Source organism: Acidobacteriota bacterium (assembly GCA_018001935.1).
GTDB lineage: Bacteria > Acidobacteriota > JAAYUB01 > JAAYUB01 > JAAYUB01 > JAGNHB01.
This window is the reverse complement of sequence record JAGNHB010000003.1, coordinates 1-115,343: the sequence shown is the minus strand read 5'-3', so window position 1 is coordinate 115,343 and position 115,343 is coordinate 1. Positions and strand designations below refer to the sequence as shown.

Sequence of the window (115,343 nt, the reverse complement as noted above, 5' to 3'; positions counted from 1 at the left end):
GCATCGCCGTGGACGAGCCCACCATCGCCATGATGTTCACCATCAACACCTCCCCCTTCTCGGGGCGGGACGGCAAGCTGGTCCAGTCCACGAAGATCCGCGAGCGGCTCTTCAAGGAGACCCTCCGCAACGTGGCTCTGCGGGTGGAAGAGCCGGTGGACTCCGACTGCTTCGTCGTCAAGGGGCGGGGCGAGCTGCAGATGGCCATCCTCATCGAGACCATGCGCCGGGAGGGCTTCGAGCTGGGCGTGGGGCGGCCCCAGGTGATCCTCAAGCGGAAGGAGAGCAAGGTCTTCGAGCCCATCGAGCACCTCTTCGTGGACTGCGCCGAGGAGTTCACCGGCGTGGTGACGGAAAAACTCCAGCGACGCAAGGGGCGGATGCTCAACCTCTCCAACCGGGGCTCGGGCCGTGTCCGGCTCGAGTTCTCCATCCCGTCCCGCTCCCTCATCGGCTACCGGGGCGAGTTCCTCACCGACACCCGCGGGACGGGCATCCTCAACGCTTACCTCCTCGGCTACGAGGAGCACCGGGGCGACTTCCCCACCCGACTGACCGGCTCCCTGGTCTCGGACCGCCAGGGGGAGGCGGTGGCCTACGCCCTCTCCAACCTGGAGCCGCGGGGTGTTCTCTTCGTCGAGCCCGGCGAGCCGGTCTACGAGGGGATGGTGGTCGGGGAGCACAACCGGGAGAACGACATCGACGTCAACCCCTGCAAGGCCAAGAAGCTCACCAACATGCGCAGTTCCACCAAGGACCTGGCGGTGATCCTGACCCCCGTCCAGCCCCTGAGCCTGGAGAAGGCCCTCAACTTCATCCGCGACGACGAGTTGGTGGAGGTGACCCCCAACGCCATCCGCATCCGGAAGGTCACGCTGTCCCTCACCGACCGCCACACCCAGCGTTACGCGAGAAACCTCAAGGAATAGAAGGCGTTGCGCAGACCGGGCCGGCGCCGGACGGCGGCCATGCTGCCGGTTCGCCGGACCCGGGGCCGGTCACCGACTACCTCGGTGCGGGTTCGGGCTCGGACCGTGTTTTGTGGGGCGGGAGCATCAACCGCCGTGCCCAGTATCGCCGCGCCGCGCGCCGCCCAAAACGCTCACCCAGCCTTCCGGGGGCGGATCTGGGCTTCCGCCTGGTCCGGAGCGCTCGGTGAAAATCTGAGCTCAAGGTCCTGTCGAAAAATATTTGCGCTTTCACGAAAAAGAACTTCTGTTTTCTCGGAACAACCCGGCAGACTTATACACGCACAGTCAAAAGGGTTTTTCCTGGACAGAACCGGGTGAGGCGGATCTCTCCCGGTAGAAGCAAAAGAGCCCCGGGAGGGGCTCGTGTGTGGCGGAGGCGCATGGGAATCGAACCCACCTGCGACCCGATCCGGGCCGCCCAACGGTTTTGAAGACCGCGCAGGACACCAGTCCCGACTCGCCTCCGAAGCTGCATTATCCCCCCTTTCGCCCCGGGCGCGCAAGCCGTTTTTCCGGGGTTCTCCCGAAAACGCCTTCCGGACGGGCGGCGCCCGCGAAGGAACGCCGGGCGGAACGCACCCCGCGGCCCCGGGTGACCCCGGCGCCCAGCCCCGGATACCGCTTGACAGGAATCGCCGGCAGACGGACAATCGTGCAGCTTGAAGACCTGCTGAAATCTGGGGGGAGGGACACGTTGTTTCACGAGGACATACCCGGCCGCTTCCGCAGCGCCGACGAACTCATCCGGGCGTTCTACACCCGGGTTTGCCGCTCGGCCGGCCTTCCCGGGACCACCCTCCGCGATCTCGTGGAGACCCTGGTCCGGGACGTCGCCGCCTACCACGGCCGCTGTGCCGCGGCCTGCCAGGTCTTCGACGAGGCCGGGGGGTTCAGCTTCCGGGTTGCCCAGGGTTTCTCCGGCGCGGGGGATGCGTCTCACGCCCCCTGCGCCGTCGAGAGCCGGGGGTGCAACTGCTCCATGGCCTTGAAAGACGACCCGGCCGGGGTCGTCGTCTCGGCGGCCGGCGCCCTGGTCCTCGACGACGCACCCGCCAGCCTGCAGTCGACGACCGAGAGGGGGCTCGGGTACCTGCGGGGCGAGTGCCTCCGCCTGGGGATGCCCCACCTGGCCATCCTTCCCCTCGCGTCCTCCGATCACCGGGTCTCCGGGTGTTTCCAGTTGGCGGTGGAGCGCCCCGACGACCGCTGCCGGGAACTGGTCGATGCCCTGGGACGGGAATCCGACCCCCTCGCGCGGATGATCCGGCAGATTCAGCGGGTGATCACCCGGGATTTCCTCCTGGATCAGATCGCCGAGTCCGTCATCCTGCTGGATGCCCGGGGAAGTCTCCACTACGCGAACAAGACGGCCGCCCGCCGCTTCGGGATCCCCCGCGAGCAGGTCATCGGGCGGAACATCCGGGAAGTGGTCCCTGCGGAGATTATCGAGCGGAGGATTGCCCGGATGTGGGAAAAATACCACCAGGGCAGCGAGATGGTTTTCGAGGACACCCGTGACCGGGTCCACTATCGCCACCAGACCTTCCCCGAGCTGGACCCCGAGGGGAACCTCCTCTCCCTGACCGTCATCTCGACGGATGTCACCGCCCTCCGCGAGGCCGAGGCGACCATCCGGGAACGGTCCCGGGCCGACCGGCTGCTGACGATCCTGTCCGAGCGATTCGCCCGGCTCACCGCGCGGGAGTTCATTCCGGGCCTCCGGAACGCCCTGATGGAGATCGGCGGGTTCATGGCCGCCGACGCCGCTTTCGTCATGTGGGCGGACACGGAGATCACCCGGATCGAGAGCGTCCACGCGTGGGTGTCCGACGATTTGCCGGAGGTGCGGGCCCGGCTGGACGCGTGCCGGAACTTCCCCGCGGGGATCTTCCGGGAATCCTGCTCCCGCGGTTTCTTCTCCCACGACGGGATCGGCGCCTTTGCCGGAATCCAGGACGGCGACCGGGAACTCCTGGGAGGGCTCTGCCCGAGGTCCCTCCTCGTCTTCCCGCTCTTCCGGGGCGGGGTGCCTTCGGGGGTGATCGGGGCGCTGACGAAGCGCGAGCCCAAGACGTGGAGCGAGGCCGACGTCACGGTCGGACGCCTCGTCTCCCGGATTCTCTCCCACGTTTCCGAGCGGGTCGCCATGGAACGGGAGCTGCGCCGGAGCCAGGCCCTCCTGCAGGCCGTCGTCTCTGCCATCCCCCTGGAGTTCTTCATGATTGACCGGGAGGGCCGGTACTGCCTGGCCAACGATCTGGTCACGCGGCACTACGGCGACCTTGTCGGGCGGAAGCCGGCGGACCTCGCCCCCAACGAGACGGTGCTCGCCCTCTGGCTGGACAACAACCGGCGGGCACTGTCCGGGGAGGAAGTCCGCGAGGAGCAGGTCTACGAGATCGGAGGGCGCAACCGCTGCGTCTTCAGCGTTCTGAACCCTGTCAAGGTAGAGGGGACCGTGGTGGGTGCCGTCGTCCTGAACCTGGACCTGACGGATTTCCGCCGGCTCGAGACGGAGTTTTCCCTGGAACGCCAAGCCTGGGACGAAGCCGGGGAGGTTTTCCGGAGGTGCCGGGAAAGCCTGCGGGACGAGATCGCTCCCCGCCTGGCCGTGGCCCTGGAACGGCTCGACCCGGCACGCCCCCTCTCCCCCGAGGCTTCCCGGGCCGCACGCGAGGCCTTGCAGTCGGCCCTCGACGAGGTTTTGCGCCGCCTCGAGCCCCCGGACCCCGAGGGGGCCCCGCCGAGGCCGTCCTCCCTGAAAAAGTTCTGGCTCCCGACCCGGGCCGTGTTTCCCCCGCCCCGCGTCCCGGGGTGCCCGAAGAAATCCCGGAAACGCTGAAGCCCGGGGCGCACCCTTCAGGACGTGCGCGCGGGCCGGATCACGGGGAAGGCGATGGTGAAGGTGCTCCCCTCGCCCGGGGTGCTCTCCACGCCGACGGTTCCCTGGTGAGCCGTCACGATGTACCGGACGAGGCTCAGCCCGATGCCGCTCCCCCGGACACGGCGGACCGCGATGTTCCCGCTGCGGAAGAACTTCTCGAAAATCCGGTTCTGTTCCGAGGGGGAGATGCCGATGCCGTTGTCCCGGACCCTGAGTTCCAGGGCCCCGTCGGCGGCGGCGAGGTCCACCTCGATCCGGCGGTCGGCCGCCTTGCCGTACTTCACGGCGTTGTCCAGGAGATTGAGCAGGACGAGGGCCAGGGCGTTGCGGTCCCCCATGATCCGGGGGAGGTTCTCCGCGATGGAGAGGCGGATGGACACCTTCTCCTTCTTCATGAGGACCTCGAAAGCCTCCAGGTGGCGGGTGACGATCTCTCCCAGGTCCAGTGGCTCGAGGCTGAATTTCTGAATCCCTCGCTCCAGGTTGGAGAAATCCAGGATGTTGTTGATGAGGAACGTCATCCGCTCCGTTTCGGACAAGATGATCTCCAGGTACTCCCGCCGCGTGCTCTCGTCCCGGCCCCGCCCCAGCACCAGCATCTCGCTGAACATCTTGATGAGTGCCAGGGGGGTCTTGAGCTCGTGGGAAACGTTCCGGAAGAACTCCTCTTTCTGGAGGCTCAGTCGCGTTTCCTCCCGCCGGCTCAGGTAGACCAGGAACCAGGCGGAGAAAATGAGCACCACGCTGATTCCCACCAGGGAGAAGTTGAGAACGCGGCGGCGCCGCTCGGACTCCACCAGTTCCGAGACGTTCCGCGGGGAGTACTGGAGCAGCCATCGGTAGAGCACGTTGGGGAATCGCTGTTCCGCGAAGTACTTCCTGGACAGCTGGGACGACCATCCGTAGATCACGTTGTTCTCGTAGTCCTTCACGCTGACGTAGCAGGTTTTCTCGAGGTCGGTGAAGAAGGGGGCCAGGAAGGCGGGGGGGTCTTCCAGGTCGTACTCGTAGACCAGAAAGTAGGGGACGGGGTCCCCCGGGAAGGTGAACTTCAGGAAGGTGAAGAGGGCGGACTTCTTGAAGTCCAGGGTGGCATGGAGGTGGTAAGGGGTCAGCGGGAGGATCATGGGGAACTGGACCTGGGGCAGGACTTTCTCCCAGTACGGCTTCACCCGGGCCAGGTTCGCGGGGAACAGGGGGCGCCCGTGGGCGTCGAGCAGAAAGATCCCCTTCAGCGGTTTCCGGAGGTGACCGGCCTGGAGGGCCACCTTCTGGATCATCTCGTCCGGGCTCTGGGCCGTCAGGAAGTTGAACAGACCCATGTCCAGGGTGTCGATCTGCTGCTCGATGCGCTCGATGACCTGGTTTCCGAGGCGGAGGTTGCTCTGGATCAGGGAGGTCTCGAGGACGTTCTCGCCCTCCCAGAGGAAGCGGCTCGTCAGGATACCCATGGTGATGGTGGCGGCCAGGACCACCACGGTCCCGATGAGGAACAGTCGGTTCTTGAAGGGTCTCAGAAGGTCCATGGTCTCTCTCCGCGCCCTTTCGTCCCGAACCTCACCCCTTCACGCGCCGGAAGACGATCTCCGCGGCGGCATCGCGAACTTCCCCGGTCAGGACGCCGTCGTCGGCGATGTCCCGGAGGTCCTGGGCGTGAAGCAGCGGGAGCAGGCGGAGCGACAGGTCCGGCGGGGTGTAAGGGTTTCTCGCCAGGGAGAGCTTCACCTCGTAGATCACTCCCCAGCGCGGGCTGCGGGAAACTTCCCGGAGGACCGCCGGCCGGTTCGGTCGCCGCGAGGCGATGCGGAGGACGTGCCGCAACGTCAGCCGGGAGTTGAGGAGCAGCCGGCGGACCACCTCGTGATCCGGGTCGAACAGGAGGCGGTCCAGGGTGTTCGGGTCGCGGGACATGGCCAGGGACCGCCGTTCACCGCAGGTCAGTTCGTTGGCCAGCTGGTTCGGGTCCGGCAGGAAGTCCGATCGGAGGCCCCGGGGCTGGGGCGGGCGGCGGAGGAAGTGCATCAGCAGGTCCGTGTTCTGCACGTGGGCGCGGTTGAGAACCTGGCGGACGTAGTCGCCGGGCCTTGCGTCCAGCTTCTCGTGCACCGCGTTGAGGGACCCGAGGATGGTCATGAAATCGCTCAGCCCTTTCTGCGCCTGCTCCAGGATGAAGTGCAGGGCGTCGGCGAACTCCTGGGGCGGGAGGGCGATGAGGCGCTCGGCGAGCCGGATCGCCCGGATCCGGGTGTCGGGGATCCGAAGGGCGAACTCGACCCAGTTTCGCACCGATTCCTGGAGGGACTCCCCGGGGGGTGCCCCCGTCAGGCCGGGCGAGTGCAGGGTCACCGTCCTGGTTTGCGGTCGATCGGCCATTCCTCGAACCCCTCCGGCGTCCGGCGGCCCCGCCGACGCCCGCCCCAGTATAATATCGATCCGATGAAACAATGATTCTTTTTTGACTTTTCGGGCATGCGAAAGTATCATGGCGGTTCCGGCTCAGGAAAACGCGGCGCCACGTCGTCCGCCGTCCCAGCCCGGAGGGAGGATATCGGTCGGGAGGTGCGGGGTGAGGGAAAAAATCAAGCTGAGAGACCGGACGGCCCTCGACCACTGGACCATCGACGAGGCCCGGGGCCTCTATGGGATCCACCAATGGGGCAAGGGGTTCTTTGACATCAACAGCCGCGGCAACGTCATCGTGATGCCGGAGAAAAACGATCAGAAGTACCTCGACATCAAGGCGTTCATCGACGAACTTCAGATGCGGGACATCAACACGCCCCTCCTCATCCGCTTCACCGACATCCTCAAGCAGCGCATCGAGGAGATCCAGAGCGCCTTCCAGAAAGCCATCTCCGATTACGGCTACGCCGGGAAGTACTACGGCGTCTACCCGGTCAAGGTCAACCAGGGGAAACAGGTCGTCGAAGACATCATCGACTTCGGCAGCCCGTACCAGTACGGCCTGGAGGCCGGCACCAAGGCCGAGTTGCTCATCGCCCTGGCCACCACCGACACCCCCGGTGCCCTCATCATCTGCAACGGCTACAAGGACAACGAGTTCATCGAGACGGCCCTCTGGGGCACCAAGCTGGGCCGCAACGTCATCATCGTCATCGAGAAGCCCTCGGAGGTGGACACCGTCATCAAGTTGGCCGCCAGGATGAACGTGGAGCCGGTCATCGGCATTCGGGCGAAGCTCGCCGCCCGGGGCCGCGGGAAGTGGGAAAGCTCGGGCGGGGACAAGTCCAAGTTCGGGCTCTTCCCCTCCGAGATCCTCGAAGCGGTGGAAAAGCTGAAGAAGCACGGCCTTCTCCCGGGGCTTCGACTCCTCCATTTCCACCTGGGCTCCCAGATCACCTCCATCCAGAGCATCAAGGAGGCCCTCCGGGAAAGCACGCGGATCTTCTCCGAGCTGGTCCGTCTGGGGGTGGACATCCGCTTCTTCGACGTCGGGGGCGGCCTGGCCGTGGATTACGACGGGTCCCAGACCAACTTCTCGTCCAGCGCCAATTACACCCTCGACGAGTACGCCAGCGACATCGTCTGCGCCCTCTCGGAGATCTGCGAGGAGCAGAGCATCCACCACCCCCACATCGTTTCCGAGAGCGGCCGTGCCCTGGTGGCCTACTCGTCGGTCCTGGTCTTCAACATCCTGGGGACCAGCGAACTGGTGGTGGGGAACAGCCGCCCGGCCATCCCCGAGGACGCCCCGGACCCGGTGGTCGCCATGCAGGAGATCGTGGAGGGGTTGACCGTCAAGAACTTCCAGGAATCCTACCACGATGCCCTCCAGATCCGGGAGGAATCGCTGACCCTCTTCAACGTGGGGATGCTCTCCCTGGAGCACCGGGCCATCGTCGAGCAGCTCTTCTGGCTCGCCTGCCAGGGCATCGCCAAGATCATCAACGGCCTCGACTACGTCCCCGACGAACTGGAGAACCTCGACCGGTTCATCTCCGACACGTATTACGGGAACCTGTCGGTCTTCCAGAGCCTCCCCGACCACTGGGCCGTCAAGCAGCTCTTCCCCCTCATGCCCATCCACCGGCTCAACATCAAGCCCACGCGCAAGGCGACCCTTGCCGACATCACCTGCGACTCCGACGGGAAGATCGACCAGTTCATCGACCTGCGGGACGTGAAGAACACCATCGAGCTGCACGAGTTCAGCGAGAAGCAGCCCTACTACCTCGGCGTCTTCCTGGTGGGGGCCTACCAGGAGGTGCTGGGGGACCTCCACAACCTCTTCGGGGACACCCACATCATCCACATCAGCATCACGGGGAAGAACAAGTACCACATCGACAAGCTGATCGAGGGCGACACCGTCCGCGACGTCCTGGGGTACATGCAGTACCAGAAGCGGGACATCGTCGGCATGGTCCTCAAGGCGGTGGAGGAAGGGATCGAAAAAGACCGCATCACCATCAAGGAGTCGGCGCGCATCAAGAAGTTCCTCGAGGAAGGGCTCGAGGGGTACACCTACATGGAATGAACCCCCGCCGCGGCGCGTCGGGGGGACCCGAGATCAGGGAGGATCCACACGATGAGAGTGCTGGTTCTGGGAAGTGGAGGACGGGAGCACGCCATCTGCCGCCAGGTGGCCGAGAGTCGGCGGCTGCAGGTGCTCTACTGTGCACCGGGCAGCGACGGGATGAACCCGCCCGCCCGCCCGGTCGGGCTCGACATCACCAACGTGGAGTCCGTGGCCCGCTTCGCCCGCGACAACCGGATCGACCTGACCCTCTCCGGGCCGGAGACACCGCTGGCCGCCGGGATCGCCGACTGTTTCGCCGAGTCCCGCATTCCCTTCGTGGGCCCCAGCGCCGCCGCGGCCCGCCTGGAAGCCAGCAAGGCCTTCACGAAGGACTTCCTCGCGTCGCTGGGGATCCCCTCCGCCCGCTACCGCGTCTGCACGCGTCTCGAGGACGCCCTCGAGACCCTCGATCGGAGCGCGTTCACCTTCCCGCTGGTCATCAAGGCGGACGGCCTGGCTGCCGGCAAGGGCGTGGTCATCGCACCCGGCCGCGACGAGGCGGAGGCGGCCCTGCGCGAGATGATGGTGACCCGCCGTTTCGGCGCGTCGGGGGACACCGTGATCCTCGAGGAGTTCCTGACCGGCCGCGAGGTGTCCTTCATGGTCTTCACCGACGGCGTCAACGCCGTTCCCATGCCGCCATCCCGGGACCACAAGCGGGCCTTCGACGGCGACCAGGGGCCCAACACCGGGGGAATGGGCGCCTATTCCCACGACGACATCCTGACCGCCCCGCAGCGCCGCGAGATCATGGAGACCGTCATTCACCCCGTCATCCGCGGGATGGCCGGGAACGGCTTCCCTTTCAGCGGCATCCTTTACGCCGGCCTGATGATCACCGAAGCCGGGCCCCGGGTGCTGGAGTTCAACGTCCGCTTCGGCGACCCCGAGGCGCAGGCGGTTCTCCCCCGCCTGAACTCGGACTTCCTCGACATCCTGGAAGCCATCCGGGTGGGGCGCCTCAGCGAGGTGAGCCCCGAGTGGGACCCCCGCCCCCTGGTCTGCCTGGCCCTGGTTTCGGGAGGGTATCCCGGCGCATTCGAGAAGGGCCACATCATTCGTGGCCTGGAGGACCTCAAGCGCATGGAGGACGTCATGGTCTTCCACGCGGGCACGCGCCGGGCCGGCGGCGATTTCGTCACCACCGGCGGGCGGGTCCTGAACGTCGCCGCCAAGGCCGGCACCCTCCCGGAGGCCGTCGCCCGGGTCTACGAGGCCGCCGGCAAGGTGCACTTCGAAAACATGCACTACCGGACGGACATCGGGAAGGTTCACTCCGTCTGATTCACGGTCAGGTTTCCGTTCCCCGCGACGATCTCCCGGACGGCCTTCGGAAGCAGGAACCCCGCCGTCTCGTCATACTCCAGCTTCGGGAAGGACGCTCGAACGGCCTGCAGGACTCGTTCCAGGGCAGGGACCTTCCCGACGTGGGCATCCACGGGTCGCAGCCCGGCCCGCCCGCCTCCGGTCCGGGACGGGACCATCTTCACGCTCAGGACACCCTTTCGCCGGAACATCCCGGGGATGCGCCCGTTCAGGTCCGGGTGGCTCTCGCAGAGTCGCTCGCCGTCGAAATGGCAGAACAGGGTGATCTCACCCTCCCCGATGCGGAAGAAGAGGGCCTCGATCCCGCGCCGGTGGGCGTTGATTCGCTCCAGTTCGTACTTGAGGGCCCGGTTGACGTCGGTCTCGCTCAGGGCGACCGACGGCCGTGAAACCGGGGCCGGCAGCGGCTGCCCGCCGTCCCCCGTCTCCGGGGCCGGCAGGAAATGGCCAAGCAGGGCTTCGACGGACGCTTCCCGCGCCCCTTCGAGGGTGGCGATGTCGGGGGGGACGGGAACGTCCGACATCATCAGGTAACCGATGATCCGGTACTTCCCCGGCCACACGAACCAGAAGAAGACCAGCAGGGCCACGAGGCCGAGCAAACAGACACCGGACCACTTCAGGATCTTTTTCAGCATGACGTTCTCTCTGGATGTCTGCGGGCCTGGCGGAGGGGTCTCAGAGGGGGGCGGGGGTCACGGGGAGCATCATGGCCAGGACGAACCCCCGCTCGTAGAAGACCTCCAGGTCCAGTTTTCCCTTGTGGCGGGAGAGGAGGCGGGACAGCACCACGTAATTGAAGTCGCTCCGGAAGGATTCCGACAGGAAGGCGGCCCCGGAGAAGGTTGCCTGGGGGTCGTTCTGCGGCACGAACCGTGAGACGATCTGAAGCTGGTTGTCCTTGATCTGCCCCACGTTCTGGATGTGCCCATCCGCGATGAAGTCCAGCACCCGCTCGAAGAACTGGGTCAGGGCCGTGACCAGCATCTGGGTGTCCACCTGCACCCGGCAGCCTTCCGCCTCGATCGTGGTTTCGAAGTCCACGTGCTTGAGTTTCGAGCGCTGCCGGATGGCGGTGAACACCTGATCGAACAGCACCATGGGGTCCTCCGAGGTCGGGCGGAAGGTGAAATCCGGTTCCGTGACGATGCGGACCAACTCGAACTTCCGTATGCTCCGCTCGATCTTGTCCACCTCGAAGGCACAGTTGCGCAGGAAGACGGGGTCGTAACGCGGCCCCAGGACTTCCTTCGAGTTCTCCTCCAGGAGGGTCAGGAACCCCTTGAGCGAGGCGAGGCTCCCCTTCACGGCCTGGACCATCCCGAAGACCGAGTTGAAGTCCGAGAGTTCCCGGATGGTGTTTTCCCGGTCCTGGAGCACCACCGTCTGCCGGGTCAGTTCCTGGCGGAACTTGTCGGCGTCCTCCTGCCGTCGCTCGATCTCTTTCTGGAAATAGAGATTTTTCTTCAGCAGGAAGGACGAGATCTCCACCAGCCGGATCAGGGTGCTGAGACGGTTCACCTTGAAGGGGTTCAGTTTCTTCGATTCGAACACCACGAAGCCGAACACCTCGCTGAAGACCATCAGGGGCGCGATGAGCATCGACTGGATGTTCTCCGGTTTCGGCAGGGAGCTGAAGCGCTTGGCGAGGCTGTTCTGGTCGGGGAAGTAGAGGATGTGGTGCCCCTGCCGGAATTCCTCGGTGGCCAGGGGGATCAGTTGGCCCAGGAGCTTCTCCTCGATGGGCAGGCCCTTCTTCGGGAAGGTGGCGAGGTTCTGGTCGAGAAGGAGGATGCTGACGGAGGACTGGGAGTAGTTGTCCCGGAAGAACTCGTAGATGGCGTCGAACATCCGTTCCATGTCGTTGAGCACGACGATCTTGGCCAGGAAGGAGGAAACGGTGTTGGCCTCTTCCACGCTCTGGGCGATCTCGTTCTGAAGCGAGCGGTAGGACACGATGGCCGCGAAGATCTCGTTGACCCGGCAGAAGTCATTTTTCCGGCGGTCGATCTCCTCCGCGCTGGAGGAGAAGAACAGCGTCCCGCCCACCAGGATCCCGCGCTGAAAGATGGGGAGGGCCGAAGCGAGCTTGAGGTCGTCCGGCTCGATGTCCTGGAAACAGTCCTTGAGGTCGGAAGGCTCGGGGTGATAGGGGATGGGGACGGTTTTCCGGCCCTGGGAGAACATGGACTCCAGCCAGGAGAAGAGCTTTTCCGGCAGGGCACGCTCCTCGGGGAAGGCGTAACAGTTCAGGATTCCCGTCACCGTGTCCCGGAAAACCAGGATGCCGGTCCGGACCTTCAGGATGCCGCCGATGTCCGTGAACAGGTCCCGGAGACGGGGCGCGGCCTCCTCGATCTCCGCGATGGCCGCGAAGGCGCGGATCTGGATGTTCTCCTTCAAGCGGATCTCGTCCTCGAGCCGTGTCAGGAACTCCTTTTTGTCCTTCACCTCGTGACGAAGCTGGAACAGCCGACGGAACACCAGGATGACCAGCACCAGCAGGATGAGGATCAGGGCAAGTTCGATGGACTTGTACAGATCGATGAAGGCGGCTGGAAGCGGTGTTGTCGTCATGTTTTTTCGTATTACAGCATTTTCCAAACAATTATTTCACAGACGTTCGGGCGTGTCAAACCGTTTTTCCGGGCAGCCCCGGCAGCAGGCGTCGGCGCCAGGGGCATGACGTCCCCGGGCTGAGACGGGGAGCTTGAGAAGCGCCGGGAAGGGGACACCCACTTGATCGAGAAGCGGACACTCACTCGTCATGTAATGTAAAGAAGGACACTCACTCGTGGGCATGGAAGAGTGTCCTTGATCCCATCCCGGGCTGCCGGCTCAGGGAGGCTCAGCCCGGCAGCTTCGCGCAGCGACGAACCGGATTTGGAGGTTGATCTGGAACCGAACCCCCTCAGCGTGTTTTTCTGCGGTTTTGTTGTTTTCCTGACGGGAGAGGGCAAGGGAAAGGAGCGGGGGGGCCGAGGGCCCAGCGGATGCGACGGGCTAACGTCTTGCCGATCCCGGGGCTCCGTGCGAGGGCGTCTGCGTCTGCCCGGACAACGGCCTCCACGCTACCGAACGTCTCGAGAAGACCGCGTGCCTTGCCGGGGCCGATTCCCGGGAGACCCTGGAGCAGGTGAAGTTGCAGTGCCCGGTGGCGGCGCGGGCGGCGGCCGTGGCGCAGCAGCCCTCCCGAGACGGTGCGTTCCGCTTGGTGGGCCATCATGAGCATCAGCCGGGCTGTCTCTTCGGGATCGCGGGAGCGGAGAATGGGCACGCCAAGAAGGACCGAAACGGCGATCAGCGCTCCCTGAATGGATTCCCGGCGGATCAGCCGGCCCTCGAGATCGCTTGCGTGTCCTTCCAGAATGATTGCGCCCCGGATCTCGTGATCGGCGAGTTTTTTCGCCTGCCTGAACAGGCGTCCGTCGAGAATGGACTGAACCAGGTCGGGAAGGGTTTTCCGCTCGACCAGGAACCGGTTGTCGATCCTGTAATCGCCTGTGCCGAGGGTGCCGAAAGACACGTCGATGTTCCCCATGCGCAGAAGGGCTTGCAAAACCCCGCCGCGACCTTCGCGGTGGTCAACGAAAATGCTGACCGGGCGGTGACCATCCGGAGAAGGGTGAGTTATATTTTCGTCAGGCCGGAAGAGATCCGGGAGGTCTTCTCCTGGGTCGGTGGTGCCTTCAGGGCGCTTTTCCTCTTCCGCTTGCACCTTGGGTATCGGGATATCCATCTGACTTCTCCCTGCTGCCGTCGGGGCTTTTCCCGTTTGAGAGCAACCCGGCCTGAATGTTACCACATGGTTTCGAGCGAGGTCTGCGTCCGGGCGGGGAGGAAGAGCTTGCGGCAGGCGGCGACGCCCTGGAACCACTTGAGGCCGGCGGCGCGGGCCAGCTCCGCGAGGCGGCCGGCGCAGCCCACCACCCGGCGGAAGCGGCGCTCGTAGCCCCGCACCGACGCCAGCCACTCCGCCGCGTCCAGCGACAGCCGCTCCAGGATCGGCGCCAGCTCCGCCGGGATCGCCCCCGCCTTGTCCGGGCGCACCACGCGGCCCACCGCGTCCAGCACCCGGAAGTACTCCGCCGCCGTCAGCGTGGCGAAGACCCCCTTGCGGCCGCCCGCGCCGTTCAGCGGGGCCAGCCACGACGCCCTCACCTGCGCCCGCGCCGCCTCCGCCACGGCCGCCGCCAGCACCTCCGGGGGGATCCCCGCCGCTTCCGCCGCCGCCAGAAGCTCCGGCGGAATCCCGGACGTCCCCGGGGCTTCGGCTGATTCCGCCGTCTGCATCTCCGCCGGGATTCCTGCCGCTGCCGGGGCTTGCGCCGCTTCCGCCAGTTCCACCGGCGGGATCCCGGATGCTGCCGGGGCTTCCGGCGGTTCCGCCAACGGCATCTCCGACAGGACCCCTGACGGTTCCACGGTCGCCGTCAGCACCCCCAGGGGGTTTCTTGCCGTTTCCGCCGTCGCGGCCGGTTCCTCCGGCGAGATTCCCGCCCCTTCAGTGATTGCCGCCGTTTCCTCCGCCGAGGCTCCCGCCGCTTTCGCGAGGGTCGTCAGAAGGTCCGCCGGGGCTCCGGTCGCCTTCGCGATCATGGCCAGCACGTCCGCCGAGGCCCCGGCCGCACCCGGGAGGCGCGCCATTTCCGCCACCCGCAGTGCCATCGCCAGCCGCGTCTCCGCCGCCAGCGCGTCCAGCCGCTCCCACGCCGACGTGTGCACGCTCTCCTCCGGCGTCCGCGAGAGCCCCGCCCGCACCGGGTTCAGCTCCACGTACGCCATGCACGTCAGCAGCGCCCCCTCCCCCTCCAGCAGCCGGCACTGGTACCGCCCCTCCCAGAACCGCCCCTTGCACCCGTCCTCCGCGTTCGCCTTCCGCGCGATGTACTCGTTCAGCCGCCCCATGAACCAGCTCAGCTTCGCCAGCCGCTTCCGCAGCTGCCGCACCCGCGACGCCTTCTTCACGATCCGCTTCACCTGCACCCGAAGCGTCTCCTCGTCCGGCGGGGTCTTCCGGGAGGGGGAGCTCAGCACCCAGTTCCGGGCCACCTCCTCGTCGGTCATGGCCTCGGCCCGGTCGGGGCGGGTGCGGAGGATGTCGTGGAGGTGGTTGTCCATGACGGCGTAGGCGAGGACGTCCACGGCGAAGTAGCCGGCGAGCTGGACGAGGCGGTCGCGGACCCAGTCCTTGCGGTGGTCGAAGTTCTTGCCGGTGTCGGGGTCGTCCCCGCAGAGGAAGGCGCGGCGGACGCAGCGGGCGGTGCAGTGGTAGACCCGCTCGGCGCCGTCGGCGACGATGTTCTTGCGCGCGATGGCCATGGCAGCCTCCTGGAAGTGGACTTCACCCTTACTAACGTTTTCGCCGAACAATATCCGAAGTTATTTCGCAAAACCGGTGAAAAAAATGGGGGGAGGCTCCGCGCTGACCCGGGAGAGGGGACTAGGCCGCGGGGCGGGAGACGGATGGGAAGCGCCGCGCGCAGGCCCGGCGGGAGGGTCGGGAAAGAGGACACTCACTCATCCATTGGGTTGAGTGTCCTGTTTCGTGACGGGTCCAAGGAAGGCCCCCCTGTCCTTTCTCCTTGCCTGGGCGTCAGGGATAGCGACACTCGGAATTGAATGAGTGTCCCGGATGGCGTTCCTGTACGGATCTGTATCAGGGGGTTCCCCTCTCCCCTGGAGGTCGGATGACCTCAAACAGAAGCCAGCGGCCGGAGGCGGCCCGTAACCTGATCTCCGGAAGGTTCGCCAAACTGTTCCCGGCAGGTGATTCCCGCGTGGTGAGAAGAAACTCGATCCGGTCCTTTTCCAAGAGATGACGAAGGAGCCGCAGGGGAGGCGTATCTTCAGGGGTACCGCACGACTCCGGCAGCGAGGGGAGAGATTTCGGGTACTCCCAGTACTCGAAACCCAGGTGGTTCAGTTCCTTCTGTTTGCGCCAGAAACCGGGTGTCAGGAAAACGTTGCCGGTGTAAACTTTCGCGCCGGCCAGGGCCGGGAGGAGCATCGCGGCACTCTGGTCGGCCAGGACCCGCGGTCGGTGGGCCGGCGACGCGGCCAGTCGCTCACAAACAGAGAGAAGGTCATGCTCGTAACGTACACGGTTGTGGGGAAAACGGAGGTCATCCAAGTAGAACAGGGTACCGGAAAAGCAGAGGCACCCCAGGATCACCAGGCCCGCCCGGCCAAGGCGCCGGATCTCGGGCTTTGTCGAAAGGCGGACCCGCGCCGTCAGGCTGGAGAACCCCTGTCCGGCCAGAATGGCGATCGCCAGATAAGCTCCCGCGGATATCTTCGACCGGTTGGTATTGACAACGACCAGGGTCAGGAAGACGATACCGAACCAGAAGGTGAAAAACCGGGTTCGCCGGAGGTGGTCCACCCGAAAGGACTTCAGGGCGCCGATCAGGGCCAGGGGCAGCGCGGCGCCGTACCCGAGCAGCCAGGTCCATCGTGGCTGTGGAAGGTCCATGCTGGCCTGGACGGCTTCCCGCCACACGGGTTGGGCGGCAACCCACAGTTGATAACAGGCCACAAGCCCTACCCCTCCCAGAAGAAACCAGATCCGGGTAGGGTCGATCAACGGGTCGACTGTCTTTCGCTGAACCCGGTCGTGAAACAGAACCAACAAAGCCAGGGCGGCCAGCATGACCCCCTCGAAAGGGTGGGTCAAACCGAGGGCCAGGGTCAGGAGGAACAGCCCGCCCAGAAGCGAGGGAGAAAAGTGCCCTGTCCTGCCCCTGAAAAGGAGCCAGACCGTACCTGTCATCAGGGCATAGGCGATGGCTATGAGCGGGTAGGCGAACGACGTGGTGAAGAAGAGAGCGTCGGCAAAAGCGGTCTCCGCAGAAGGCAAATCGAACGTTCGGTGAAGCACCGTCGCAGCAATGAACCGGGAGGTCAGCCCGAGGCCCATGCCGAACGCAGCCAGCGAGGTACTGAAGCAAACACCGAGCGAGTCCAGCCCCGAGACAATTGCGAGACGGGATGTCAGCCAGACGGTGAGAGCCGAACCGAGGATGCCGCCGAAGATGAGCCATGATACGGCAGGGATGCCGGTCAGCGCTTCCATTCGGCCCGCCAGGGCGAGCACCGGGTGGAAGATGATTCGCCGGGACGATTCCGTCGTGAAGAGGTTCTCGCCGAGGATCTGGCCGTCCCGGGCCTGCCGCGCCCAACTCAGGTACTGCGCATTGTCGTGGGGGTTGAAGAACAGCCCCGACTCCACCCACCCGTCCGGCCCGGGTTTCGCCGGGAGGCCGAAACCGGCCCCGCTGAACAGGCGGAACCCGGCAAGGAGCAGTAATACCGCAACAGAGATGCCCAGGGGAACGCAGGAGGTGATCGCTATCGGTCTTCGCATGAACCCACCCTCCCGGGTCTGGAAAAGGAACGCTCCGTTTGATTGTAAACCGGAACCGCAGGGATCGGGAAAAAAGATGTGCGCGCTCACATCCTGAAGGACAGGCACCCGTAGCCCCGGGCACTGAGTGTCCTGTATCAACCCCGGGCCAAAGGTCTGAGTGAAGACGATTAAGAATAAGCGGTTTTTCGGGGTAGGCCGGCCCCGAACTGCTCAGCCGCCGAGAGAGACCGTGACGGCCACGAGCGACACCCCCAGGAGCGTGAGACCCAAGGCGACCCGGATGGGGCCGGCGCCCACAATGCGACCCCACCAGAATCCCAGCAGGAACATCTGGGTCAGGGCCACGAGGTTGGAAAGCCGGACCGCGAGCGTCGGCGTCGGGACGACGGCCAGCGGGACCAGGACCGGCAACGTGGAGAGGGCGATGAGCAGGCTCACCGCCACACCTCCCAGCAGGTCCTCGGAACGCATCCGGGCCGGCGGAGGTTTTCCCTTCGCCCGGACGATCTCCAGGGCCCAATGGAGGACCTGGTCGCGCTCCCGGTGGTTCAGGATCGCCATCAGCGGCCCGTCGAACTCCCGGTCGATCCGGGCGAGGGCGGCGTGCTCGGTTGGGGCGGCCAGGACGTCCCGGGCGAGGCGGACGCGGCACCCCCTTTCGAAAAGCGCGGTGAGGACGTAAATGACGCCGTCGACAAAAGCCCAGGACAGGTTGCACCCGCCGATGGCGACGAGCAGGGCCCGGCTGTCGGCGTCCTGGTGCCCGAGCCGCACGGCCGCCGTGAACCCCAGACACATGATGAGGGCGAAGAGGATCTCGCCCAGGCGGTCGGCCGGATCGAGGTAACGGCTGATGAAAGTCGTCATGGACTCACTCCCGAAAACGTGTCGAATCCCCTTCCAGCGTCGGGGCCTCAGCCGCCCGGGCGGGCGATCAGCCGCCGGGCTTCGTCCAGGAAGGGGCCGTACCGCCTCTTCAGCAGGACGTTCTCTTTCATGGCTTTCTCCAGCCAGGCCATGGCTTGCCCAAGGGCGTTCCTCCGGATGGCAGGATCCCGTTCCGTGTGGTAACGGAGCAGGCTGAGCGCCCCCTGGACCGCAACCGCTTCGGCGGATCCGGGGCTGAAGGCGACGGCCTTGCCGGCCAGGGCCAACCCTTTACGGATGTCCTCTGCGGCCAGGCCCCGCCCTTCCCCCTGGGGAAACCGAAGCGGTTCGCCCGCCGTTCCGCCGGAGGCCCCGATCTTCCACAGCGCCCGCAGGAGGCAGATTTCCGCGGTCACCTGAAACGCCCGGGTGTGAGTCAGGCCCAGTCGGAAACCCGGGGCGTTGAAGTCGGGGAGCCGGATGGGGACCTCGTCCGGCGGTTGGTCGCGGAGAATCTTCCAGCGGGATTCGATCAGGACGATCTGATCGACCAGGAAGAACTGCGGCAGTTCATCGATCTCGAACGGGCCCTCCGGATTCACGATCGCCCGGACTTTCCCCAGCGGGACGGATGGGTCTTTCCGCTGTTCGACGCAGTATTCGGCCTGCGTGCAGTATGTCTCCGCGAGGAACATCCGGTTGGTCACGAAGTCCGGCCGGATTGCCACAGCCTTCCGGAGCCAGGCTTCCGCCTTGGCCAGGGAGGGCCCCGGGTCGATCCCGCGAGCCAGGTCGTGTTTTCCCTTCATGAGGTGCAGGTAACCGAGGTCGAGCAGGGCGATCGAATTCTGGGGATTGAGGGCGACCGCCTTGCGGAAGCAGTCGAAGGCGTTCTCCAGGGACGACCCGGACGACAGCCCGAGCCGTGTCTCGTAATCCCAGGCGAACCCGTAAGAATTTCCCATGTTGATCAGGACGTCGCACTGAAGAAGGGTGTTACCGGGGTCCACCTCCAGGGCCCGCCGCCCGCGGGCGACACACAATGCGACGGATCTCCGCGGGTCGCGGCCGGTCCGGTTCTCGTAGTACGCGATCGCCTCGTACGTCAGGGTCAGGACATTGAGGGCCATGGGGTCGTCCGGCTCGAAACGGAGGGCCTTCTCACCGTCCTGGACGGCCTCCCGGTTCAGAGTCAGGGTCTGCCCGATGTCCTTGTCCCCGTTGAGCTCTGCCCGCCGGGACTTGGTGTAGGCGAGCACGAGGTATGCCACGGCGCTCTCGGGGTTCACCGCCAGGGTTTCCCGGCACGCCGCCTCGGCGGACTCCAGCACCCCGAGATAGTCCCGGTACTTCTCCGGGCTGCGGTAGACGCTGGCTTCCACCTCGCTCATGCGAACCTTGCAGATCCCCTCGTACCCTCTGGCGTCGCTCCGCGCGAGGTCGACAGCCTGCCGGAAGGCGGCGATGGCCTGGGACCGGGACCGGGACGCCTCCGCCTCCGCGTTCCGGCTGATCAGTTCCAGGGCCCGGACCAGGTGGACGTCCCCTTCCAGGAGGCGGGCCTCGTTCAGCCAGGGCGTCTGCATGAAGGCTTCCCGGGCTTTGCGGATGGCCTCGTCGAACCGCTTTTCGTGGAAGGCGATGAGGGCTGAAACGTAGGCGGGCGACTCCAGCGGGGCCCCCACCCCCGCCTTCAGGTATCGAAGGGCGGGTTCGCGGTACTCGTGGTCGGCCCGGTGCAGGAATTCCCCGCGGAGACGGGGATCATCGATCCGTTGGGCCTCCTGCAGTTTCCGCCGGTAGAATTCCCCCAGGACGAACCCGAGGGCGCAGGCCGCCTCCGGTTCCTGGAAACCCGCGCTCCACGCTTTCTCCAGATACCGCCGGGCCGGAACGAAGTCCTGGAGCACCAGGCTGCCGCGACCGAGGGCGTAGTTCCCCGGACCGTCCGCCGCGCTCCCCATGGTGATCATCAGGCGTTCGATGTCGGCCATCCGGGAGCGGACCAGCGCCTTTTCCCGCTGGATGTCGTGGGGGGGAAGCATGCGGGCGTACCGCATGAGGGCTTCGATCTCCTTCACCTTCTGGCCGAAGACCCCGGCGGCTTTCGCCCGCGTTGCCGCCGTCCATGCGGTGTGGGCAAGAAGTCCCCCGAGCACCAGGAAACCCAGCACGGCGGTGCAGACCACCGCGGTCATGGCCTTGTGCTTCCGGGCTTTCTTGAGGACGCGCCGGACCATCCCGGCCGGCCGGGCCTGGATGGGGTCGCCGTCGAGATAGTGGCGGAGGTCGTCCGCCAGCGCCCGCGCCGAGTCATACCGTCGGGTGGGGTCGCTCTCCATGCATTTCATGGTGATGGTCCCCAGGTCGGAGGGCACCCGGGGGTTCACCCGCTTCAACGGGAACGGTTCCGAGGCCATCACCTTCAGGAGGACATCCACCATGGTTCGCCCGTCGTAGGCCGGCTGGCCGGACAGGACTTCGTACATGGTGGCCCCGAGGCTGTACACGTCGGACCGCCGGTCGAGATGGTGGATCTCGCCCCGGGCCTGTTCCGGGGACATGTACTGGGGCGTCCCGAGAATGGCCCCCGTCACGGTCAAACCGGTTTTTTCCTGTTCCCGTGCCAACCCGAAGTCCATCACGAAAGGTTGCCAGTCCCCCAAGTCGGTCTTCTCCACCATGATGTTGGACGGTTTGATGTCCCGGTGGATCAGACCCAGCCGGTGGGCGGCGTGGATCGCCTCCGCCACCTCCATGAGGACCTTCACTTTCTGTTCGAGGGTCATCTCGCCCGCGGCCCGGCTCAACGTCTTCCCGTCGATGAACTGCATGACGATGAACGGCTGGGCGTCGCCCGACCCCGCGTTCCCCATCCCGCCCACCTCGTAGACCCTACAGACGTTCGGGTGGTCGATCCGGGCCTGGGACTGGGCTTCCTGGAGAAACCGGGTGAACAACTCCGGCTCTTCGCGGTGGAGGACTTTCAGGGCCACCAGTCGGTTAAGCGTGGTGTCCCACGCCTTGAAAACGCGTCCCGACCCCCCCGAACCGAGCAGGGCGATGATTTTGAACCGCCCCCATTGCCCGCCCGGTTGGAGATGCTCCGCGAAATGGCCGTCGGGGATTGTCCGGGGGCCGGAGGGAATGCCACCTCGTTCCGGGGCCCCGTCCGGGGCGGCCATCCCGCCAGCGGCGCCCGGGTTAGCCGGCAGCGGGGCCGCGGGGGCCGTCTCGTCCGGCGGTCTCCCGTACCGAGGCTCGGTATCCGGGGCTGCACGGGGCGACTCACGCTCCAGAGCGTCCCGCAACGCCCGGCAAGTCTCCGGGACGTTCCCCGCCATGGCCGGGACGCGGGCTTCCTCCACAAGGGTGGTCCGGGCCCACTCGAAAACAGCGGGACCGTTCACGGGCTGGTCATGGGTACGGGTCGCCGCGTGGTAGGCTTGCAACAGCCAGGGCGTTCGGGGAAATAGGTGGAAATGGAGCCGGCGGTCCAGTTCGGCGAACGCGAGGCAATAGACGCGGTCCGCCCCGACCGTTCTTTCGATGGCGCGGACCGCCCTCGCGAGGAGATCGCCCAGGGCCCGGGCGCTCTCCGGAGAGAGTTCCGAGGGGGAGATTGCCGGCTCCTTCAACCGGAGGATGAGGTACCCCGGGATACGGCACCCGGAGGCGTGCTCGAGGCTGAACCGGCGATCTTCGAAGATCCGGAGAACTGGTTGTTCGGTCATATCGCCCCCGATGCCTGTTTACAATCGTCTTCGACCCGTTCCGTCACCCCCTCGCCATCCCCGACCGCCGCCCGGGTCTCCTTCGCCAGGCGGGGCTGGGCGGCGATCGGGGGCGTGTCGGCCGGAGGGCCGAGGAGCGGCTCGATCGCCGCCACGGCAGTCCGGAAGCGAGTGTCCCAGTCTCCCGCCAGGTGGACGAAGGGACGCCCGCGGGACACCAGCGCCCTCCGGCAGCGCTCGAGGAACTCCTCCCGGCGGTGGGCCAGGTCGCGCTGGCCGTCGTCCACCCAGGGAACGTCGGCGCCGCACAGGAGGTAGAGGTCGTACGCCCGGTCGTCGGCCAGGCGTCGCACCCCCTCGGGGCAGCCGCCGAAGTAGATCTCGCTCCAGATAGTGGTGAGAAGGGGGTCGGTGTCGCAGACCAGGAGGCGGTTGGACCGGCGGGCCAGGGCGTCCTCGCTGGCGGACTGTCCGGCGGCGATGAGGGGGATGTCCTCGGGGGCGCACTTCCCACCCTTGGGGTCGAGGTGCGCCCGGGCCCACTCGGGGACCCACGCGGTGTCGAAGTGCGCGGCGAGCCGGGCCGCCAGGGTGGACTTCCCCGTGGACTCCGGCCCGAAGCAGACCACCCGGCGGCAGTACCACGGTCGGACGACGTCGGGAAGGTGTTTCCATTTTGCATAGGGGTCTTCCCGCACCGCCGTCCCTGACACCGGCTCCGCCTCGCGGCGTTGGTCGCAGACCCGGTGGCGGGCCCCCAGTCTTGCCGCCAGCTCTTCTCCGTAGTCCTCGCTGGTGAAGACCACGTCCACGGGCTCGGGGACTGCGCGGCGGATCGTTTCCAGCCAGAGCGGCCAGAAGTCGGGGCTGTCTTCGGGGGCCGCCGGGAGGTCGTCGGGCACGTGCACCACGTCGCAGCCGGGCAGCATCTCCCTCACCCAGGCGAAGCGGCACGCCCCCGGGATCGGCTCGGAGGGCAGGGTGCAGACCAGGACACTCAATCGTTCGCACAACCGCCGCCCGAACTCCGCCAGGTAGCGGTGCCCCTCGGTGGGCGGCAGGAACTTGCCCAGGACCATCCCCCGCCGGGGCAACCGCCCGCCATCCCCCGCAGCTCGAAAAACGCTCATCTGAAACGCCTCGTCACCCATCTCGACAGCCCTATCCAAGAGGTCCACCCTTCAGCCCGGAGTGCCGGCCCATTATAGCCCAGGTTCTGTTATTCGGCGATCGCGGTTATAATGACCCCGGAAGGGAGCCGGTCCCGTTGCCGGAACCCTCGGCATCGAAGGAGGAGTGATGACCATTCATACCTGCTTGCAACGATTTGTCCTGACGGGTTTACTTTTCGGGATTTGCTGCTTGTGCCAAGTATCCGCGGCCGATACGACGCGATCCCTGAAGGCGGATATCGTCCAGGCGTCCCTGTTCAAGAACGGCAAAGCGTTTCTTGTTCTCGAAACGGCGATCCCCGGGCCGGGGGAATACGAGGTCACGGATTTGCCGAAGCCGTTCCACGGCACGTTCTGGTTGATCCCAGAACCCTCCTCGCTCGCACTTAAAGACGTGGTTTGGGAGAACGATACGGTCGATGTCCGTCGACCGGCCCGCAACCTTCATGACCTTCTCCTGGCCAATGCCGGGGCCGAAATCGAAATCCAACTCAAAGGCGGGGAGTGGCTGAAAGGTATCGTCATTCCTTTCGAAGAGCGATCGGTCGTGGATCTCAAACCGACCCCGACGAAGCCGGCGGCAGAAGGCGAAGGTCGGGACGATGGCGATCGCAAGGCCACGGGATCAGGATTGGTCAGAGTGCGGACGGGAGCGGGGGAGCGGGTAATCCTGGCGGAAAACGTGACCGGGTTCCGCCGTACCGAAGGCCCGGTCGGGTCGATGACCACCGGCGAGGAACTCTCACGAAATCTCCGCTTCACGGCCGGGAGCGGCGGGAAGATCCGGATTCTCGCTCTGTCGGAGGGGCTCACGTGGGCCCCCAGTTACCTGGTGGAGTCCACTGCATCGGATGAGGCCATTCTTCATTGCAAAGCAGCGGTTGTCAATACGTTGCGGGATATCAACGGGGCGAGGATTCAGTTTGTCACCGGTTTTCCCAATCTCCGGATGGACGGGATCGAGGATCCGCTAGCTCCGGACTGTGACCTCCTTTCGTTCCTGAGCAAGGCTTCCGATCTCACCGGTGTCGTGCCGCCCAGGAGAACAGAGGGTCTGGAGAACAATTACGTGATTTTTGATGAAGAAGCGTCCGAGATAGTCGAAACCCAGAAGGAGGGATCGCGGCAGGACCTATTCGTCTTTAACGGCGAACTGTCGCGACTGGAAAAGGGGCAGCGGGCCTACGTGCCCCTATTCGAAGTCCGCGTCCCTTGTCGAGATGTCTATTTCTGGGATGTCTCCCCGACGAACAAGCTCTTGACCAACCTGGAGCCGGACAGCGTCTGGCACACCCTGAAACTCACCAATACGGGGAAATGGCCCTGGACCACCGCGCCAGCGGTGACCCTTCAGGGGGATACATTGTTGGGACAGGATATCCTGGCCTTCACCCCGCCGGGGGCCTCCAACTATCTCCGGGTCACGAAGGCCCTGGACATCATGGTGAGGGAAGAGGAACGGGAGATGGAGGGGCGTCTCCTGTCCACCGCCACCGACAAAGACGGCGATACCACCAACTGGTCGGTCGTCACAGAAGTCTCGGAAATGCGGGTTTTCAACCGGAAGGACAAGCCTGTGACCCTCGTCGTCCGGAAAGCTTTGAAAGGAGAGGTACTGGAGACAGTGCCCAAGGTCGATGCCCAGACCACGAGCGCGGGGTTTTCCGACTACACTTTCCAGGAGTTGATCCAGCAGAGCGAGAAGAAGATCGTCATGAGCGCCCACGCGGTTTTCAACGACGGGTTGAACCCCAGGAACACCCTTCGCTGGGAGGTGAGGCTCGAGCCGGGAGAAAAAAAGACCCTCAAGGTGCGCTACCGGATGTTGGTCGCCCGATGAGCCTGAAAGAGAGTTTTTCCATGAGAATATCTGTTTTCCTTGTTTTGCTGGCGGGCCTGACAGGGTCGATTCCAGCCGCGGGCCCGGATGTGAAGCTTCCGCAAGGGGCCCGGGAGGTGGAGCGGGTGACGCTGGAGAAGGCTGGGTACCCCGACCGGCTGCTGGTGCTCTGGATGGTTCGGCCGGAAGAGAACCCCACGGGCTACGATCCGGAGGACCCCTACACTTGCCCCGACCATACCCGGGGGAGCTTCTACAGCGGCCCCACACGGGTTTCACTGGTCGATGCGAAGACCGGGGCCCTCCTGAACACCCTGGAGGTCCGCGACCCCCACGACTCCTCCAGCGACAGCCTCGACGTCCCCTACGCCATCCGGAAGGGGTTCTACTACCACGTCCCCGGCGACCCGAAGGCGTCTGAGGAAGCCAAGCCGGTCCTTCTGGATCTGAAGGACGTCAACGGCGACGGCAAGGCCGCCGAGTTCGTCCTCTTCGACGCGCTGAACTGCATGGTGCTCCGGACGACGCTCATCGGCTACAGCCCCGCGAAGGACAAGGTCGTCAACTACCCCGTGCGGCTGAAGACCACCTTCGACGGAAAACCGGACACCCTCGTCACCCGCTGGCCTGACCACCTGTTCCACGAGAAGCCCGAACGGCCCGGGCACTGGGTGTACGCGGTGGACTACCGGGGACGGGGCGGCTCCCTGGACCGCTACGAGGTCCGCTATGTCCCGGAGAAGGAGGAGTTCGAGGGGACACTGGTGCAGATGCCGTGAGAAGGCTATAGGCTATAGGCTGTAGGCTGTAGGTCCGGAGGGATTCCCGCCGGGGTTCCCGCGGCGTCGCTCCGCTTGCCCCGGGCTGGAATGCCCCCGCGCTTACCGCCTGCTTCGTTCGTGTGGTCGGTGTGGTTCGTGGTTCAAGAAAAGGCTTTTAGCGGTTCAGGCTGAAGGGGTTCAGGGCCTGACCCGTTGAATCGTGGCTATCGTCGACCTCATACCTCGGCCTGGATTCCCGTCCGTGTATTCCGTGTATTTCGTGGTTTATTCCCCGTTCGATCCGTGTCCATCCGTGTTCATCCGTGGTTCTGACCGGCGGATGGCAGTTCGACCCGGTAGTGCGTCTCCAGGGTGGCGGCGCGGGCAAGTTCATCCCGGTTGAGGGGTTCCGGGACGAGGTCGACCGCGAAGACTTCCGCGAAGGCCTGCCGAAAGGCGGTTTCCAGGCGCCCGATCTCCGGGGAGGCAACACACGGGGAGAGCGCCCGGAACTCCGGCGCCCAGTCGCCGATGCAGGCCATGACGCCCTGCATGACGCCGGCGTCCGCCCGCATGGCGCCCGCCTGGAGCGCCCAGTCGTAGGCGTACGGGATGGACCCGTGCTGGAGGAAGGCCGTCTTCGTGCGTTTCTGGGCGCTGCCGAGGATTTTCTTCCCCGCCACGGTGATCTCGTAGTGGGAGGTGGAGGTGAAGCACGGGACCGGGCTCTTCACGAAGTTGTCCGGCCGGAGGGCGGCGCGGGGGTCCTTCTCCTCCACCTCGGCGGGGACGCCCAGGAGGGCGAGCCCGCGCTGGAGGGCCCGGGAGAGGGAGAGGTAGGTGCCCAGGATCCCCGGCTGGAAGCACTCGCGGTAGCTCGAGACGACGGCGTAGGTCAGTTCGAGGTGGTGCAGGACCGCCCCGCCCCCCGTGGGGCGCCGGCAGACGTCGATGCCCCGCTCCCGGCAGAAGGCGATGTCCGCCGTCCGCTCCGCCACCTGCTTGTTCCCCAGGCTGAGGGTGGGGACGGCCCACCGGTAGAGCCGGAGCACGGTGAAAGGCTCCCCGGGCTCCCCGGCGCGTTCCAGCAGGAAGGCGTCCCGCGCCATGTTCACGGCGCCGGGGAGGGCGCCGTCCACGATCAGCCGCCAGGTCGGTTTCACGAGACCTCCTCGAAAAGAAAAGAGCTTGCCGGGGCAAGCTCTTGGGTATTTGGCAGAGCTACGGGGATTCGAACCCCGATTACCGCCGTGAGAGGGCGGCGTCCTAACCCTTAGACGATAGCTCCTCCGGTCCGGTCGAACCGAAAGCGGGATTATATTCGGATCGAACGGCGAGTCAACAGATTTTTTTCGCTTCGACGCCTATTTTGCGAGGGGCGGGACCGGTTCCCAGAGCACGTTCACGATGCGCCACCGGCGGGGGTCACTCCCCGGGGTCCATCACGTTTTCGACGCTGAAGGCCCCGGAGGCACGGCTGCCCGCCGCCGTACCGCTGTAGCCGGGCAGGCCGGCGGCCTCGGGGGTGCGGGCCAGCGCAACGGCCTGGTCCACCGCCCGGTCGAAGCCGTCGGGGCCGGGGCCGATCCGGACCCGGGAGCGGAAAAAGTCCGCCCACCGGAACTCCGAGAAGGGGACCTCGGCCTTTTCGTACCCCCCGCGTTTGCGCACCGCGTAGGCCAGGTCCCGGTAGGGGTCGTCGCCCAGGCCCGAAAGCCCGCTGGGGAGGGCGGTCTCGGGGATGGGATTCCCCTGGGCGTCCTTGAGGTAGAGCAGGTTTTCGGCCTTGAGGCGGGCGAGGAAGTCCGCGGGCGGGAGGCTGGAGAAATCTGCACGGACCCGGGCCGGAAGGTCGGTGGAGCGACCCGAGCGAAGGACAGCCAGGGCCAGGTGGTGACGGTCCACGACCCACGGCTCTCCCCCCGGCCCGATGACGATCTCCACGGGGTTCTTCGCGAGGTACTTCACGAGGCCCTTCGGTTTTTTCGCCTTGATCTCCGCCTCCCGGAGCGCGACCTCCCGCATGCCCACGGCGGGCTGGGTGGGGTGGAGCCGGTCGAGGGACACCCGGCAGACGCTCCCGGGGGCAAGGCCGGACCGGCATTCGGGCAGGTCCCCGAAGAGGGAGCGCGCGCAGCCGGCGGTCACCAGCAGGAGGGCAGCGAGCAGGAGCACCGCCCCGAGCCGCGACGCCTGACGGCGGGACCCGCCGATTGTGGCGGCCGAAACCGAACCGATGGGTTGCTTCATTTCACCTCCTCCACCGGGTCGGGTACCCGGAACGATCGTGACACCGGCGCCGGGGGGAGCCCGTTCACCCCCCGGCCCGCAGGCCCTGGCCCGGGGCCGGTCCCGCGGATGCCGCCCCCGGCCGGTGCACCGGGACAGTCACGAGAAGATGGCCTTGAGCACCGAGAAGTCGTCCTCGAGGACCGGTGCCCCGTGCAGCTCCTGGGCGTGGCGGTAGAGCACGTCGATCTCCGAGACGGCGGTGACGGGCGGCGTCTCCAGCCAGGCACGGAGGCCCGCCAGGTCCCACATGCTCCCGTCGGGGCGGGTGATCTCGTAAACCCCGTCGGAGAAGATGTAGAGGACCGAGCCTTCGGGGATGGTGGTGGAGACTTCCTCGTAGGGCAGACCGGGGATCCCGCCGATGATCATGTTGATGACCGACAGTTCGCGAATCTCCCCGCCGGGCGATCGCAGAAGGGCGGGGGGGTGCCCCGCGGCCCCGAAAACGAGTTCCCGGGTGTTCCGATCGAACACGCCGTACCAGATGGTGAAGTAGAGGCCGTTCTGCTTGTCCATCTGGAAGGCGTCGTTCAAGCCCGCCAGGACCTGCTTTGGCCGGCGGAAGTCCACGTCGGGGAGAGTCTGCGTGCGCAACGTGTTGAAGGCGGACACCGACAGCAGGGCCGAGCCCACGCCGTGCCCGCAGACGTCCAGGAGATAGAGGGCGAGGTGGTTCTCGTCCACCCAGTGATAGCCGAAGCAGTCGCCCCCCAGCTCGGCGGACGGCATGAAGCGCCACTCGGTCCGAACGGGGCCCTCGGTGAAGGGCGGCGGCAGCAGCGACACCACGTAGTCGGCGGCCCGGGCCAGCTCGGCCGCCAGGGCCTGACGGCTGGCCAGGAGGGCCTCGTAGGCCTCGTTGCGCTGGAGGAGGTTGATGTAACCCCGGGAGTGGTACCGGATGCGGGCGATGAGTTCGATGCGGTCCGGGAGTTTGACCAGGTAGTCGTTGGCCCCCAGGGCGAAGGCTTCGGCCTTGGTCACCGCCTCCTCCTTGGACGAGAGGACGATGAGCGGGACGTCGCGCAGCTTCGGGTGGGCCCGGAAGAAGCGCACCAGGGTCAGCCCGTCGATGTCGGGCATGACCAGGTCCTGGAGGATCACCGTGGGCGAGATCTCCGCGGCCATGGGGATGGCCCGGGTGGGCTCCTGGCAGAAGTGGAAGACGATGTCCTTCTCCTGTGCCAGCATCCGGCGGACGGCATCCCCCACGATGGCCTGGTCGTCGATGAGCAAAACGGTGATCTCGTGGGAGGACAACCCCCCGGCCCCGGAAACCGCGATGGCGTCGTTCATGCCGCGTACCTCCCGTCGGTCTGCCTCCCATTTCAGCACAGCGGGGAAAGATGGGCAACCACATTTTCAGTCTGCCAGCTGACTGATGAATTCTGGATTCGGTCTCCTGCGTTCGTGTATTCCGTGTATTTCGTGGTTCCTTTCCCGGTTCGTCCCGGTGGGTTCATCCTAGTTGACAGCGTGGGCCTAAACTGCGACAATCATCCGGTACGAGGGATTCAATCGGGTTGGCCATGAGCTACATCCTGGAAATTTTGGAGCAAATCCACCGCTTTTCGGTCCTGTCCGGGAAAGCGATCGGGAACATTTTCCGTTCCCCGCGTTACATCCGGGAGACGACCGAACAGGTCGATGTCATCGGGATCGGGTCCATTGTCATCATCGTTTTCACCGGCTTCTTCACCGGCGCCGTCCTGGCGCTCCAGGCCGCCCAGTCCCTCCGCTCCTTCGGCGCGGTGGGCCTGACGGGGCAGCTGGTCTCCATCAGCCTCGTCCGGGAGCTGGGGCCGGTGCTCACCGCCCTGATGCTGGCGGGCCGTATTGGCGCCGGGATCGCCTCCGAGCTGGGGTCCATGGTGGTCACCGACCAGATCAACGCCATGCGCGCCCTGGGGACGGACCCCGTGAAGAAGCTCGTCACCCCGCGCATGGTGGCCTGCACGGTGGCCTGCCCGCTCCTCACCGCGGTCTGTGATTTCTTCGGGTTGATCGGGGGTTGGCTCGTGTCCCTCTACGAACTGAAGCTGCGAACCTCCCAGTACTGGTCCGTGGCCTTCAACTCCCTGCGGTTCGACGACCTTCTCGGGGGCTTCACGAAACCGCTGGTTTTCGGCTTCATCGTGGCCATGGTGGGTTGCTACCACGGGCTGCGGACCACCGGCGGCACCCAGGGCGTGGGGCGTTCCACCACCCGGGCCGTGGTGGCCGCCTCGATCCTCGTCATCGCCTCCGACTTCTTCCTCAACAAGCTCATCATCGAACTGACCAAGTGACGCCATGATCGTACTGCGCGACGTGTGCAAATCATACGGGGATGATCGGGTCCTGGACCACGTCTCATTGCGCGTCGGGGCGGGACGCTCCCACGTCATCCTCGGGGGGAGCGGGTCGGGCAAGTCCACCCTGCTGCGGGTCATGGCGGGCCTCGAGCCCATGGATTCGGGCGAGATGTTCATCCGGACCAAGAACGTCAGCCAGGTGACGGCCAAGGCGTGGAAGAAACTCCGCCGGCAGGTCGGCATCGTGTTCCAGGAGGGGGCCCTCTTCGATTCGCTGTCGGTGCGCGACAACGTGGGTTACAGCCTCATCGACGAGGGGGGGTGGCCCCGGGAGGAGATCGACCAGGCGGCCCGGCGGGTGCTCGGTTTCGTGGGGCTCCAGCACACCCTGGACCAGATGCCGTCGGAGCTGTCGGGCGGGATGCGTCGCCGGGTGGCCATCGCCCGCGCCATCGTGGCCGAGCCGAGGATCATGCTCTACGACGAGCCCACCGCGGGCCTCGACCCCGTCACCTCCCGGACCATCTGCGACCTCATCGTGAAACTCCGCGACGTCAGCGGGGTGACCTCGGTCATCGTGACCCACGACCTGAGCGCGGCGTTCTTCTTCGCCGGGTACGGGATGGACGTGGCCGAGGACGGGAACACCACGCTCATCCCCGAAGGCGACACGTTCCGCTACGTCCACACGGAGTTCAGCGTCCTCAACGAGGGCCGGATCATCTTCACCGGGACCCGGGACGCCCTGCTCGAGACGCCGATCCCCTACATCCGCTCCTTCCTCGCCTGAGCGGCCGGCACGGTAACGCTGCGCATCCCCGCCGCTTCACTGAAAACGGATGAGCTCGCAAAAGTCCGGATTGTGATCTCACTGAGACACGGAGGCACGGAGAAGAATCATAAGGATTGTTGATTCTGATAAATACGATTTGCATTACTCCGTGCCTCCGTGCCTCGGTGAGAGAAAAGGACTTTTTCCGACCGCATCAACTTTCGGCTGCCTTCGACGTATACAATCGTTTATCCCGCACGGCGGAACGGACGATTCTGCCACCACCACACCGGAGGTCATGATGAAAAGTCGTCGAACGGGTTCGTTCCTGATGCTGTGGGTCACGCTTCTGACGGGGTCCGCTCTCGCCTTCTCCGATGCCCGGCTGCTGCGGATGCCGGACATCCACGGCGACCGCGTGGTCTTCGTCTACGCGGGCGACCTCTGGACGGTGAGCGCGGCGGGCGGCACGGCGGTTCGCCTGACAGCCCACCCCGGGATGGAGGCCCTGCCGGCCTTCTCTCCCGACGGCCGCTGGATCGCTTTCACCGCCCAGTACGCCGGGAACTGGGACGTCTTCGTCATTCCCAGCGGGGGCGGTTCTCCCCGCCGGCTGACCTGGCACCCCCTGCCGGACTTTGTGACGGGCTGGACGCCGGACAGTCAATCCGTGCTCTTCTCCTCGCCTCGCGACAGCGTCAACCCCCGTTACGACCGGCTCTACCGGGTCCCGGTCGAGGGCGGCCCCGCCCAGGCCTACCCGCTGCCCATGGCCTTCAAGGCCGCCCTCTCCCCGGACGGGAAGACCCTGGCCTACACGTCCATGCCCAACTCCGTCTTTTCGGTGTGGCGCCGCTACCGCGGCGGGATGGCCCCGTTCATCTGGATCTGGGACGTCGCCGGCGGGTCCGCGCGGAAGGTCCCCCGCCAGGATTCCAACGACACCGACCCCCGGTGGTTCGAGGGAAACGTGATGTTTCTGTCGGACCGTGACCGGGTGATGAACCTGCACCTCTACGAGTCCCGGACGGGCGAGGTGAAACCGCTCACCCGCTTCACGGGGGCGGACGTCAAGTCCTACGGGACCGACGGGAAACGGGTCGTGTTCGAGCGCGAGGGGTACCTCCACCTCCTCGACCCCGCCACGGGGGCGGTCTCGAAGCTGACCGTCAGCCTCGAACCCGAAGCCATCCAGGCCATGCCCCGCTACGTCAAGGCGGCGAAGCAGATCCAGAACCTCAGTCTCTCCCCCGCCGGCAAGCGCGTGGCCTTCGAGGCCAGGGGGGAGATCCTGACCGTGCCCGTCGAGAAGGGGGACATCCGCAACCTGACGCGGACGCCGGGCGCCATGGAGCGGGAGCCCGCCTGGTCGCCCGACGGCACCTGGGTCGCTTACTTCGGAGAGGAAGGCGGGGAATACGCCCTGAAGATCGTCGACCAAAAGGGCGAAAAGCCGCCGCGGGTCATCCCCCTCACCGACCCCGGGTGGTGCTTCGGGATCCGGTGGTCCCCGGACTCGAAGCGGGTTGCATACAAGGACAGCCGGCTCAACCTGTTCTGGCTGGACCTGGAGAAGGGGCTCCCCGTGAAGATCGACTCGACCACTTACTTCAACTTCTACCGGGACCTCAACGCCGCCTGGTCGCCCGACGGGAAGTGGATCGCCTACGACCGGATGCTGGACAACCACTTCCGGGCGGTCATGCTCTACAGCGTCGAGAAGGCGTCCGGCACCCAGGTGACCGACGGCATGAGCGACGCCTGGTCCCCCGCCTTCGACCGGAGCGGGAAGTACCTGTACTTCCTGGCCGGGACCAACCGGGGACAGGTCACCTCCTGGCTCGACCTGACCTCGCTCCAACACAAGCCCACGGCGACCCTCTACGCCGCGGTGCTCTCGGCGGACGACCCGTCGCCCTTCGGGCCCCAGAGCGACGACGAGAAGGAGCCGGCCGCGCCTGCGAAGGCGGAGACGCCCAAGCCCGCCGCCGAGGGCGGCCGGACGGAGACGGGGGGAAGCCGGGTGGACCTCGAGGGCCTCCGGCAACGCATCGTGGCTTTCCCGGTGGCGGCCGGCTTCTTCTACGAACTGCGCACCGGCAACGACGGGAAAGTCTTCTTTCTGGAGGGGAAAGGCGGCGAGCAGGACCTCGAGGACGCCCCCCAGGGCGAGGGGTACAACCTGCACCGCTTCGACCTCGGCGAGCGGAAGGACGAGACGATCCTCTCCGGGATCAGTCGGTACGAGTTGTCCGCCAACGGGATGAAGCTCGTCTACGGCAAGGGGCAGCAGTACTTCGTCACGGACGCCGAGGGGACCCCCAAGCCCGGCGAGGGAAAGCTCAGAACGGAGGAGATGACCGTCTGGTCCGAGCCCGCGGCCGAGTGGCGCCAGATGGCCCGGGAAGCCTGGCGGATCTGCCGCGAGTGGTTCTACGACCCCGGGATGCACGGGCAGGACTGGCCGGCGGTCTGGGACCGATACGAGGCTTACCTTCCCTACCTCGCCTCCCGGTCGGACCTCAACTACGTTCTCGCCCAGATGCTCGGTGAACTCTGCGTGGGCCACGCCTTCGTCTTCGGCGGGGACGTCCCCGAGTCCGAGGGGGCGGCCGGGGGCCTCCTGGGCGCGGATTACGAGACGGTGAACGGCTTCACCCGCATCCGGAAAATCTACGCCGGCGAGAACTGGAACCCCGGCCTGCGGTCCCCGCTCACCGAGCCCGGCATCCGGGTGAAGGAAGGGGAATACGTCCTCGAGGTGGACGGCCAGGCCCTGAAGGGCAACGACGACATCTCGCGGCTCCTCCTCGGCAAGGCCGACCGCCAGGTCCGGCTCCGGGTGAACGGCGCCCCCACCCTCGAGGGTTCCCGGGTCGTGACCGTTGTCCCGCTGGCCTCGGAGGCCAATCTGCGATATCGGGACTGGCTGGAGAACAACCGGAAAACGGTGGAACGCCTGTCGAACGGCCGGGTGGGTTACATCTACCTGCCCGACACCTCCACCGGCGGCTTCACCCATTTCAACCGGTATTTCTTCCCGCAGGTCGACAAGGAAGGCCTCGTGGTGGACGAACGGTTCAACGGCGGCGGCTCCATCGCCGACTACTTCGTGGAGTGGCTCGACCGCCCCCTCACCTCCTGGTGGATGCACCGCATGGGCAAGCCCATCACCAGCCCCCTGGCGTCGGTCTACGGCCCCAAGGCCCTGATCGTCAACGAGTACGCCGGCTCGGGCGGCGACATGTTTCCCTACCTTTTCCGGCAGCGCAAGATCGGGCCTCTCGTCGGCAAACGCACCTGGGGCGGCCTGGTGGGGATCACCGGTTACCCGGTCCTGATGGACGGCGGCGGCGTCACCGCCCCGAGCATCGCCTTCGTCACGAAGGAGGGGACGTTCGCGGTGGAGAACGAGGGGGTGGCCCCCGACATCGAGGTGGAGTACACGCCGGCCGACTTCGCCGCCGGCCGTGACCCCCAGCTCGAGAAGGCCGTTGAAAGCGTCCTGAAAGCCCTGGAAGCGCACAAGGCCCCGACCTTCGCCCCCGGGCCCTTCCCCCGGGGCCGGTAGAACCGGTCCCCGGAACGGCGGCCGGTCTGAAATGGTTGAAACCATCCAGCCGCCGTGCGTGTTATACTAGCCCGTCGCCGTTGGGCGGCCGAAAAACGACTCATCGCTGGAGACAGACACCATGGCCCTGACCGCAAAACCCCGCTCGAAAAAGAGACGGATCATCGTCACCCTTATATTGGTCGCGATTCTCGCCGTCGGGGGATACCTCCTGTACAGTTCCTTTTTCGGCGGGAAAGCGGACGTCGAGTTCACCACCGCCGCCGTCGAGCGGGGGGCGATCCGGAACACGGTGACCGCGACGGGGACCGTCCAGGCCGTGCTCACCGTGCAGGTGGGGACCCAGGTCTCGGGGCAGATCGAGAAGCTCTACGCCGACTACAACTCCGTGGTGAAACACGGCCAGCTCCTGGCGGAGATCGACCCCCGCAACTTCCAGTCCCAGGTGCAGAACGCCGAGGCCAGCCTCTCGGCCGCCCGGGCCCGCGTGGCCATGGCCGAGGCCGACATCGTCAACCAGCAGGCCAACCTGCGGAGCGCCCGGGCCAACATCGAGGCCGCCCGGGCGACGCGGGACAACGACGCCCTCACCCTGCGGCGGAACACCGACCTCGTCAAGGGCGGCATCGCGGCCCAGAGCGACCTGGACAACGCCAAGGCCGCCGCCGACGCCTCCGCGGCCCGCTACCAGCAGACGGAGGCCGCCCTGGCGCAGGTGGAGGCCCAGCTCCGCTCCGCCAAGGCCCAGCTCGCCCAGGCCAAGGCCCAGGAGGAGCAGGCGGTCGCGGCCCTCGACCAGGCCCGGACCAACCTGGGGTACACCGACATCATCTGCCCGGTGGACGGGGTGGTGGTCTCCCGCAGCGTGGACGTCGGCCAGACGGTGGCGTCGAGCCTGCAGGCCCCCACGCTCTTCGTCATCGCCAACGATTTGACCAAGATGCAGGTGAACGCCAGCGTGGACGAGGCCGACATCGGCAAGATCTCCGACAAGGTGGACATCAAGTTCACCGTGGACGCCTACCCCCAGGAGAGTTTCACGGGGAAGATCTCGGAGATCCGGCTCAACCCGACGACCGTTCAGAACGTGGTGACCTACAACGTCGTCATCTCGGTGGACAATTCCGATCTGAAGCTGAAACCCGGGATGACGGCCAACATTACCATGACCGTGGAGCAGCGCGAGAACGTGTTGCGCGTTCCCAACGCCTCCCTGCGTTACCTCCCCCCGGGGATGACCCAGGAGAAGGTCCGGGAGTTGATGAAGGAGATTCGGGGAGGGTTCGAGGGGTCCGAGGGGCGCGGGGGCCGGGAGCCCGCCCCGTCCGCGGGCGGCACGGGAGCGACCGCCCCGGCTTCCCCCGCAGACGGGCAGACCGCCCCACGGGGGCGCGGCCGTCGCGAGGAAGCACCACAAACCGCGTCCGCGGGGACAGCCGCCGGAAAAGGCGCCGCGTTGCCGCCCGACGTGGAGGCGCTCCTGGAAAAGATGCGGGACCCCAACCTGACCCCGGAGGAAAAGCGGGAGCTTTTCGGCAAGCTCCGTCAACTCCCCGAGGAGCAGCGGCAGTTGATCCGGGCACGGTTCACGGAGGGGCGTGGCGGGCGATCGCAGGACGGCGTCGGGGCGACCGGCGGCGCTTCCGGGCCTGCCGGGCGAAAACCGGCGCCGGCAGTGGCGGAGAAGGGCGCCGCCGGCCTGGCTCCCGGACAGCTCTGGGACCCCGCCGACAAGATCCGGTTCCCGGAGCCCCGCACCCGCCGGCAGCGGCCGGGCATCGTCTGGGTCATGGACGCCGGCGGAAAGCCCGCCGTGCGGAAAGTCGTGCTGGGCATCACCGACGGGGCCAACACCGAACTGGTGGGGGGCGACCTGAAGGAAGGCGACAAGGTGATCGTCAGCGACACCTCCCAGAGCAACGGGTCGCAGCGACCCGGGGCCTCCGGCGGCCAGCAGCAGCGCTCACCCTTCATGAGCGGGCCTCCCGGCGGCGGCCGGCGCTGACGGGCTTCGAACGATGGACACCCACCTTTCGCCGGAAACGGACACCCACCCCGGGACCGCCTTTGCGCCCGGCGTCGCGGTCATCCGTCTGGAGAAGGTCCACAAGATCTACCACACCAGCGAGGTGGAAGTGCACGCCCTCCACGGGATCTCCCTGATGGTCCGCCGGGGGGAGTTCATCGCGGTGATGGGCCCGTCCGGATCCGGCAAGTCCACCATGATGAACATCATCGGCTGCCTCGACCGCCCCACCCGCGGGCGCTATTTCCTGGACGACATCGACGTGTCCACCATGTCCCGCACCGAGCTGGCGGACGTCCGGAACCAGGCCATCGGCTTCGTCTTCCAGTCCTTCAACCTGGTCCCCCGGACCTCGGTGGTGGAAAACGTCGAACTCCCGCTGCTCTACGCCGGCGTCCCGGCGCGCGAACGGTCCCGGCGCGCCCGGGAGGCGCTGGCGGCGGTGGGCCTGTCGGAGCGGGAGCACAGCCTTCCGAACCAGCTCTCGGGCGGCCAGCAGCAGCGCGTCGCCGTGGCCCGCTCCCTGGTGAACAACCCCTCCATCATCCTCGCGGACGAGCCCACCGGCAACCTGGACAGCCGGACCTCCGTGGAGGTGATGGACATCTTCCAGCGTCTCAACCGGGAGATGGGGATGACCATCCTCATCGTGACCCATGAGCCCGACATCTCTCAGTTCGCCCGGCGCATCGCCGTTTTCCGGGACGGACGGATCCACCGGGACCTCCCCGTCGAGAATCCCCTGGACGCCCGGGCCGTCCTGGCGAGCATGCCCGTGGTCGAGGAGGAGGACGACGACTGATGAAAATCCTGGCCATCCTGAAGATCGCCGTCCGAGCCCTGGGGCGCAACAAGATGCGGTCCTTCCTCACCATGCTGGGGATCATCATCGGGGTCGGCGCCGTGATCGCCATGGTCTCCATCGGCCAGGGGGCCCAGGAACTGGTCCAGGACCAGATTTCCAGCATCGGCACCAACATCCTCTACATCTGGCCGGGGAGCATGACCCAGGGCGGTGTCCGGGGCGGCGCCGGGGCGGCCAGCACCCTCACCGACGAGGACGTGATGGCGGTGGAGCGGGAGTGCCCCGCCGTGGCCGCGGCGACCCCCATCGTCCGGTCGTCGGGCCAGATGGTTTTCGGGAACCAGAACTGGTTCGCCTCGGTCCAGGGGGCCAGCGAGAAGTTCCTCAAGGTCCGGAACTGGAGCGTGCAGGAGGGGGTCTTCTTCGAAGAGGGGGACGTCCGGTCCGCGAAGCGGGTGGTGGTGCTGGGCAAGACCATTGTGGACAACCTGTTCCCCGGTCTCAGCCCCGTGGGGCAGACCATCCGGATCCGGAACCTCCCGTTTCTCGTCATCGGGGTCCTGACGCCGAAAGGCCAGTCCATGATGGGCCAGGACCAGGACGACGTGGCCATCATGCCCTACACCACGGTCCAGCGCAAGCTCCTGGGGCAGACCATCCTCTCCATCAACTCCGCCATGATCTCCTGCGTCAGCGCCGCGGCGACCAAGTCCGCCGAGACCCAGATCACCGAACTGCTGCGCCAGCGGCACCGGATCGGCCCCGGTCAACCCGACGACTTCATGGTGCGCAACATGACGGACGTGGCCGACGCCGCCCAGCAGACCAACCAGGTCATGACGCTCCTCCTGGGGAGCATTGCCGCGGTCTCCCTCCTGGTGGGCGGCATCGGCATCATGAACATCATGCTGGTCTCGGTGACGGAGCGGACGCGGGAAATCGGGATCCGTATGGCCATCGGCGCCCGCCCGGGACAGATCCGGCTCCAGTTCCTCTCCGAGTCGCTTCTTCTGAGCCTCCTGGGTGGCGCTTTCGGAGTGGGGCTCGGGATCGCGCTCTCCCTGGTCATCGCCCATTTCCTGCAGTGGCCGACCCACCTCTCGTCCGTCTCCATCTTCCTGTCGTTCGGTTTTGCCGCCGGCGTCGGGGTGTTCTTCGGCTACTACCCGGCCCACAAGGCCGCCTCCCTCGACCCCATCGACGCCCTGCGCTACGAGTGAGGCTTCACGATGAGCGACATCCCCGCCCGTCCCTGCAAGCGGCGCAGCCTCGGCTGCATCCTGAAGAACGCCCTCCTCTCGGGACTTTTCGTGATCGTGCCCGTGGTCCTGACCGCGTGGGTCGTCTCCTTCCTCTTCCGGAGCCTGGACAACCTCTGCAAACCGCTCGCCCAGAAGCTGTTCCGGATGGATGTCCCGGGGTTGGGCATCCTGCTGACCGTGGCGCTCCTCCTGGTGGTGGGGATCCTGGCCAACAACTTCCTCGCCCGGCGCCTGATCCGCCTGGGCGAGAAGGTCCTGGCCCGGATTCCGCTCGCGGGCGGGGTCTATGATGCCGTGAAGCGGATCATGGCCAGCTTTACCGGAAGTTCGGACGACCGGCCGAAGAAGGTGGTCCTGGTGCCCTACCCGGCCGACGACCGCTGGGCGGTCGGCTTCCTCAACGGTGAGACCGTCCTTCCGGACGGGCGCCGGATGGGCCTGGTGCTGGTCCTGGGGGCGCTCAACCCCACCACCGGCTTCCTGACGGTGATCCCCGTGGAGAAGATCCTGCTCCTGGACATCCCCGTGGACAGCGCCATGGCCGTCATCATCTCCGGCGGCATGGTGGCGCCGGACGCTTTCCCCACGCGGCCGCTGGTGATGGGATAGGCTGTAGGCTGTAGGCTGTAGGTCCGGAGGGGTTCCCATCGGTATCGGTATCGGTATCGGGATCGCAATCGCTGTCGCAATCGCTGTCGCAATCGCCGTCGCAATCGCAATCGCCGTCGCCGTCGCAGCCGGGATCGGCGGCCCCCTTGCGGCGACGGCCCGCAAGCTTCGATCGTCTCCCTACCTTGCGGAGTGCGGCGCGAAGGCTGCCGGAGCGCCGCTTTGATCGCGCCGCGCAGGCCGCCGGAGCGGCGCGGCCCCGACCCAACCCGCGCGTCTTTCGCACCATGAAACGCAGGCGCGCAGGCACAAGGCGGAGGGCGGGGTTCACACCTTCAGGTCGGTCATCAGCCGGTCGGCATTTTCGGGTTTCCCCAGGATCATGAGGATGTTGCCGGCTTCCAGGGTCAGGTCGGTGGCCGGGTTGAAGAGCATGCTCTCCCCGCCCGATCGCCGGATACCCACCACCATCAGGTTGTAGGTCTCCCGGAGTTTCGATTTCCGGAGCGGGACGCCGTCCAGGAAGGAGCCGGCGGGAAGGGTGAACTCCCGCATCTCGAGCTGGATGGACCCCCGCTGGCTGATCATCTCCATGAACTCCGTCACGTTGGGGTGGATGATGGTGTTGGCGATCTGTCGGGCGCCGGCCCGGTAGGGAAAGATCACCTTGTCGGCGCCGGCCCGCCTCAGTTTTTCTTCGGCGGATTCCTCGGCACAGCGGGAGAGAATGAAGATCTTCCGGTTGAGGACCCGCGCGGACAGGGTGATGTAGAGGTTCTTGGCGTCCGAGTCCACCACGCAGGCGATGGCCCGGGCCCGTTCCACCCCCGCCTGCCGGAGGGTCTCGTCGCGGGTGGCGTCCCCCTCGATGACGAGGAGGTCGTCATCCTGGATTTTCCGGGCCAGCTCGGGGACCCCCTCGATGACGACGAAGGGGACGCCCCGCGCCCTCAGTTCCTCCCCCACGATTCGTCCCATGCGGCCGTACCCGCAGATGATCACGTGGTTCTCCAACCGTGAAACCGCCCGCTCCATTTTCCGCCTCCTGAAGAGATTCCGCACGTGACCTTCGACGAGGACCTGGGCGCCGAGGGTCAGTACGTACAGCGCGGTGCCGACCCCCACCAGGAGGAGGCCGATGGTGAAGACGCGGCCCTTGACCCCCATGGGGTGGATCTCCCCGAACCCGATGGTGGTGAGGGTCGTGAGCGTCATGTAGAGCGAGTCCACCAGGCTCCATCCCATCAGGATCCGGAACCCGCCGGTGCCCACCACCACGATGGCGAGCATCAGGAAAACCGCCGTGAGCATCTTTCTTCGGTTTTCGTTCGATTCCAGCAAGATCCACCGACCCGTGGGAAAATCACCCAGCCGCCCCATTATAGGTTCAAATCCGTTGATTGTGCAACGGTCCCGCGGGATAATGAACCCGATATCCGAACGGGGGCGAGCGAATGGGCATGGAGATCGAACGCAAATTCACCGTGGGCGAGGATTGGTCCGTCCCCGCGGGCGACGGTGTCCGGATTCGACAGGGCTACCTCTCGGTGGACCCGGCGCGGACCGTCCGGGTCCGCCTGGCCGGGGACCGGGGTTTCCTCACCGTCAAGGGGAAGACGGAGGGCGCCTGCCGGCCGGAGTACGAGTACGAAATCCCTTTCGACGACGCGGCGGAGATGCTGGGGGCGCTCTGCGACCGGCCGGCCGTGGAGAAGGTCCGGTACCGTGTCCCTTACGGCGGGAAAACCTGGGAAGTGGACGTGTTCGAGGGGGGCAACGCCGGGCTCCGGTTGGCGGAGGTGGAGCTGGACAACCCGGGTGAGGTTGTCAAGCCGCCACCCTGGGCTGGTGCGGAAGTCACCTCGGACCCCCGTTTCCAGAACGTGAACCTTTACCTGAGCCCGTTCGCGTCGTGGCGTCCGGAAGGATGAGCCCGCGAAAAGTCGGAAATCGAGCGGGAAAGTATCTGCAAAGCCTTTGGTTGAGCCATCGCCCGGAGGGTACGGTACTTGTTGCGGGGATGTCAGGAAGGAGAAAAGGAGGATTCCGATGTCGAAAGCGCGTGTGTGGTCGTCCCTGGTCCTGGTCGCCCTGGCGGGCGTACTCGCTGGTTGCGGGGGTAAACCCGGGGGGGAAAAAGGGAGCGCCGGTGCCGGGCCGGGCGGGGGCGGGTCGACGCCTGCCGCCGGGCCGGGGGAGGCCCCGGCCGAAGTCCCGGGCAAGCCGTACGCGAACGCCCTGCTGGAGATCCGGGTCCCCGACGGCTGGGACTTCAAGGACCTGAACGAAGGCTACCCCGACCGGAGCCCCTACGCCATGCTCAACCTTCAGAAGCGAGGCCAGGCGTGCTACGTCCTGGTGGCCGTCCAGCGAAACACCGAGGAGACGCCCGAGCAACACCTGGAGAAGTTCCTCAGGGACAACCCCAACCTCCGCGCGACCCCGGTGGAATCCCTGACGTTCGGGGGGGCGCGGTGGGCGAAGACCACGTACACCTACGGGACGTTCCAGGCCGTTTACGTGGCCCGCTTCAAGGATCTCCACCAGGTCCGGATCACCTGCCAGGGGGAGGGGGCGGACAAGGACCCGCAGGTGCTTTCCATCCTCGACAGTTTTCGGTTCAAGTTGTAGGTTGTAGGCTGTAGGCTATAGGCTGTAGGCTGTAGGTCCGGAGGATTCCTTGTTGGGGTCTGAACTGGCATCGGAATCGGCATCGGTATCGGTATCGGTATCGGTATCGCAATCGGTATCGCAATCGGTATCGCAATCGGTCTCGCCATCGCCATCGCCGTCGCCATCGCCGTCCCCACCCCGCCGCCATCCCCGCCGCCATCGACCTCCTCTGTGGACCCGCTGCCTCCAGCCTGGATTCTGTCCTGCGGAGTGCGGCGCGGAGGTTGCCGGAGCGCCGCTTTGATCGCGCCGCGCAGGCCGCCGGAGCGGCGCGGCCTCAACATAAACCACGCACCTTTCGGAAGAGAAAGCACTTGGGGGCAAAAATGCCACTGGGCGCCGGCCTTTTCGGGGCATGCGGTTCTCTTGGTGACAACGGAGATCGAAGGGACGAAAGGACGAAAGGACCAAAGGGACAGACGGAACCGAGGAGGCCGATGGGGCTCGAGGGCGTTCCAGAGAAAGGCTTGAGACAAGAAGCGTATTCCGGGGTTTGAACCCGTTTTCCGGGGCGGGGGCTTTGCCCGCAAATCCGGAGGGGATCCCGTGCTGCCGTACGCGGCGTCACTCCAGCGGGGCCGGTTTGCCGATGAGGTAGCCCTGGGAATAGTCCACGCCGATCCGGAGCAGTTCGTCCTGGAGCACCTGGCTCTCCACGTACTCGGCGATGGTCAGCAGGCCGGAGTTGTGAGCGAACTCCGTCATCATCCGCACGACCTTCGCACAGGCCTCGTCCCGGAGGATGTCGCGGACCAGGCTGCCGTCGAGCTTCAGGTAGTCGATGTTCAACTCCATGATCCGCTTGAAATTGGAGTAGCCGCTGCCGAAGTCGTCCAGGGCGATCCGGATGCCGTGCGCTTTCACGTCCCCGATGAAGCTCCGGATCGCCTCGAAGCTCTTCGAGCCCTCTTCCTCCACGATTTCGACGATCAGGCGCCGGGAGATCTGGGGGTTTTCCCGGATCATGTTGAGGATGAAGGCCCGGGTGTCGGGGTTTTCGATGTCCAGGACCGACAGGTTGACGGAGACGCTCTCGCTGCGCTGGGCAAAGGCCCGGACGGTCTTGGTCAGGATGGCCCGGGTCAGATCGGGGTAGTACCGGCTCTTCTTGGCCACGGAGAGGAAGCATCCCGGGGTATCGACCGAGCCGTCGGGGTTGAGAAGGCGCATCAGGGATTCGTACTTCTCGATCCGGCCGGTCCGGTTGTTGAGGATGGGCTGGAACCAGGGCACCAGCCAGTCGTTCTTGATGGCGCTCCGGATTCGCCCCAGCCAGAAGATGTTGCTCTCGATCTCCTTGTGGAGGTCGGCGATGATCTCCTCGGCGACGAACCAGCCGTGGTGCGACGTGACGGCGTTGTCGAGCGCCAGGAGGGCCCGCTGCAGGATGTCCCCCCCGCCCAGGGAGACCCCGATGGTGACGTCGACGTTGAACTCGTGGTTGTGGGCGACGAACTTCTGGTTCCGGATGAGGTCGAGCAGAAGCTCGCAGATCCGGCGCATCCCGCGCTCGCCCACCACGCCGTCCGCGTCGTCGAGGAAGATGCCGAAGGTGGCGTCGCTGACGTAGTAGACCTTCGGTTCCACCGACAGCTTCTGGCTGATGAACTGGGGCAGCAGCTCCGCGAAGCGGACCTCCACCCGCGAGGCGGTCTCGTTCCCGTAGAACTTGCAGATGGCGTCGAGGTTGTCGATTTTCAGGACGAAAAGCTTCGGCGCGATCGCGTGCAGCAGGTCATCCTGGAGGGCCGTCTTGTTGGGGAGGCGGGTCCGGGGGTCCATCGTGGAGAGGACGTACTTCTTGTTGAGGAGGGACATCTTCGTGTAGGAGCGGGCGTGGGCGAGCAATTCGTGGCGGTCGAAGGGTTTGCCGATGAAGTCGAGGGCCCCTTCCTCGAGGGCCTGGATGCGCTGCGACTTCTCCGACACGGCGGACAGGACGAGGATGGGGATGCGCTGGGTCTTCTCGTTCTCCCGCAGGCGCCGGATCGCGGTGTGACCGTCCATCTCCGGCATCATCAGGTCCATCAGGATCAGGTCGGGGATCTCCTTCAGGGCGATCTGCACGGCCTCCCAGCCGTTTTCGGCTTCCAGGAGGCGGTAGCCTTCCTCCCCGAGGACCTTGCGGATGATCATCCGGTTGCCGGGGATGTCGTCCACGATCAGGACCAGCGGCCTGGGTTCCATCGTCCCTCTCTCCCCCCTTCGCCGACGCGCGGTGGTGTCGAAATCGTCCTCGCTGCCGGTCTCGCCGCGCCACAATCACCCCGATTATACGTCAGGTTCGACCCCCGGCGAACGGGAAACTGAAACTCTTTCCTTTGTTCCGCGATCATGCTATAAATGACGGGATTCCGCGGAATGGGGTTCGGGGATATGAGCCGCAAGAAGCAACCGCACGAAATCGGGGAGTTGTTCAGCCTGCAGCGGCACGTGCAGGGCCTGTTTCACCGGGAGGCCCGGGCCGGGCACGGGACCGGCGTCTGCTGGACGCCCGTCACGGACGTGTACGAGATGGAGGACCGGTTCGTGATCATCCTGGAGGTCCCGGGCATCGTCCGGAAAGACATGGAGATCGTCGCCCAGGGCAACGAGATCGTCATCAAGGGGATCCGCCGGCCCGCCCCGGAGTTCGGCAAGGCGAACTTCCACCAGTTGGAGAGGGAATTCGGCGAATTTCACCGGGTCTTCACCTTCGAGACGGTCCTCGATCCGAACCGGGTGGAAGCGTCCCTCCGCAACGGCGTGCTGGTCGTGACCGTTCCCAAGGCCTCCGCCGGGGGCGCCGACGCCGTCCCCGTGCACTAGGGCCCCGTCGAATCGAACAAGGAGATTCCCATGCGCGCAATCCTGTACTTTCTGACCGTCCTGGCCCTGACCGGGAGCATCCCCGCGGCCGACACCGCCGGAAAGGCCATCGACGAAGGTTACTTCACCATCTACTTCCGGAACAAACCGGTGGGTTACGAGAAGTACACCCTGAGCCCGGAAACGGGGGGGCGTCTCCTCATGGAGACCGAGAGCCAGTTCACCCTCCCCAAGGGAGCGGGGAACATGGGTTTCTTCTACCGCACCCGCGAGGTCATGGACGCCACCTACAACCCCATCCACTTCGAGGAGGCCTACCTCTTCGCGGACCAGGAGAACCGGCTCAAGGCCACGTTCGACAAGGGCAAGGTCACGGACGACGCCATCCTCGCCGGGCAACAGTTCAACCGGTCAAAGGCGGTCAAACCGCAGGTCCGGATCCTCGAGGAAGCCGTCTACAGCCTCTACTGCATCCTTTACAAACGGTATGCCATGGGGAAGGCGCCCCGGCAGGTCCTGAGCGTTTACATCCCGAAGGTGGCGGTCGAACTCAACGCCACGATGAACCTGGAGCGCGAGGGCGTGTCGGAGGGGCCGGACGGCCCCGTGCGCATCCGGCGGTTCAGTGTGGACCTCGGCGGGTTCCAGGGGGTCATGCTGGACGTGGACGACCAGGAGCGGGTACAGCGCATCATCGTGGAAAAACAGGAGATAGAACTGGTCCGGGACCCCGCGGGCGGCCCGAAACCCGACGCCGCGCCCGCCCCGCCGACGGCGGCCCCGGCCCCGGGGCCGGCCCCCGCGACGGCGCACGAGGCGGTACCGGCGCCGACGACCGCCCCGCCCCCCGCGCCGGCTCCCCAGCTTGAACCGAAGCCGGAGACGGCCCCGGCGGAGCCGAAGCCGGACGCACCCGTGCCGTCCCCCGCGCCCCCGCCGCCCGCCGAGTCGAAGAAGGACACGCCGCCGCCGGCACCCCCCGCCCCGGCCGAGCCCGGGAAGGACGTTCCCGCCGCCCCCGCTCCCGCCCGCTGAGCGTGACCGGTTGCGAAACGTGCCCACGCGGACCCCTCCGAAACCGAGCGCCGGGCAGAATTCCGCCGCGCTTCGCCACATGGTGGAGGAGCTGGCGGAGGCCAATCACCGCCTCCTGAACCGCGAAAACGAACTCCGGCGAAAGCAGTTTTTCCAGGAGGTCTTCAACCAGACCCTGACCCGCCTGATCGCCTCGACGGACCTGAACACGGGTCTTAACGACGCCCTGGGGATCCTGTGCCCGGCCATCGATGCGGAGATCGGCCTTGTCTACCTGGCGGAGGGCCGCCAGGCCGTTCCGGCCGCCACCTGGAACTTCGACGGCGAACCGCCCGGCATCGCCCCGGGAAAGGGGTTTCCCGGGGTGGTGTTCCGCGAGCACAAGCGCCTCGTCATTGCGGACATCCCGGCCGATTTCCCCTTCAAGATCCGCAAAGACCCCAACCTCGAGGTGTTGCCCCGCGTGATGATCGCCCAGCCGATCCCGCGGGCGGAACAGGTCCTGGGCGTCATCCTCGTCGGTTCCACCAAGCCGTTCTCGCCCGAGCACCTGGACCTTCTGGAGCGGGTGTCGATCCAGGCGGGGTTGGCGGTCACCCATGCCCTCCACCTGCGCCGGGCCATGGACCTGACCCGGGAGCTGAAGTTCAAGTCCGAGTCCCTCAAGCACAAGTACTCGGAGCTGGAGAAGGCCTCCCGGACGAAATCCATGATCTTCGCGGGGATCTCCCACGAGCTGAAGACCCCGCTGAACGCCATCATCGGGTTCTCCCGGGTGCTGCTCAAGAAGACCCACGGGGACCTTTCCCCCGACCAGGAGGCGTACGCCCGGCTGATCCTCAAGAACGGCGAGCACCTGCTCACCGTGATCAACGAGATCCTCGATTACGCGCGGCTCGATGCCGAGGCCGCCGAACTGCCCCTGGCGGACCTGAACCTCTCCGGCGAGATCGAGGACTGCCTCCTTTCCATGCGCCCCCTGGCCGAGCGGAAGCGGCAGAAGTTCCTCTTCCGCTGCGGGACGGAACTCCCCGGCATACGGACCAACCGGAACAAGCTCAAGCAGATCCTCTTCAACCTCCTGAGCAACGCCGTCAAGTTCTCCCCCGAGGGCTCCGAGATCGAGATCGCCACCCGGCTGTCCGAGTACGGGGACGAGGTGCGGGTGACGGTGTCCGACCACGGGCCGGGCATACCCCCCGAAGACCGGGAGCGGGTCTTCGAGCCGTTCTTCCGGGCTTCCCAGGCTTCAGCCACGGAAGGCACCGGGCTGGGGCTTTCCCTCACCCGGGGTATGGTGGAGCGCCTGGGCGGGCGCATCCGCGTCGAGCCGGGCCCGGACGGCGGCAGCGCCTTCTCCTTCACCCTCCCCGTCGCCGGTTTCGAGCCGGGGGGTACGGGGCGCGAACTCGTGAAGGCCCGCGGAGGCAACGGTGAATAATCCCCCCCGGGTCCTGATCGTCGACGACCAACCCGACAACCTCGTCCTGCTGGAGGCCTTCCTGCGCCCCGAGGGATACGAGGTCCGGAAAGCCCCCGACGGCCCGCGGGCCGTGGCGCTCGCCCGGGAGGACGCGCCGGACCTGGTGCTGCTGGACGTCCTCATGCCGGGCATGGACGGGTTCGCCGTCTGCCGCGCCCTCCGCGGGAATTCCCGGACCCGGTTCGTCCCCGTCATCATGATCACCGCCCTCCAGGAGACCGAGGACCGCATCCGGGGCCTGGAGGCGGGGGCCGACGACTTCGTCTCGAAGCCCGTCCAGGACGACCTGCTCCTGGCCAAGATCCGGTCGTTGCTGCGGTTGAAGAAAATGCGCGACGAACTCGACGGGATCCGCACCGACTTCGGAAACATGATGGTGCACGATCTTCGCGCCCCGGTGCACACCATCCTGGGACTGGTGGAGCTGCTTCGGGAAGACCTGGGCGCCATGGCCGGCAGCCCCTCCCGCCTCCTCGACCTCGTGGAGAAGAGCGCCCGGGGCATCGACACGCGGATCACCGACTTCCTCGAGCTGGCCCGGCTGGAATCGGGCCGGCTGAAATTGAACCGGGCGCGCACGGATGTCGTCCAATTGGCCAGGGAAGCCCTAGAACGCTTCGGCCCGGTGGCGGGGAAAAAGCGCCTGAACGTCCGCCTCGAGGCGCCCGGGGACCCCGTCCTGGCCGACGTCGATGCAGGTCGGCTGGAACAGGTTTTCGACAACCTCCTGCAGAATGCCGTCAAGTTCTCGCCCGCCGGGGGTGGCATCACGGTGCGGGTCTCCCGGGAAGCCGCGACCGTCCGCTGCCGGGTGGAGGACGAGGGGCCGGGCTTCCCCGCCGCCGACAGCGAGGCGCTGTTCGAGAAGTATTTCCAGCGCGACGGGCGCCAGGGCGGGGTGGGCCTGGGCCTCTACGTCTGCCGGGCGGTGGTGGAGGCCCACGGTGGTTCGATCCGGGCTGAAAACCGTCCGGGCGGGGGCGCCCGGTTCACCTTCGAACTGCCGTTGCACGAGCCGTAAGTGGTGGCGCGGGCTTCAGCCTGCGCGGCACGACCAGGCGGGAGACGGATCTGGCCAAACGGCCCTGCAAATGGTGGCGCGGGCTTCAGCCTGCGCGGCAGACCAAAGGGGAACACGGGCTGAGGACGGTTCGAGGGGCCGTCGGGAAGGCCCCCCAAGGCGCCCGGGTCCCTTTTCGCGGGTTTTTCGGTTAGGTCCCAGCCGGGTCTGGAGGAGAGTGAAGATGAGGGTACATGGAATACGGGTGCTGATGGCTCTGGCCGTCGCGTTGTGGGGCGCTGACGCCCTTCCTTCCGGGGAAACCGGGAAAGCCGGCGTGATTCGCGGGCAGCTGCTCGCCCAGTTCGGGAAGGCGTCCCTGAACTACCGGGGTGGCCGACTCCTGCGCTTCGAGGAGGTCGACCGGCACCTCGCCGCGGTGATGAAGTGGGTCCGCACCCAGTCCTGGGAGGGGATTCCCCCGGGAAGCCTGACCCTGACCTTCGCGGACCTCTTCGCCGTCGAGACCTCGGACACCCTTCTCCCCCTGACCAACACCGTCGTCCGGCTAGCCCCCGAGGTGAGCCTGGAGGGCCTCCCCGTCCGGGACGAGAAGGGCGGCGTCCTGGGGAAGTACCGGTACAAGTACAGTTACTCGCGCTCGGGCGAACAGCGCTACACCCTCTGGTTCTTCCAGTACGAAACCGCGGAGGGGAGGCTCCAGCAGACCGGGAACGCCCTGCTCCTGGACCGGTACGCCGCCCGCTGGTCCGAGCTGAAGGACCGCGTCCTGCTCTCCCTCCCCGCCCCGCCCAGCGAGTGGAAGGAAGGGGAATAGGTGTTTAGGTGTTTAGGCTGTAGGCTGTAGGCTGTCGACCCGGAGGGGCTCCCATCGGTATCGGTATCGGTATCGGTATCGCAATCGCAATCGCTGTCGGAACCGCCGTTGCAACCGCCGTTGCAACCGCCGCTGCAATCGCCGTCGCAGCCGGGATCGGCGGCCCCCCTGGCGACGGCGGCCCGCAGCCCTCGATCGTCTCCCTTCCTTGCGGAGTGCGGCGCGAAGGCTGCCGGAGCGCCGCTTTGACCGCGCCGCGCAGGCCGCCGGAGCGGCGCGACCCCACGGCAACCCGCGCCTCCGGGAGAAAGCTCCCGGAATTTCTCTCACCCGGCACGGAGAAACGCAAATCGTATTAGACGCCCTCGAAAAAAGTCCTGATGGTGATCTCACAGAGGCACGGGGGCACGGAGAAGAGGCCTCTCCGATCACGGCCAACCGGCCAGGCGTCATCTCCTCTTGCCTTTCTCCCGACTCCTGTCTTCTGTCTTCTGAATTCTGAATTCTGAATTCTTTTTCCGTGTGGTTCGTGGTTAAATTCCGAGGGGGACGAACCTTGACGGGTTCGCAAAAAGTCGGAAGACAGACGGAAAAGTGTCTGTAAGACCTTTGTTTGAGCCATCTCCCGGAGGGTGATGGTACTTTTTGCGACCGCGTCAACCTTGGAAGTCAACGCCCTCTCCTCCGACCTTCAGCCTATCCACCTTCAGCCTATCCACCTTCTCCTTCTCCCTTGACCGCGGCCCCGCAACTCTGGCATACTGCGCCCGCGGCGCGGTTCGCCGCGGATGGTCACATGCAGCAGCCGCCCCTCACCCCCATCGAGACCTCGGAGGACGGGAGCCGTCAGAGCTTCCTCCTGAACATCGGGCCGTCTCATCCCGCCATGCACGGCATCATCCGCATCAACGTGGACCTGGACGGCGAGACCATCCGGAAGGCCGAGGTGGAGATCGGCTACCTGCACCGCGCCTTCGAGAAGGACGCCGAGCACGTGAGCTGGAATGGCGTGATGCCCTACACAGACCGGCTCAACTACGTCTCCCCGTTGCTGAACAACTTCGGCTACTGCATGGCGGTGGAGAAGCTCCTGGGGGTCCGGCCGCCCGAGCGGGCCGAGTACATCCGCGTCGTCCTGGGGGAGATCTCCCGCCTGGCCGACCACCTGACCTGCGTCGGCGCCTCCGCCATGGAGGTGGGCGCCTTCACCGCCTTCCTGTACTTCATGCAGGCCCGCGAACACGCCTACGAACTCATCGAGGACGTCACCGGCGCCCGGGTCACCGTGTCCTACGGCCGGGTGGGCGGCGTCCGGGCCGACCTGCCCGAAGGGTTCGCCGCCAAGGCACGGGAATGCTTCAAGATAATCCGCGCCCTTCTGAAGGAGACCGACCAGCTCCTCACGAAGAACCGGATCTTCTTCGACCGCTTCCGGGGGACCTGCCCCATCACCCGGGAGCTGGCCCTGGACTACGGGATGATGGGGCCCTGGCTCCGGTCCACGGGGGTGGCCCACGACCTCCGGAAGGCCGAGCCCTACGCCGTCTACGACCGGGTGCAGTTCGAGGTCCCCACCGGCGAGGCCGGGGACAACTACGACCGGTACCGGGTCCGGATGGCGGAGATGGAGCAGTCCATCCGCATCTGCGAGCAGTGCTTCGACCAGATGACGGCCGGCGGGGTTCGGACGCCGGTGCCCGCGGAGTACCTGGACGCCGCGGCCATGGTGGACGCGGCCAAGCACGCCCGCACCGCCGGCCTGATCCACTGCGAGGCGAAATTGTCCCCGAACCTCGAGGGGCAGGGTGCGGAGCACAAGGCCGCGGTGATCGCGGGCGGCCCGCCGGTGGCCATGCCGCCGCTCGGGAAGACCTACGGCAGCATCGAGGGCCTCATGAACCACTTCATGCTGGTCATGGAGAACCAGGGGATCCAGCCGCCGGCCGGCGACGCCTACGCCGCGGTGGAAGGCGCCAACGGGGAACTCGGGTTCTACGTGGTGAGCAACGGGACGGGCCGCCCCTGGAGGGTCCGGGTCCACTCCCCCTGCTTCGTCATCATGGCGGCCCTGGAGGAACTCCTCCCGGGGCACATGATCGCCGACCTCATCGTCACCTTCGGGAGCGTGAACATGATCGGGGGAGAACTGGACCGATGAACACCGCCGTGCTCCCCGACGACCTCCGCCAGGAAATCGCCGCCCTCCGGCAGCGCTTCCCCCTGGGCTCGAGCGCCCTGATCCCCGCCCTCTACGCGGTCCAGGCCCGCTGGGGACACGTCCCCGACACCCTGGCGGACGCCCTGGCCGAGGCGCTGGAGGTCCCGCCGGAGCGGGTGCGGGAAGTCGTCACCTTTTATTTCATGTTCAACGAGAAACCCGTGGGCCGCCACCACATCTTCCTCTGCAGGAACCTCTCCTGCTGGCTGCGGGGGAGCGAAGACCTCCGGGCGCACCTGGAAAGCCGGCTCGGGATCCGCCTGGGGGAGACGACACCCGACGGGCTCTTCACCCTGACGGGGGTCGAGTGCCTGGGCATGTGCGACCATGCGCCCGTCATGCAGATCAACGGGGAGTTTTACCCCGACCTCACGGCGGAGAAGATCGACGCCGTTCTCGACACGCTGAAAACGAAACCAAACCCACTTTAGGAGGAAAAATGCGTTCCTTTGGCAAGATCATCCTGGCGGCCGCGGCCGTCCTCGCTCTCTCCGGGGCTGCCGCCGCGGGCGTTTACATCGAGCAGCAGAACCACATGGACGCCTTCACCATGATGGGGCAGAACAGCCCCGAGAAGAACACCATCGACAAGATCTACATGGAGACGGGAAAGATGGCCATGCAGGGCGAGGGCAATGACGTGATCGTCCGCCTCGACCTCAAGAAGATGTACATCGTCGACCGCGCCGCGAAGACCTACCAGGTGGCCGACCTGCCCCTCCAGTTCCCCCCCGAGTTCGCCCAGATGATGTCCATGATGACCTTCGACGTGGACGTCAAGAAGACCGGCGAAACCCGGCAGGTGTCGGGCTACAACTGCGAAAAGGTGGTCCTGACCCTTTCCGGCGGCATGGTGAACATGAAGATGACGATGACCATGTGGTGCACCAAGGACATCAAGATCCCCTTCGGGGACTACTTCGAGATGAGCGCCACCATGATGTCGTCCAACCCGTCCATGAAGCAGATGATGGACAAGATGAAATCCATCGACGCCGGCTTCCCCGTGGAGTCCGAGATGGCGATGGAGGTCATGGGCTCCGCGATGCGCGGGACCACCAAGCTGCTGAAGGTGGAGAACAAGCCGATCCCCGCCGCCGTCTTCGACCCGCCCGCCGGCTTCAAGTCGGAGCCCCTCGACTTCATGAAGATGATGCAGAAGGGCGGCCGCTGACCCGTCCGAAACCTTCCGTTGCCCGCGCGCGCCGGCCCCGCCGGCGCGCCGTTTTTTTCTCACCCCCCGGTTGACAATCCCTTGAATCGCCGCTATAATCCGCCCTTACGAGGCGGAACCCACAATTCACCCGAGGCATAAATTATGGATTTTCAGGCGCATGTATTGAAAATCATCATGATCCCGCTTCTGGGATCCCTGATGATTCCGGTCCTGGGTTGGCTGGGGAAGCGCAAGGCGACGGGCTACCTGTCGGTGGCCCTGCTCGGCACCACCCACGTCATGACCTGGTTCCTCCTTCAGCCGGCCCTGAATGGCGAAATGTTCACGAGGAGCTTCCCGATCTGGGGACCGATCAACTTCACGATCACCCTGGACGCGCTGGCGGCATTCATGTGCTTCGCCTCGTCCCTCCTCGCCCTGCTCATCGCCATCTACTCCCTGGGGTACATCGAGCACACCGAGAACGAGCCGGAGTACTACTTCATCGTGACCCTCTTCCTCGGGGCGATGATGGGCCTGGTGTTCTCGGGGAACCTCATCATCCTGTACCTCTTCTGGGAAATCTCGGCCCTGGCCTGCTGGCGGTTGATCGGCTACTACCGCGAGGCGGACTACATCTGGAAGGCGGACAAGGCCTTCCTGGTCACCTTCGGCGGGGCGGTGCTGATGCTCTTCGGGTTCATCCTCCTCTTCGCCCAGTACGGGACCTTCGAGATCGCCCAGTTGGCCGGCAAGGAGATCGGCGGGCTCGCGCTCTTCCTGATCCTCTGCGGCATCTTCAGTAAAAGCGCCTCCTTCCCGCTTCACACCTGGCTGCCGGACGCCGGGGTGGCGCCCTCCACCATTACCTCGCTGCTCCACGCCGCCATCCTGGTCAAGATCGGCTTGTACGGCTTTGCCCGGATGTTCCTGATGGGCATGAAGATCTCCGACCAGCTCCAGACCGCGGTCCTGGTGCTGGCCCTGGTGAGCGCCTTCGTCTCGGCCTGCGCGGCCCTGATGGAGACCAATATCAAGCGCCTGCTGGCCTACTCCACGGTCAGCCAGATCGGCTACACCTTCCTCGGCCTGGCGGCCTTCTCCCGCGACGGCTACGTGGGGGCCATCCTCTACATCCTGGCCCACGGCCTGGCCAAGGGCGGGCTCTTCCTCTGCGCCGGCATCATCGAGCACGGCACCCACACCAAGGACATGACGAAGATGGGGGGCCTCCTGAAGAAGATGCCGGTCACGGCCGTGTGCTACCTGATCTGCGCGCTGTCCATCGCCGGCATCCCGCCCATGGCCGGCTTCTTCTGCAAGTGGTTCGTCATTTCGGGCCTGCTGGAGTCCGGGCACCAGTACGTCGCGCTCTTCGCCATCCTGACGGCGGTGATCACGCTGCTCTACATGCTCAAGAGCTTCCACTACATGTTCCTGGGCAAGCCGCGGAGCGACAGGGAAGCCCATCACGAGGGGACCCCCGTGATGGTGGGCGTGGTGACCGTCCTGGCCTCCCTCACCATCGTCACCAGCGTCCTGCTGCAGTTCCCGTACCGGCTGGCCAAGAAGGCCGACCTCGAGCGACTGGCCCTGAGGAAGCCCGCGTGTACCGCCCCGGTGGTCGCCGGCACCGTCAAACCCCTTGTTCACGTCGAGACCCGCGGAGAGGAGATGACCCCATGCAAATAAACCTCCTGTTCCCCATCCTGATCCCGTTGGCCGTCGCCTTCCTGCTGGTTCCCCTCCTGCGGCGGAACTCCATCCTGGCCGCCATGTTCTCCCTGCTTGGCGTGACCGCCGCCCTCGCGGCCTTCGCCCCGTTGATCTCCAAATCCGGGGTCGGCTTCGTCTACGACTGGGTCGGCCCGTTCCGCCTGGAATTCAGCCTGACGCCCTGGAAGGTCGCCCTGCTGATGTTCTGTTTCCTCTTCCAGTTGATGGGCGGCATCTACATGCTCCGCTTCATCACCCGGGTGGCCCGCCCGACCCTGTTCCTGAGCTTCTCCCTCCTGGCCTTCTCCGCCAGCGCCGCCGTCATCCTCACCGACAACGTGCTGATCCTCCTGGTGGCCTGGGAGGTTTTCCTGGTGGCCCTTTACGCCGTCATCCACAGCGGCGGCGAGACGGCCGAGCCCGTGGCCCGCAAGGCGTTGATCATCGGCGGCGCCAGCGACTTCCTGATGATCCTGGGGCTCATGCTCTACCTCGCCATTGGGAACACCACGGGCTTCGACGGCCACGTCCACGTCTGCTCCTCCTTCGGGGCGTTCGTCTCCTTCCTGCTGATCTTCCTCGGCGCCGGGGCCAAGGCGGGGATGTTCCCCTTCCACACCTGGATCCCCGACGCGGCCGAAGCCATGCCCGCGCCCGGCTTCGCCCTGCTGCCCGGGTCCATGGAGAAGATCCTGGGGATCTACTTCCTCTACCAGGTCACCTTCAACATGTTCGCCCTCGACGCCAACGCCCGCGCGGTGATGTACGTCTTCGGCGCGGCCACGGTGTTCGTGTCCATCGTCCCCGCCCTCGTGGAGCGGAACTTCAAGAAGGTGCTGGCCCTGACCGCCATCTGCCCGGTGGGCTTCATGGTGGTCGGCATGGCGACCTCCGAGATCGCGGGCGTGGCGGGCGCCCTCATGTACATGCTCACCCACGCGGTCTACAAGTCCACCATGTTCTTCTGCGCCGGGAACCTCGAGACCGAGGCGGGCGGCGCGTCCCTGGAGCGGATCGAGAACCGCCGGCGGATGATGCCCCTCACCACCTTCGGCTTCCTGATGGCCTTCGCCGCCGCCACCTCCCTGCCGCCCACCGGCGGCTTCATCGCGAAGGACCTGATCCTCGAGGCTCTGCTGGAGCGCCACCAGTACCTGATGTTCATCCTGCTGTGGATCGGCGCCATCCTCATGGTGGCCGTCTTCTGCAAGATGGCGGGCGTGCTCCTCGCCAACCGGCGGGACAAGGAAAACACCGACGCGCCCTTCCCCCAGGTCATCCCGGTCCTCGTCCTGGGTGCGGCGGCCCTGTTCACCGGCTCGCTCATGACCACCTTCGCCTCCCTCTTCAACCAGCTCCTCGGGCACGAGAGCTACGAGTGGATCCTCAACGTCTGGCACTTCTCCCCCGTGACCGTGGCCTCCTTCGCCATCTACCTGTTCGGCGCCTTCCTCTTCTTCGCCCTGCGCCGGTCGGGCGAGGGGGTGCACAAGACTTTCGACAACCTCCGGACGTCCCCCGCCCTGGGCCGGGCCTACGAGCTGGCCGAGGCCAAGCGGTTCGACGCCTACGAGATCGGCCTGAACGTGGTCCAGTGGATCGCGAACGTCGTGTTCAAGTACTTCGAACGGCTCGTCGACCCCGTGTTCGACTGGCTGATCGCCGCGGGCCGCGGCCTGACCCGCCCCATGCTGAGCGGGATCCACAGCGGAGTGTACAGTCATTACCTGTCCTGGGTCCTCGTCGGCTTCCTGCTGGTGGCGGCCCTGCTGTTCCTGAAATGAGGCAACGTCCGGAGATTTCTGCGAGGTAGGCTATGGAACGATACATCGTGTATTTTCTGATCCTTCCGCTGGCAGCGGCCATCCTGATGCCCTTCGCCTCGAAGGTGCACCGGTACCTGGCCGACATGCTCGCGGTCATCGCCGGCATCGGGATGTCGGCCCTGGCCATCAGCTACATCCCCCTGGCCGGCCAGGTGCTATCGTACAACTTTCACGGCATCCACCTGACCCTGGACGGCCTGAGCCTGCTCTTCCTGGTGATCATCGCCACCGTGGGAGCCGCCTGCCTCCTGTACTCCACCGAGTACATCGGTCACCTGGGGGGCCGGGCCAAGTTCTACGCCCTCTTTCTCATCCTGCTGCTGGGACTGAACGGGGTGGTGCTGGTCCGCGACCTCTTCAGCCTGTACGTGTACCTGGAGGTGGCGTCCATCGCGTCCTACGTCCTGGTGGCGTACAACCTCGAGTACGACGGGATCGAGTCGGCGCTGAAGTACCTGCTCCTCTCGGTGGTGGGCACGGGCATGATCCTCGTGGGGCTCAGCCTGGTCTACTTCAACACCGGGACCTTCCAGTTCAGCGAGCTGCACACCTTCCTCCAGACCCCCACGAGTCAGGGCAACGTGCTCTTCCTGCTCGCCTCCGCCCTCTTCGTCGCGGGCTTCGGTCTGAAGGCGGCCATGATGCCCTTCCACGCCTGGCTGCCGGACGCGCACCCCTCCGCCCCGGCCCCCGTCTCCGCCATCCTGAGCGGCGTCGTGATCAAGGTGGCGGGCGTCTACGCGCTGATCCGGATCTTCTTCGGGATCTTCCCCCCCTCGGCGAAGATGCACAACATCTTCCTCGTCCTCGGGGCGCTGTCCATGGTGGCCGGGGCCGTCATCGCCTACTACCAGGACGACATCAAGCGCATGCTGGCCTACTCCAGCATCAGCCAGATCGGGTACATCCTCCTCGGCCTGGGCATCGGGACCGAGCTGGCCATCCTCGGGGCCCTGTTCCACGTCTTCAACCACGCGGTGTTCAAGTCCCTCCTCTTCTTGAACAGCGGCGCCCTGCAGTTCCGGATGCACACCCGCGACATGAACGAGATGGGCGGGCTCGAGGGCCGCATGCGGGTCACCGGCATCACCAACGCCGTCGGGGCCCTCTCCATCGCCGGGATCCCGCCGTTCAACGGTTTCTGGAGCAAACTCTTCATCATCATGGGCGCCGTGCAGGCGAAGATGTTCGGGGTGGCCTTCCTGGCCATCGTGATGAGCATCTTCACCCTGGGCTACTTCCTGATCATCCAGCGGAAGGTGTTCTTCGGCAAGTTGAACGTCCGGTGGAAGGACATCAAGGAGGTCCCGGCGGCCATGTCGCTGGCGATGATCCTGCTGGCCGCGGAGTGCCTCCTCGTGGGGCTCTTCTTCTCCCCGGTCGTGAGCGGTCTCATCTCGCCCGCGGTCAAATCCCTCCTGGGAGGAAACTGAGATGATGCTATACGGATTGTACGCGCTGGTGGTGCTCCTGGTCCTCCTGGTGATCGCCATCGGCCTGGTCAAGGACCTGCTCCGGGCGGCCGTCTGCCTGGCCCTGGCGAGCGTGGTGCTGTCGGTGATCATGTTCCTCCAGGGGGCCCGGATGGCCGCCGTCTTCGAGTTGAGCGTCTGCGCGGGGCTCATCACGGTGCTGTTCGTCTCCACCGTCAGCCTCACCAAGGACTCCGACCAGAAGGCGGAGTCGCGCGTCGCCATCGCGTTCCTCCCGGCGTTTCTGCTGCTCTTCCTCGGGCTGGACTTCTTCCTCGTGAAGCTGATCGTGAAGAACGTCATCCCGGGGATGGTGGCCGGGGAGGCCACGGGGGGGTTCCGCAACATCTTCTGGGTCACGCGCACCACCGACATCCTGGGACAGATCAGCCTGATCCTGGCCGGGGTGTTCGCCGTCCTGGCCATCTTCAAGCGCACGGCCGCGGGGAGGAAACATGAGTAACACCGTCGTGATGTTCATTTTCGCGGGGCTCTTGATCTTCATGATCGGGGTCTACTTCCTCTTCGGGTACCGGAACCTCATCCGGATCATGCTGGGGGTGGAGGTGATCTCCAAGGGCATCACCCTGCTCCTCCTGGCCGGGGGGATCCACCGCATGAACGTGGACCTCATCCAGCCGATCCTGGTGACCTTCATCATCATCGAGACCATCCTGGCGGCGGTCATGATCGGGATCGTGGTGGTGGCCCACAAGATTTACGGTTCCCTCGACATCCGACTCCAATCCAAGCTGAAGGGGTAAGCCATGGATATCAACATCCTGCTTTCACCGCCCGTCGCGTTCCTGATCTTCATGGTCGTCGCCGGGGTCCTGTACCTCTTCGGCAAGCTCATCGCCCCGAAGGGGAAGCCGGAGCCCGGGAAATACGACCCGTACGCCTGCGGCGAGGAATTCCAGGCGGACCGGTTCAAGTTCGGCTACGCCAAGTTCTACGTCGCCGCCCTCTTCTTCACCATCATGCACGTGGCGGCGCTGACGGTGGCGACGGCGCCCGGCGGCCCGACCGCCTTCAAGGCCGTCGCCTACCTGTTCACCATCGGCGTTTCCGTGTTCATCCTGATCGTCGATTTCGACTGAGGAGAAAGCGCATGCTGAAAAAACTCGTGACCTGGGCCCGCGTCAAATCGCCGTGGATCCTCCACTTCAACTCCGGGGCCTGCAACGCGTGCGACATCGAGATCCTCGCCTCGCTGATGCCCCACTACGACCTGGAGCGCTTCGGAATCCTCCTGAAGGCGACCCCCCGCCACGCGGACGTCCTGATCTGCAGCGGGCCGGTCACCAAGCAGACGGCCGCGCGGCTCAAGAAAATCTACGCCCAGATGGCCGAGCCCAAGTTCGTCGTGGCGGTGGGGGCCTGCGCCTGCAGCGGCGGGGCGTTCCGGGGCTGCTACAACGTGATGGAGGGCATCGACCAGGTCATCCCCGTCTCGGCGTACGTCCCCGGCTGCCCGGTCAAGCCCGAGGCCATCATCGACGGCGTCGCCAAACTCCTGGCCTCCCTCAAGGCCTCATAGTCCGGAGGTGTGAATCATGGCGGAAATCAACTACGAATCCAGCCTCAAGGAACTGTTTCCCGATCACGTGGTGGATGCCACCGGTCCCCGCCGGTACTGGGTCACCATTACGCCGGACGAACTCCCGGGCGCCGTCCTGGCCCTTTCCGAAAAACTGGATATCAAGCACCTGGGCACCATCGCAGGCGAGGACATGCGCGATCACTTCCTGATGAACTACATCATGGTCGGTGACGTCACCGTGACCCTGCGGGTGAAGATCACGGACCGGGAGAAACCGTCGGTCCCCTCCCTGGCCATGATCCTGCCGGGCGCCATGGTGTACGAGCGGGAGACCCACGACATCCTGGGCATCGTCCCGGTGGGGCACCCCGACCTCCGCCGGCAGGCCCTCCCCGACGACTGGCCCGAGGGGGTCTACCCGCTCCGGAAGGACGTGAAGATACCCCGGCCCGGCGCCGCCCCCGAACCCGATGAATCGGCCGAGGGGGAAAGCGCCTCTAACCCCTAGACGGGAGACGTCCGTCTAATTTCAGGAAGGCAAGGAGGCACCGATGGAACCTGAAACCATGCGAATCCCCGTGGGACCGCAGCACCCGTTCCTCAAGGAACCGGCCAAGTTCGATTTCGACATCCGCGGCGAGGAGATCGTGGGGGCCCGCATCCGGCTGGGGTACAATCACCGGGGGATGGAGAAGGCCTGCGAGGAGCGGAACTATTACCAGTGCTTGTACCTTTTGGAGCGGATCTGCGGCATCTGCTCGCACTCCCACACCACCTGCTTCGTCCAGGCGGTGGAGGAGATCCTCAAGGTCGAGGTCCCGAAGCGGGGCCTTTACCTCCGCATGCTGGTGTGCGAACTGGAGCGCCTGCACAGCCACCTGCTCTGGCTCGGCGTGGCGGCCCACGAGGTGGGCTTCGACACCCTCTTCATGCTGGTCTGGCGCGACCGCGAGGTCGTCATGGCCATCCTGGAGGAAATGACCGGCAACCGGGTGAACTACGCCGCCAACACCATCGGCGGGGTCCGCCGGGACATCACCGGGGAGCAACGCAAAAAAATCCTCGACATGGTGGAAATCCTCAAGAAGCGCCTGGACTACTACGCCAACATCGGGACCAACGAGCCCACCTTCATCGCCCGCATCAAGGGCGTCGGGGTGCTCACCACCGAGCGCGCCCGCCAGATGTGCGCCGTAGGGCCCTTCGCCCGGGCCAGCAACGTGGCCCGCGACGTCCGCAAGGACGACCCCTACGCCGCTTATGCCGACATGGATTTCAAACTCATCACCGACGACCACTGCGACATCTTCGGCCGGGTGCTGGTGCGGGTGTTCGAGATGGTGGAGTCCATCAAGATCATCGAGCAGCTGCTCAAGAACCTTCCCGAGGGCGACATCGCCGTCAAGAAGGTCCCGCGGCGCGTGCCGGAAGGCGCGGCGGTGAGCCTGTACGAAGCCCCTCGGGGCGAGGACGTCCACTACGTCCGTGCCAACGGCACCGACAAACCGGAGCGGGTGAAGGTGCGCGCCCCCACCATGGGGAACCTGGAGGCCGCCGTGGAGTCCGTCATCGGGTCCTTCGTGGCGGACATCCCCATCGCCGTGGCCTCCATCGACCCGTGCTTCTCCTGCACGGACCGGACCACGGTCCTGCTCAACGACCTCAAGCGCGGGCCGCGGCTCACCACCTGGGAGGAACTGCGCCGCCACGGCGTCGAATGGTATCGGAAAAACAAGGGCATCAGCCTGTAATCACGAGGTAAGCGATGGAAGCAGTCAAGGTTTGCCTGTACCTTCTGGTCTTTCCGGGCTTCTTGTTCCAGTCCGTCTTCTCCACCTACCTGGAGTGGCTGGACCGGAAGCTCTACGCCCGGATGCAGAACCGCCGCGGCCCCCTCTACACGGGGTGGGCGGGGGTGCTCCAGCCCGTGGCGGACATCGTCAAGCTCTTCGCCAAGGAGGACATCACGCCGAAGTCCGCCGACCGGTTCATGTTCAACCTGATGCCGGCGGTCTCCCTGGCCTCGGTCTGCGCCGCGGGGCTCTACCTGCCCGTGTGGCACCTGACGGCCTACAACTCCTTCGAGGGCGACCTGATCGTCGTGGCTTACCTGCTCGCCATCCCCTCCTTCGTCCTCTTCCTCGCGGGGTGGTTCTCGGTGAGCCCCTTCAGCCTCATCGGGGCCTCCCGCGTCCTGACCCAGCTCTTCGCCTACGAGGTGCCCTTCTTCCTGGCCCTCCTGACCCCGGCGGTGCTGGCCGGGAGCTGGAAGATCGCCACCATCGCCCGCTTCCCCTGGACGTCCGGGGCGCCCTGGATCCTCGCGGTCCAGGTCCTCGCCTTCATCGTGGCCGTCCTGGCGCTGCAGGCCAAGCTGGAGCGGGTCCCCTTCGACATCCCCGAGGCGGAAACCGAGGTGGTAGGCGGCCCCCTGACGGAGTACACCGGGAAGAAGCTGGCCATCTTCCGTCTGCAGAAGGATATCCTGATGCTGGTGGGGGCGGCCCTCATCGCGACCCTCTTCATGGGGGGCTTCGGCGGCGGGCTGATCTGGGGCACCGTCCAGCTGGTCCTCAAGACCGTCGTGGTGGTCGCCCTTCTCGCCGTCATCCGCGCTGCCTGCGGACGCATCCGCATCGACCAGATCGTTTCGTTCAGCTGGAAGTACCTGGCGCCCCTGAGCCTGGTGCAGTTTCTCATCGCCCTCTTCCTGAAGGCGAAAGGAGTGGTGTGACATGACCAAAGTTGGCTCCATGGTCCCCGAGCTCATGAAGAACCTTCACACCCACCCGGTGACCCGGATGTATCCCTTCGAGCAGCCCGAAATCCCGGATGGTTTCCGGGGCACCCCGCGGTTCGAGGCGCCCAAGTGCATCGGCTGCAAGGCCTGCGTGCGGGACTGCACTTCCGAGGCCATCGAGATCGAACTGGTGAAGACCGAGACGCCGCCGCCGGAGTCGCCGGACGCGCCGCCCCCCAAACCCGTCAAGAAGTTCCGGATGATCCTCTACCTCGACCGCTGCACCCACTGCGCCCGGTGCGCCGAGGTCTGCCCCAAGGAAGCCATCACCATGGACAAGGAGTTCGCCACGGCCAACTTCACCCGCGAGGCCCTCAAGATCGTCCAGGAATAACCGGAAAGTACGCGCCGCCTGCCGGGCGGCGCCGTTTCCAGCCGCAGCCAGAAGTACGCGCCGCCTCCCGGGCGGCGCTGTTTTTTCCCGTTTACTCAGAGTATCCCTCGCCTGCCGGTCGTCGCCGATATTCTCCGCTCACCTGAAGCACCCATCGCCTGCCGGGCGTCGCCGGGGTCTAGGAACCCGCGGTAATGCCGTCCTCACGGCCCCGAAGGCGGGTTTGAACAGAGCTTGCCGCCTGTCGTCCTTTTCCCGGAACGTCCGCGGCGGTTCCCCATCCGCAGCGGACGCCTCCGGGATCCGCGCGTTTTCGGTCCGAAAACCGGCTTGAACGACTCGGGGTAGACGGCGCGCGCCAGTCGGGGAACGTCCCCGTGGAAGACCGGCAGGCCCCTTGCGACGGCGCTCCGGAAGCCTGCGCGCCTCTCCCTCGGCCAGGTTCAAAGCGGCGCTCCGGAAGCCTGCGCGCCGCACTCCCCAGGTGAAGCGCACCTGGCATCCCTTGGCTGCGCGAGGGGGTGTCCTGCTTTCGTCCTCAGCCGGCAACGACTCTCCGGTATTGACGTCCGGGGCTTCGACTGCTATGTTCAGCCCGTGTCCCGGGACTTTCCCAGCCATTCTCAGGCCTTGCCCGCCACCGTGGTCCCGGGTGGGGCGGAAAATCGGTTTCGACGGGGGAATGTTCATGGAAGGAAACGTTTACCTTTGCAGCTGGAAAAAAGGCCGGGCGGGGTTCGAGATCACCCTCCTCCGGGACGACACGGTCACCGCCCGCGGGAATAGCCTCTCCGAGGCGGAGGGACGGATGGTCGAACTGCTCTGCGAACGCTTCGGCGACGGAGAAGCGGTGATCGACTATGACCGCCCCCTGCCGGACGATACACTCCCCGCGCGTTACACGAAGCCGGCAATCTACCTGATCCGGCCGAATGACGGTGTACACAGCCTCCCGCCCGAGAAGTCCGGTCCAGACGGCGGGTTGTGCACGGCCTGCGGCAACCGCCGCCGGGGGGACCCTTCGACCCCGCCCCGCTACAATTGGCTGCCGGCCGGCAGTGACGGCGCCCTCGATTGGAAACAGACAGGGGACATCTTTTCGGACGCTTTCGTGAGTCTTCTGCCCGAGGAAGCCCGGGAGGGCCTCCGGTTTCGAGCGGTGGATTACGTGGGGCGTCAGAAACTCCGTACGCGGTTCTCGGAACTGGTCGGTTCGCCGGCAGCGGACTTCGTTTATTCAAACCGGATTCCGCTGACCGACGGTTTCCGCTGCCGGCGTTGCGGGTTCACCCAGGCCCTGCACACCCTGGGCGGCATCCTGGTGCGTTGCCTGGCTCGGAACGATCTTCCGGCGCCCTGTCCACCCGCGTTCGTGGCGAAAACGCTCAACAACGAGCTGTACGTCTGCATGACCGGGGAACTCTGGCGGCGGGTCCAGTGCGGCAAGGGTACCCGGAACCTGCTGGGTACGCCGGTGTGCATGCTGGATCCGGAGGAGGTGGTTCGTGTCCCCACGGTCCCTGAATCGTATCAGGAAGGCCGTCTCTGGATCACCGACCCCCCGGGAAAGCCGAACGTCAAGCTTGCCGAAAAACTGTGTGTGCGCCACACCACCCGCAAGACCTGGTGACGATCACCGGATGTGCGGCCAACACCCCCTCCTCCCCGTGAGTGGGGCCTGAATTTCAGAGAACACCTTGCGCCCATTGGTCTTGTTGAAATGAAAAACCTCAACCGTCGCCCCGGGCGAACACCCCGTGAGCATACTCGTTCTCATCCAGATCGTTGGTGACCTGCGCCTGTTCGAGCCAGAGGTTCCACCAGGCGATCAGTTCGTCTTCCGGAAGATTGACCAGGTCGAGGTCCTCTTCGCTGAGAAACTGGTCTTCAATTTTCATCCCTTTCCCCCGGTGTGAACGGAAGGACTCCCGCGGCCCGGTCCTGCAAGAGGTCATGCGCCGCAAGAAGGCCGATGCCTTCCATAAGCCGGCTCACATCGGGCCAGGCCTCCCGCCACGCTCTGGAGGCGCGCTCGTATCGCATCAGGCGGCGCTCGTTTTCGTGCATGAGGTCCCGGCGTTCCCGGTCCAGGGCGGTTTCCAGGGCTTCCAGCCCGACGGAGGCCGCTGAAAGGGCCGGTCGGAGGGCGGCGATCTCCCGGTAAAGATCCGGGGTTTCCCGCAAACAACCCAGAAGATCTCTCGCGCTGCGAGAAAAGAGGATCCGCTCCGACGGATCGGTCATTCGCCGGGCGATCCCGCCGATCACGGCGTAATCCTTCTCCCGGTTGGTTCGTTTGAGCAAGGCCAGATGTCGGAGGTTTACGTAAGGAATTTCACAGCCCTCACTGTCGTGCCACAGCCTGTCCAGCTCTTCGGGCGACAGCCGCGGCGGTCGAGTGAAAAAGTCCGTCCGCACCCGCAGGGGCCCGTGCCGGAATTCGAGATGGGCGCTCCAACCCTCCCGAAGCCAGCGCAGATCCAGGGGGGCGCCGAATCGATATCCCGCTCCCCGTGCGGCCAAGACGCGAAGGACGTGGGACAGGGCCTCCTCGTCATCCCGCAGGACCCAATCTCCGTCCTTGCTCATGATGGCGAGCCGGTGCAGCACGACGGCCTGGCCCGAACAAACGACGGCCCGGGTCCGCCCGCTGTTGAACTCCCGGGTCAGGTCAAGGTAGATGTTGCTCGGAGCCATGTCCTCTCCTCGCGAAAAACGACGTCATTATACCGGAGACCCTGGGAAGGATCAATCCCGCGAGGAAAACAGGTTCCTTTTTCGGGGCGGCAGGGTGTATACTTGCACCTTTTTCGTGGCGGGCCTTGCCGGACCGACCCTTCCGGGCCCGGCGCCGCGGGCCGGGGACGACCGGCCGGGCGACGGTCACCGAAGGCTCCCGTCCCGCAGGACGCGGCTTCTCGCGCCGGCCCGCCGGAGGGACCTCATGCACATCTATCTCGCGGGCGTGGCCATCGTGGTGGCGGGGGGCGCCCTTTCCCTGCTGGCGCCGTCCCGGCGGCGGATGGCGGTGACGGCTTTGGGGGCGGCCCTGGGCGGCGCCCTGCAGCTGTACGCCGCGGTCCGGGTCCTGGCCGGAATCGACGTGCCGGGGGTGCTCCTGCGCTTGTCGCCCCCCCTGGGCGCCGTCCGGTTGCACCTGGACCCCCTGGCGGCCTTCTTCACGGCCGTCTTCGCCCTGGGCGGAATCTGGGGGACCCTCTACGGCGTCGGCTATCTCCGGCCCGGCCCCGGCGCCGAACCGGGGCCGAAAGCCCACGGGCTCTTTCTCTCGCTGCTCCTGGCCTCCATGTCGCTGCTGACGGTCATCCAGCACGCGGTGGCCTTCTTCGCTGTCTGGGAGATCATGTCGCTGGCCTCCTTCTTCCTGGTGACCTACGAGGACGAGCGCCCCGAGACCGTCTCCGCGGGGCTCTACTACCTGGCGGCCATGCAGGCCGGGGCCCTGTGCCTGGCGACGGCCCTGGCGGGAACGGCCCTGCGCGCCGGCTCCGCCGACTTCGCCGACTTCGGGCGGGCGATGGGTCACGGGGACGCCTTCACCGTCACGTTCTTCTTCCTCTTCCTGGCGGGCTTCGGCACCAAGGCGGGCTTCGTCCCCCTGCACACCTGGCTGCCCCGGGCGCACCCGGCGGCCCCGTCCCACGTGTCGGGGATGATGTCGGGCATCATGATCAAGACCGGCATCTTCGGCCTGCTGCGGGTCGTCCTCTGGATGGACCGCCCGCCCGCCGCCCTGGGGTACGTGGTGCTGGCGGTGGGCGCCGTCTCCGCCCTGGCGGGGGTGGCCCACGCCATCGCCCAGCACGACCTGAAGCGGCTCCTGGCCTACCACAGCGTGGAGAACATCGGGATCATCGGCCTCGGGCTGGGCGCCGGGATGCTGGGCCTCGCCTTCGACAGCCCGACCCTGGCGGCCCTCGGCTTCGCCGGCGGACTCCTCCACGTGCTCAACCACTCCCTGTTCAAGGGCCTGCTCTTCTACGGCGCCGGCGCCGTCTACCGGGCGACGCACACCCGCGACCTGGAAAAGCTCGGCGGCCTCGCCAAGCGGATGCGCGTCACCGGGGCCCTGTTCCTCGTCGGTTGCGCCGCCATCTGCGGGCTGCCCCCCTTCAACGGCTTCGTCAGCGAGTTCCTGGTCTACCTGGGGCTCCTCTCCGGCGCCGCCCGCGGGCCGTTCACCCTCTCCTTCGCCCTGGTCCTCTCCACGGCCTGCCTGGCCATGGTGGGGGTCATGGCGGTCCTGTGCTTCACCAAGGTCTACGGCGTGGTGTTCCAGGGGATGCCCCGGACCCCCGAGGCCGATCACGCCCGGGAGGTCTCCCTCCTGATGCGCGTCCCCATGGCGGTGCTGGCGGCGCTCTGCCTGGGCGTGGGGCTCTTCCCGCAGTACGCGCTGCGGGCGGTGGAGCAGCCCGTCCGCCTCCTGGCGCGGCTGGACCCCGGCGCTCCACTCCCCGGCCTGAAGGGGATGACGACGGTGTCGACGGTGATGCTGGCCTTCGTCGGCCTGGCGGCGGCGGTTCTGCTCCTGCGGGCGCTGCTCGTGGCCCGCGGGCCCCACGCCGAGGCCCGGACCTGGGACTGCGGCTACCGGGCGGGGAACCCCCGCATGCAGTACACCGCCTCCTCTTTCGCGGGCGCCTTCCTGGACCTCGCCCGGCCGTTCGTGCGGGTGAGGCGCCACGAGAAAGCGCCCGAGGGGCTGTTCCCGAAGGCGGCCCGTTTCGAGACACACCCGGCGGACACGGTGGAGGACCTGGCGGTCAACCCGGCCCTGCGGGGGATCGACCGGCTGGCCGGCGCTTTCGCTTGGATCCAGAGCGGGAGCACCCAGCGGTACCTCCTCTACGGGATCCTCTTCCTCATTGTCGCCCTGGTGGCGACCAGCGGAGGCCGGCCATGACCCACGTGCCGCTCAACCTCCTGATCCTCCTGGCCGGCCCGGTCCTGTTCGTCGGGGTCGTCAACCGGGTGAAGGCGAGGTGGGCCGGCCGCCGCGGGGCGCCGCTGTTGCAGCCCCTGTACGACATCCGCCGGCTCCTGCGGAAGGGGCGGGTGGTCAGCCCCGTCACGACGCCCGTCTTCGCCCTGGCGCCCTCCGTCAACCTGGCGGCGCTGCTCATGGCGGGCCTGATGCTCCCGCTCACCGGCGGAAGGGCCGTGTTCTCCTTCCAGGGGGACTTCATCGTCTTCGTCTACCTGCTGGGGCCGGGCAAATTCCTCACCATCCTCGCCGCGCTGGACACGGGGAGCAGCTTCGAGGGGATGGGCGCCTGCCGGGAGGCCAGTTTCTCCTGCCTGGTGGAGCCGGCGTTCTTCCTGGTCCTCGGGGCCCTCAGCGCTGCGCGCGGGGCGTACTCCTTCGCCGACCTGCTCCCGTCCCCGGCCCTCCCGGGCGGCCTGCTGCAGGTGGCTCTGGCCCTCTCCCTCTTCACCTTCTTCCTGATGCTGCTCACCGAGGGGTGCCGCGTCCCGGTGGACGACCCCAACACCCACCTGGAACTCACCATGATCCACGAGGTGATGGTGCTGGACCACTCGGGGCCGGACCTCGCGCTGATCCAGTACGCTGCCGCCCTGAAGATGACGGTCTTCGGCTGCCTGGCGGGCGCCCTGGTCATCCCCCCGGCGTGGGGGCCCGCGGCCTCGGCCGGCGCCCTGGCCGGCTTCCTCCTCCTGACCGCCGTGGCCGTGGGGGTGGTGGAGTCGCTCACCGCGAGGCTGCGCATGGACCACGTCCCGGCGTTCGTGTCGCTGATGTCCGCCAACGGGTTGGTGGTCCTGGTGATCCTGCTCCTCGGCCGATTCGGAGGCCTCTCATGACCCACTTCCTCATCCTGCTCTTCGGCGTGACCATGCTCTACAGCGCCGCCACGGGGCGGCTCGAGTCGTACGTGCGGGTGCTGGCCCTGCAGGGGATGGTCCTCTTCGTCCTGGTGCTGCTGGAGTTCGACCCGTCGCACCCCTGGAGTTTCGTGATCCCGGCGGTGGAGACCCTGGGCTTCAAGGCCGTGGTCATCCCGCTGTTCCTGCTGCGGGTGGTCCGGAAGAACGAGGTTCGGCGAGATCTGTCGCCGGTGCTCTCCCCCTTCCACTCCCTGGTGCTGGCGGGCGTCATCTTCGCCCTGGGCTTCTTCCTGGCCGGGACCGCCACGGGGGCCATGCGGGCCGACCGGACCTTTCACTTCGGGGTCGCGGTCTCCGTCATCCTGCTGGCGCTCCTGCTCATCGTCACGCGCCGGATGCTCATCACCCACGCCATCGGTTACATGATGCTGGAGAACGGCATTTTCCTGCTCTCCCTGGCCGTGGCCCGGGAGATGCCTTTCCTGGTCCACCTGGGGATCCTGCTGGACGTCTTCATGCTGATCTTCCTCCTGGGCCTCTTCGTCACCAAGATCAAGTCCACCTGGGACGAGACCCGGGTGGACGCCCTGGTCCACCTTCGGGACTGAGGGGGCGTTCATGGTCATCGCGCTGCTTCTCCTCTCCCCCCTGGCCCTCGCCGCCCTGCTGCTGCCCCTCCGGTCGCCCCGGCTGAACGCCTTCGTGATCAAGCTGTTCGCCGTCGGGCACCTGGCAGGGACGGTCGCCCTCTGGCTGAGGCCGGATTCCTGGACGCCGTACTTCGCCATCGACCCGCTGAACATCCTCTTCCTGCTCCTCCTGTCCGTCCTGAACTTCGGGACCTCCTTCTACCAGGGCGTCTTCCTGAAGCGCTCGGGCCTGACCGCCCGCTGGCACACTTTCTACGCGGTCTTCCTGCTGCTCTTTCTCTTCTCCATGACCGGCCTGCTCCTCTCCACGCACCTGGGGCTCCTGTGGGTCTTCATGGAAGCCACGACCCTGGCGGGGGCGCCCTTCCTCTACTACGAGGGGAACCGGGCGGCCCTGGAGGCCACCTGGAAGTTCGTCTTCATCTGCTCCGTGGGGATCGCCCTGGCCTTCGTGGGGATCCTGCTGCTCTCCATGGGGCTCGGCCCGGGGGACACCCTCTTCTTCGCCGACCTGGAAGCGAACGCCCGCGGCATCAACCCCTTCTGGCTGGGGCTCTCCATCCCGTTCCTGCTGGTCGGCTTCGGTACCAAGGTGGGGCTGGCCCCCGTGCACGCCTGGCTCCCCGACGCCCACGCCGAGGCGCCCTCCCCCATTTCCGCCATGCTGTCGGGGGCGCTGCTCAACACGGCGTTCCTGGGCATCCTGCGCTTCATGAAGATCGCGGAGCGGGCCGGGCGGGGCGAGGCCGTCTCCCGCCTGCTGCTGGTGATGGGGTTCCTCTCGCTGTTCGTGTGCGCCGTCTTCGTGCTGCGAAGCCGGAACTACAAGCGCCTCCTGGCCTACTCCTCGGTGGAGAACATGGGCCTGGCCGCCATCGGGGCGGGGCTGGGCGGGATCGGCCTCCTGGCGGCCGTCATCCACCTGACCTCCCACTCCCTGGCCAAGGCGGGGTGCTTCCTCACCGCGGGGAACATCCTCCACCGCTACCGCACCAAGGAAATCGACGACGTCCGCGGCGTGCTCCGCGCCGACCCGGCCAGCGGCGGGCTCTGGCTCGCGGGCTTCGCGGCCCTGGCTGCCTTCCCGCCGTCCCCCGCCTTCCTGAGCGAGTTCTTTATGATCCAGGCCATGCTGGGGCGGGGCTGGGGGTGGATGATCGTGCCTTTCGCGCTCCTGATCGCCGTCATCGTCTTCGGGATGGGGCGCTCGGTGCTGGGGATGGCCTTCGGCACGCCGATCGGGAAGCTTCGCCCGGGGCGCATCCCGGCGGCGAACTACTGGCCCCAGGCGGCTTTTCTCCTGGCGGCGGCGACGGTGGGCTGCTGGGCGGTCGCCCCGTTGACCCGGCTCCTCCGGGAGGCCGCGGCATACCTTGGCGGGTGATTTGACCGCAATGCGTTGACGTTCGGGCAGGATTTTGCGGTCGCATCCGTTTTTTTCGTGTTTTTCGTGTATTTCGTGGTTCTTGTCCGGGTTGGTGGTGAGTCATGATGAAATGGTTGGAAATACGAAACCAGGAGCGGGCCCCGTGGCGGGACGTCCCGGTGGCGGACCCCGCGGACCTCGCGTCGGACCTGGTGGAGAAGGGTGACGCGGGCCACCGGGTCGTGGCCTTCTTCGGGCTCCGGGAAGCGGGCGGCGTGCGGTTGGTGGCCGTGACGGCCGACGACGACCGGTCGCTCCTTCACGCGGCGTCGGCGAAGATCCCCGACGGCGGGGCGTTCCCCTCGGCCACGCCCGGGAACCCGGCGGTGCACCTCTTCGAACGGGAAATCTTCGAGCAGTTCGGCGTGCGCCCGGAGGGCCACCCGTGGCTCAAGCCGGTCCGCTACGCGTGGGATCGCGCCGACCGCTCCCTCGAGCCCGAAAGCTACCCCTTCTTCGCCATGGCGGGCGAGGAGGTGCACGAGGTGGCGGTGGGGCCGGTGCACGCCGGCGTCATCGAACCGGGGCACTTCCGCTTCCAGTGCACCGGCGAACGGGTCCACCACCTGGAGATCCAGCTGGGTTATCAGCACCGGGGGGTCGAGACGCTGCTGGAAGCCGAACCGCAAATGCGGGATCTCCAACGGTGCCTCCTGGCCGAGTCCATCGCGGGCGACTCGGCGGTGGCCCACGCCTGGGCCTGTTGCGGCCTGCTGGAGGCCCTCGGGGAAGCCCGGGTCGGCGACCGCGGCGCCGCGCTCCGCGCCGTCGGCCTCGAGTTGGAACGGGCGGGCAACCACCTGGGCGACCTTTCCGCCCTCTGCAACGACGTGGCCTACCTGTCGGGGAGCGCCATCTTCGGGGCCCTGCGCACCCTGACCATCAACTCGAGCCTGGCCCTGTGCGGCAGCCGCTACGGGCGGGGGCTCGTCCGTCCCGGCGGCGTGGGGCCCGACCCCGACGGGGAAACCGCGGCGAGGATTCGCCGCACCCTCGCGGCCGTGGCTGCAGACGCCGCCCTGATCGCCGACGTGGTCGCCTCCTCGGCGGGGGTCCTCTCCCGGATGGAGCGGACCGGGACCGTCAGCCCCGAAACCGCCCGGCGCATCGGCTTGGTGGGCCCGGCGGGGCGGGCCTCGGGGTTGCCGGTGGACGTGCGCCGGAGCCACCCCGTGGGCACGTACCGCGCGACGGCCCTGGACCGGGTCCGGGCCCTGGGCGGGGACGTTCTGGCGCGGGCGGAGGTCCGCGTGCAGGAGATCGCCCGGTCGGCGGCGATGATCGACGCGTGGCTGGGCGGCCTTCCGGAAGGCTCGGCGGGGTGCACGGCGATCCCGCCGGCGGCCGGGGCGTACCTCGCGGTGTCCATGGTGGAAGGGTGGCGGGGCGAGACCGTCCACGTGGGGATCACCGACGACGCCGGCCGGATCGCCCGGCACAAGGTGGTGGACCCGTCCTTCCACAACTGGTTCGGCCTGGCCCTGGCGGTGCGGGGGTGCGGCATCTCCGACTTCCCCCTCTGCAACAAGAGCTTCAACCTCTCTTACTGCGGGTTCGATTTATGAACTTATCTCCCCGCCTCTCAGCAGCGTCGGTATCGGCCTTGGAATTGACCGGAAGGATCCGACCGGTCCGACCAGTCCGACCGGTCAGACAGGTCAGACCAGTCCGAGGAGCGCCTCTTCCGGTAGCTTCCACCGGGTCTCGAGCCTTCAACCTCCGATCCGGGCCCAGGCAGACTCCGGGTGCTCATCTGTTTTGCGTTTTTCGTGCATTTCGTGGTTCCGTTTCCCACATCCTGGCATCCATGGGAGTCGCCTCATGTACCGCCTGATCTATTCCCGCTACCGCCACGGGCGCCCCGCGGTGCCCGACCCGCGGACGGCCCCCGTTGCCGCGCCCTTCCGCGGGCTCCCCGGGGTCCGCCCCGACGCGTGCACCGCCTGCGGCGCCTGCGCCGGCGTCTGCCCGTCGAAAGCCGTCGCGCCGTCGCCCCTGTCCCTGGACCTGGGGCGCTGCGTCTTCTGCGGCGAGTGCGCGAAAGCCTGCCCCGCCGGGGCGCTGGCGTTCACGGTGGAGCACCGGCTGGCGTCGGACCGCCGCGAGTCCCTGGTGCTGGGCGCCGGGACGCCCGCCGGCGGCCGCCCGGCCGTGGTCGTGCGGGCGGACCTGCGGAAGCGGTTCAAGCGTTCGCTGAAGCTGCGGCAGGTGTCCGCGGGCGGGTGCAACGGCTGCGAGGCGGAGCTGAACGCCTGCGGGAACGTGAACTTCGACATGGGGCGCTACGGCATCGAGTTCGTGGCCTCCCCCCGGCACGCCGACGGCATCGTGATCACCGGGCCCGTCTCCGCCAACATGGCCGCGGCCCTGGAGGACACCCTCCTGGCGACGCCGGAGCCACGGATCGTCGTGGCCGCGGGCGCCTGCGCCATCTCCGGCGGGGTCTTCGACGGCGCCCCCGGCGTGAGCCGGGAGTTCTTCGCGCGGCACCCTGTCGACCTCTACGTGCCCGGCTGCCCCCCGCACCCCCTGACGGTGATCAACGGTCTCCTCGCCCTCCTCGGCCGCGCAAGGTGAGTTCCGGGTTTCCGCGGCCGCGTTCTTCTGAGCCGCGTGAGGGAGGCGGGGCCGGGTGATGATCCCCCCGTTTTTTTTACGTTGATTTTTACCGGCTTTTTGTCTATTTTTCTCTTCGTCCACACGGATCCGCGAAGAAAATACCCCGGGCTGAGAAGGAAGCATGAAGAGCACTTGCCCTCGGCATCGAGGTGGGAGGGGCCAGGCGGGACCCCTGAGACGGCCCGATACCGGAAGGGAAACAGGCCGGCAGGATCCCCGCTCTCACCCGGGCACGCCCCCCGCCGTGAAAGGCCTGCTCCGGGAGGGATCCGGCGACAGTCCGGGCCATTGTGGATAAACTTCCCTCCTGTGTTTTCCGGGGTGGGCCGGGATCAGGTAAAAGTGACTGCGTGGAGGTGGGGGATGGGTCGGCTGGCGAAAGCCGCGGCGATTCACGTCTTGACCTGTGTGTTTTTCTGTGGCGCCGTGGTCGTTCCGGACGATGGGACGTCTGATGCGCAGGCCTTTCCCGATCATATGCCGGCAATGGTAACTGCCTGGAAGACGAGCGGCGAGCAGGGGTTGCGGCACTACATCAGGGAAAACCGGCCCACCCTGTCGGGGGAAGCAATCCTGAGCTTTGCTCGCAAGAGTCCCCCAAAACTCGAGGGAGAACTTTCACCCGGGGATCGTCTGGGGATCGCCTGCATCGCCTTGGCGGAATTCGGAGACGAGCGGCTCCTCGCCGCTGCCCTTCTGCAGACCGGCAACTATTTCGAGGATATCGACGACTATTCCCGGGCCTTGACCTACTACGACCAGGCCTTTGCGCTTTATGAAAAACTGGGGGACCTCTCCAGCCAGGGGAAGGTGTGGACGTATCGGGGTGCGATCGCCCAAATACGGGGAGAAAATCGGCAAGCCCTGGAAATGTTTGAGAAGGCTCGGGTTCTTTTTGAGAAAGCCGGTGACCTCGTTGGTCAGGGAGATGTCTGCTTCTGCCGAAGCACCGTCCTCTTCAGGATGGGTAAACCGTCTGAAGCGCTGGCCCTGGCCCAGGCGGCCTTGACGATCTACGAAAAGGCGAATCACGCACAGGGCATCGGGAACGTGTATCACGAACTCGGCGCGCAACACCTGGCCTCCGGAGATCCCCGGCAGGCCCTCGCCGATTTTGACCGCGCTCTCGGGTATTACGAGAAGGCGGGTAATCCTTTCGGAGTGGCTGCCGCCCACGAGTACCGCGGGAACATTTTCCTTCGGCAGGGGGAGGCGGAAAAGGCGCTGACCGAGTATGAAAAATCCTTGAAAATACACGAGAAAGGAGGTTCAGCGGCCGGGCAGGGTGGTCTCTGTTACCGCATCGGCAACCTCTTCGCCCAAACCGGAGACCTTGCCCGCGCACGTTCCATGTATGAGAAGTCCCTGAGCTTCCTGGAAAAATCCGGGAACCTGGTCGAACTGGGGAGCGCGTACAAGGCCATGGGAAACCTCGCTTTTCGAACGGGGGACAATGCCGGCGCCCTCGATCTCTACACAAAAGCCCTTGTTTTCTATGAGAAAACCGAAAATGCCGCCGGGCAGGGCAACGTCTACAAAAGTCGGGGAGACATCCACTTTCGCATGGGTGAAGTCAAGCAGGCCCTGGCCATGTATGACCAAGCGTACATTTTTCATGACCGAGCCCATTCCCTGCTGGGCTTGGGGAGCATTTACAAGTCGCGTGGAGACGTCATCCGCTACACCGGCGACCTTGCGCGGGCCTTGACCCAGTATGACATGGCTCTCCAGTGTTTTGAAAAGGGGGGGTCCACACTGGGCCAGGCCAATGTCTACCGTACCCGCGGCGATGTTTTCGGCGGCTCCGGTGACGGGGCCCGGGCCCTGGAGATGTACGGCAAGGCACTCTCTCTCTATGAGAAGGCGAAATCCCCGGGCGGGCAGGGCCACGTCTACAAGAGCCGTGGGGACATTCTCCTGGGCGAAGGTGACCTGGCCGGCGCCCTTGAAATGTACGACAAGGCACTGCCATATTTCGAGAAGATCAACTCTCCCTGGGGCCAGGGCAGCGTTTACCAGCAGCGTGGCCGAGCCTTCTTTCGCCTCGGTGACAGGTCCCGGGCCCTCGAGATGTACGACCGGTCAATCGCTCTCTACGAGAAAGCGAGTTCTCCGATCGGCCGCGGGATCGTGTTCCTGGGGCGGGGTGAAGTGTACTCCTCCCTGGCCGACGATGGACGTGCGATGAGCATGTACGAGGCGGCCCTCAAGGAATTCGACCGGGCCGGTTACCCGGAGGGGCGAGCGGAAGCGCTCTTCGGGGAGGCCGGGCTCATGGCCAAGGCTAAAAAGCCTCGGGAGGCGCTCGCCCGGTACGAGGAAGCCTTGGCGCTCCTGGAGGGGATCCGACGTCGAAGCGGCCTCGAGGAACTCAAGAGCGGCTTCATGCGGAAGGAGTCCGGGAACTACGAACGCGCGTCGCTGTTCATGCTGGGCAATGGTTTCGGGGAGAATGCGTTCCGCGCCGTCGAGGGAGTGAGAGCGAGGCTGTTCCTGGACCGCTTGGCGGAGAATCAGGTGGACCTGTCAAAGGGTGTTCCGCCGGAGCTGAAGGTGAAACGCGACGAAGGGGAGTCCCGCCTGGCCATCCTGAGAGACCAGCGACGGGACTTGCTGGCTGAGGACCTGGAGGAGGGGGAACGCAACCGTCGCCTGGAGGCGCTCTCGGTGGACATCGCTGCGGCGGAAATGTCCCTGGAGGAACTGAGAGCCTCGATCCGGCTTCAAAACCCTTTGTTTGCTTCCGTGGAGTACCCTGAGATCCCGACGGCGGAACATGTCCGGAAACGGATCCTCCGACCCGGCGAGGCCCTGCTGGAGTATTATCTGGGCGGGGAAGAGGCGTGGTGCTTCGTGCTGTCGCGGGATGCCTTCCTCCCGGTCCGTCTTCCCGCTGCCCGAGCCGCGATCGAGCGGGACGTGAAGTTGCTCCTCGGTACATTGCTCTCCACGAGGTCCGGTGAAGGACCGTCCGCCGGGGAACGCCTCTACGGCTGCCTCATCGGGCCCCTTGAAAAACACATTCGAGGGAAAAAGCTCATCGTGGCTCCCGATGGGGTCCTGGCGAAATTGCCCTTCGAAATGCTCTGGAAGCGTGTACGGGGAGAAGTATCGTTTCTCGTGGAGACCCACGAGGTGAGGTATATCCCGTCCGCAGCCGTTCTGGCTTTTTACCGGCGGAAGTATGAAGGCGGGAAAGCGTCCGGCGGCTTTATCGGTTTCGGAGATCCCGTGTATGACTACGAGAACTTCCTGAAACACAACACCGAAAAGGGTGTACAGGTTTCTCTGGACGGTTTGGCGCCGCGCGGAAAAGGGCCGGGATCGATCTTGCTGGAGCGGCTCCCGGCCTCCGGGGAGGAGGTCCGGAACGTGGGTGAACTTTTCCGTGGGCAAAAACGGGAGGGAACGATTCGGCTGCGGGAGGCAGCGCGAGAGGGGAATGTCAGGGAATTGGGATTGAAGGGTTACTCGTATATCCATTTCGCCACCCATGGCATCGTGAGCGAAACCTTCCAGGCGTTGGCACTCTCCCGGGCCCCGGACGACGCCGACGATGGCCTGTTGACCATGGGCGAGGTCATGAACCTGGATTGGGACGCCCGCCTGGTGTTCCTGTCGGGTTGTGAGACCGGTTTGGGTGCGGTGGAGCAGGGGGAGGGCATCACCGGGCTGGCGAGGGCGGTGATGTACGCGGGGAGCCCTGCCGCGGTGGTCAGCCTCTGGAGCGTGACGGATGAGGGAGCGAGGGAATTTGTGACCCGCTTCTACCAAATCCTGCTGACACAGGGGAGAACGCCGGCTGACGCCCTGCGGGCGGCGAAGATGGAACTGCTTCGCGGTTCAGGCCGGGGAGGCGGCAGCCTTCGAGAAAGGGGCGGGACGGTTCGGAAAGACCCGAAAGATTCGGGCGACCGGAAGAACACGGAAGACCGCTCCTCACCCTTCTACTGGGCCCCCTTCGTGCTTTACGGGGAATAGACACCCCGGCCCTCGACCGTGTTGCGATTCCACGGGCTTTTGCCTGCTGAATCGGGTCAGGTTTCCCCGGCCTCGTCGGCTGGCAGGGCGATTCGTGTCGAAAGGGGTCAAGCCCGTCCTCCCAGGCCTCACTTTTTCAGGGAGAAGACGATAACGGCGTCCAGGACGGCGGCGGCGGCCTTGTCCTCGTCGAAGGGCAGCCCGGGGCCCTTGATGGAGTAGTAGCCCGACATGTCGGTCTCCTCGTCGCTGTCGCCGATGACGGTGAAGTCCTTGTCCAGCAGCGTCAGGTTCAGCAGTTGGTTGAGCCGCTGGTCCTCCGGTGAGAGCTTCGGGTTGTGGACGAGGAAGGAGAGGGGGTCCGCCCCCGTGCCCACCACGATGACCCAGTGACCGCCGGACCGCGTGTAGCCGTCCTCGCCCTCCTGGTACCAGCCGTTGTTGAAGACCATGACGCAGTCGGGGTTCTGGGCCGCTTCTCGCATCCACTTCATGTCGGGCTTGCCGGCGATCTTGTACCCGGCGTTCTTCGCCGAGACCTTCCGCCAGGTGGCCAGCTCCAGCCGGGCGAACTGGTAGCCTCTCGACTCCACGTAGCTGCGAAGGCCGGTCAGGATCCGCTCGGGCCCGGCGCCTTTTTCGGGGTCCACGCTCATCTCCTCCGCCAGCTTGTGGATCAGGTCGATCTGCGCGGTCTTCCCGGTGCCGTCGACGAGCTTCGTCAGCTCCCTGGCCCGGCTGAGGTAGATCAGCCCGTCGGAGATGGAGGTGGGGGCGCAGTAGTACCGGCCGTCGTTGGCAAAGCCGGCGTCGGGGTCCCGCTGGCAGAAGGCGGGGGTGAGGGCGTCCTTGCTCTTCCCGCCCTGGCCGGGGGCGTACGAGGCCAGGACGGCCAGCACGACGACTGACACGCAGAGCGCTCGGCGGAAGAAAGGACGGTTCCGGGCAAACTCGGATGGAAACACGTGCATGGATCTGCCTCCCTGGTTGTTGCGAAACGGAACCGGGTCAGGGTTCCGCCATTTTCATCCTGAACAGTTCCACGGCGTTGTCGTGAAAAACCGCTTTCCAGTCCTCCGGGGGGATGGCTTTCCGGATCGCCCGGATGTACTGCCCCATGGGCACCAGGGGCCAGTCGGAGCCGTAGAGGAATTTCCGGGGGTTTCCCGCGAAGCGGTACATCCACCGGATGGGCTTGATCAGGTAAGTGTCGAGGTCCTCTGCCGCGAACTGGGACAGATCGCCGATCATGATCCCCGAGAGGTCCACGTAGACGTTGGGGTTCTTGAAGACGACCTCCGCCGCCGAGACGGTCCAGGGGTTCCCGCAGTGGGCGATGACGAAACGGACCTTGGGGTGGTCCACCGCCACCTCGTCGAGGGTGAGCGGGTCGGCGTACTTCACCTTGGCGGTCCGGCTGTAGGTGTCCCCCGTGTGGGAGACGGCCCCCACCACGTGATTCTCCTTCATCTCCTTCAGCAATTCCTCGCGGGTCTGGCGGATCCGGCTGGCAGCCTCCCGCTCGCCCGTGAAGATCGTGTGCATGTGGGCGTCGATGACGGGGAGGGGTTCCCCGGCCTCGTCGGGCGGCCGGGCGGTGGCCGGGCAGACGGCGGGGAAAGCCGCTATGGATAACAGGGTGACCCATCGGAATGCTCGCTTCATGCCGGTTCCTCCGCCGGAATCTGGTTTAGCCAGTCTTTTCGCAGTCCTTGAACACGGCGAAGGTACCCTGCGGAAGCAGTGATTGTCAAGGGTAACTCGACGTCTGGCGGATCGCGCGACAGAGCGAGGGCAGTTCCCGGACGGCCTCGGTCAGCACCATGCTGGCCCGGGGCATGACGGGGCCGTCGTCGTAAACCTTCATGTAGTAGACCACCGGCTGGAGGCAGCCGAGCCCGTCGGACCCGCCCAGGAACTCGAAGTCGATGGAGTGGGGCACATAGCCGGCGCTCTCCGCCGTCCGCTGGCTGAGGTCGGGGAAGCGCATCCGCGGCATCTCCCGCCGGGGCCGGAGGACCTCCGGCGGGATGTTGCCGAAGCGCCGCCGCACCAGTTGTTTCCGGGTCTGGGCCGGCTGGCTCTTCGCCCTCGGGGAATCGGTCGTCTGTTCGAACATGGGGTCCCTCCTCTTTGGTCCTTTCCCGGCGACCAACTTGCCGCTCCGACATTCCGTTCGCCGGATCTCACCGAAACGTGATATAGTGCGCGGTTCGACCGGGCGGGTGACCGACACTTCGAGGAGCGACCATGGAACAGGACAAGACGCTGGACACGAACGTTGCGGGAGTGCTGGCGAAGGCTGCGAAGCTGGCGGGGAAGGCGGCGGCCGCATCGGCCGCGGCGGAGCGCCTGGCGGCCGACGTGGAGCGCAACGCCTTCACCCTCGCCGGGCGGGCGGAGAAGGCCCTGACCGCCCTGGCGGCCCTCGAGGGCTTCCCCGAGGCCCTCGCCCGGGCCCGGGCGCGCGTCGAGGCCCTCCGGGACGCGGCGGAGAGCACCCGGCGCCGAGCCCAGGCCTCCATCCCGGCCCTCCTGGCGGAGAAACTGGCCCCCGCGGGGCTGGTCCTCGAGGGGACGCTGCCCGAGCTGCGGTGCGGCCTGTTGACCCTCCGCTTCCGCCCCGAGGCGAAGAAGCCCGTGGTGGAGGTCTTCTACGGCCCCGGCGTGGCCCGGTTGAAGGTCCTTCCCGTGGACGCGGAGGCGGTGGCGGAAGCGGTGGCCGACGTCCACCGGGACCTGGCCGCCGAGCCGCTGGACGAAGTCGTCTTCCTCCGGGGCCTGCGCGTCGCCTACCGCATGGCCTTCGCCCGCCGGGGCGAGCCCGACGACGGCCGCCCCGCTCCCCTGCCCGACGTCATGGCGGAGTTCGCCTTCGCCCGCCAGGCCGCCCGGTTCCGCTCCGACCCCGTCCGGGAGGCCTTCGCGTCCTACGGCCGCGTCCGGTTCAGCTTCGACCTCTTCCGGCTGCAAAAGCGTGAGCTGGACGGCGAGACGTTGCGCCTGGGCGTCGCTTCCCGGGAGCAGACCCGCAAGCCGGAGCACCACCTGTGGGTTCCCACGGACCTGCGGGGACACGGCACCCACTTCGCCGACCTCGCCTTCCGGAGGGCCGAATGAGCCCCCACGAACTGACCCCGGACGTCGCCCGCCAGATCGTCGAGACCCTCGGCGCCCACGGGACGCCCCCCGAGTGGGGCTTCCAGTTCTTCACCGCGGGGCTGGAGGAGTACCTCCAGGTGATCGAGGACGACTACCTCAAGACCTACGTGGCCCACGGCGGCGCCTCCTTCAAGATGGTGGTGGGGGCTTACGGCGGCGGCAAGACCCACTTCCTGTACAACGTCCGGGAACTGGCCTGGAAGCATGGGTACGTGGTGAGCTACGTCTCGCTGCGGCAGGACGAGTCCCCCTTCCACCGCATGGACCGCGTCTACCGGGCCATCGCCCTGAACCTCATGGCGCCCATGACCCCCGAGGAGATCCTGGAGGGCGGCGAGAAGGGGATCGGCGCCTTCCTCAAGCTCTGGTACGAGCGGGCCCTGGAACAGACGGCGGCCACCGCCCTCGACCCCGGGCAGCAGGCGGCGGCGCTCAAGGAAGTCGCGCGGTCGGGCGTGGCGGACCTCGAGGGGGCCCACTACGCCTCCGCGGTCCGGCACGCTTTCGGGGCGCTGGCGGAGGACAGCGTCGACGACTTCGAGGTCATCCTCCAGTGGCTCACCGCCGACGGCTACGACCACCATCTCCACCGGGAGTTCGGCATCCTCCGCCCCCTGGACCGGGCCATCGCCTTCAACTCCATCCGGAGCCTGGTGCAGTGGGTCCGCAACCTGGGCTACCGCGGCCTGGTGATCCTCCTGGACGAGGCGGAGCAGGTCCCCTCCATGTCGTCGAAGCAGCGGGAGATCATGCTGAGCAACCTCCGCGAGCTCATCGACGAGTGCGGGCAGAGCGCCTTCCGCAACGTGATGGTCTTCTACGCCGTGCCCGGCGAGCAGTTCCTCGACGGCCAGGCCAACGTCTACGAGGCCCTCAAGCAGCGGGTCCACTCGGTGTTCGAGTTCTACAACCCGAGCGGCGTCAAGATTTATCTGGAAAAGCTCGGGGGCGACCCCCTCCGCCTGCTGGAGGAGATCGGCGGCAAGCTCTCCACCGTCTTCGAGCGGGCCTTCGACGTGAGCTTCGACCCCGACAAGGTGGAGGAGGCCGTGCGCCTGGCGGCCGTGGAGGCCTACGAGCAGCGCTTCGGCGACATCGGCTACAAGCGGCTCTTCGTGCAGGGCCTCGTCCGGGTCTTCCACTACCTCCGCCGCAAGCCCGACACCGCCGTGGACGGGGCGTGGGTCCGCAGCCTCTTCGAGGGGGGCGCCTGATGGCCGGTTACGAGGTCGGAGACCGGGTGCGGCACTTCATCTGGGGCGAGGGGACGGTCCACCGGGTCTTCCACCAGGGGTTGGAGTGCGACGTCCGCTTCGACAACGGGCTCACCTTTCGCCTCTCCCGGATGGTGCTACGGCCGGTGGATCTCGATGTCGGCCCGTCTCCCGGGCTGCTGGACATCCGGGGACCGGCCGGGACAGAACCGGCCATCCCCCCGCCGAAGGTCCCCGACCCCGCCGCCCTTGTGGCGAAGCATGTGGCACACCTGAAGACGAGAGGCAGGGGAAAGGGACCCTGCCGCTACGGAGAGGCGGCGGCCCCCAGGGAAACCCCTCGAGTCGCCGCTCCCGCCCTCGAACCCGTCCGCGTGCGGGTCACTCCCGCCCCCTTCCTCCCGGAACACGTCCGCGCGCGCAACGTGCTGGAGGCCTTCCGGCTGGGGATCGTGCCCCGCCACTCCATCCGGGACTGGACCTTCGGCCGGGAGAAGGAGTTGCACACCCTGAGCGAGTGGCTCAAGAATTTGGCCGAGGGGGCCCTGATCCTGGAGGGGGCGTACGGTTCCGGCAAGACCCACCTCCTCGAGTACCTGGCCCACCACGCCCTGGGCCTGGGTTACGCCGCCGCCGTGGTGCGGCTCGACCCGGGGCAGGGGAACGCCGCCTTCCCCTGGCGGCTCTACCGGGAGGTGATGCGGGCGGTCCGCGTGTCCCGGGGCGCCGGGGAGGCGGACCTCCGGGAGGTCCTGGAGTCGTGCGCCGGGAAGGTCAAAACACTGAGGTGGCTGCGGAAGCACCCGCTCCTCGGGGATTTCCTTGCCGCCCTGGCGGAGGGCCGCCTGACGGAGGCCGACTGGCTCGCCTTCGGCGGGGAGGAGGTCTACGCCCCGCACTTCCATTTCCACGCCGATTTCACCACGGTGGGGAACGTGGTCTGCAACCTGCTGGGGTGCGTGGGGTCCCTCCTGGTGCACGCCGCCGACCTGAACGGACTGGTGATTCTCCTGGACGAGACGGAGACGGCGAAGACCTGCCTCTACAATTACCACTGGACCCGGAGCCTCAACCTCCTGCGGGCCCTCACCCTCACCGCCAACGACGACCCCGACCTGATGGAGGAGAAGGTGGCGAAGGAGAACGGGGTCTACGTCGGGAACCGGACGCGCCTGGTCTACGCCGGGCACTACCGGAAGGTCCGCTACCTGGAGCGCATCCCCTCGTTCCTCAAGGTGGTGGTGGCCATCACACCCGGCTCCTTCTCCCCCACCTTCCGGGAGTGGCGGGGCTCCATCCCCCTCCTGGAGCTGGACCGGGTGGGGAGGGAGTCGGTGAAGGACCTCTTCGACGCCATCCACGGGCGCTACCGGGAGGTCTTCGGGGCGGGGCTGCCCCCCCGGGAGCTGAAGGACTGCGTCCGCCTCCTGGGGGAGCGCGACCCCGGCCGGTCCACCCGGGGATTCATCAAGGGCGCGGTGGAACTCCTGGACTTCAAACGGTTCTACCCGGACCTCTCCGTTCGGGAGATCGTCGACCGGGCCGCCTGCGCCTTCGCGTCGCTGTAGTCCCAACCCGGGAAATCCGGGAAAAAACCACGGATGAACACGGATAGACACGGATGAACACGGATAACGACCTCGAAGTGCGTGAACGGGACCGACGGGGCACGCGGGGCGAAAGGGGAAGGCTTCTGCGCCGGAAGGACGGGCTGTCCCGGCTCGTTTCGGCCACCCGTTCCCGCGTGGGCCGGACGGGGGCGTTCCGGCCCCGGGTGAGCGGAGCGTCGCTCCGGGGACACCGTTCTGCCGGGTTCGGGGGGATGACCCGTGTCCATCCGTGTCCATCCGTCGTTCATTCCCGTCCTGCCCGGGTCGGGAGTGGGCGGTGAGCCCCGCCGTGACCCCGGGCTCGCCCTTCGACCCCCGCCGGGCCCTGCGGCGGACGTGGGGCGTGTTCTTCCAGCGCTTCGGGCGCCTCCTGCCCATCCAGGCGGAGGCCGTCCCCGTGCTCCTGGCCGGGCGGGACGCCCTGCTGAGCGCCCCCACGGCCACCGGCAAGACGGAGGCCGCCGTCGCGCCGCTCCTGGAGCGCCTGCTGGCCTCGGGCTCCCCGCCGGGCGGCCTGCTCTACGTGGCGCCCACCCGGGCGCTGGTCAACGACCTGGACCGGCGGCTGGCGGGCCCCTGCCGTGACCTGGGGCTTCAGCTCGCGGTCCGGACGGGGGACCGGAAGGAACTGAAGACGGCCCGCCCGCCCCACGTCCTGCTCACCACCCCCGAGTCCCTGGACTCCCTCCTGTGCCGCGCCCCGGCGGTCTTCTGCCAGACCCGGGCGCTGGTCCTCGACGAGATCCACCAGGTGGACGCCAACTACCGGGGCGACCAGCTCCGGGTCCTCGTGCGACGGCTGGAAGCGGCGGCCGGCCGGCGGCCGCAATCGGCCGCCCTCTCCGCCACCCTGGCGGACGCGGAAGCCACCGCCGCGCGCTACCTGTCCGACCCCGCGGTCTGCCGGGCCGGGTCGGGGCGGGGCCTGGAGCTGCGGCTCGCGGGCTCGCTGGCGGAGGCGGTGGGGATCCTGCGGGAGACGAAGCGGCTGAAAGCGGTCCTCTTCTGCAACCGCCGCGCCGACGTGGAGGCCGTGGCCACCCGCCTGCCCGCGGAACGCCTCTGGCCCGCCGACGCGGTCTTCGCCCACCACGGGAGCCTGCCGCGCCCCTTCCGCGAGCGGACCGAAGCCGCCCTGCGCCAGCGGGAGTGGGGGATCTGCGCCGCCACCATGACCCTGGAACTCGGGATGGACATCGGGGACGTCAGCGCCGTGGTCCTGCTGGGGCCGCCCCCCACGGCGGCCTCGTTCCAGCAGCGGATCGGCCGGGCCTGCCGGCGCGAGGGGACCATCTTCGTGGTGGGCATCGCGGAAACCGAGTGGGAGCGGGAACTGTTCGAGGCCTACGCCGCCCTGGCCCGGGAAGGCCAGGTGGAACGGACCGGCTACGCGCCCGACCCGTCGGTGATCGTCCAGCAGGCCTTCTCCATCCTCTACGCCCACCCGGGCGGCGTGCCGCCGGCGGACCTGGCGGGGCTCCTGTCCCCCCTGGGCCGGCCGCCGCTCCTTCGGGAGGTCCTGGACCACCTGGAGGCGGAGGGGTGGCTCCGCCGCACGCCCCGGTCCGTCCGGGCCGAGACGTCACTCATGGACCTCGGGGAGCGGGGGCGGGTTCACTCCAACATCCCCGACGCCGGCGAGTTCGAGGTGGTGGACGCCGGCACCGGCGAGGTGGTCTGCCGGGCATTCCTCCAGGTGGCGGTCGGTTCCGTGGTGGCCCTGGCGGGGCGGGTGTGGGAGGTGACGGGGATCGGGCGGAAGGCGGTGATGGTCCGCCGGTGCCCGGAGGGGGCCCCCGAAACCCGCTTCGGCGCCCGGCCCCAGCAGGGGGCCTTTTACCGCTACCTCCCCGAGAAACTCCGGACCCCTGGAGTGCGGTAGCGAGTCCCCGAGCTACCGCTTTCGAGATCCTTCTCGACACGTGGTGATCGGATCTAGAACCACGAACTCTGAAAAGAGAAAACCAGTTTGGTAGGTCCCTGGCACTGGATTCTGCACTGCCAGGATCGTGCCTGCCGATCCTTCACACCGTCCCAATCGTGCCCTCTGCATCGTCACCCCGTCAGGGGTGAAATGTTTGTAGTAAAAGAGGTTGTTTGTAATTTCCCCCGCGCGCCGCCGGGGGTGAACCGTGCCGCGGGGCACCATCCCGGGCCGGCGGCGCGCGGGGGAGGAAAACCTGTATAACTACCATTACTACAAATATTTCATCCCAGATGGGGTGAGGGCGCGAAGGGGCGACGGCATCGCGAGGCAATGACGGGTTCGACTGGTGTCAAAGACCAGGGGTACGGGGAGAAAATGCTTTGATTATCAAGGAGCTGAGGCCGCGGGAGAAGGTGCGGCCGACGGGGTCGGAGACGGAGCGGTCTGCTTTGCCAAACAGGAGCGTCGTGTCCCGGCAGCCGGCGTTTTTCCGGCGCCGCCTCCGGGGCGCAAGGGTCTTCAAACGGCCTGAAACCGGCGGGAGCACCCCCTGCCGGGGGAACTCCCGCCGGCTAATCTCTGCTATCCTTGCGGGATAGGATTTCCTCGTATTTCAAGCAGGCAACGGAGGAATGACGCAACGGGGCTGAACATCCCCGAATCCGGACGGTGTCATGCCGGGACCATCGTCGGGAACCCGGCCCGCGGTTTCGACGATCCGACATATTTTACGGTTCCCTTCGCGACTGGCAGCGTGTAGAGTCGGGACATGAACGACCCGGGCGGCCGGAAACTGTAGAGGGGAGGGAACGATGCGCATCGCACTGGTGGGGGCGGAACTCGAGGAGAACCTGTCGGTACGCTACATCTGGGCTACCCTGGAGCAGGCGGGGCACGAGGTCTGTTTCGTCCGCTTCAACGGGCCGGGGGACCTGGAGACCTGCGCGGGGACCCTGGCGGCGTCGGGGGCCCGGGTCGCGGGGTTCAGCATGGTCTTCACCCTCCGCGCCGCCCAGTTCGTCGGCCTGGCCCGGCGGGCGCGGGAAAAGGGCTTTCGCGGCCTGATCCTGGCCGGGGGCGCCTTCGCGGCCCTCAGCGCCGACGACCTCCTGCGGGACGAACCGGCCTTCGACGCGGTGGCCGTGGGCGAGGGCGAAGGCATCCTCCGCGCCCTGGCCGCCGCGGACGGCGTGCCGGACACCGTCCCCGGCCTCGTCTGGCGCGCACCGGACGGCGAACTGCGGGTGAACGCCCCGGCCGTCCCGCCGTCCGACCTGGACACCCTCCCCGAGCCGGTCCGTTTGCAGCCCCCCCTGCGGTTCCTGGGCCTGCCTGCAGTGAATGTCGTGTCCTCGCGGGGCTGCTCCCACGGCTGCGCCTTCTGTTCCATCAGCGCCTGGCACCGGCGCTGCGGCGGGGAGCGTTACCGCCTTCGCCGGCCGGGGGCCATGGCCGCCGAGGTCGGACGGCTTTACCGGGACGGGGTGCGAATCTTCAATTTCCACGACGACAACTTCCTGCCTCCCGGGAAGGACGCGGCCCTGGAGCGGGTGCGGGCGCTCGAGGCGGCGTTCCGGGAGGAGAAGGTCGGCCGGATCGCCTTCGCCCTCAAGGCCCGGGCCGACGAGGTGGAAAGGGAAACGTTCGGGATCCTGAAGCGGATGGGCCTGTTCCGGGTCTTCCTGGGGGTGGAGGGGTCGAACGCGGCCACGCTCCGGCGACTGGGCCGCGGCCAGGGACCGGATGACAACACCCGGGCCCTAGGCCTCCTCGATGCCCTCGACCTCCACGTCTGCTTCAACCTCCTCGTCCAGGACCCCGACGCCACCCTCGAGGACTTCCGGTCCCACGTCGCCTTTATCCGGACACACGCGAATCACCCGCTCAACATCTGCCGCACCGAGGTCTACACCGGCACTCCTCTGGAGGCCCGCCTGAGGGGCCAGGGACGCCTTCTCGGCGACTACCGGGGGTGGGACTACCGGATGGGCGACCCCCGGTCCCAGCGCCTGTTCGAGATCTGGTGGCCGGCCTTCGAGGGAAGGAGCCACCCGGTGGACTGCCTCCACCACCTGGCCATGAACGTGGACTTCGAGCGGCAGCTCGCCGGCCACTTCTTCTCCCTGCCCGCGGACCTCGACGCCCGCTCGCGCGACTTCGTGCAGACCGTGAACCGGAATACCGCGGCCCACCTCGATCGGGCCGCGGACAGGGCGGAATCGCCCCTGGACGCAACCGGCGTCCGGCAGGCCTCCCGGGAGCTGGCCGCCGGGGTCTCCCGGGACAACCGCGAGCTGAAAGTGGAAGGGAACCGGCTGCTCCTGCAGATCCGGACCGCCTGCCGCATCCAGGCGACGTCCCCGGAACGCGGACCGCGAGGTGGCCGGCTGTCCCGGGTCGCCTCGTGGGGCCTCGCCGCCGCCCTGGCCGCCGGTGCAAGCACGCTGACGGCCGCCCCGGAACCCTGCGAACCGGGGAAGACCGAGGATTCCACCGGCCCGACACCCGGCAAAGCGGTCTCGCAGGGAGCCGCGCCCGCCTCGGCCGCCGAGCGGGAAGCCCCCAAAAGCCTGAAGAAAGCGATCCGATCCTTCCTGTGGGATAACAGCAGAGACGTCTTTTCCTTCCTGTTGCTCACGGGAAATATGCTTTTTCAGGATCTGGTGGCCACCGTCCATATATCGGACGACGGTCGAATCGTTCTCTGCCGACTGGTCGTCGGCGGGTGGAATGTGGGCGGGAAGCCTCCGGATGCGGTCGCGATCCGTGAGGCGAACGGGATCCTGGACGACGTGCGCCGGTCAAACTGGCCGCCTTCCCGGAACAAAGTGAATAACCTGAAGGCGCTGGGCAAGGAAATCCTTCCACTTCTCGAAGAGCGGATGAAAGCCTGCAAGGCGGGTCCGGAACGGACCTGGCTCGAGACGCTCCACCGGGAAGCCGTGGATATCGCCCAACTGGACGAGGGGTTCACGGCCCTTGCCGACGTCCTGTCGAAATACACGGCTAACAGGCGTTGTAGATCCTGCCGAGTGGAGGTCCGGTTCACCCGGAAGGAGGTGGAAGCGGTCAACGGCACCATGATGTGCGAAGTCGTGGCCGAACCGGGGGTCAACACCTGGCACAGCATGAAGGAAACGGTGATCAAGGGCAAGGAACTTTCCGACCTGCCGCTGAAGTGATGGCCGTTCGGCCGAAGTCGATCATCCCCACCCTGCACCTGGCACCATGCACTTCTGGATGTTCTCTCACGGAGGGCACGGAGGACACGGAGGGGAGGGTTGGACGATGTGCAAGAGGCAACGGGTGCCAGATACTACCTAAGGCCCATCTAATCAATCAGACATAATGACTTCATGGCCAACTCATTTGCCATCAATCAGTCATAACGACGCTGCTTGATGGCGCAGGGCGAGGCAAGCGGGTCCGTGAAATACCGTTTGACCAAAGCGGTAGCTCGAAGACTCGCTACCACACTCCGAAAGCGGCGCTCCGGCGGCCTGCGCGCCGCACTCCCCGGCGAGATGCCCGGCTCCGCCAGGAGCCGCATTTTGGCAGCAACAGCCCTGAAGGAACGCTTGCGCACCGGAGGCGGTGGGGGCAAAACGAGGATTCCCTGTCCTGCCGGCAACGGAAAATGTCCGGGCCCGTCCGGCATTTCCGGCAAAAAAAAGACCTGCCGCGACCCACCGAAACACGGTAAAATACGGGGGATGACAATCCCGCAGCCCGTGGCGCGGGCTTCAGCCTGCGCGGGAAATCAACGGGGCCGCGGGACGCTGTGCGAAACCGCCGGACTTTTGCGAGAACGCCCGGAGTGCATATCGAGCCGCCCCGCCGGCCGGCGGACACCCGGAGGACCATCGCCGATGAGCAACGAACCGAGCACCGCCGACGAGACACCGGGGACGGCCCCCGACGGGGCCGGGCCCGCGGGCGCCGGGGCGGCGACCCCGCTTCGCGCCGCCTGGCCGGTGTTCCTCGTCGTCCTGGCGGTGGCCCTGGTCTACGCCCCGGTGGCGCGGCACGACTTCATCACCTTCGACGACCCCGCCTACCTCACGGAGAACGATCACGTCCGCGGCGGCCTGACCCTGGAGAACATCCGGTGGGCCTTCACGGCGGGGCACGCCGCCCTGTGGCACCCGCTCACCTGGCTGTCCCACATGCTGGACTGCGAGCTGTTCGGGATGAACCCCGGGGCCCACCACCTCGTCAGCGTGGGTTTCCACGCGGCCAACACCCTGCTCCTGTTCCTCTTCCTTTACCTGGCGACGCGGCGGCGCTGGCCGTCCATCCTCTGCGCGGCCCTGTTCGCCCTTCACCCCCTGCGGGTCGAGTCCGTCGCGTGGGCGGCTGAGCGCAAGGACGTCCTGAGCGCCTTCTTTCTCCTTCTGACCCTCCTGGCCTGGCTGGCCTACGTCCGCCGGCCCGCGTGGCCCCGGCACCTGCTGGCCCTCCTTTTCTTCGCGGCGGGGCTCCTCTCCAAGCCCATGCTGGTCACGGTCCCCTTCCTCCTGCTGGTCCTGGACGCCTGGCCCCTGGGACGGTTGACCCGCCGGCCCCGGGAGGGCGAGGAGGCCGGGGCGCCCCCGGCGTGGGACTTCCGGCCGGTGCCGCGGCTCCTCCTGGAGAAGCTGCCGTTCTTCGCGCTCTCGGCCCTCCTGGTGGGCTTCACGCTCTACACGGCGCGCCAGGCCATGCCGGTGGAGGGGATCCTTTCCCTGCCGGTACGGTTCGCCAACGCGGTGGCGTCGTTCTGGATCTACCTCCGCCAGACCGTGTGGCCCGGGGGGCTCTCCCTGCTCTACCCCTTCACCCCGCCGGGCACCCCGTGGGCGACCCTGGCGGGGGCGGCGGCGATCCTGGCCGTGACCGCCGCCCTGGTCCTGCTGGCCCGGCGCCACCCGGCGCCCCTGGCGGGGTGGCTGTGGTACGCGGGGACCCTGGTGCCCGTCATCGGCCTGATCCAGGTGGGGACCCAGTCACGGGCGGACCGCTTCACCTACATCCCGCACATGGGGCTGTTCATCGCCGTCGTCTGGCTGGGCGCCCTGCTGGTGGAACGCGTGCCGGCGCTCCGGTTCCCCGCGGCGGTCCTGGCGGCGGTCGCCGTCGCGGGCCTGGGCACACTCTCCCTCGTCCAGGTCCGCTACTGGAAGGACAGCGAGACCCTCTACCGGCGCTCCCTCGAGGCGGCGCCCGGGAGCCACCTTCTCAACGTGAACCTGGGCAACGTCTACCTGGAGCAGGAGCGCTTCGCGGAAGCGTTCGACCAGTACGCCCAAGCGCTCCGGGTCAACCCCCGGAACGCCTACGCCCTGGCGAACCTGGGCCGGCTGCGTCTGCGGGAGGGGAAGCCGGCGGAAGCGCTCCCCTGGCTCGACCAGGCCCTGGCGGAGGACCCCGGCCTCCCCATCGCCAACTCCCAGAAAGGGGTCGCCCTCTGCCTGCTGGGCGACCTCCGGGGCGCCGCCGTTTTTCTCGGGAAGGCCCTCCGCAGCCAACCCCGGGACCCCGACACACTCTGCAACCTGGCTGCCGTCCGGGCCCGGCAGGGACGGGGGGACGAGGCCCGGGACCTCTACCGGCGGGCCCTGGACGTCGATCCGGATCGGGCCCCGGCCCACGCTTCCCTCGGCACGCTGCTCCTCTCCGCCGGGGACACCCCGGGGGGCCTCGCCCACCTGGAGACCGCGGTCCGGCTCGAGCCCCGCAACGCGGACACCCGCTTCGCCCTCGGCCAGGCCTTCCTCCTCACGGGGCGGCTTCCGGAAGCGGCGGCCGAACTCCGGGCGGGGCTCGGCCTGGATCCCGCCGAGGCGAAGGCCTGGTACAACCTGGGACTGATCCTCCATGCCGGGGGGGATGCCGCCGGGGCCGCCGCCGCCCTCGAAGCCGCCACCCGCCTGGATCCGGGAAACGCGGCGGCGCAGAATGCCCTGGGGGTGGTCTGCCTGGTCCAGGGCCGCGACCGGGAGGCCGAGTCCCGGTTCCGGGAGGCCCTGCGCCTGGACCCGGCCCACGTGAAGGCCCGCCTCAACCTCGAGGCCCTTCGGCGGCGGGGGCCCTCCCGCTGAAAACAACCACGAAATACACGGAAATTGAACCACGAACCACACGAACCACACGAACGAAGAATTCAGAATACAGAAGAAGATGGAGGGCAGGAGGCAGGAGAAAGAGACAGCCGTCAGGAGGCCCTGGTTGGGAGACAGGAGAAAGGAGACGGCGTTTGGCTGGTTGAGCTCAATCGGAGATGCCTCTTCTCCGTGTCCCGTGCCGGGGCGAGAGACAATCCATACGCTTTATTTCGGGGTCGATGGAAAGTCCCGGTCCCGGTAGTTTTCCGCGGGGTTCACAGGGCCAGGTCGAGGCTGACGGGGCAGTGGTCGGAGCCCGGAACCTCGGGGTGGATGGCGGCGTCAGTCACCTTCTCCCGGAGGGCGTGGCTCACGAGGAAGATGTCGATCCGCCAGCCCACGTTCCGGGCCCGGGCGCCCAGGCGCTGGGACCACCACGTATAGAGTCCCTTCTCGCCGGGGCGGCGTTCCCGAAGGACGTCGGCCGTGCCGCAGGCGAGGTAGGCGCGGAAGTCCTCCCGTTCCTCGTCGGTGAAGCCGGGGTTCAATCGGTTGGTGGCGGGGTTGGCCAGGTCGATTTCCTCGGGGGCCACGTTGAGGTCGCCGGTGATGACGAGGTGCCGGCCCTGAGCGTGCCGTTCCCGGATGAAGCGGCAGAGGTCCGCGGCGAACTGCCGCTTGTAGGGCAATCTCACTAACCCCTGGGAGGCGTTGGGGAAGTAGCCGTTCACCAGCAGGGCGCCGCCGAGGTCGGAGAGGATGACGCGCCCTTCCCGGTCGTGGTCCTCGATGCCCAGTCCCCGGGTGTGCCCGATGCCGAGGGCCTTCCGGCTCAGCGTGGCGGTGCCCGCGTAGCCCTTCTTCGCGGTTGCGGGGAACCAGCAGACGTCGAAGGCCGCCTCCAGCCGGGCGCGGACATCGGGCTCCACCTGCTCCCACTCGGCGCGGGTCTCCTGCAGGCAGAGCACGTCGGGGTCCGCCGCCGCCAGCCACTCCAGGAAGCCCTTCTTGAGCACCGCCCGAAAGCCGTTGACGTTCCAAGTGTAAATGCGCATGAATCCTCCCCCATGGTGTTCCTGCACGGCCGGTTCACCGGCAGCGCCCATCTTAGCACGAAAGAGCGCTTGCCGCTGCGGAGGATCTTCGCCGCGGCGCGCAGCGCCTCGACGAGAGCGCCCTTCGCCAGCGGGAACTTCCCGGCCGGCCGCCCCCCGGGCCCCATCCGCCGGCTGTCCCCCGGGCCCCATCCGCCGGCTGTCCCTTATGTCCTTTGGGTCCTTTTGGTCCTTTCGTCCCTTCCCTACGCCGTCACGGCTCCCGGGGCGCCTTCCCGGCGAAAAAGCCTTGCACCCGCCGGGGCGAAACCGTAAGATGCTTCTTTATCCTGCGTTCGGAGGGGAGCACCATGCCGGTGAAGGTTGGTTTCGACAACGACAAGTACCTGCGGGAGCAGCGCGCGGCCATCCTGGAGCGGGTGGAGCAGTTCAAGGGGAAACTCTACCTGGAGTTCGGCGGCAAGCTCCTCTACGACTACCACGCCAGCCGGGTCCTGCCGGGCTTCGACCCCAACGTCAAGATGCGCCTGCTGCGCGAGCTGCGGGACCAGGCCGACATCCTCCTGTGCATCTACGCCGGCGACATCGAGCGCCGCAAGGTCCGGGCGGACTTCGGCATCACCTACGACGTGGACGCCCTCAAGCTCATCGACGACCTGGCCGACTGGGGCGTCCCCGTCACCGCCGTGGTGATCACCCGCTACGACGGCCAGCCCGCGGCGCGGATCTTCAAGAACAAGCTGGAGCGGCGCGGTCTGCCCGTCGTCACCCACCGGGCCATTCCCGGCTACCCCGTGGACATCGACCGGATCGTCAGCGAGGAGGGCTTCGGCGCCAACCCCGCCGTACCCACCGCCAAGCCCCTGGTGGTGGTGACGGGCCCCGGTCCCGGCAGCGGCAAGCTGGCCACCTGTCTCAACCAGATGTACCACGACCACCGGCAGGGGGTCACCAGCGGATACGCCAAGTTCGAGACCTTCCCCATCTGGAACCTGCCCCTGCGCCACGCGGTGAACGTGGCGTACGAGGCCGCCACCGCCGAGCTGCGGGACGTCAACCTCATCGACCCCTTCCACCTGGACGCCTACGGGAAGACCGCCGCGAACTACAACCGGGACGTGGAGATCTTCCCGGTGCTGCAACGGATCCTGGAGCGGATCACCGAGTCCGCCTCCCCCTACCGCTCCCCCACCGACATGGGGGTCAACCGCGCCGGCTTCGGCATCGTGGACGACGAGGCCGTACAGGCGGCGGCCCGGCAGGAGATCATCCGGCGCCACTTCCGCTATGCCTGCGAGTACATGCTGGGGCTGGTGGACCACGAGACCGCCCGGCGGGCCGAGCTGCTCATGCGCGACGCGGGGCTCCGGCCCGAGGACCGTCCCGTGGTGGGCCCCGCGCGGCAGGCCGCCGAGGCCGCCGAGGAAGGCGGGAAGGGCCACGACGGCATCTACTGCGGCGCCGCGATGGAACTGCCGGACGGCGCGGTGGTCACGGGGAAGAACTCCGCCCTGATGCACGCCGCCTCCAGCCTGGTGCTCAATGCCGCCAAGGCCCTGGCGGGGATCCCTGACAAGATCGACCTGATCTCCCCCGCGATCCTGGCCTCCATTTCGACCCTGAAAACGCAGACGGCCCGCCGGCACGTCAGCCTGGACCTGAACGAGGCCCTCATCGCCCTGGCCATCAGCTCCGCCACCAACCCCACCGCCCAGCTGGCCGTCGAGAAGCTCAAGGCGTTGCGGGGCTGCGAGGCCCACCTCACCCACATCCCCACCCCGGGCGACGAGGCCGGGCTGCGGGACCTGGGCATCAACCTCACCACCGAGCCCCAGTTCTCCTCGCGAAGGCTGTTCGTGCGGTGAAGCCGGGGCCCCTCCCGGCATGGGCGGCCGTGAGACGGCTGTCGGTTCTCGGCGGATTACGGCTCCGGCTCGTCGTCGCCGGGCTCGGGGGGCGGGAGTTTCACGGGGTTGGGGATGCCCCGGCGGCGGGCGAAGTCCTCGAGGGCCCGCAGGTGGCGGCGATCGGACTGGCGGAGCCCCGCCAGGAGGTTCCTGAGGGTGTCGCAGAGACCGTCCAGGATGCCGGCCGTGTGGGATTCGAAGGCGGTGTTTTCCAGTTCGAGGGCGGCCTGCACCGCGGCCTGAAGGTCCAGGTCCCGGGCGCGCATGAGGTCGTCCACCCGCGAGAGGATGGACTGGACGGCCGCCCGGTCGATCTCGGGGCACTTGATCAGGTTGAGGTTCTGCCGGACCATGTTGTGGGCCATCAGGACCATCCGCGCGTGGTTGTCCTCCTGCCGGGCGAGCTCCCGGAAGAGCTTCTCCACGTCGGCATCGGGCTCGAACCGTTTGGCGAAGCTGATGTAGAGCATCTCCAGCCGTTTCTCGATGCTCTCCAGCGTCACGAAGAGTTCCATGCAGTCCCTGCAGTCCATGAGCACCCCCTTCGAACGGCAAGATCATAGCGCGATTTCAGCTCGAGCGGAAGCACTAGTTCGCAATTTCCCCGTCGAATCGTCCCCCTTTTCCGTTACAATTGCCTCTGCAACGTCAGGGCGGGAGGAAACCGGGGATGAAGTGGCGGGACGCGTCGAAACTGGCCTGGGCGGACCTGAACCAGTCGCGGCTGCGGTCGGCGCTGACCGTGCTGGGCGTCATGGTGGGGATCGCGTCCCTGATCTGCATGTTCGCCTTCGGCCTGGGGATGCAGAAGATCAGCACCGAGCACGTCACCCGGAACAATGCCCGTAACGTCATCACCGCCTTCTCCCTGCCCGTTGTTGCGGATGAGCCCGGCGAGCAGCCGGCCGTTCCGCCTCCCCCCCTGGACGACCCGACGGTCGCCCGGATTCGCGCCATGGACGGCGTGTCCTCCGTCACCCCCGTCATCAGTTTCCCCGCCCGGGCCGAGGGGCCCAAGGGGATGATCCGCCTCTTCGGACGCACGTTCTCGGTGCCGGAGGACCTCCGGGGGGAACGCTTCGTACTCGCGGCCGGGAGCTTCTTTTCCACCAACGCGGACGAAGCCGTCATCGTTCACCCGGATCTCCTCCCGCGACTGGGTCTCCCCCGCGAGCCGTCTGCGGCGGTCGGGTGCCGGGTCAAGCTCCGGCTGACCTCCCCGGCCCGCCTGGCGGCCATGATGCTCTCCCGTGGCACGCCTGGCCCGGTGGAGGACGAGGTGGTCTTCTCGGTGGCGGGTGTCCTGAAAAAGGACGAGACGATTTTCGAGAACCCCTTGAGGAAAACCGACATCCTCCTTCCCCTGGACACCGCCCGGCGACTGGGCCTCCACCAGCTCAACGCCCTGGGCGGCCTGGGAAGGATATCGGGCGGCAGTCTTTACACGATGCTGGAGATCAACGTCGGGGACCCGGCCCGGCTTCCCGCGATTCAGGCCCAGGTGGAGAGGTTGGGGTTGCGCGCCGTTTCCCTCAACTCGATCCTGAAGGAAATGAATGTCTTCTTCCTCATTTTCAACAGCATCCTGGGGGCCGTGGGGAGCATCGCCCTGGTGGTGGCGGGGATCGGCATCGTCAACACCATGATCATTGCCGTCCTGGAGCGCCGGAAGGACATCGGCATCATGAAGTCGGTGGGCGCCTCCCGGGGCGACATCCGCAAACAGTTCTTCATGGCGGCCGCGTGGATCGGTTTCGCGGGGGGCGCCCTGGGCGAACTGCTCGGGTGGGGTGTCGCGTCGGTGGTCAACCTCGTGGCCCTTCACTTCATCCGGCAACAGGGCCCGGCCCCCGACACCCTCTTCCACTACCCGGCCTGGCTGATCGCGGGCTGTGTCGTTTTCGCGGTCCTGGTGGCGCTGGTTTCAGCCCTGTACCCGGCGTCGCGGGCGGCCCGCCTCAACCCCGTGGACGCGTTGAGGTACGAGTGAGGAAAGGACGAAGGGACCCTAACGACCGGAAGGACCAACAGGACGACGGAAAAGGGATCGTCACGGGGAAAAGAGGTTCCGGGCTGTGCGTTGAACCGCGCCGCAACGGCCGCAAGGCTCGATCCCTCTGTCTCCGGGGCCGACCCCCCCTTGTGAGCGCAGGCTCCAGAGGTCCCCGGCAAACCCGGTTGCACGCCATCGGCCCCCTCACCGGATTGCTGCTGTCATTTATCCTCGTGCTGTCGATCGGGGCGCTTCCCGTCTTTACCCTCGGGACCGCGGCAGGGGACACTCAGTCGACAGGGGACACTCAAACCCCGCCGACATCAACGGCCGGGGACACTCAATCGACCGGGGACGCTCAAAACCCGCCACCCTCGGGGATCCCGGTCGGGGAAACCCTGACCTGGCGGATCCGCTGGAAACCCTCGGCCCTCGTCCCCTCCCTGGACCTGGGGGAGGTGCGCTGCCGCTGCGCCGGGCCCGCCGCGTTCAACGGGGAAACCCTCCTGCGGACGGAGATGACGGCCCGGCTCCAGTCCAGCCTGTTCGGGCTGTCCGTCACGTCGAGCCTGGAAGCCTTCCACCGGGGGGACGGCGCCGGCTCCGTGCACACCCGCAACCTGCTGAAGGAAGGGGACGTCACCTCCCAGCAGACGGTGTTCTACTACCCCGCCGAGGCCGTGCTGTGGATGCGGGAGCACGCCACCCGGGCCCGGGGGCTCCCGTCCCCCTACGCGGCCCGGAACGAGCTGCACCGGGGCGTGCCGGGCGTCCTCCTGGACCCCGCGGCGCTCGTCCACCGGCTGCGGACCCTCCCGCTCCCCGCGGGGGAGCCCGCGCGGGTGGACGCCGTCTACTTCGCCCGGGTGCGGCACGTCACCGTGCGGCCCGGGGAACGGGAACGGGTGAAAGCGCCCGCGATGGAGGCGGAGGCGATTCACTACCGCCTGGAGAACTTCATCGGCCCCGACGGCGACCGGGACTGGGACGTTCACGTGTGGGCCACCGCGGACGCCCTTCGCGTGCCCTTGCGGCTCCGCGCGAAGGTGCGGATGGGGAGCGTGGAGGCCGAACTGGTGAAACGGGAGGTGCTGGACACCTCGATCCTTCCCCCGAAGCTCGACTGGCTGCGGACACCCCCGGACCGCGTGCCCCCGCTGTCGGAGGCGCTGGCAGCCCGGCGATCGCCCCCGGGCGTCACCCCGGGCGAGATGGCGCCCGTCCCCGGGGGGACCTTCGACTGGGGGAGCGGGTCGGTCCGCCCCGGGGAGAAGCGCCGCCCCGTGACGGTGGACGCCTTCCAGATGGACCGCTACGAGGTCACCAACGCCCAGTACCGGCGGTTCATGGAGGCGACGGGCCACCGGGCGCCCGACGTCATGCCCTTCGAGTTCTACCGGAAGACCTTCAACTGGTCCGCGGATTCCTACGCCGAGTACCTGCGCCTGGCGGAGCCCTTCCGCTGGAAGGACGGCCGCTGCCCGGCGGGCCGGGAGGACTGCCCCGTGGTGCTGGTCTCGTGGGAGGACGCCCGGGCCTACGCCCGCTGGGCCGGCAGGCGGCTCCCGACGGAGGCGGAATGGGAGTGGGCGGCCCGGGGGGGCCTCGCCGGCGCGGACTACCCCTGGGGCGACGCCATCGACCCGTCCCGGGCGGCCACGTCCGAGTCGCCCTTCCCGGGGCCCTTCCCCGTCGGGTCGCACCCGGCCGGGGTCAACGGCTTCGGATTGCACGACATGGCCGGGAACGCGGGCGAGTGGACCGAGGACACCTGGTCGAAGAACCCGGTGTCCGGCGGCGAGCGCAACCCCGTGGCGAAAGGCGGCGGCAGGGACAAGGTGTTCCGGGGGGGGAGCTGGCAGCACGGGATCCGGGACGCCGCCGTCTGGCGCCGGGACTCGGCCGCCGCCAACGTCACCTATCTCACCGTGGGCATCCGCTGCGCGAAGTAGAGCTGCCGTTCACCGGGCTTGCATCCCGTTCGGTCCTCGGTTATGCTCGAAGACGAACACCGTGTTTCGCTGCCGGAGGCCGGCGTGCTCAAGCCCCATGACCGGATCGGCCCCTACACCATCCTGCGGCGCCTCGGGAAAGGCGGCTTCGGCGAGGTCTGGCTCGCCGAGAAGCGGACCCCCCTGGCCGTGACCGAGTTCGCCCTGAAACTGCCGCTGGAGGAGTGCTGCGACCTCGGGCAGATCCGGCGGGAGGCGGAGATCTGGAAACGCGCGGGCGGGCACCCCAACGTGCTGCCCATCATCGAGGCGGACATCTACGACGACCGGGTGGTCATCGTCAGCGAGTACGCCATGGACGGCTCCCTCGCCGACTGGCTCCGCAAGTACGGCGGGCGCGCCCCCAGCGTCGAGGCGGCGGTGGAGATGACCCTCGGCATCCTCGCGGGGCTGGCCCACCTCCACGCCCGGGGCATCCTCCACCGGGACCTCAAGCCCTCCAACATCCTCCTGCAGGGCGACGTACCCCGCATCGTGGATTTCGGCCTCGCCCGGGTGCTGCGTGCGAGCCAGCAGAGCGCCACCGTCAGCGGGACCCTCCACTTCATGGCGCCGGAGGCCTTCCAGGGCACCCGTTCGGAAGCGACGGAGATCTGGTCCGCCGGGGTCCTCCTGCACCTTCTCCTCTGCGGACGGCTCCCCTTCCCCCAGGAGGACCCGGCGACCCTGATGCACGCCATCCTGTTCGGGGTGCCCGAAACCCTGCCCGACGGGGTGCCCGGCCCGGTCCGGGCCGTTGTCCGCCAAGCGCTGGAGCGCGACCCCTCCCGGCGCTTCCGGGGTGCCCGGGCCATGCGCAAGGCCCTGGAGGCCGCCCGGGACGCGTCGCTGCGCCCCGGGCATCGACACCTGCCCACCGGGGGCCACACGCCGGCGGCGGAGACCGATGCCGCCACCGAAACACTCTCCAGCGTCGCTTTTCCCCCGTCGCCGCCCACCCCCCCGACCCGGACCGACATCCTTCCCGCGGCCCGGGCCGGCGGGCCCCGGACCGTTTCCCCGCCCTCCAACGCGTTCACCACCTTCCTTCCCGCGCCCGCCCCACCGGTCGGGGGGACGGCGCTCCCCTTCGTCCCTGGCGCGGGGACCGGGACCGCGCCGGCGAGAAAACGCCGGTTCCTGGCGTGGATCCTGACGCTCACCGGCATCGGGATGGTGGCAGGGTTGGTCTTCCTGGTGGTCTATCTCGCAAACCTCGAGAAGAAGGGCACCCCGGCCCCGGGAGCCCCGTCCGCCGGAGCGTCGTCGACGGGTTCACCGGGCGGGGGCGGCACCGGCGCCGGCCCGGTGAAACCGGGGGTCTTCCAGGACATCGCCGGCACGGTCGGGCCGGACGGGAAGGAGATCATCCTGGAGTTCACCAACTCCCTGAAGATGACCTTCGTCCGCATCCCCCCCGGCACGTTCCGGATGGGCGCCGTCGAATCCGACGCCGCAACCCCGCACCGGGTCACCTTCGCGGAACCTTTCTATATCCAGACCAGCGAGGTCACCCAGGCCCAGTGGAAGGCCGTCATGGGCTCCAACCCCTCGTTTTTCCAGGACGACCGTCTCCCGGTGGAGAGCGTCTCGTGGGACGACGCCCAGGCGTTCATCCGAATGCTCAACCGCCGAAACGAGGGGCTGTACCGTCTCCCCACCGAGGCCGAGTGGGAGTACGCCTGCCGGGCCGGGACCACGGCCTATTTCTACGGTCAACTCCGGGAGATCGGGTGGTTCGAGGACAACGCCGGGAACACCGCCCACCCCGTGAAGACGAAAAAGCCCAACCCCTGGGGACTGTATGACATGTCGGGGAACGTCTGGGAGTGGTGCGAGGACGTGTGGCACCCGGAACTCACGGGTTTGGCGCCGACCCACGGGAACGCCTGGACCCGGGACGGAGACCCGTCCAGACGGGTGATCAAGGGCGGCGGCTGGGACAGCCTCGACGCCTACTGCCGCACCGTCCACCGCGCCGCCTTCGGCAAGGACTGGCGGAACCGGTCGGTGGGCCTCCGGCTCGCCGTGACGGTCCGGTTCTGAAGCGAACAGCTCTATCTCTCCGGAATTATTGAGGTGGACACCGCACTCGATCTTGGTGAGACCCGTGTCCCCGTTGGGGACAAACATTTGTGGTAAAAGCGGTTCCTGATGATTTTTCCCCGCGCGCCGCCGGCCGGGATCTTGCGGCGGGGTACGATTTCCACACGGCGGCGCGCGGGGAGACTTCGCAACCGATGTTCAACCCCTGCCAGGGTTGGGTGCTCATTCTATCTTTCTCCATCTCGAAGCCGCAACCCGACCCCTGCATTATGTCTCACTGATTCCGCAAGAGTTGCGCTTGAAACAACTATGTCCAACAGATATAAAAAGGGTTAGATGGTACCTGGCACCCGATTGCTGGTGGTCGAGAAAATCGCTGTAATACCGAATAGCCGCCCTGGTTGGCAGTGGGACGATCCTCACCTCGTCAGGGTCTTCAGGGAAGCTGAAATCCCACCAGACTTCAGAATCAACTGGGACGGCAATCTTCCGGTCAACGCGCCGAGGTGTCATGACCCAACTCAAGACCTTTTCTTTCCTGGGGTAAAGCGATTCAGCAATGGCCAGCAAGTCGGCTTCCAGCGGGGAATGCGAAAACCGGCTGATCCTTTTTGAAAGATGTCGAACTGATTTTTTGTGGTTATGAATTGAAATGGCCAGGTCTGACTGGCTGATGTAGTATCCGGGCACGAGGATTTGCTGTGCAGAAACGGTGGCGGCCATGGTTGCCAGGATGCAAACAAATATCCGGAGTCCTCCAATGAAAAGTTGGAAAGCAGGTTTTCCGAATCGTTGAAAGAATGGCATAGACCTCGCTGTTCCACCCGTCGGTGCATGCGTATTCTGCGCCTTCTCCGCATTCAGCGTGTTCTGCGGTTCAGAACAGTAACCGGACGAACTTCCCCAGCATGTAGAGGCCGAAGCAGGTGAAGGCGATGCCGCACGTGAGCCGGATTTTGCCCCCGGCGTTGCTGAAGTGGGCCCGCCGCTTGGTCATGAAGCGCCCCAGCTCGGACAGCCAGGTGAACACGCCGGCGCCGAAACCGAGGATGAAGATGATGTTGGTGACGGGGTGCGGGACGAGGGCCTTCACCGAGTAGAGGAAGTCGGTGACGGCGATCATGGCCAGGATGAAGAAGGGGTTGGACAGCGAGATGACCAGGCCGGTCCAGAAATGCCCCTCCAGGACCTCTTCGGGGGTGGGCTCGTGGGGCTTCCGGACGGGCGTCTTCTTGAAGAAGAGGTAGTAGACCCCCAGGATGATCAGGAACGCCGCGCCCCCCACGCTGAAGATGACCTTGATCCAGAAGAGGAGGCTGGCGGAGACCTGGTACAGAAGGACCAGCACCAGGTAGCCCATATCGCCGCAGACGGCCCCCAGGATCAGGCGGATGGCGGACGCACGGTGGTTGTGAACGCTCTTCTCGAAGATGGCGAAGTTGATGGGCCCCGGGGGAATGGCGATGATGAACCCCGTGAGGAAGCCGATGGCCGCCGCGATGAGGTTGGTCTGGACGTCCGCGACTGCAGGCACTAGTCCTCCGGCGTGAAGTATCCCTTGCGATAAGACAGCTTGAGGCGTTTTCCCCTGAGGGTGATCTTGATCTTGCGGAACTTCCCGTCCCGGGCCTGGTCGGCCGGTTCGTAGGCCATGTTGTACTGGTGCGCAATGTCCTTCATGATGATATCGAAGGTCTCCTGGAGGGCTTCGCGGGTGGGCTCGGGGGAGAAGAACCGGCCGCCGGTCTCCTTGCAGAAGTTCTGCAGGACGCCGAAGTCCGACGGGAACATCCCGGACCGGACCCCGATGCCGTAGATCAGCGCGTCCACCCGCTGGGCTGCTTTGATGGCCGTCTCCTTCTTTACTTTCGAGGAGGTGTCGGCGCCGTCCGAGAGGATCAGGATCACCTTCCGCCCCGCCTCCTTCGACAGTTTTTCCTCCGCCGCCAGATAGACGGCGTCGTAGAGGGAGGTCTCCCCGCCGGGCTTGAGCTTGTCCAGCGCCCGGTCCAGTCGGTCCGGGTTGTCGGTGAAGTCCTGGACCAGGACCACTTCCGAGTGGAACTCGATGAGGGCCCCGACGTCCTTGTTGGGCCGGAGGATCTTGCGGAAGAAGATGGACGCCGTGGCGATCTCCTGGCTCAGCTTGTCCTTGACGGAGCCGCTGGTGTCCACCAAGACGGCGATGGTGAGCGGGATCTCCTGGGTCTGGCTAAGGTTGCGGAAGTAGAGGATCTCCTGCTTCTTCCCGTCCTCGGTGATCTCGAAGTCCTCCGCCTTGAGGTCGGCGGCGTAGTCCCCGCCGGAGGTGGCGGAGACGAAAAGGTTGACCAGGAATACCTTTGCCCGGATGATGGTATCGTCGGGCGGGTCCTCGCCCCCGGGGGCGGCGGTCAACGGCAGGGCCCCCGCCAGGGCCCACCAAGCCAGGAGGACCGCGAGCGCCCGAACCCGGCCGGAAGAACTTCCCCCGAAGCAGCCTCCGCTCATTCGCACCTCCGTCCCGTCACTCGCACAGCGCCTTGACGCGGCGGGTCACCGCGTCCCAGCAGACCGCGCAGAAGGGTTTGGCTCCCTTGGTGAACATGATGCAGTCCAGCATGGACCGGTACATTCCCTTCGCGGTGTAGCCGGCTCCCTCGAAGGCGCCGACGACGCCCCACGCCTTGCAGGCCTGCAGATAGGCGTCGGTCCGGTCGGAGTTCTCCTTCGAGAGCCGCTCGGATTCCTCCTGGATCTTTGTCACCTCGGCCGCCGGGGCGCCGGAGCGCTTCAGGGAGGCGATCTTCTCGTTGAGTTCCTTGCGCCTGGCCTGGTAGGCGAGGTCGCGCCGGTCGAACTCGTCCTTCTCCCAGGGCGTGGGGACCTCCGTCCCCTTCTGGACCAGGTGCTTCCACTTCAGCTCCCCCGGCTGGAGGAGGGCGGTGATGTTGGGCTCCAGCGGCTCGACGCCCTTCGGGTAGAAGTCGTTGTAAGCGGTGCTCGAGGTGTAGTACTCGTCCGCCAGCCCCGCGAAGGAGTGGCCGAACTCGTGGAGCAACAGGTAGGGGAACCACTGGTTGTCGGAGGTGAAGGTGCAGTACTGGTTGTAAATGCCGCCGCCGCCGTAGCGGGCGTGGTTGACCATGATGCACAGGGTGTCGTAGGGGACGTTCCCGGCGAGGTCGTGAAGCCGGCGGTTCTGCTCGGTGAGGAGGTAGCGCTCGCTGTCCAGGGAGTCGAAGGTGCACCCGAGGGCCGTCTGGCGGTAGACGCCGTGGCTCGGCTCGTCGCAGCCGGACTGCTGGGAGGGCCGGAAGACGCCCCGCACGTTGAAGGACTTCATCAGGCCCTTGAACGGTTCCTGGGAGAAGAACACCTTCATCCACCGGTCCAGGTCCTTCCGGAACTTGGGGGCCTCCGCGGCGGTGTAGCCCTCGGCGATGACGGCGATGTCCACCTTTCTCGAGGGGTCTCCCGAGACCAGGGCGTCGATGACGGTCACGCCCTTTTCAGGGGGCTTGCGGAGCACCCAGATGGAGCCGGGGTCGATCTCCGTGGTGAAGACGGGTTTGAGGGTCTGGTCCTTCTGGCGGACCTCCAGGACCATCCGGACCTTCGCTTTCGGGAAGGGGAACCGGACGGTCTCCTGGAAGGTCGCCGAGATGCCCTTCGACGCCGGCTCGGTGGTGCGGTACTCCCCGAAATACGAGTCGTAACCGTGGGAGAAGAGAAGCTCGCCGGACGCCGCGTCGTAGACCTTGACATAGTGCCGCCCGAGGTTGAACGTGTCCACCCGGTGGGTGCGGCTGCCCGGCCAGGGGCCCTCGACCAGCAGGCGGTCCACCGTGAACATCTCCTCGGTGGCGTTGCCGGTGTGGTAGAGGTCGACGCGGAGCGTGTCGCCGGTGAAGAAAGCGTCGTAACCGCCTCCCGCCAGTGCCAGGGAAAGCGCGCACAGTGCCGTGATCATGTTCACCCCCGTTCTCAGTTCGTGGAATCGTCGGCGGGGAAGGCCCCGGACCTGCCCCTCGCGCGCTGCGACATCACCAGGCTCTTTGTCTTCAGCAGGATGCTGCGGGCCTGGGGCATCAGGTCGATGGCTTTCAGGAGGAGTTCGTCGCCTTCCGCCCGGATCTTGAAGCCCTCCAGGACACCGTAGAGCCGGGTGGCCACTTCCGCCTTGATGCCGCGGCGGACGAACTCCAGGTTGGCGTTGAAGTCCTCCTCGCTGAAGCTCACCTTGATGCTCTCGATGTAGTCCCGGAAATCCTTCACCACGGCGTCGTTGATCTCCAGGTGGTTTCCCTTGGTCTTGCTCAATTCCTGGAAGGGGATGGAAGGGAACTTGCCCTGGACCGCCAGGTTGGCGAACTTGAAGAAGACGTCCTTGGAGACGAGGGTCAGCTCGAAGCGGTTGAGCTTTCTCGCTTTCTGCTCGACGTCCGGGATGATGCCGCCGCCGCCGTAGACCTTCCGCTTGCCGAGGGTGTACTTGACGTCGGCTTCCGAGACCGGGACGTTCTTTCGTTTCCGGGGGTTGTAGTAGTCGTAGAGCGAGCCGTTGTAGGGGCGCTGGACGCAGCGGCCGCTGGGCGTGTAGTAGCGGCCGGTGGTGAGGGCCAGCCCCGAGCCGTCGGTGAGCTTGTAGACGGACTGGACCAGGCCCTTGCCGAAACTCCGCTCCCCGAGGATCAAACCGCGGTCGTTGTCCTGGACCGCACCCGCCACGATCTCGGAGGCGCTGGCGGAGTTCCCGTTCTGCAGCACCACCACGGGGAGCTTCACGTTGCCGCCGGACTTGGCGGTGTAATTTTCCTCGTTGCTGCCGTCGCGGTCCCGGGTGGTCACGATGGGGGCGTCCTGGTGGAGGAACTCCTGCGAGACCCGGATCGCCTGGTCGAGGTAGCCGCCGGGGTTGTCCCGGAGGTCGAGGATGAGCCCCTCGAGATTGTCTTCGTCCAGGTTGCCGAGGGCGTCCCGAAGCTCCTGCCAGGTGCTCCGGGAGAAGTGCTCGACCTTGACGTACCCGATGCCCGGGCGAATCCGGTAATAGAAATTGATGGTGAGCTTGGGGATCTCGTCCCGGGTCACGTCGATCTCCAGGGGCCTGGCCTCGCCGGGTCGCAGGACCGTGATGTGCACCTGGGTCCCCTTGGGCCCTTTCAGGTGGTCGATGACGTCGTCGACGTCCCACTCGTCGATGGATTCGCCGTTGACCTTGTAGATGACGTCCCCGGCCTGGAGGCCGACCTTGAAGGCCGGGGTCCCGGGGAAGGGGGGCTCGAGGATCACGATGCGGCCCGACCCCCGGGTCAGGGCGCGGATGCGGATCCCCAGGCCGAAGTAGCGGCCGGAGTTGTCTTCCTGCAGCTCGTTGTACTCTTTCGGCGTGAAGAAGTTGCTGTGCGGGTCGAGTTGCTGGAGGAACTGCCGGATGGCGCTGTAGACCAGCTCGGAGCGTTCCCCGATGGGGATGGCGTTCCGGTTGATGTTCTCCATGAGAACGCTGAACTTCTTGAACAGGAAGTCCTTGTCCTGGTTGATCCGGGACTCGCCGACGGCCTTCCCGCCCAGGACCCCCCCGGCCAGGGTGGACAGCACCATCAGCACGACAGCCAGCACTCCGAGATGTTTCCGCATGGTTTCCTCTCAATCGCGTATCGCAGCGGGCCGCCCCCGCGGGCCGGCCTCGCCCCGGGTCACTTCCCGTCGACCAGCCGGCCGACGAGCTTTTCCAGCCTTCCGGAGCTGGGGTTGTACCCCACCTCGATCTTCCGGATCTTCCCCTCCCGGTCGATCAGGACCTGGCAGGGGATCCCCGAAACGTTGAAGTTGTCGTGGATGACCCCGCCCTTCCCGACCGCAACGTACCAGGGGAGCCCGGTCTCCTTGACGTAGTTGGCGATGTACTTGTACTCGATCTCCGGGTTCTCGATCCGGGGGATGTTCTTCTGTGCGTCCCGGTAGAACCCGTAGAACCGGGTGATGCCCACAACCTCGAACCCCCGCTCGTGGTACTTCTCGTAGATTTTCTTCAGGTCGGGCAGCGACGCCCGGCAGGGGCCGCACCAGGGGGCCCAGAAATCCAGGAGGACGACCTTCCCCTTCAGGCTTGCGAGGGAGGTCTTCGGCTCACCGATCCAGCGATCAATGTCCAGTTCCTTCGGTACGGTCCCGATGGACGCGATCTGCTTTTTCTTCGTCCCCAACTCGGCGACCGCCCGTTCGTCCGAGAGCCGCTTGGCGATCTGCTCGTCCAGGAAGAGGACGGCCTGGTCCTTCCGGCCCGCTTCCAGGAGGTTGTCGGCCACCATTTCCACGATCACGGAGCGGTAGTCCTCGGGGATCTTCCTGAGAAGGCTCAGGCGAAGGTAGACGGCGGCCTTGGAGTGTTCCTCGGCCTCGGCGAAGGCCTGGCCGAGGTTGACGCAGATGCGGCCCGACTTCTCCTCGTCGATCTGGGCGATGAACCGGTTGAACAGATTTTCGGCCTCAAGCGGTCGCTTGAGGGAGAGCAGCGACATGATCAGGTCCGTGGCCGCCTTGGTGTTGGCGGGGTCCGCCTCGAGGCACTCCTCGAAGAGGCCCACCGCCCTGGCATGGTCGCCGGAGAGCTGCAGGAGATGGGCGATGGCCGCCTTCTGTGCAAGGGTGGCGGTCTCGGGGGACGGGGCCATTTTCATCAGGGCGGCCAGGGACTCGGACTGCCAGTGCTGGAAAGCCTGGAATTCCTGCTGGGACTTGATCTGGATGGATTTCTCCTCCCACTTTGCGTTGAAGTCCGTATAGGCCTGGTCGAAAGTCGGCGGGCTCTCCGTCGCCTGCGACGGGACGAAGGTCAACATGAGCAGGTAAAACAGCAAACCCGTGAGGGTCCCGGGTCTCATCGCATTCTCCTCCGCCGATAGAATACCCAAAGGCCGGTCGCCGCCATCCAGACGACCCATTCCCCCCAGTTCAGGGACCTCACGGTCCCCCAGACGAACGCCGGCAGGATTCCGGGGGTTTTCCAGGAGTCCGCCGGGTAAGCCGTGTCGCGGACCACCGGGATCGCTCCCTGGACTCCCCCCGAAACGAGCCGCTCCCGGATGGCTTCATCCAGGCGGCCGGAAGGCAGTGACCGCCAGCCCGGCAGGTGAACGACGGTCCACGCCAGGCTGGCGGACCCGTATCCGTGCGTGTCGGTGGCGGCGGTCAGGAAGAGCCCCCGCCTCCGGGCGAAATCCACGACGACGGATCGCCGGTCCCGGGGGAAATCGAGGGACTGCGGCGCGCCCGTCGCCATCTCGAAACCGTGGATCCCCGCCGCGACGAACCCGGGCACGGAGGCCCAAGAATAGTCATTATACTCCGGCAGGGAAGCGATCGCCAAAACGTTTTTCCGGGCGGCCAGTTGACGGAGCAGCGCGAAGACCTGCCCCGGGGAGTCGCAGTGGGGCTCCGGGTCGATCCAGTCGGTGTTGCCGATCACCACCAGGTGCAGCTTGTAGAGGCTGAGCTCCTCCCCCGGCAGGAACACGAGCCCGTCTCCGGCCCGGGCGGGGTTGAGGGCCTTCGCCCGGAAAGCGGCGTTGACGATGTCGTGGTCGGTGATGTACACGGCGTGGAAACCCGCCCGGGTGTGCCACCGCCGGGACGTTTCCGGGTCGAACCACGGGAGGCCGTCGCGGGAGGCCGAGGTGTGGGAGTGGAAGTCCACCACCAGGTCGTCCGGGTCCGCGGACCGCAGGGCCGCCATGGGGCGGGGGAGGAAGGCGCAGAGGATCAGCGCCCAGGCGTAAAGGGTCCAGAAGAAGCACATCCCCAGCAGGACCCGGGCCCACCGGCGGCGGTATCGCAGGAAGAGGAACGCGAGGGTCAGCGCGGCAAGGCTCCCGGCCAGCACAACGTGCTGGTTCCGGCTGAGGAACGTGAGGTTGTCCAGGATTTCCAGGGGGGGGGACAGCAGCACGTACAGCAGCGGCTTCTCGAGGTAGAGCCGATCAGGCCGGGTTTCGTCCGCCGCGTTGGTCAACCCCGTGGAGGGAAAGAACCGTCCTGCCAGGAGGAGGAGGGCGAGCAGCAGGCCGAAGCGCGCGGCGGGGGACTTCAACGGTCCGTCCTCGGGCTACGGCGCGGCCGGGGAGGCGGACAACACCTTCACGTAGATCAGTTTGGAGTCGCCGGGCCGGTAGAAATCCTCGAGGGTGGCCTCGAGGCGGTATCCCCGGCGTTCGTAGAAAGCGTGGGTGGGCCGGTAGAGGTCACGGGAGGAGGTCTCGATGTAGACCCGTCGCCCGCCCGCGTGGCGGATGCGTTCTTCCGACTCGGCCAGCAGGCTTTTCCCGATCCCGCCGCCGCGTTCGGTCCCGCGGACGGCGATCCAGTAAAGGTCGTAGCTTTCCGCGGTGCCGGCGATGGGCCCGTAGCAGGTGTAACCGAGAACCTCCCCCCCGGGGCCCGTGGCGAAGACGAAGTGATAGTCGCTCGCCTCGCCGCGGTCGAGGCGTTCCTGGACGAGTTCGACGGCGATGTCGATCTCGTCGGGGTAGAAAAAGCCCGTGGAGTCCACCAGGACGCGTACGGATACCGGGTCCGAGGGGAGCACGGCGTCGCGGAAGGTTGTCCCCCGGCTCGCCATCACGCCTCCGGGCCGGCTGGGGGCGGTTCCACCGTCGCTTCGTCGAGAAGCATGATGGGGATGTCGTCCCGAACGGGGTAGACGCGGCGGCAAACGGCGCAGCGCAGGCCGTTGCCGTCTTCCGTCGGTTTCACTTCCGTCTTGCATTCCGGACAGGCCAGGATTTCCAGCAGTTCCTTGGATACCGCCATGATTCACCCCTTCAGTGATCCACGGGCTTTCGCTTGTGCCCGAGTTTGTTCTCCGTTCCCTTCAACAGGCGGACAATGTTGGCGTGGTGCATTGAAACGATCAGGACGGCGCTGCAGACACCGATCCAGATCACCGACATGTGGCCGTCGCCGTAGCCCCACAACCATCCCCACAGCGGGAAGAGCGCCGTCGCCAGGATCGACCCCAGTGAGACGTAGCGGGTGACGAGGATGGCCAGCACGAAAACCACCAGGGTGGTCAGCGTGCCCAGGGGCATCAGGGCCAGGTAGGCGCCGCAGCCGGCCGCGACGCCCTTGCCGCCCTTGAACCTCAGGAAAACCGTGAAGATGTGGCCGAAGACGACGGCGAAGCCCGCGATGGACACCCACATCCAGTAGTCCGGGTCGGCCGGGTCGAGGACCCATTTCGCGAGGAGAACCGCCAGGGCCCCTTTCCCGCCGTCCAGCAGGAGGGTCAGGATTCCCTGCCACTTCTTTCCCGAGCGCATCACGTTCGTGGCGCCGATGTTCCCGCTGCCCGTCTGGCGGATGTCCTTGCCCTCGGCGATGCGGTAGATCACGAGGCCGAAGGGGATGCAGCCGAGGAGGTAGGCGGCGGCGGTGAGGATCAGTTTGACCGTCATGGGGTGGGACCTCCCAGCGGGACTCGCTGAAGGATGGTGTACTCGGCCCCCGAAGGTTTGAGGACGCTTTGGAAAAGCACGAACTCGGTGGCGGTCCACTCGCCCAGGACGATGTCCTTGCGCTCCCGAAGCCGGTCGAGGGCCCGGGAGATCGAGTGGGTGTCCCGCACCCGGCCCAGGGTCAGGTGCGGGGAAAACCGACGCTCTTCCGGCGGGAACCCGAGGGGTTCCAGGGCGGTCTCGAGGTACTCGTGAAGGGCGGCCAGGGCTCTGGGCAGGGGGTCGAGCCCCACCCAGATCACCCGCGGGTCGGCCCACCGGGGGAACACCCCGGTGCCCGCGGCACGGATTCCGAAAGCCGGGGGGACGCGGAGGCCGGAGAGGGTTTTCTGCAGTGCGGGGAGGAGACCGTTGTCGATCTCGCCCAGGAACTTCACCGTGCAGTGAATGTTCTCCGGCTTCACCCAGGAGACGCCGCGGGGGGCCAGGGCCGACAGTTCCCCCTGGAACCGGGCGATCTCCGCTTCCACTGGTTTCGGAAGCTCGACGGCGATGAACAATCTCATGAAACCCCTTGAAGGCCCCAAGATAGCGAAGCGTATTATACGCCCCTCCAGTGAAAATTCAACCGGTGAAACCGGGGAAGGTGAAGAGACGTTTCCGCCATCTCGCAAAGCCCGGAAATGCCGGGCGGCGGCACCCTCGAGGGCCCTCGAGCGCGCGTGCAGGACCAGCGAGCGCAGGACACCCAATCAGAACGAGCGCAGCAGTGAGCGCAGGACACTCAATCATTGGGCGGTATGGATTTCTTTCACTTTCTATGCTTTGGTGAGCGTTCGCATCGTCTCGGCGGCCTGTCGGGAGGGAGCATCGCTTGAAGGGCAGGGGCACCGTGTGAAGCCGTCGGGAACAACCAGGATGGGGACCGCCTGAAAAACACCCCGTACCTGCACGCCGTATAAAGGTTGACGGGGCGGTCTGCTGCCCGGCACCCTGGATTCGAGAGCGGTACATATCCCGGGGAGCGGGCCGCCCTGATGGGGAGAGGCCGGTATGCGAAAACTCCTCCACTCAGGAATCCTGCCCTTGGTCGCCACGGGGTTGTTGACCCTGTTTCAGGGTTTCGACGGCGTCCATGCCGACGAAGGGGATGGGGCGGTAGAAGCAGAGATCCTGGAACTGGCCAACGCGGAGCGGCGACAGGCCGGGTTGACGCCGCTCATCCGGGAGCAGGGGCTATCGGCCCTGGCCCGCCAGCACTCAGAATCCATGGCGGCGGGAGGGTTCTTCGCCCATATCGACCGGGAGGGTCTCGACGCCGACGGCCGGCGACGGACCTACGACCCGGGGCTCTTCACCGTCGCTTACGCGGAGAACATCGTCGCCGTAAGCTGGGAGGACCCGCACCGGACGGCCCTGGACTGCGTCCGATGCTGGATGGCCTCCGGAGGGCATCGCCGGAATCTCCTCGACCCGAAATTCACCCACACCGGGGTCGGCGTCGCCCGCGGAACGGACGGCCGCCTGCGGGCCACCCAGGTTTTCGCCCGCCCCCTGGCGCGCCTGGTGGGCTGCTTTCCCGCCCGACCCCGCCCGGGGCATACGCTGAGACTCGATTTCACCTACCTCGGGCCGCCCTCCGATCGGGATCGAATCCGGGTGGCGGTCATCTTTCCGGATCCCCGCGTGCGGTTTCCTCTGCCGAAAGGCATGTACAGCCTCGGGGTCGGGTACTTCAGTCCCCGGTGGGCCGGTGACCGTTTCACCGTTGCCGTGCCCTGTCGGTACGGTACCGGGAACTACCAGGTGGCCCTGGGCTTTCCCGAGCGCCGCTACCCGGCGTTCTACACCATTCCCGTGAAATGAAGGCGGGGTTCGAACGGGCCAGGAGAACATCTGGGCGAGTCTTCGAACACCCGGCCGGGAGATTGGATACCGGGGAGACCCTTTCAGCCCGCGCAGTGTGAGATTGAGTGCAGCCCAAGGCGAAGGGCGCTGCGCTCCGGGCTGCACTCAGCTTTCCCCTCGATTTTCGACCTGGTACGACGTTGTAAACGATTGCGTCGTCAGCGTGCCTTGCGTTCTTTCCCCTCCCGGGCGTCCTCCGCGAGGAAGAACCGGCGACGGAGGGCCTGCAGGCCGAAGAGGGCCGCGGCTCCCAGCAGCCCGGCCATGACGGCGGCCCACCAGGTCGCGCCTTCCACCACGTGGATCTCGTAGAAACGGTTCAGGAACCCTGGCAGCCCGGTATCCGTTATCCCCAGCGTCAGGACGACGTAAAACCCGATCATCCCCGCGGCGTAGACGGTGTAGAGGCGCAACCCGTCCCGCCCGCTCCCCAGCGCCACCACCAGGAAGTTGGCCACCGCCGCCGCCACCAGCACCGTCAGCATGACCATCTGGGCGTCCTCGGCCCGGAGGGTCGGGTCGGCGTGGCCGAAGGCCAGGCGCATCACCGCCCACCGGGCGAGGTAAGCGCTCCCCACCAGGCAGAGGGCCGACACCGCCACGTACGACACGATCTCCTGCATGAAGCGGGGCGGCCGGAAATTGTTCCGGTTGCGGAATGCGATGATGAAGGCCGGCAGTCCGATGGCGAAGATGTTGATGAGGGAGACGCGCCGGGGCGTCAGGGGGAACTCCAGCAGGAAGAGCACGGAGAGAAGCGTCAGGTATATCACCATGAAATTCTTGGTGAGGAAGAGTTTGGCCACGGAACCCACGGTGTTGACGATCCGGTTTCCCTCGTCGAAAATCCGGGGGAGCAGGGAAAAACTGTTCTTGAGCAGGACGATGTCCGACACCTCGCGGGTGATGGCGCTCCCCTCCTCCATGGCGATGCCCATGTGAGCCTCCTTGATGGCGGGGAGGTCGTTCACCCCGTCGCCCACCATGGCGGTGTAGAGCTTCCGTCGCCGGAGTTCCCGGAGGATCCGGAGCTTGTGGTCGGGTTTGAGGCGGGCGAAGATCTTCCGGTTTATGACCGCTTGGCCGAAAGCTCCCGCGTCCATGGCCTCCAGGTCGTCGCCGGATACCGTCTCCTCGGGGGCGATCTCCCAGCCGATGTCACGGCAGACGGCCCGCACGGCCGGGGCCGAGTCCCCCGACAGGATCTTCAGGGCGATGCCCTTGTCCTCGAACCACTTCAGTGCATCGTAGACATCCGTTCGAATCCGGTCGGTGATGCAGACGATGGCCAGGGGCTCGAGAACAAAGGGACACTCATTTCGTGCCGCGTCCAGGGCAGCCCGGTCCGGCAGGCGTCCCAGGAGCAGGTTGCGGTAGACCTCGAGCCCGCGCTCCGCGTAGACAACGGTGAGGCGAGGTTCCCATGCCGGTCCGGCCCTGCGGGAAAGGATGTCGAATCCCCCCAGCACGAGGGTGGTTTCGGTATCCCCGGAGCGGAAAGCCTGGGCGCTGAACTTCCGCTCGGAGCTGAATGGCAGTTCGTCGGCCAGGACGGCGCCGGTGTAGGCTGCGGCTGTATCCAGAGCCCGGATGGTGGCGTTCTGCTCTGTGGACAGTCGAGCGTAAGTGGCGAGCAACCCGGTGATGTCGGCTTCGTCCACGCCCTCGGCCACGGGGATGACGAACTTGACCGAGAGCCTGTTCTCCGTCAGGGTCCCCGTCTTGTCGGTGCAGATTACCTGGACGTTGGAGAAGGACTCCACCGCGTTGAGTTTCTGGACGATGGCCCCTACCTTGCTGATCCGGTATACCCCGATGGCGAAGGTGGCAGAGGCGGTCAGGACCAGGCCCTGGGGTACCAGAGAGGAGAGGACGGTGGCGAGCTTCCGGATGAAATCCGTGTCCGGGTTGTCCCAGAAGAGGTCCAGGGCCCGGGCCGGGAAGGATCCACCGTCCAGACGTGCCACGCGGAACAGGACCTCAAGCACCACCAGGGCGAGGGCCGTGCCGAACAGCGCCTTGACCAGGAAGTTGAGCTGCCGCTGGAGCGGAGTCAGGATATGCTTGTGAGCTTTGGCGGAGAGCGTGACTGTGGCGGCGAAGCTGGTGTTGCCCACCCTGTCCGCTCGATAAAAGCCAGCGCCGGCCGTGCAGAAGCTCCCCGAGAGCACGGTTTCCCCGACCTTCTTGAGGATTGGCTTGGACTCTCCCGTCAACAGCGACTCATCGATCTCCAGGTGGGAGGCCTCCAGGACCTTGCCGTCCACGACCGCCTGATCGCCACGGGTGAGCTGGAGCACGTCTCCCTGGACCACCTCCGCCTGGGGGACGACCTCCAGGCGACCGTCCCGCACCGCCCGCACCTCGCGCCGCAGCAACAGGTTGACCTTGTCGAGGGCCCGCTTGGCCCTGATTTCCTGACCGACCGCGATGATGGTGTTGAGCAGCGCCACCATCAGAACACCCACCGTGTCCCATGCCAAGCGGGGATCACCTGTGCGCATCCAGTAGAGCAGGAGGAAGCCCACGATCAGGCCGATGATGAAGTTGAAAAGGGAGAAAATATTTTCGGTGAAAATCCGCGCCATGGACCGGGTTTTGGCCTCGACCCGATTGGACAGGCCCGCCGCCGAACGCCTGAGAACTTCTTCCCCCGACAGCCCGGCAGGCAGCTCAGCAGCCATGGTCAGCCTCACGGCGCCCGGAGCTGTTGACGACGTTCTGGAGCGCATCCAGTGGGAGCGACGCAGCTTGGGTGTCCTGTGACGGTTGGTTCCTGAGTGGGTGTCCTGTATCGGATGGTTCGACGGTCATGGGGCGGCTCCTGGCTTGTGATCGGCAGTAAAGTGCTAATCATTGATGACTTGAGGTTTCTTCTGCTCGGCTGTGTTCGGTGGTTGTGGCCAGATGGACTGGAAAAGCGAGAACAACTCCGTTCGGGCCTTCTTGACGGGCTCCGAGAGCGGTGCGAAATCGCTGGTCGGCCCGATATTAATGCCCAGGAAGTGGAAAGATGTCTTCGGCATGCTTTCCGCGAGGGCGGAGATGATGAGGGAAAGGGGTACCGAGTGAGTCGTGTGGCAGAACGAGTCGAGGGCGTCAACCGGGTGAAGTGACCAACTACCGGTGGGAATGCTGTCTATCCGGACTGCGTCCACCATCAGAACGAGTCCTGCACCGGCGGTCCGGATCGTGACGGAAGCGTTTTCAATGGCAATACCGGCATCGAGTCCATCTAGCCCTTCCAGTTTGGCTTGAGCAACATCCCGAGCGACCAGGCAGCCGATCCCGTCGTCTCCTCGCAATTCGTTGCCGATGCCGACAACCAGAACCTTGTCCCCCTTCCGATGTGCTGTTGTGAGGACTTCCCTCAATCCGCCCGTGTCAATCACCATGCTTCCGTCTCCCTGCATTCACTTCTCTAATCCCGTCTGCCGGGCATTGTAGCACACCTCATCCGGCATCAACCCTCCCTCGATCTAAAGACCCGGATGCGGGAGAACTTACAACCCGGTTCGGAGGGGGGATGCGAACGCTCAACAGACTCTCCCTGGCCCTATCGGCTTGCGATTTCTGCAGGGCGGTTCCATTTAGAAATTTGTTCAGAATTTTCTACGTCCGTTCGGGCCTGAGGAAGAGCCGGCGGCAGGCGGCGACGCCCTGGAACCACTTGAGGCCGGCGGCGCGGGCCAGCTCCGCAAGGCGGCCGGCGCAGCCCACCACCCGGCGGAAGCGGCGCTCGTAGCCCTGAACCGACGCCAGCCACTCCGACGCGTCCAGCGACAGCCGCTCCAGGATCGGCGCCAGCTCAGCCGGGATCGCCCCCGCCTTGTCCGGGCGCACCACGCGGCCCACCGCGTCCAGCACCCGGAAGTACTCCGCCGCCGTCAGCGTAGCGAAGACCCCCTTGCGGCCGCCCGCGCCGTTCAGCGGGGCCAGCCATGACGCCCGCGCCTGCGCCCGCGCCGCCTCTGCCACGGCCGCCGCCAGCACCTCCGGCGGGATCCCTTCCGCTTCCGCCGCCGCCAGAAGCTCCGGTGGGATTGCCGCCCCATCCGTAGTTGCCGCCGGTTCCTCCGCCGAGGCCCCCGCCCCTTCGCCGCTCACTGCCGGCGCCTCCGCCGAGACCTCCGCCCCTTTGCCGCTCACTGCCGGCGCCTCCACCGAGACCTCCGCCCCCTCCCCGGTCGTCGCCGTCGTCTCCGCCGAGACTCCCGCCGCTTTCGGGACGGTCGTCAGAAGGTCCGCCGCGGCTCCGGTCGCCTTTGCGATCATGGCCAGCACCTCCGCCGAGGCCCCGGGCGCACCCGGCGGGCGTGCCATTTCCGCCACCCGCAGCGCCATCGCCAGCCGCGTCTCCGCCGCCAGCGCGTCCAGCCGCTCCCACGCCGACGTGTGCACGCTCTCCTCCGGCGTCCGCGAGAGCCCCGCCCGCACCGGGTTCAGCTCCACGTACGCCATGCACG

Annotated in this window: 88 protein-coding genes and 2 tRNA genes (1 of these 90 running past the window's edge); 53 read left to right on the top strand and 37 right to left on the bottom strand. The window is 66.6% G+C overall.

Going from position 1 to position 115,343, the window contains the following annotated elements; genetic code table 11:
* Window positions 1-929, top strand: partial view of a translational GTPase TypA gene (gene typA / locus KA419_02395; protein MBP7864772.1) — the 3' portion only. 922 nt of this gene lie to the left of the window's left edge; the window shows 929 of its 1,851 coding nt (coding positions 923-1,851); its start codon lies beyond the left edge, outside the window; its stop codon occupies window positions 927-929.
* Window positions 930-1,339: 410 nt separating this feature from the next.
* Here typA and KA419_02390 read toward each other — a convergent pair.
* Window positions 1,340-1,436, bottom strand: a tRNA-Sec gene (locus KA419_02390).
* A gap of 229 nt (window positions 1,437-1,665) precedes the next feature.
* Between KA419_02390 and KA419_02385 the strand changes: the two genes are divergently transcribed.
* Window positions 1,666-3,813: a PAS domain-containing protein gene (locus KA419_02385; protein MBP7864771.1), complete on the top strand. Its 2,148-nt coding sequence runs from the start codon at window positions 1,666-1,668 to the stop codon at window positions 3,811-3,813.
* A gap of 17 nt (window positions 3,814-3,830) precedes the next feature.
* On the opposite strand, the gene KA419_02380 is transcribed toward KA419_02385, so the two are convergent.
* The gene (locus tag KA419_02380; protein MBP7864770.1) at window positions 3,831-5,381 is read right to left on the bottom strand and encodes a HAMP domain-containing histidine kinase; all 1,551 of its coding nucleotides are present in this window, start codon (window positions 5,379-5,381) and stop codon (window positions 3,831-3,833) included.
* Between the two features lie 31 nt (window positions 5,382-5,412).
* A complete protein-coding gene (locus tag KA419_02375) occupies window positions 5,413-6,228 on the bottom strand; it encodes a hypothetical protein (GenBank protein MBP7864769.1) in 816 nt (271 codons plus the stop codon).
* 109 nt (window positions 6,229-6,337) lie between these two features.
* Between KA419_02375 and speA the strand changes: the two genes are divergently transcribed.
* Window positions 6,338-8,353: a biosynthetic arginine decarboxylase gene (gene speA, locus KA419_02370; GenBank protein ID MBP7864768.1), complete on the top strand. Its 2,016-nt coding sequence runs from the start codon at window positions 6,338-6,340 to the stop codon at window positions 8,351-8,353.
* A gap of 51 nt (window positions 8,354-8,404) precedes the next feature.
* Window positions 8,405-9,679 carry a phosphoribosylamine--glycine ligase gene (gene purD / locus KA419_02365; GenBank protein MBP7864767.1) on the top strand — a complete coding sequence of 425 codons (1,275 nt, stop codon included), beginning with the start codon at window positions 8,405-8,407 and terminating at the stop codon, window positions 9,677-9,679.
* On the opposite strand, the gene KA419_02360 is transcribed toward purD, so the two are convergent.
* The 8 genes from KA419_02360 to KA419_02325 all read right to left on the bottom strand — a co-directional run bounded on the left by KA419_02360 (window position 9,667) and on the right by KA419_02325 (window position 22,770).
* Window positions 9,667-10,359, bottom strand: coding sequence for a hypothetical protein (locus KA419_02360; protein ID MBP7864766.1), 693 nt, complete (start codon window positions 10,357-10,359; stop codon window positions 9,667-9,669). The genes purD and KA419_02360 overlap by 13 nt on opposite strands.
* A 40-nt stretch (window positions 10,360-10,399) precedes the next feature.
* Window positions 10,400-12,298: a HAMP domain-containing histidine kinase gene (locus KA419_02355; protein ID MBP7864765.1), complete on the bottom strand. Its 1,899-nt coding sequence runs from the start codon at window positions 12,296-12,298 to the stop codon at window positions 10,400-10,402.
* A 334-nt stretch (window positions 12,299-12,632) separates the two neighbouring features.
* Entirely contained in the window at window positions 12,633-13,460 is an 828-nt protein-coding gene (locus KA419_02350) for a nuclease (GenBank protein ID MBP7864764.1), read from the bottom strand.
* Between the two features lie 59 nt (window positions 13,461-13,519).
* Complete coding sequence (locus tag KA419_02345; protein MBP7864763.1) at window positions 13,520-15,043, bottom strand: hypothetical protein; 1,524 nt, start codon at window positions 15,041-15,043, stop codon at window positions 13,520-13,522.
* A gap of 337 nt (window positions 15,044-15,380) precedes the next feature.
* Window positions 15,381-17,195, bottom strand: a complete 1,815-nt coding sequence (locus KA419_02340; GenBank protein ID MBP7864762.1) for a hypothetical protein — start codon at window positions 17,193-17,195, stop codon at window positions 15,381-15,383.
* A gap of 105 nt (window positions 17,196-17,300) precedes the next feature.
* Window positions 17,301-17,957 (bottom strand): hypothetical protein, encoded by a 657-nt coding sequence (locus tag KA419_02335; GenBank protein ID MBP7864761.1) that lies wholly within the window; start codon window positions 17,955-17,957, stop codon window positions 17,301-17,303.
* A gap of 47 nt (window positions 17,958-18,004) precedes the next feature.
* Window positions 18,005-21,691, bottom strand: a complete 3,687-nt coding sequence (locus tag KA419_02330) for a protein kinase (GenBank protein ID MBP7864760.1) — start codon at window positions 21,689-21,691, stop codon at window positions 18,005-18,007.
* On the bottom strand, window positions 21,688-22,770 hold the full coding sequence (locus KA419_02325) for an AAA family ATPase (GenBank protein MBP7864759.1): 1,083 nt from the start codon (window positions 22,768-22,770) through the stop codon (window positions 21,688-21,690). The genes KA419_02330 and KA419_02325 overlap by 4 nt, the downstream gene beginning before the upstream one ends.
* A gap of 220 nt (window positions 22,771-22,990) precedes the next feature.
* On the opposite strand from KA419_02325, the gene KA419_02320 reads away from it, so the two are divergent.
* Together KA419_02320 and KA419_02315 are read left to right on the top strand one after the other, a co-directional pair.
* Window positions 22,991-24,703, top strand: a complete 1,713-nt coding sequence (locus KA419_02320; GenBank protein ID MBP7864758.1) for a hypothetical protein — start codon at window positions 22,991-22,993, stop codon at window positions 24,701-24,703.
* A gap of 89 nt (window positions 24,704-24,792) precedes the next feature.
* Window positions 24,793-25,482: a hypothetical protein gene (locus tag KA419_02315; protein ID MBP7864757.1), complete on the top strand. Its 690-nt coding sequence runs from the start codon at window positions 24,793-24,795 to the stop codon at window positions 25,480-25,482.
* A 299-nt stretch (window positions 25,483-25,781) separates the two neighbouring features.
* Here KA419_02315 and KA419_02310 read toward each other — a convergent pair whose 3' ends face one another.
* From KA419_02310 to KA419_02295, 4 genes are all read right to left on the bottom strand, one after another.
* Window positions 25,782-26,627: a lipoate--protein ligase family protein gene (locus tag KA419_02310; protein MBP7864756.1), complete on the bottom strand. Its 846-nt coding sequence runs from the start codon at window positions 26,625-26,627 to the stop codon at window positions 25,782-25,784.
* Window positions 26,628-26,677: 50 nt separating this feature from the next.
* Window positions 26,678-26,752: transfer RNA gene (locus KA419_02305), tRNA-Glu, on the bottom strand.
* A 137-nt stretch (window positions 26,753-26,889) separates the two neighbouring features.
* Complete coding sequence (locus tag KA419_02300) at window positions 26,890-27,714, bottom strand: chromosome partitioning protein ParB (protein MBP7864755.1); 825 nt, start codon at window positions 27,712-27,714, stop codon at window positions 26,890-26,892.
* Window positions 27,715-27,852: 138 nt separating this feature from the next.
* On the bottom strand, window positions 27,853-29,052 hold the full coding sequence (locus KA419_02295; GenBank protein MBP7864754.1) for a SpoIIE family protein phosphatase: 1,200 nt from the start codon (window positions 29,050-29,052) through the stop codon (window positions 27,853-27,855).
* Window positions 29,053-29,285: 233 nt separating this feature from the next.
* On the opposite strand from KA419_02295, the gene KA419_02290 reads away from it, so the two are divergent.
* From KA419_02290 to KA419_02260, 7 genes are all read left to right on the top strand, one after another.
* Window positions 29,286-30,044, top strand: coding sequence for an ABC transporter permease (locus KA419_02290; GenBank protein ID MBP7864753.1), 759 nt, complete (start codon window positions 29,286-29,288; stop codon window positions 30,042-30,044).
* A gap of 4 nt (window positions 30,045-30,048) precedes the next feature.
* Window positions 30,049-30,840, top strand: coding sequence for an ATP-binding cassette domain-containing protein (locus KA419_02285; protein ID MBP7864752.1), 792 nt, complete (start codon window positions 30,049-30,051; stop codon window positions 30,838-30,840).
* Between the two features lie 283 nt (window positions 30,841-31,123).
* A complete protein-coding gene (locus tag KA419_02280) occupies window positions 31,124-34,393 on the top strand; it encodes a PD40 domain-containing protein (protein ID MBP7864751.1) in 3,270 nt (1,089 codons plus the stop codon).
* 121 nt (window positions 34,394-34,514) lie between these two features.
* Window positions 34,515-36,398: an efflux RND transporter periplasmic adaptor subunit gene (locus KA419_02275; protein MBP7864750.1), complete on the top strand. Its 1,884-nt coding sequence runs from the start codon at window positions 34,515-34,517 to the stop codon at window positions 36,396-36,398.
* Between the two features lie 13 nt (window positions 36,399-36,411).
* Window positions 36,412-37,221, top strand: a complete 810-nt coding sequence (locus KA419_02270) for an ABC transporter ATP-binding protein (protein MBP7864749.1) — start codon at window positions 36,412-36,414, stop codon at window positions 37,219-37,221.
* Window positions 37,221-38,444 carry an ABC transporter permease gene (locus tag KA419_02265; GenBank protein MBP7864748.1) on the top strand — a complete coding sequence of 408 codons (1,224 nt, stop codon included), beginning with the start codon at window positions 37,221-37,223 and terminating at the stop codon, window positions 38,442-38,444. Before KA419_02270 ends, KA419_02265 begins: the two co-directional genes overlap by 1 nt.
* Window positions 38,445-38,453: 9 nt before the next feature.
* Window positions 38,454-39,095, top strand: a complete 642-nt coding sequence (locus KA419_02260; GenBank protein MBP7864747.1) for a DUF502 domain-containing protein — start codon at window positions 38,454-38,456, stop codon at window positions 39,093-39,095.
* Between the two features lie 327 nt (window positions 39,096-39,422).
* Here the strand turns inward: KA419_02260 and KA419_02255 are convergent, their stop codons facing one another.
* Complete coding sequence (locus KA419_02255) at window positions 39,423-40,406, bottom strand: potassium channel protein (GenBank protein ID MBP7864746.1); 984 nt, start codon at window positions 40,404-40,406, stop codon at window positions 39,423-39,425.
* Window positions 40,407-40,549: 143 nt separating this feature from the next.
* Here KA419_02255 and KA419_02250 point away from each other — a divergent pair, with 143 nt between their 5' ends.
* Window positions 40,550-41,026 (top strand): CYTH domain-containing protein, encoded by a 477-nt coding sequence (locus KA419_02250; GenBank protein MBP7864745.1) that lies wholly within the window; start codon window positions 40,550-40,552, stop codon window positions 41,024-41,026.
* 118 nt (window positions 41,027-41,144) lie between these two features.
* Window positions 41,145-41,726 carry a hypothetical protein gene (locus KA419_02245; protein ID MBP7864744.1) on the top strand — a complete coding sequence of 194 codons (582 nt, stop codon included), beginning with the start codon at window positions 41,145-41,147 and terminating at the stop codon, window positions 41,724-41,726.
* 606 nt (window positions 41,727-42,332) lie between these two features.
* Here the strand turns inward: KA419_02245 and KA419_02240 are convergent.
* Entirely contained in the window at window positions 42,333-43,955 is a 1,623-nt protein-coding gene (locus tag KA419_02240) for an EAL domain-containing protein (protein ID MBP7864743.1), read from the bottom strand.
* A gap of 174 nt (window positions 43,956-44,129) precedes the next feature.
* Here KA419_02240 and KA419_02235 point away from each other — a divergent pair, with 174 nt between their 5' ends.
* The 20 genes from KA419_02235 to KA419_02140 all read left to right on the top strand — a co-directional run bounded on the left by KA419_02235 (window position 44,130) and on the right by KA419_02140 (window position 63,627).
* Window positions 44,130-44,576: an Hsp20/alpha crystallin family protein gene (locus KA419_02235; GenBank protein MBP7864742.1), complete on the top strand. Its 447-nt coding sequence runs from the start codon at window positions 44,130-44,132 to the stop codon at window positions 44,574-44,576.
* 30 nt (window positions 44,577-44,606) lie between these two features.
* The gene (locus tag KA419_02230) at window positions 44,607-45,611 is read left to right on the top strand and encodes a hypothetical protein (protein ID MBP7864741.1); all 1,005 of its coding nucleotides are present in this window, start codon (window positions 44,607-44,609) and stop codon (window positions 45,609-45,611) included.
* Window positions 45,612-45,630: 19 nt separating this feature from the next.
* Window positions 45,631-47,052, top strand: a complete 1,422-nt coding sequence (locus KA419_02225) for a HAMP domain-containing histidine kinase (GenBank protein MBP7864740.1) — start codon at window positions 45,631-45,633, stop codon at window positions 47,050-47,052.
* Window positions 47,045-48,115, top strand: coding sequence for a response regulator (locus KA419_02220; protein MBP7864739.1), 1,071 nt, complete (start codon window positions 47,045-47,047; stop codon window positions 48,113-48,115). Before KA419_02225 ends, KA419_02220 begins: the two co-directional genes overlap by 8 nt.
* Window positions 48,116-48,338: 223 nt before the next feature.
* Window positions 48,339-48,932, top strand: coding sequence for a hypothetical protein (locus KA419_02215; GenBank protein ID MBP7864738.1), 594 nt, complete (start codon window positions 48,339-48,341; stop codon window positions 48,930-48,932).
* Between the two features lie 796 nt (window positions 48,933-49,728).
* Window positions 49,729-51,090, top strand: a complete 1,362-nt coding sequence (locus tag KA419_02210) for an NADH-quinone oxidoreductase subunit D (GenBank protein ID MBP7864737.1) — start codon at window positions 49,729-49,731, stop codon at window positions 51,088-51,090.
* A complete protein-coding gene (nuoE, locus tag KA419_02205) occupies window positions 51,087-51,581 on the top strand; it encodes an NADH-quinone oxidoreductase subunit NuoE (protein ID MBP7864736.1) in 495 nt (164 codons plus the stop codon). The genes KA419_02210 and nuoE overlap by 4 nt, the downstream gene beginning before the upstream one ends.
* A gap of 8 nt (window positions 51,582-51,589) precedes the next feature.
* A complete protein-coding gene (locus tag KA419_02200; GenBank protein ID MBP7864735.1) occupies window positions 51,590-52,324 on the top strand; it encodes a DUF4412 domain-containing protein in 735 nt (244 codons plus the stop codon).
* Between the two features lie 144 nt (window positions 52,325-52,468).
* On the top strand, window positions 52,469-53,998 hold the full coding sequence (locus KA419_02195) for an NADH-quinone oxidoreductase subunit L (GenBank protein ID MBP7864734.1): 1,530 nt from the start codon (window positions 52,469-52,471) through the stop codon (window positions 53,996-53,998).
* A complete protein-coding gene (locus KA419_02190; GenBank protein MBP7864733.1) occupies window positions 53,989-55,806 on the top strand; it encodes an NADH dehydrogenase in 1,818 nt (605 codons plus the stop codon). Before KA419_02195 ends, KA419_02190 begins: the two co-directional genes overlap by 10 nt.
* 32 nt (window positions 55,807-55,838) lie before the next feature.
* A complete protein-coding gene (locus KA419_02185) occupies window positions 55,839-57,281 on the top strand; it encodes an NADH-quinone oxidoreductase subunit M (GenBank protein MBP7864732.1) in 1,443 nt (480 codons plus the stop codon).
* A gap of 4 nt (window positions 57,282-57,285) precedes the next feature.
* On the top strand, window positions 57,286-57,783 hold the full coding sequence (locus KA419_02180; protein ID MBP7864731.1) for a hypothetical protein: 498 nt from the start codon (window positions 57,286-57,288) through the stop codon (window positions 57,781-57,783).
* Window positions 57,776-58,084, top strand: coding sequence for an NADH-quinone oxidoreductase subunit K (locus KA419_02175; GenBank protein ID MBP7864730.1), 309 nt, complete (start codon window positions 57,776-57,778; stop codon window positions 58,082-58,084). The genes KA419_02180 and KA419_02175 overlap by 8 nt, the downstream gene beginning before the upstream one ends.
* 3 nt (window positions 58,085-58,087) lie before the next feature.
* Window positions 58,088-58,420: an NADH-quinone oxidoreductase subunit A gene (ndhC, locus tag KA419_02170; protein MBP7864729.1), complete on the top strand. Its 333-nt coding sequence runs from the start codon at window positions 58,088-58,090 to the stop codon at window positions 58,418-58,420.
* 11 nt (window positions 58,421-58,431) lie between these two features.
* On the top strand, window positions 58,432-58,860 hold the full coding sequence (gene nuoB / locus KA419_02165) for an NADH-quinone oxidoreductase subunit NuoB (GenBank protein ID MBP7864728.1): 429 nt from the start codon (window positions 58,432-58,434) through the stop codon (window positions 58,858-58,860).
* A gap of 16 nt (window positions 58,861-58,876) precedes the next feature.
* Window positions 58,877-59,371 (top strand): NADH-quinone oxidoreductase subunit C, encoded by a 495-nt coding sequence (locus tag KA419_02160; GenBank protein ID MBP7864727.1) that lies wholly within the window; start codon window positions 58,877-58,879, stop codon window positions 59,369-59,371.
* A 43-nt stretch (window positions 59,372-59,414) separates the two neighbouring features.
* Window positions 59,415-60,614: a nickel-dependent hydrogenase large subunit gene (locus KA419_02155; protein ID MBP7864726.1), complete on the top strand. Its 1,200-nt coding sequence runs from the start codon at window positions 59,415-59,417 to the stop codon at window positions 60,612-60,614.
* Between the two features lie 14 nt (window positions 60,615-60,628).
* A complete protein-coding gene (locus tag KA419_02150) occupies window positions 60,629-61,597 on the top strand; it encodes an NADH-quinone oxidoreductase subunit H (GenBank protein MBP7864725.1) in 969 nt (322 codons plus the stop codon).
* A gap of 1 nt (window position 61,598) precedes the next feature.
* Window positions 61,599-61,997, top strand: coding sequence for a 4Fe-4S dicluster domain-containing protein (locus tag KA419_02145; GenBank protein MBP7864724.1), 399 nt, complete (start codon window positions 61,599-61,601; stop codon window positions 61,995-61,997).
* 688 nt (window positions 61,998-62,685) lie between these two features.
* Window positions 62,686-63,627, top strand: coding sequence for a hypothetical protein (locus KA419_02140; GenBank protein MBP7864723.1), 942 nt, complete (start codon window positions 62,686-62,688; stop codon window positions 63,625-63,627).
* 100 nt (window positions 63,628-63,727) lie between these two features.
* Here the strand turns inward: KA419_02140 and KA419_02135 are convergent, their stop codons facing one another.
* Window positions 63,728-63,895 carry a hypothetical protein gene (locus tag KA419_02135; protein ID MBP7864722.1) on the bottom strand — a complete coding sequence of 56 codons (168 nt, stop codon included), beginning with the start codon at window positions 63,893-63,895 and terminating at the stop codon, window positions 63,728-63,730.
* On the bottom strand, window positions 63,885-64,694 hold the full coding sequence (locus KA419_02130) for a hypothetical protein (GenBank protein ID MBP7864721.1): 810 nt from the start codon (window positions 64,692-64,694) through the stop codon (window positions 63,885-63,887). The genes KA419_02135 and KA419_02130 overlap by 11 nt, the downstream gene beginning before the upstream one ends.
* Window positions 64,695-64,941: 247 nt before the next feature.
* Between KA419_02130 and KA419_02125 the strand changes: the two genes are divergently transcribed.
* The 7 genes from KA419_02125 (at window position 64,942) to KA419_02095 (ending at window position 76,544) form a co-directional block, all read left to right on the top strand.
* Window positions 64,942-66,924: an oxidoreductase gene (locus KA419_02125; GenBank protein ID MBP7864720.1), complete on the top strand. Its 1,983-nt coding sequence runs from the start codon at window positions 64,942-64,944 to the stop codon at window positions 66,922-66,924.
* Window positions 66,921-67,844 carry an NADH-quinone oxidoreductase subunit H gene (locus KA419_02120; protein ID MBP7864719.1) on the top strand — a complete coding sequence of 308 codons (924 nt, stop codon included), beginning with the start codon at window positions 66,921-66,923 and terminating at the stop codon, window positions 67,842-67,844. The genes KA419_02125 and KA419_02120 overlap by 4 nt, the downstream gene beginning before the upstream one ends.
* Window positions 67,841-68,476, top strand: a complete 636-nt coding sequence (locus tag KA419_02115; GenBank protein MBP7864718.1) for a hypothetical protein — start codon at window positions 67,841-67,843, stop codon at window positions 68,474-68,476. The genes KA419_02120 and KA419_02115 overlap by 4 nt, the downstream gene beginning before the upstream one ends.
* Before the next feature lie 10 nt (window positions 68,477-68,486).
* Window positions 68,487-69,902 carry a hypothetical protein gene (locus tag KA419_02110; protein ID MBP7864717.1) on the top strand — a complete coding sequence of 472 codons (1,416 nt, stop codon included), beginning with the start codon at window positions 68,487-68,489 and terminating at the stop codon, window positions 69,900-69,902.
* Window positions 69,903-70,006: 104 nt separating this feature from the next.
* On the top strand, window positions 70,007-71,509 hold the full coding sequence (locus KA419_02105; GenBank protein ID MBP7864716.1) for an NADH-quinone oxidoreductase subunit C: 1,503 nt from the start codon (window positions 70,007-70,009) through the stop codon (window positions 71,507-71,509).
* A 256-nt stretch (window positions 71,510-71,765) separates the two neighbouring features.
* A complete protein-coding gene (locus KA419_02100) occupies window positions 71,766-72,521 on the top strand; it encodes a 4Fe-4S binding protein (protein ID MBP7864715.1) in 756 nt (251 codons plus the stop codon).
* Between the two features lie 330 nt (window positions 72,522-72,851).
* Entirely contained in the window at window positions 72,852-76,544 is a 3,693-nt protein-coding gene (locus KA419_02095) for a CHAT domain-containing protein (protein MBP7864714.1), read from the top strand.
* 128 nt (window positions 76,545-76,672) lie between these two features.
* Here KA419_02095 and KA419_02090 read toward each other — a convergent pair whose 3' ends face one another.
* The 3 genes from KA419_02090 to KA419_02080 all read right to left on the bottom strand — a co-directional run bounded on the left by KA419_02090 (window position 76,673) and on the right by KA419_02080 (window position 78,663).
* Window positions 76,673-77,515: a hypothetical protein gene (locus KA419_02090; protein MBP7864713.1), complete on the bottom strand. Its 843-nt coding sequence runs from the start codon at window positions 77,513-77,515 to the stop codon at window positions 76,673-76,675.
* A gap of 37 nt (window positions 77,516-77,552) precedes the next feature.
* Window positions 77,553-78,209, bottom strand: coding sequence for an amidohydrolase family protein (locus KA419_02085; GenBank protein ID MBP7864712.1), 657 nt, complete (start codon window positions 78,207-78,209; stop codon window positions 77,553-77,555).
* Between the two features lie 85 nt (window positions 78,210-78,294).
* Complete coding sequence (locus KA419_02080) at window positions 78,295-78,663, bottom strand: hypothetical protein (protein ID MBP7864711.1); 369 nt, start codon at window positions 78,661-78,663, stop codon at window positions 78,295-78,297.
* 131 nt (window positions 78,664-78,794) lie between these two features.
* Here KA419_02080 and KA419_02075 point away from each other — a divergent pair, with 131 nt between their 5' ends.
* The 6 genes from KA419_02075 to KA419_02050 all read left to right on the top strand — a co-directional run bounded on the left by KA419_02075 (window position 78,795) and on the right by KA419_02050 (window position 90,537).
* Window positions 78,795-79,664 carry a hypothetical protein gene (locus tag KA419_02075; GenBank protein MBP7864710.1) on the top strand — a complete coding sequence of 290 codons (870 nt, stop codon included), beginning with the start codon at window positions 78,795-78,797 and terminating at the stop codon, window positions 79,662-79,664.
* On the top strand, window positions 79,661-80,920 hold the full coding sequence (locus tag KA419_02070; GenBank protein ID MBP7864709.1) for a DUF2791 family P-loop domain-containing protein: 1,260 nt from the start codon (window positions 79,661-79,663) through the stop codon (window positions 80,918-80,920). The genes KA419_02075 and KA419_02070 overlap by 4 nt, the downstream gene beginning before the upstream one ends.
* A complete protein-coding gene (locus KA419_02065; protein ID MBP7864708.1) occupies window positions 80,920-82,488 on the top strand; it encodes a DUF2791 family P-loop domain-containing protein in 1,569 nt (522 codons plus the stop codon). The genes KA419_02070 and KA419_02065 overlap by 1 nt, the downstream gene beginning before the upstream one ends.
* Window positions 82,489-82,807: 319 nt before the next feature.
* A complete protein-coding gene (locus KA419_02060) occupies window positions 82,808-84,412 on the top strand; it encodes a DEAD/DEAH box helicase (protein MBP7864707.1) in 1,605 nt (534 codons plus the stop codon).
* A gap of 857 nt (window positions 84,413-85,269) precedes the next feature.
* A complete protein-coding gene (locus KA419_02055; GenBank protein ID MBP7864706.1) occupies window positions 85,270-87,639 on the top strand; it encodes a B12-binding domain-containing radical SAM protein in 2,370 nt (789 codons plus the stop codon).
* A gap of 687 nt (window positions 87,640-88,326) precedes the next feature.
* Window positions 88,327-90,537, top strand: coding sequence for a tetratricopeptide repeat protein (locus KA419_02050; GenBank protein ID MBP7864705.1), 2,211 nt, complete (start codon window positions 88,327-88,329; stop codon window positions 90,535-90,537).
* A 278-nt stretch (window positions 90,538-90,815) separates the two neighbouring features.
* Here the strand turns inward: KA419_02050 and xth are convergent, their stop codons facing one another.
* Entirely contained in the window at window positions 90,816-91,595 is a 780-nt protein-coding gene (gene xth / locus KA419_02045; protein ID MBP7864704.1) for an exodeoxyribonuclease III, read from the bottom strand.
* 350 nt (window positions 91,596-91,945) lie between these two features.
* On the opposite strand from xth, the gene KA419_02040 reads away from it, so the two are divergent.
* Entirely contained in the window at window positions 91,946-93,460 is a 1,515-nt protein-coding gene (locus KA419_02040; protein MBP7864703.1) for a DUF1846 domain-containing protein, read from the top strand.
* 56 nt (window positions 93,461-93,516) lie between these two features.
* Here the strand turns inward: KA419_02040 and KA419_02035 are convergent, their stop codons facing one another.
* Window positions 93,517-94,035: a hypothetical protein gene (locus KA419_02035; GenBank protein MBP7864702.1), complete on the bottom strand. Its 519-nt coding sequence runs from the start codon at window positions 94,033-94,035 to the stop codon at window positions 93,517-93,519.
* Window positions 94,036-94,172: 137 nt separating this feature from the next.
* Here KA419_02035 and KA419_02030 point away from each other — a divergent pair, with 137 nt between their 5' ends.
* From KA419_02030 to KA419_02020, 3 genes are all read left to right on the top strand, one after another.
* On the top strand, window positions 94,173-95,492 hold the full coding sequence (locus KA419_02030; protein ID MBP7864701.1) for an ABC transporter permease: 1,320 nt from the start codon (window positions 94,173-94,175) through the stop codon (window positions 95,490-95,492).
* A 188-nt stretch (window positions 95,493-95,680) separates the two neighbouring features.
* Window positions 95,681-97,447, top strand: a complete 1,767-nt coding sequence (locus KA419_02025) for an SUMF1/EgtB/PvdO family nonheme iron enzyme (protein ID MBP7864700.1) — start codon at window positions 95,681-95,683, stop codon at window positions 97,445-97,447.
* 84 nt (window positions 97,448-97,531) lie between these two features.
* On the top strand, window positions 97,532-99,532 hold the full coding sequence (locus tag KA419_02020) for an SUMF1/EgtB/PvdO family nonheme iron enzyme (protein MBP7864699.1): 2,001 nt from the start codon (window positions 97,532-97,534) through the stop codon (window positions 99,530-99,532).
* Between the two features lie 877 nt (window positions 99,533-100,409).
* Here KA419_02020 and KA419_02015 read toward each other — a convergent pair.
* From KA419_02015 to thpR, 10 genes are read right to left on the bottom strand one after another with little or no spacing between them, the layout of a single operon-like run.
* Window positions 100,410-101,066, bottom strand: a complete 657-nt coding sequence (locus KA419_02015) for a LysE family transporter (GenBank protein MBP7864698.1) — start codon at window positions 101,064-101,066, stop codon at window positions 100,410-100,412.
* Window positions 101,066-102,022: a VWA domain-containing protein gene (locus KA419_02010; GenBank protein ID MBP7864697.1), complete on the bottom strand. Its 957-nt coding sequence runs from the start codon at window positions 102,020-102,022 to the stop codon at window positions 101,066-101,068. The genes KA419_02015 and KA419_02010 overlap by 1 nt, the downstream gene beginning before the upstream one ends.
* A gap of 16 nt (window positions 102,023-102,038) precedes the next feature.
* Window positions 102,039-103,484: a peptidase M64 gene (locus tag KA419_02005; protein MBP7864696.1), complete on the bottom strand. Its 1,446-nt coding sequence runs from the start codon at window positions 103,482-103,484 to the stop codon at window positions 102,039-102,041.
* A gap of 14 nt (window positions 103,485-103,498) precedes the next feature.
* Window positions 103,499-105,154 carry a S41 family peptidase gene (locus KA419_02000; GenBank protein ID MBP7864695.1) on the bottom strand — a complete coding sequence of 552 codons (1,656 nt, stop codon included), beginning with the start codon at window positions 105,152-105,154 and terminating at the stop codon, window positions 103,499-103,501.
* Window positions 105,155-105,213: 59 nt separating this feature from the next.
* The gene (locus KA419_01995) at window positions 105,214-106,401 is read right to left on the bottom strand and encodes a redoxin family protein (GenBank protein MBP7864694.1); all 1,188 of its coding nucleotides are present in this window, start codon (window positions 106,399-106,401) and stop codon (window positions 105,214-105,216) included.
* The gene (locus tag KA419_01990; GenBank protein MBP7864693.1) at window positions 106,398-107,606 is read right to left on the bottom strand and encodes a hypothetical protein; all 1,209 of its coding nucleotides are present in this window, start codon (window positions 107,604-107,606) and stop codon (window positions 106,398-106,400) included. Before KA419_01990 ends, KA419_01995 begins: the two co-directional genes overlap by 4 nt.
* Before the next feature lie 15 nt (window positions 107,607-107,621).
* The gene (locus tag KA419_01985; GenBank protein MBP7864692.1) at window positions 107,622-108,134 is read right to left on the bottom strand and encodes a GNAT family N-acetyltransferase; all 513 of its coding nucleotides are present in this window, start codon (window positions 108,132-108,134) and stop codon (window positions 107,622-107,624) included.
* The gene (locus tag KA419_01980; GenBank protein ID MBP7864691.1) at window positions 108,134-108,325 is read right to left on the bottom strand and encodes a Trm112 family protein; all 192 of its coding nucleotides are present in this window, start codon (window positions 108,323-108,325) and stop codon (window positions 108,134-108,136) included. Before KA419_01980 ends, KA419_01985 begins: the two co-directional genes overlap by 1 nt.
* An 11-nt stretch (window positions 108,326-108,336) precedes the next feature.
* Entirely contained in the window at window positions 108,337-108,969 is a 633-nt protein-coding gene (gene plsY, locus KA419_01975) for a glycerol-3-phosphate 1-O-acyltransferase PlsY (GenBank protein MBP7864690.1), read from the bottom strand.
* Window positions 108,966-109,535, bottom strand: coding sequence for an RNA 2',3'-cyclic phosphodiesterase (gene thpR, locus KA419_01970; protein ID MBP7864689.1), 570 nt, complete (start codon window positions 109,533-109,535; stop codon window positions 108,966-108,968). Before thpR ends, plsY begins: the two co-directional genes overlap by 4 nt.
* A 487-nt stretch (window positions 109,536-110,022) precedes the next feature.
* Between thpR and KA419_01965 the strand changes: the two genes are divergently transcribed.
* Window positions 110,023-110,835: a CAP domain-containing protein gene (locus KA419_01965; GenBank protein MBP7864688.1), complete on the top strand. Its 813-nt coding sequence runs from the start codon at window positions 110,023-110,025 to the stop codon at window positions 110,833-110,835.
* Between the two features lie 200 nt (window positions 110,836-111,035).
* On the opposite strand, the gene KA419_01960 is transcribed toward KA419_01965, so the two are convergent.
* From KA419_01960 to KA419_01950, 3 genes are all read right to left on the bottom strand, one after another.
* Window positions 111,036-113,561, bottom strand: coding sequence for an HAD-IC family P-type ATPase (locus tag KA419_01960; protein ID MBP7864687.1), 2,526 nt, complete (start codon window positions 113,559-113,561; stop codon window positions 111,036-111,038).
* A gap of 165 nt (window positions 113,562-113,726) precedes the next feature.
* Complete coding sequence (locus KA419_01955; GenBank protein MBP7864686.1) at window positions 113,727-114,272, bottom strand: hydrogenase maturation protease; 546 nt, start codon at window positions 114,270-114,272, stop codon at window positions 113,727-113,729.
* A 217-nt stretch (window positions 114,273-114,489) separates the two neighbouring features.
* Window positions 114,490-115,343: hypothetical protein (locus tag KA419_01950; protein MBP7864685.1), on the bottom strand; the 854-nt coding region annotated here is incomplete at its 5' end.

Excerpts from the sequence above, each read along its gene's own strand:
- KA419_02140 (MBP7864723.1), top strand. The coding sequence starts at position 62,686 with ATGGAAGGAAACGTTTACCTTTGCAGCTGGAAAAAAGGCCGGGCGGGG.
- KA419_02265 (MBP7864748.1), top strand. The coding sequence starts at position 37,221 with ATGAAAATCCTGGCCATCCTGAAGATCGCCGTCCGAGCCCTGGGGCGC.
- KA419_02235 (MBP7864742.1), top strand. The coding sequence starts at position 44,130 with ATGGGGTTCGGGGATATGAGCCGCAAGAAGCAACCGCACGAAATCGGG.
- KA419_02240 (MBP7864743.1), bottom strand. The coding sequence starts at position 43,955 with ATGGAACCCAGGCCGCTGGTCCTGATCGTGGACGACATCCCCGGCAAC.
- KA419_02380 (MBP7864770.1), bottom strand. The coding sequence starts at position 5,381 with ATGGACCTTCTGAGACCCTTCAAGAACCGACTGTTCCTCATCGGGACC.
- ndhC (MBP7864729.1), top strand. The coding sequence starts at position 58,088 with ATGGATATCAACATCCTGCTTTCACCGCCCGTCGCGTTCCTGATCTTC.
- KA419_02270 (MBP7864749.1), top strand. The coding sequence starts at position 36,412 with ATGGACACCCACCTTTCGCCGGAAACGGACACCCACCCCGGGACCGCC.
- KA419_02300 (MBP7864755.1), bottom strand. The coding sequence starts at position 27,714 with ATGAAGCAACCCATCGGTTCGGTTTCGGCCGCCACAATCGGCGGGTCC.
- KA419_02375 (MBP7864769.1), bottom strand. The coding sequence starts at position 6,228 with ATGGCCGATCGACCGCAAACCAGGACGGTGACCCTGCACTCGCCCGGC.
- KA419_01955 (MBP7864686.1), bottom strand. The coding sequence starts at position 114,272 with ATGGTGATTGACACGGGCGGATTGAGGGAAGTCCTCACAACAGCACAT.
- KA419_02110 (MBP7864717.1), top strand. The coding sequence starts at position 68,487 with ATGGTCATCGCGCTGCTTCTCCTCTCCCCCCTGGCCCTCGCCGCCCTG.
- KA419_02135 (MBP7864722.1), bottom strand. The coding sequence starts at position 63,895 with ATGAAAATTGAAGACCAGTTTCTCAGCGAAGAGGACCTCGACCTGGTC.
- KA419_02130 (MBP7864721.1), bottom strand. The coding sequence starts at position 64,694 with ATGGCTCCGAGCAACATCTACCTTGACCTGACCCGGGAGTTCAACAGC.
- KA419_02350 (MBP7864764.1), bottom strand. The coding sequence starts at position 13,460 with ATGGATATCCCGATACCCAAGGTGCAAGCGGAAGAGGAAAAGCGCCCT.
- KA419_02160 (MBP7864727.1), top strand. The coding sequence starts at position 58,877 with ATGGCGGAAATCAACTACGAATCCAGCCTCAAGGAACTGTTTCCCGAT.
- KA419_02115 (MBP7864718.1), top strand. The coding sequence starts at position 67,841 with ATGACCCACTTCCTCATCCTGCTCTTCGGCGTGACCATGCTCTACAGC.
- KA419_02185 (MBP7864732.1), top strand. The coding sequence starts at position 55,839 with ATGGAACGATACATCGTGTATTTTCTGATCCTTCCGCTGGCAGCGGCC.
- KA419_02210 (MBP7864737.1), top strand. The coding sequence starts at position 49,729 with ATGCAGCAGCCGCCCCTCACCCCCATCGAGACCTCGGAGGACGGGAGC.
- speA (MBP7864768.1), top strand. The coding sequence starts at position 6,338 with ATGGCGGTTCCGGCTCAGGAAAACGCGGCGCCACGTCGTCCGCCGTCC.
- thpR (MBP7864689.1), bottom strand. The coding sequence starts at position 109,535 with ATGAGATTGTTCATCGCCGTCGAGCTTCCGAAACCAGTGGAAGCGGAG.
- nuoB (MBP7864728.1), top strand. The coding sequence starts at position 58,432 with ATGCTGAAAAAACTCGTGACCTGGGCCCGCGTCAAATCGCCGTGGATC.
- KA419_02245 (MBP7864744.1), top strand. The coding sequence starts at position 41,145 with ATGTCGAAAGCGCGTGTGTGGTCGTCCCTGGTCCTGGTCGCCCTGGCG.
- KA419_02230 (MBP7864741.1), top strand. The coding sequence starts at position 44,607 with ATGCGCGCAATCCTGTACTTTCTGACCGTCCTGGCCCTGACCGGGAGC.
- KA419_02030 (MBP7864701.1), top strand. The coding sequence starts at position 94,173 with ATGAAGTGGCGGGACGCGTCGAAACTGGCCTGGGCGGACCTGAACCAG.
- KA419_02330 (MBP7864760.1), bottom strand. The coding sequence starts at position 21,691 with ATGACCGAACAACCAGTTCTCCGGATCTTCGAAGATCGCCGGTTCAGC.
- xth (MBP7864704.1), bottom strand. The coding sequence starts at position 91,595 with ATGCGCATTTACACTTGGAACGTCAACGGCTTTCGGGCGGTGCTCAAG.
- KA419_01965 (MBP7864688.1), top strand. The coding sequence starts at position 110,023 with ATGCGAAAACTCCTCCACTCAGGAATCCTGCCCTTGGTCGCCACGGGG.
- KA419_02100 (MBP7864715.1), top strand. The coding sequence starts at position 71,766 with ATGTACCGCCTGATCTATTCCCGCTACCGCCACGGGCGCCCCGCGGTG.
- KA419_02295 (MBP7864754.1), bottom strand. The coding sequence starts at position 29,052 with ATGAACGACGCCATCGCGGTTTCCGGGGCCGGGGGGTTGTCCTCCCAC.
- KA419_02005 (MBP7864696.1), bottom strand. The coding sequence starts at position 103,484 with ATGATCACGGCACTGTGCGCGCTTTCCCTGGCACTGGCGGGAGGCGGT.
- KA419_02155 (MBP7864726.1), top strand. The coding sequence starts at position 59,415 with ATGGAACCTGAAACCATGCGAATCCCCGTGGGACCGCAGCACCCGTTC.
- KA419_02070 (MBP7864709.1), top strand. The coding sequence starts at position 79,661 with ATGAGCCCCCACGAACTGACCCCGGACGTCGCCCGCCAGATCGTCGAG.
- KA419_02090 (MBP7864713.1), bottom strand. The coding sequence starts at position 77,515 with ATGCACGTGTTTCCATCCGAGTTTGCCCGGAACCGTCCTTTCTTCCGC.
- KA419_02200 (MBP7864735.1), top strand. The coding sequence starts at position 51,590 with ATGCGTTCCTTTGGCAAGATCATCCTGGCGGCCGCGGCCGTCCTCGCT.
- KA419_01980 (MBP7864691.1), bottom strand. The coding sequence starts at position 108,325 with ATGGCGGTATCCAAGGAACTGCTGGAAATCCTGGCCTGTCCGGAATGC.
- KA419_02010 (MBP7864697.1), bottom strand. The coding sequence starts at position 102,022 with ATGAGCGGAGGCTGCTTCGGGGGAAGTTCTTCCGGCCGGGTTCGGGCG.
- KA419_02180 (MBP7864731.1), top strand. The coding sequence starts at position 57,286 with ATGCTATACGGATTGTACGCGCTGGTGGTGCTCCTGGTCCTCCTGGTG.
- KA419_02040 (MBP7864703.1), top strand. The coding sequence starts at position 91,946 with ATGCCGGTGAAGGTTGGTTTCGACAACGACAAGTACCTGCGGGAGCAG.
- KA419_02335 (MBP7864761.1), bottom strand. The coding sequence starts at position 17,957 with ATGACGACTTTCATCAGCCGTTACCTCGATCCGGCCGACCGCCTGGGC.
- KA419_02250 (MBP7864745.1), top strand. The coding sequence starts at position 40,550 with ATGGGCATGGAGATCGAACGCAAATTCACCGTGGGCGAGGATTGGTCC.
- KA419_02195 (MBP7864734.1), top strand. The coding sequence starts at position 52,469 with ATGGATTTTCAGGCGCATGTATTGAAAATCATCATGATCCCGCTTCTG.
- KA419_02255 (MBP7864746.1), bottom strand. The coding sequence starts at position 40,406 with ATGCTCACGGCGGTTTTCCTGATGCTCGCCATCGTGGTGGTGGGCACC.
- KA419_02345 (MBP7864763.1), bottom strand. The coding sequence starts at position 15,043 with ATGGCCATCGCGCGCAAGAACATCGTCGCCGACGGCGCCGAGCGGGTC.
- KA419_02190 (MBP7864733.1), top strand. The coding sequence starts at position 53,989 with ATGCAAATAAACCTCCTGTTCCCCATCCTGATCCCGTTGGCCGTCGCC.
- KA419_02075 (MBP7864710.1), top strand. The coding sequence starts at position 78,795 with ATGGAACAGGACAAGACGCTGGACACGAACGTTGCGGGAGTGCTGGCG.
- KA419_02285 (MBP7864752.1), top strand. The coding sequence starts at position 30,049 with ATGATCGTACTGCGCGACGTGTGCAAATCATACGGGGATGATCGGGTC.
- KA419_02145 (MBP7864724.1), top strand. The coding sequence starts at position 61,599 with ATGACCAAAGTTGGCTCCATGGTCCCCGAGCTCATGAAGAACCTTCAC.
- KA419_02120 (MBP7864719.1), top strand. The coding sequence starts at position 66,921 with ATGACCCACGTGCCGCTCAACCTCCTGATCCTCCTGGCCGGCCCGGTC.
- KA419_02175 (MBP7864730.1), top strand. The coding sequence starts at position 57,776 with ATGAGTAACACCGTCGTGATGTTCATTTTCGCGGGGCTCTTGATCTTC.
- KA419_02260 (MBP7864747.1), top strand. The coding sequence starts at position 38,454 with ATGAGCGACATCCCCGCCCGTCCCTGCAAGCGGCGCAGCCTCGGCTGC.
- KA419_02065 (MBP7864708.1), top strand. The coding sequence starts at position 80,920 with ATGGCCGGTTACGAGGTCGGAGACCGGGTGCGGCACTTCATCTGGGGC.
- nuoE (MBP7864736.1), top strand. The coding sequence starts at position 51,087 with ATGAACACCGCCGTGCTCCCCGACGACCTCCGCCAGGAAATCGCCGCC.
- KA419_02280 (MBP7864751.1), top strand. The coding sequence starts at position 31,124 with ATGAAAAGTCGTCGAACGGGTTCGTTCCTGATGCTGTGGGTCACGCTT.
- KA419_01960 (MBP7864687.1), bottom strand. The coding sequence starts at position 113,561 with ATGGCTGCTGAGCTGCCTGCCGGGCTGTCGGGGGAAGAAGTTCTCAGG.
- KA419_02035 (MBP7864702.1), bottom strand. The coding sequence starts at position 94,035 with ATGGACTGCAGGGACTGCATGGAACTCTTCGTGACGCTGGAGAGCATC.
- KA419_02215 (MBP7864738.1), top strand. The coding sequence starts at position 48,339 with ATGAGGGTACATGGAATACGGGTGCTGATGGCTCTGGCCGTCGCGTTG.
- KA419_02150 (MBP7864725.1), top strand. The coding sequence starts at position 60,629 with ATGGAAGCAGTCAAGGTTTGCCTGTACCTTCTGGTCTTTCCGGGCTTC.
- KA419_01995 (MBP7864694.1), bottom strand. The coding sequence starts at position 106,401 with ATGAGACCCGGGACCCTCACGGGTTTGCTGTTTTACCTGCTCATGTTG.
- KA419_02320 (MBP7864758.1), top strand. The coding sequence starts at position 22,991 with ATGACCATTCATACCTGCTTGCAACGATTTGTCCTGACGGGTTTACTT.
- KA419_02080 (MBP7864711.1), bottom strand. The coding sequence starts at position 78,663 with ATGTTCGAACAGACGACCGATTCCCCGAGGGCGAAGAGCCAGCCGGCC.
- plsY (MBP7864690.1), bottom strand. The coding sequence starts at position 108,969 with ATGACGGTCAAACTGATCCTCACCGCCGCCGCCTACCTCCTCGGCTGC.
- KA419_02000 (MBP7864695.1), bottom strand. The coding sequence starts at position 105,154 with ATGCGGAAACATCTCGGAGTGCTGGCTGTCGTGCTGATGGTGCTGTCC.
- KA419_01985 (MBP7864692.1), bottom strand. The coding sequence starts at position 108,134 with ATGGCGAGCCGGGGGACAACCTTCCGCGACGCCGTGCTCCCCTCGGAC.
- KA419_02290 (MBP7864753.1), top strand. The coding sequence starts at position 29,286 with ATGAGCTACATCCTGGAAATTTTGGAGCAAATCCACCGCTTTTCGGTC.
- KA419_02085 (MBP7864712.1), bottom strand. The coding sequence starts at position 78,209 with ATGAAGCGAGCATTCCGATGGGTCACCCTGTTATCCATAGCGGCTTTC.
- KA419_02125 (MBP7864720.1), top strand. The coding sequence starts at position 64,942 with ATGCACATCTATCTCGCGGGCGTGGCCATCGTGGTGGCGGGGGGCGCC.
- KA419_02275 (MBP7864750.1), top strand. The coding sequence starts at position 34,515 with ATGGCCCTGACCGCAAAACCCCGCTCGAAAAAGAGACGGATCATCGTC.
- KA419_02105 (MBP7864716.1), top strand. The coding sequence starts at position 70,007 with ATGATGAAATGGTTGGAAATACGAAACCAGGAGCGGGCCCCGTGGCGG.
- KA419_02325 (MBP7864759.1), bottom strand. The coding sequence starts at position 22,770 with ATGGTCCTGGGCAAGTTCCTGCCGCCCACCGAGGGGCACCGCTACCTG.
- KA419_02360 (MBP7864766.1), bottom strand. The coding sequence starts at position 10,359 with ATGCTGAAAAAGATCCTGAAGTGGTCCGGTGTCTGTTTGCTCGGCCTC.
- KA419_02355 (MBP7864765.1), bottom strand. The coding sequence starts at position 12,298 with ATGACGACAACACCGCTTCCAGCCGCCTTCATCGATCTGTACAAGTCC.
- KA419_02050 (MBP7864705.1), top strand. The coding sequence starts at position 88,327 with ATGAGCAACGAACCGAGCACCGCCGACGAGACACCGGGGACGGCCCCC.
- KA419_02055 (MBP7864706.1), top strand. The coding sequence starts at position 85,270 with ATGCGCATCGCACTGGTGGGGGCGGAACTCGAGGAGAACCTGTCGGTA.
- purD (MBP7864767.1), top strand. The coding sequence starts at position 8,405 with ATGAGAGTGCTGGTTCTGGGAAGTGGAGGACGGGAGCACGCCATCTGC.